Source organism: Candidatus Villigracilis proximus (assembly GCF_016717045.1).
GTDB lineage: Bacteria > Chloroflexota > Anaerolineae > Anaerolineales > Villigracilaceae > Villigracilis > Villigracilis proximus.
Genome location: NZ_JADJUO010000012.1, coordinates 1 through 115,343, shown reverse-complemented (window position 1 = coordinate 115,343; position 115,343 = coordinate 1). Strand labels below are relative to the sequence as shown.

The following is a 115,343-nucleotide window of genomic DNA, read 5'->3' as shown; positions in this document are numbered from 1 at the left end:
ATAAATAAACGGATCGATAATTTCATGTCCGCGCTGATTGAAGGTCGCGGCGAGATGTGAGGCGGCAATCGCCATACCCACGCCATTGGCAAACCCCTGCCCCAATGGACCTGTGGTCACTTCCACGCCGGGGGTTAATCCATACTCAGGGTGGCCCGGTGTGAGGCTGCCCCACTGACGAAAGTTTTGCAATTCCTCAAGCGGCAGGTCGTACCCCGTCAGATGCAACAAAGAATAAAGGAGCATTGAACCATGCCCGCCCGAAAGGATGAAGCGGTCACGTCCTGCCCACTTTGGATTGCGCGGATTATGTCGCAGGTGGCGAGTCCAAATGGTGTAAGCCATTGCAGCTCCACCCATTGGCAAACCGGGATGGCCGGAATTGGCCTTTTGCACGCCGTCAGCGGAAAGAAAACGAAGAGTATTAATTGCTTTTGATTGAAGGTCGGTCATGAATAAATCTCCTGTGATGGCACGATTTTACCACCGTGATATTTTGATTTTATATCTCTCATTAATAGTGGAATTCGATAAATTATTCCAGATAATAAGATAACCATGGACAATATTTTTGTCCAAAGCCTTCTTCCATATAATACAAAGCCTACGGCTCAGTATTTATCTTTTAACTCAGCAGCCGGAACAAAGATCTGACCTTCCCGCGCATCCCCAACGCAGGAAATCTGGTTTTGTCTTTCCATTGCAAGCCACGCAGTGTACGCAGCAACAAGCGCATCCAGTTGATCTGGCAAATACAACAACTCCACCGGCCATATCCCCTTGGACATTTTATGCCGTGTGATCTCTTCAAAAAAATCCATCGGATCTTTAACGCGCATCCCGCTTTCATAAAGAATCAACTGTCTTTGCAAACGGCCTTCCAATGAAGTTCTCGCCGCAGGAAGCTGACCGACCAGCACACTATACCCGGCCAGCGGATTCGTCTCCAGAATTTGACGGGGAGCATCCTTTTCGGGGTATTTTTGAAACTCCATCTTTTCGAGTTTGCGATACAACTCAAGCCCCGCCTGCATCCACGCAGGACATAATGCAGCGCTTGCGGGGGTCTTTGTCACTGCAATCCCATGTTCGCGCATGATATGCTCTGCCAATCGCAACTCAACACGGCGGACTTGCGCCGGTGTAAGAGTCTTCTTTTTCGTCAACTCGCGTACCAATCCGCGGTTGATACTTGAAGGCGAGTTAATCGCCACAATCGCAAAATTCCGATCTGCAATAAAGGCGACGATCTCATTTAGTTCACCTTCTACAAGCGCAAGCAGATTTAAATTGCGATCCAGTGCTGCGTAAGCAAAAGACTTGCGTGAAGTGTTGGGGGTAATGCCAATAAAGGCGAAGTCGGTAAAAAGCATAAGTAATTAACCAGTCATCCATGTAGACAATTAAACAACCACAAAACAAACGCTATTTTACACCCCAATTCATGTATACTCGGACAATCATGCAAAAAAATCAAAGAATCATTCTCTACCTGCTTCTGCTGATCGCAGGCGCTTCGTGGATCGCACTGAGCGCAAACACAACTACTACAACAGATGGAGTCTCTGCTCCACAGGCTGGCTTTGCCGCACCTGATTTCACCCTCAGCACACCTACCGGCGAAACCTACACCCTCTCTGAGTTACGCGGACAGGCAGTGCTGGTCAATTTATGGGCCACATGGTGTCCGCCCTGCCAGGCAGAGATGCCCGCCATTGAGAAGATGTATCAGGAATATAAAGATCAGGGATTCATTGTCCTCGCTGTTGATATGACCTATCAAGACAACCCACTCAATGTTGTGCCCTTCATACAGGAATACAACCTGACCTTGCCCATTCTGCTTGAAGAAACAGGCGATGTTGCGGCTTTATACCAACTGCGTTCACTGCCCTCTTCATATTTTATTGACCGCGCCGGCATCATCCGCGAAGTCGTGATCGGCGGCCCGATGTCTGAAGCCCTGCTCCGCACCCGTATCGAACAAATCCTACAATAATATGCTCACATTATTCCGCAATTTTTTCTCACCACCCCGTCACATGATCCTGCTTGTTTTCGCTACATGGATCGCACTCAGTCTCGCCGAAAAACGCACCGAGCGCCACGGCGTCAACAAGGAATACCTGAACAACATTACTTTTTACGGACTGATCGCATTTGTCATCGGCGGGCGTATTTCGTTCGTCTTGCAAAACCTCCCTGCCTTCATCAAAAGCCCGGCTGACATTGTTTCCATCAACACTGATATCTTCGATCCGCTCGGCGCACTGGCTGCGGCATTTATTGTCGCGCTGGTGTATGGTCAACGCCGCGGGCTTTTCCTCTGGCCCACACTCGATGCACTTACACCATTCTTTGCGGTTATCACGATCGGTATGGGATTAAGTCACCTCGCTGCGGGCACAGCCTTTGGAAAAGAGACCGATTTAATATGGGGAATTGATCTCTGGAACGCCACCCGCCACCCGACTCAAATCTATGAGACGCTCGCATCTCTCTTAATCTTCAGCCTGCTCTGGTTCAAAAAGCATGATCCACGCCCGGGCATTCTCTTCCTCACCTACACCGCGTTGACTGCCGCTTCACAACTTTTCATTCAAGCCTTCCGGGGCAATAGCACATTGATCTTCAACGATTTGCGCCAGGAACAACTCATCGCATGGATAATTCTTGCTCTTTGCTTTGTTTTGTTTGAATACAGATTTCAAAAACAGTGAGATATTTTCTCAAACCTGATCCAGCGGCGATGAAGATCAAATACGCGAATCAGGTTTGAGATTAAGAGCGAAGCGGGGTTTACATCCAAAAAATTCTAGATCTGCAACGGCGAAGCGCCGCGTGAGATGTTCGCTAAAAATTCCTGACGGGTGGCAAGGTTGGCGCGGAAGGCGCCATGCATGGCGGAAGTGGTCATACGCGCATCATGCTTTTTCACGCCGCGCATCATTGAGCATAAATGTCCCGCTTCAACCACCACCGCCACACCCTGCGGCTTGAGCAGGTCACGCAGAAAATCCGCGATTTGACGAGTCATGCGTTCCTGCACTTGCAGGCGGCGCGCGTACATATCCACAATGCGCGGAATTTTCGACAGGCCCAACACCTTGCCATCTGGGATATAGGCCACATGCACACGTCCCATAAACGGCAGCATGTGATGTTCACACATGCTGTAAAACTCAATATCACGCACCAGCACCATTTCATCATATTGAACATTGAAGAGTGCGCCGTTGATAATGGCGTCTGGATCCATTGTGTAACCGCCCAACAGTTCATGATACATACGCGCCACACGACGCGGCGTAAACTGCAAGCCTTCACGCTCAGGATCTTCGCCCACGGCATTTAAGATTTGCGTCACTGCGCTCTCAATGGCAGGATTGTCCATATTATCATTTTCAGCATCTTTTTCGTTCATGTCGTCAAATTCCATGATGGCTCCAAATAAAAACTGGTCTGACAGCAAAGCCGCCAGACCAGTTTTTAATGAGTCGACCTAGCCGAGTTCCGGCTCGATCAATCCATAGCTTCCATTTCGGCGGCTATATAGCACATTGATCTTGCTTGTATCTGCATTATAAAAGATAAAGAAGTTATCGTGTCCGAGATTACGCATTTGCACAACTGCTTCATCTTCACTCATTGGATACAGAATAAATTTCTTTTTGCGCGCCACAAGTGGAGAGAGTTCGCCGGTTTCGTCATCAATGATCGGTTCGGCGGCTTCGGCGGCTGAACGCCCATCACCGCGCCCGTGCTGGTGCTTCCCTTTATAGCGCTCGATCTGACGCTGCATATTGTCCAATGCCTGATCGAAAGCTGCCAAAGCTTCATCGGCTCGTTCCTCGGTGCGAAGGGTAAAGCCTTTACCGTAAACGGTAATCTGGGCAACGTTTCGATCTGTGGCATTACGTGCGGCTTTGTGATGCGCCAGTTCAACGCGTGCCTCTTCAATTGCCGGCAGATAATGATCAAAATTACCTGCTTTCTTATTTACATATTCTTCGATCTTTTCGGTCAAACGGATATTACGTGTCTGAACTTCCACTTTGTTGGACATACGTCCTCCTTTTGGGGATGAAAAGTACTGAACATCAAACGCCTACACGTGCCTCAATCCGTGATGAGGCAATGCGCGGGCGACAGTCAACGCAAACACGTCTTTCGCTCCAGATGCATACAACACTTCAGCACTGGACGATAAAGTTGATCCTGTTGTAGAAACATCATCCATTACAAGAACTGTTTTTCCGATTACCCCCATCCCTGCTTCAAACGCCGCGCGAACGTTTTCCCTGCGCTCCATACTGGACAACCCAACCTGGGAACGCGTTTCTTTTCTACGTTTCAACTGGTTCGGCGCATAATGAACATTTAGCGACATTGCAAGCGGTTTTGCAATCATTGCAACCTGATTATATCCCCGTTCTCGCATTCTTTTCCGTCCCAATGGAATTGGAACAATCATGTCGATCGGCCAGTTCAAATCTTTCACAAAATCATTCATTTGTAACGAGAGAGAATATCCCAGTGAAATATTCCGGCGATATTTCAATTTATGCAAAGCGGTGCGAATCGGGTCATCAAAAACCGCCCAGGCTCTTAATGCGCGAAAATGCGGCCTATCTGCCCGGCAGGTATCACAGACAGCCGGCTTCGTTTGCGGAAGGCCGCACATTTCACAAAGGATTCCATTTAAAATTTGTACTTTATTCTGGCAATCCAAACACCAGATTGAGCCCTTTTTACCACACCCCCCGCAAACAGGGGGGAAGAACAGATCCAACCCCGCCCATAGTGTCTGATAAAAAGTATATGTCAAAGAAATTTTCGACAAATTCCGCCTCTATAAAAAATAGATTGGGATATTTTTTCTTATTTTTAATTACCCAGCAATGGCCCAAAGGCACCGGCAATCTGGAAACCCGCGGGAGCCATAAGAATGATCATAATTGAAGGGAAGGTTAACAAAGCCATCGGGATAATCATTTTTACCGGGGCTTTGTGTGCCAATTCTTCGGCAAACTGACGACGCTTCATGCGCATCTGATCTGATTGAATGCGGAGTACTTTCGCAAGGCTTACACCAAGAATTTGACTCTGAATAACTGCTGCGACAAAACTCGTCAACTCGGGGAGACCGATGCGGTCTGCCATGTCGCGCAGTGACTCGCGCTGCGGCTTGCCCAATTGAACCTCACGAATGGCGCGCCCAAACATGATCGAAAGTTCATTTTCCCATTTCTCACTGACTTTTGACATGGCAGCATCAAAGCCCAAACCAGCTTCAACGCAAATCGTCAACAGATCAAGCGCATCTGGCATCGCCTTGCGCACTTCATTTTGGCGGCTGTTAATTTTGCTTTGAAGCCATAATTGGGGAAGAAAAATCCAAGTGCGGTAAAAATAATTACAGTGAGGAAAATTCTACCCACCGACCAGTTGTTGTCGGAAAAAATGGAAACAACAAGCAACAGTCCGCCAAAAAGACCCGCACCAACAAAACGTGTTGCCAAAAATGTTGAGGCATCAATCCGGCCTGGATTCCCAGCCAATTCCAACTTAAGTGTGGTTTCTTGTAAAAGTCTCTGCGGTGTAAAACGGGTTGAAATATCGCCCATCTTTTTAATAACAGGAATGACAACACGCTCCATAAAGGGCTGCTGCAACTCCGCTTCTTCAAGGGATACCGTCTCACCGCGCTGGGTTGCTTCTGCAAGGCGGGACATAACGGGATCAAATTCATCCTGCTGCCCTTGTTGTGAAAATCGCATCCCCACTACCACCAGGGCAACTGCGCCGCCTAAAATAACGACAGCAACAATAATCGCAATAATTGTTGAAATATTCATTTTATACCTCGATATCAGCAATACGCATCATGATGAAATAACTGGAGCCAATCAACCCGAGAACAACACAAATAATCACAGCTGTACAGATAGGGCCGCCTTGTGTAACAGACAATAAATATTCCGGATTAAGGAACCACAAAATAATCGTTAGGCCAAACGGAATCAAGGAAAGCACACTTCCGGATGTCCGGACCTGAGAGGTCAGCACTCTCACCTCTCCCTTAATACGCACCCGTTCACGGATGGTAAAGGAGATATTGTCTAAAATCTCAGCAAGATTACCACCAACCTCACGCTGAACATTAACCGCCGTGATCATAAAATCAAGATCTTCACTCGGAATACGACGAAGCAGGTTTTCAAGGGCGGTTTCCATTGGAATACCAATCTGCATCTCCTGCACAACACGCCTAAACTCGTCACTGATCGGTGGTGGAAGTTCCTTACTAATCGCCTCCATCGCCTGCATTGTCGAATACCCCGCACGCAAACCGTTGACCATCAAATTCAGCATATCTGATAATTGATCATTAAATTTTGCGAGCCGCTTTTTTTGTTGTGAAGACACATACATGCCGGGTGCAAAAGCACCTGCGAGTGCTCCAATGAGAGCAGAAATCGGGTGACGATTCCCGATAAACCAGGCCAAAAGTCCACCAAGTAATATGGCAACAATAATCAGAACAAAATATTCGCCAACCTTAAATTTTAAATCTGCCCGTGCCAGGCTTCGGGCAACCCGGTCGCCAAACGATGTTTTTTCAACTCGCTTGGATACCCAGTCAGTAATTACAGAGCGTTGGGCATCCCGTTCAAGACTCTGTTTATCGTCATCCAAATATTGACTTAGGCGCTGTTCAACAATCGCGCGCTCACTGTTTGAAGAAACAATAACGCCCACGATCAACAGGATGATTAAAATTATGCCGCCGATGATAATGATCCAAGAAGTCATGTTGATCCTTTTAAGTAGTCCATCGGAAAGAGTTTTACGAAACTGAATTCCCGATATTTTTTACCAACGAAAAATACAAGGCAAAAACACAGGAATAGCCGACAAATTACTTAAGCATTTTTAAGAAGTTCCTAATACCGACGACGTTCTCCAATGCCAAAAATCGAGGGGGGCAAATGAATGCCGGCCGCTTCAATTTTATCCATAAATTTTGGACGTAATCCGGTTGGGCGCGTTCGGCCAATAATGCGGCCTTCCTCAGTACCTGTTTGTTCAAAAACGAAAATATCGGTCATTGTGATCACATCGCCTTCCATGCCGCTTACTTCAGCTACGGTGATAACTTTACGAGTACCATCGCGCATACGTTCCTGTTGACAAATCACATCAACCGCACCTGCGATCTGTTCACGAATCGCCCGAACCGGAAGATCCATCCCCGCCATTAGACACATGGTTTCAATACGGGAGATCGCATCACGGGGGAGTATTGGCATGAGCTGTTGTCATCGAACCATCATGGCCGGTATTCATGGCTTGCAACATATCCAGGGTTTCACCGCCACGGCATTCGCCAACAATAATTCGTTCGGGACGCATACGAAGTGCATTCATTACCAGGTCGCGAATGGTAACTTCGCCACGGCCTTCAATATTCGGAGAGCGGAACTCCAGTGTTACAACATGTTCCTGGCGCAATTGCAACTCAGCCGCATTCTCAATCGTCAAAATGCGTTCATCAGATGGAATAAAACCGGAAAGCACGTTCAAAAGAGTGGTCTTCCCCGAACCTGTACCGCCGGAAATAATAATATTCAAACGAGCTTCCACGCAGGCTTTCAAAAATTGAACTGCTTCATTTGTAATCGAACCAAACTGAATTAATTGCTCAATAGAAATTGGATTTTTAGAAAACTTACGAATGGTCAACACAGGGCCAACCAAGGAAATCGGAGGAATCACTGCGTTTACACGGGACCCATCCTGCAAGCGCGCATCCACGTATGGACTGGATTCATCAATACGGCGTCCCAGCGGAGCAACAATGCGATCAATGATACGCATCACATGCTCGTTACTCTCAAATGTCACCGGAACCCGATGTAACTTACCCTTACGCTCAATGTAAATATTTTTAGGGCCATTTACCATAATTTCAGTAATCGTATCGTCTTCCAATAAAGTTTGCAACGGACCGAGCCCAAGTATTTCCGCTGCGATCTGTTCAAATAAACGCGCGCGCTCAGGACGAGACAAAACTATATTTTCTTCTGTAAGAATTTGCTCAAACAGATCCTGAATGGTCCGCCGGACCTCGTCGGTTTTGGAAACATCCATGGAAGGATCGATTTCAGCAAGCAGTTTATTCTGAACACGAGTCTTTAGATCAAAATAAGAACCAGCTTGAGGTGATGTAACTGGAGCGCTGACTCTCCTAGCCTGTAACGAAGAAAGGCGTGAATTGTCCCCTCCGCCAGACCCTGACTGCCCCTCACCTGGCTGTTTTGGCGCAGGTGCAGAGCCACCCTGTTGGGCACCCCCTTGACCTTGTTCAATGCGTCGAAGCAATGACATTTAAATTACTCCTTAACGTCTAACTAGTGGTTCATCTTTATCTTCCAAAGCGGCCAGCCGCGTCCTAACAGATTCGGCCAGAGACAAAATTCCTCTTCCCACTGGTTGAGATTTATTGTCCAACATAAATGGCACACCGCGATTCACTGCTGTAATCACGACTTTTTCATCAAGCGGTATGGTGGTAACGATTTCCTGTTTCAGGTTATCGCTTACCCGCTCCGGTGTAATGGCGATCCGTTTATCATAGCGATTCATTGTAAATATGATCCGCTCTTTGCCAATGCCCAATGTGTGCAACAGATCAAGAAACAAACGGGCGTTTTTAATGGAGGGGATTTCCTGAGTAGTGACCAACACAAGCACGTCACTAATATCAATGGTTGAAAGAATTACGTCAGATAAAATCGGCGATGTATCAATAACAACATACGCATACATTCGCTGTAAATACTGCAAAACCTTGGAAAACTGATCTGCATTAACTTTTTCAGCCATTTCAGGCCGCTGTGGAGCTGGAAGAATACGCATACCAGAAGCTTCATGCTTGATTAGTATTTCTTCAACAATATCCGGTTCCAGTTCATCAACGCGCGGCGCAAGTTCAAGAATTGTATTCTTCCCCTGCTCGTTGACAAAAACTGCGACATCACCAAATTGCAAATTTGCATCCACAAGCACAGTACGGGTATCTTCACTGTTCAAAGCCAAAGCAAGGTTAACTGCAATAGTTGTACACCCAGTCCCGCCTTTGGGACTGTACACAGTTACGATCTTTCCCTTTGAAATCGGTGTGAAGTTCGCCATCGCAGCCGATGACCCGGAAGCTGATGTGGCAACCAGACGTTGTTGAGCGCCTTTTGCTCTTTCGGCACGGGCCATCTCACCTGCGCGACGAACCGCAGAGATTAATTCATCTCCCATCGGGGGCTTGGTTAAAAAGTCACGTGCCCCTGCCAACATCGCCCGTCGCATATAGTTCTGATCATTCTGTACAGACAAAATAATAACTTGAATGTGCGGCTGTTTTTGCCTGATAATTTCCGTAGCTGTAATCCCGTCAATATCCGGCATATTGATGTCCATCAGAACGACATCAGGGTCTAACTCCTGCGCAAGTTGAATGCCTTCTTTTCCAGAACCGGCCGCACCAGCAACGTCTACATCAGACTCAAATTGCAAAAGTTTGCGAACGTTTTCACGCGTTTCTGCAATATCATCTACAATTAATACTCGAATTTTATCTGCACTCATGCTACATTACATCCAATCAAAATAAAATATACACCAATATGGTTCAACACAATTATTGAGCAGGCGGTTGTGGTGCGTTTAATAGCTCAAGGTTACCGAAGCTTATTGTGTATGGATCAAGAGAATATGGGAGTTTCGCTGGGACAGGAATATTATATTGGCTGAGTAAAAACTGCAGAGTCGACGCTTCTGTTGCCTGTCGAGCCTGATCACTTGGGTTTCTTAATGTCAGTGATAATTCAGCATCAGTCATAATTAAGTAGGAGAGTGTGATCGAATCCTGAGGTGAAACCAATAAGGTAACAATGTCTGGTCCCACAGGAGCCTGTGCCTGCTCACCCTCTACAGCCGGGGCAACCGCTACCGCAGGGGCAGACAGGTTCGTTGTTGGATCCAACGGGAAATCGCCAACCCGCATGACAACCACATCCTGTAATAACATCTGACACACCATTCTCGGGCGCTGGGTCTCGGAAGGAATCAAATAATAAGGCTGTTGAAGTGACGGATCAAGTTCCAAACGACCCTGACTGGAGCCGCTGGCAGCAACCCCAAGAGATAGCACCGGCAACCCCTCACCCGAAAACCCAGTACCCGTCAGAGTAGCTGTTTGATTTGGTAACGCAGATTGAAATGCAGGGTCAATATCCACAAACAGAAAACAGGCATTAATATTAACATGCGCCCCATTATTAACTGCATACCCCGCCAAAGCTAAACGATCAGCAGGTATTGAAACAGCAGTCATTCCAGAAGGAATTAATGATGCCCATTGCGGACGAGAGATGGGAACGGCGGCTGAACCGTCACTCACCATAGACTCTGTAATGACAACACCTTGATCAAGCGGATATTTCGCCACTTTACCGACCAACCCAGCCATCTCTTCACGTGTATACATCACGGTAATGACCTTATCCTGAGGGATTGTTATTGTAGCTAACAAATCCTCAGTAATCTTCCCTCCCTGTGAAACGGGCTGACCTGCAATAAACACCTCAACATAAAGCGGCTGTTCGGGTTCCGGGGTGACCACAAATTGACGAATAGCCACAAAACCCACCACTAAACCAATTATGATGATGAGAAGTACAAAAATTAGAGTTCTTCCACGGCGCATAACCTTCTCCTCTCTTCAAAATCTGTAATCAAATATTTTATAACACGTTCATTATACAAGAAAAATGGTAAAAACATAATTGCAACCACAGAAAATAAGTTCTAAAAGGATTGCAATAAATCATCCGATCATGTTTCTTTTGAAAAGCACTCCCTAATTTCAGTGTAAAACAGTGGGACTCCACCAAAATAGAGTCCCACTGTTTTACACTGACGGTAATTCATAAAAAACCGAACATATTTATTATACTTTTTTTGAAGTTAGGAAAGCAGAGTTTATGCACAAAAACAACCTGTCAATCCTGTTAAGTATTCCGCCGTGCCGGGCAGAAAAAGTATCAGGTTAAGCCTTGATCGGCACCGCAAAAGATATTCGGGCACCAGCTCCTGTTGCGCTGTCAATTTCAAAACTACCGCCTAACATTTCAGATCTTTCTCGAATTAACTTCAAGCCCAGGTTATTTGACTCTTTTAGAGTTTCAGTGTCAAACCCCTTGCCATTGTCGTCAACGCTGACTCTAATCATGTCGCTACCAAGGTCCACTTGAACTTTAATAATTGATGCCTGACTATGACGGGATGCATTGCCAAGTAGCTCTTGAACGGCTCGAAAAACCATAACTTCCAAATAAGATTCCAGCCGCCGTTCAGCCCCTGTGACCGTCAGGCTCACATCAAGGTTTGCCTGCTCTTTAAAAGCATCAGAATATTTTTTCAGGGTGGGAACCAGGCCCAGGTCATCCAGCATCATGGGACGTAATTCAAAAATAAAACTTCGCACCTTTTGAAAAGTGCCCATGGCGGAGGTTTTTAAATTCCCCAATTCTTCCTTTGCCTGTGCCGGATCAACATCCAAAAGACGCATGGCAATTTCTGTTTGCAGGATGAAATTGGAGAGAGCCTGAGCGGGACCGTCATGCATATGACGGGACAAACGTTGTCGTTCCGCCTCCTGCGCGTTAACGATCATCTCAATACCGGCCATCTGATTTTTCAAATTTGAAGCGTTTGCAGAAGAACTTGCTGCTTCTCCAATGCCAGACACTGTTTTTTCTAAAATCGTTTTGTATTTCTCAAGATGACTTTTATCATTTTGAAGTTTTTCCAACTGTCCGCGCATTACAAAAAGCCTCTGCTGAACATCCAGCGCAGAGTCGTAGGCCATTTTAATTTCTTCAGCGGTGGCACCCTGCTTTTGCACCTGCTGAAGATGGGTGGTGATCGCAGTGTTGCGCTGTGTAATTTTGGAAAGCTCGCCCTGACTTTGCTCAATCATTAAAGTCACTTCTCTTAAGGAGCGTTGTGTCTCTTCCAATTCAGACTGGTAATCCTTAGAATTACTGTTAGCCATTCATTTACTCCTGAGATCGAATATCCATATCTTTAAGGGTGACCCAGCCTCGCTTCAATGCAAAAACAACCGCCTGAGTTCGATCTTCCACGCCGAATTTTCGCAAAATAGCAGTAACATGATTTTTTACAGTCTGGTGGCTAATACCCAGCAGGTTGGCAATTTCTTTATTGCTCATCCCGCGTACCACACACGCAAGCACTTCCATTTCACGGTCAGACAGCGGATGAAATGGAGTTCCAGGCTCACTATAGGAACGGCGTGCGCCTTCCATTCTATCTTCCACCCATAGATCCAATTCGCGGCGGGTAAACACATTATTCGCAAATACAAACTTGCCTTCTGCAACTTCACGAATAATACGTGACAGGCTTTGCGGTTCAATATCTTTTGAACAATAGCCATGCGCGCCTGCAAGCGCAGCATGAACAGCCTGCTCAATGTCATCGTAACCAGTCATCAGGATGATGCGAGTGGGCAATCGATCCTGGGAGACCTGATGCGTAATCTGCTGGCCGTTCATGCCTGGAAGGTTTACGTCCAATACGGCGATGGTCGGCTTTTTGGTGCGAATCATTTCAAGCGCATCATCTCCAGTTGCAGATTGGGCAATAATACGCATGTCAGGTTCCAAACGATAGGGCATCTACAACGCCTTGTCGAAACAGAGGGTGATCATCAACAATTAATAAGGTAATTTGATTCATCCCAAACCCATTCTCTCTTTAATATATCTGGTTTATTGAAACATTTCTATTTTAACCCATTAAGGTGTTTTCCACAGATAGACAACCATGTTCTTCTGATCAAACGCCAAAGTAATAGCACTATTTGTCACAAAGACGGTTTCCGCGTTGCCCGTCATTAGTGGATAAAACTCAGGAAAGGCAATTAAGTAATCTGCGCCGTTTTGATCAAGATAATTGGCTAACTGTGGTTCATCGCGAATAAAAGGAATCACATCCGGCGATATCAATCCGGCGAGATCAATTAGATTGTGATAATCAAAATATCCTAATGCGCCAATATCATGGGCTGCAATTAACGCATCCGGTGGCAAGTTAGCAGCAACCCACTTTGCTATGACAACCATTTCACTTTCTATTACAGCAACATCGTTTGCATAGGACTGTGCGCCGAGAAATATAAACGCAGCGATGAGCATAACACTGCTTGAGCGCCAGATCGTTTGCCCGATCCAATGAAAGCGGTCAAATAATTTTCCTTTATCGAATTCGGCGAAGGCCAGCAAGCCAAACAGGAAAAAGATCGGCATGGCGGGCATGATGTAACGTCCATGCTGATAGACGGGGAGGCGGGAAATATAAAGGGAGAGATATCCGGCGCACCAAATGATGGCAGCAAGACTCCCCCACAGTTTCTCTCTAATGGACTTAATCAGCCAGCCGATCACGCCGGGAATTAATACAAGGCTTGGGCCGACCAGCAATTGCAGAAACATCTGACCGAGCCGCGTGAAGATCGGTATGGTCTGCCAGGAAGCGTATTCAGCCTGCTTGGCATAAAAAGTATTCGGCATGGGTGTGCCGCCGATGGCGAGATTAAATAACAGATAGGGAACAAATAGGGAACCGAAGCCGATCAGGTAGCGCGTGATCGCAGTAAGGCGTGAGTGTGTATCCTTTTGAGTAAACAGAATCGTCATCAAGACGGGACCGAGCAGAGTCAAACCGTCGGGGCGCACCCAGGCCGCTAGACCGGTGAGCAGGCCGAGGGTTAAGTAGCGATGCGTGTTCGTCATCAACAAAACAAGAACGGTGGTGACAATTAATCCGTGAAGTAAAGTTTCCATGCCAGACATGGCGGCCCATGCCATGTGCCATTCGAAGGCAAAGAAAAATCCGATCCACGGGAAGCGTGGACGATAGGAATGTATAAGTTCACGAACAGCCCACTCGCTGACAACGGCCAACGCAAAGAGTGAAACGATACCGAGAAAGAATGTCCAGATGTAGGGTGAGAGGCGAAGAAGAAAGCCGAGGGCGAGCAGCGCCGACCAAAGCGGAGCAGTGGAACCAGCTGAGGGAATGCCGGGGCGAAAGGCCCATTCGCCGCGCAGTGCAAGGTTGCGCGCATAGGTTTGATGGATCCATGAGTCGTCGAGAGGAAACCCAATACTGTATGTGATCCAGCTTGTTATTAAATAAATCACCGCGATTAATACAACCGCGCCCGCAATGATGAAAACGTCGCGGGACGAAATTTTATTCAATTTCAAGTTTATAGATTTGCGTGCCATCGAGTTCACCTAAATAAATAAATTTATCATGGCCTTCAGGGTTTTGAAATAAATCTTGAATCGGAGCAAGTACGCCGGCAGGCTCAAGCACAAGATACCCGGCATCAAATTGATTGGCAGCTGCAAGAATAGGTTCCTCGCCTCCATATGGAATTGAAATTGCCGAGCGCCCTGTTGCGAGATAATAACCGGGCGCGTTGCGGACAATGACAATATCTGTGTCTTTCATTCCGTTATCGAGCAGGAATTGCTCCACAACGGGATAATTTGCATCTTCGCCTTCGCCCCACCCCAAAGTGAAAATGCGGAGATAGACGACATACACAGTAAGCATTATGGCGACCATAACCAGTGCGCTTCGGAATATAGGCCGGTTCTGGTCGTTGCCAATTCCACGTTTTCTCAGGGACAGGAGAATCTCCTCAAGACCTAAAGGCGCGAGCGCCCACCACATAGGTTGAAGCGCGGCACCAGCATGGAAGAACGCTCCGCGTGCGCCGGCAAAAGGAAAAGCAAAGGTCATAACAAAAAAAAGAATCAACCATGCGATGCCGGCCAGCCTGACACGTTCATCTTTACGATAATAAATGATTCCGGCGATGATGAACGGAAATAATATGATTCCGCCATGCGCAGCGAATCCGCTTTGCAGATTGTTGCTCAATGCCCACATACGGTCGGCGATGATGTGGTCCCAGCCGAGGGCGAGGAAGGATTCTTTTGTGGGCACTGTGGGCGGATACACAAAGGTCTGGTCGTAATTTGCGAGCCACAAAGCGCGACTTCCCCCAGGAGCCATGAGACTTCCATATACGCTCAAATTACGTGCATACCACGGCGCCATGATGAGGAGAAAACCAAGGGAAACGAAGAATGCAGAATGTAGAATGCGAGATGAAAAACGCGGAAGACGCCAAAGCACAAAGAGAAAAGTAAGCGCGAGCCAGAGCAGACCGTCACTGCGGGAGAGAGTCATCAGGCCGGCGAGCAGTCCCAGCAAAAACCAATTGCGGATGCGAGTCGGGTCTTCGATCAGTTGTGTAGCAACGAGAAAATATAATCCGCCAAAAAGCATGAAGAGACTGAAGTTGTCTGTCACGCCGACGAAGGGCGCATTGTAAACCGAGAAAATAGCCAACACACCGGAGGCAATGGCGAGATCCTTCCGTTTGGAAATGTGAAGCCAGGGCGGCAGTCAACGGCGGGATGAGCGCTGCGATAAGCAAAAAGAATAATCTGGCTGACGCATACGTGGTTTGACCCGTGACCCACATTCCCAGCGCAGATATTATGGAAGAAAGAGGCATCCAATAGCTGTGAGATGGATGCGGAAGTGAGGTGGTTCCATCCAGAAAATTCCACAGGTAGGGCTCTGTGAAGCCTTTGCCATTTACAAGCTGAATACCGCCTGCAAAATAATAATCAGAATCAAGATAACCGGGGATGTGCTGAAATTGCGCGATAAACACGGTAACAGCAAGGCCAAAGAGAAAGAGGAAGAAGTAGTTGCGGAAGGTCATGGGTGGATGAGGGTCCTTCGACTACGCTCAGGATGTACACGGCTTCGCTAAGAATATATATAGAATTATAGGCGGCTGGCGAAATCGCTCAAGATGCGCGGCGGACGAATCGCCCACCAACGAATCCAGTATAAGCCAATGAGGGTGGAAATTGGAAGAAAGAGGAAAATGATCTCTGCCCCAAAACGGCTGACAGAAAAAGATACAGAGCCCATGGGAGAGCGAAGATAACAAACATAAGCAGGATAATTAATCCATTGCCGAAACGCTGCCAGCGGTCGTGGATAATAGCAAAGATCAGAGCAAGCGGAATAATAAGAACGGAAAGATGTTCCACTTCGGTGCGGAAGCCAAGTAAGGGTGCAGCGGCCAGTGAGAGACAGGCTGTCCAGTAGAAGCGACGGTTGTCTCCACTGCGAGCCAGACTCCACTCGTAGCCAAGAGTAATGACGAGCGTGCCAGTGAATATCCATGCAAGAATTGCGCCTTGCGCAGGCCAGAGATGAGCAAAGATGGTGTGGATGTTATATCCAAAATCAGCCCGCAGATTATTGACTGTGGCACGCGCAAACGGGACGATCCAACTGGGGTACGTAAGAAATGAAATAAAGAACAGGATGAAACTCAACATGAAAAATCCCGCAAAGACTCGCGTGCGCTTTTCGTAATATACGCGCAGAAAAACAAGAACTAAAAATGGCAGTCCCACCTCCCAATAGTAAAAAGACAATGCCATCAATGCGCCTGTTAATTCATCCAGTTCTTCGCGGTAGGTGAAGAGAATACCGATGTACAACAACCCGAGGATCAAAACAGGGTTGGCTTCGTAGATGGCTTGAAATGTATAGAAGTTAAATACTGCGAAGAATATAAACAGGACGGTGAAAATACGCGGGGCTTCCCACTCTGTTAATCGCAAGCTGAGAATGGCAAGCGCGAACAATGCCAATTCCAAGATCAAGGTAAATATCGCCCGGGCAATTTTCGGGTCGGAAAGAAACGAGAAAAGGTAGTAGAAAGGAAGAATCTGAAAAGGCGTATCCAGTATGTAAGGCTCATTCCCTGCTTTCGCGGCGCTTTCATAAACTATTTTTTGAACACGAGCCGGGACTTCGCCGCCATAGGGGTCAATTTTGTCAAAAAGAAATGCGCGCCCCCCCACCCAGTGGACGTAAAAATCACCTCCGCCTTTCAGTGTGAGGTTTGCAAAAACAAGCGCAACACAGACGCCGATAAAAACAACAATGACCAGCGCGATAAACTGATAATCGCGAGGTGTTAATGATTTTTGCGGAGGTTGAAACGTGGTTCTCAATTTATTTGATCAAATATCGAAAGATGGGACGTGCCGGCGAGTTACGTGCAACCTCTTCAAAACCAGCTTGTTTAAATGCAGATGCTGTGCCTGTAAAAACAAAGGGAGGTGGCTCCTCTTTTTTAACATCCACAGGGTAGCCTTCCACAATTTTACCGCCTTGCTCTTTTACATAGTTTGCCGCGGCTTTTAGCAACTCAACTGCAATCCCTTTATGGCGATGTTTTTTCTCAACGAAGAAACAGGTGATCGACCATACTTCCTGATCGTCCACGGGTTTGAGGGTGCGCGAATGCGCCAGCCTGGAATAGGCACTGCGCGGCTCAATGGCAACCCAGCCCACGGGATAGCCTTCTGAGTAAGCCAACAGACCGGGGACGGTTTTTGAATCTACAACCGACTTTTGCATCTGACGCGCAGTATCGCCTTTGCTCTCGTCGTATTCCCTGCCGCGCAATTTCCAAAACATGCACCAACAGCCGCCGCACGCGCCATGCCTGCCAAACAACAACTCAAAATCATGCCATAGTTTTTGCGTAAGCGGATGAAATGACAGATCCAATTCTTCGATCAAATCTACTGTTTCAGACATAAAAATTATCTTCCCTCGACAAGATGTTCATGGTCAACTGAATTCCATTCCTTGAACTGTGAAAGCACAACAGCAACAAAGATCAACACACAGCCAAAGATTTGAATGGCAACCAATGTTTCATTTAATAATAACCAGCCGGACAATACAGCAAAAACAGATTCAAGACTCAGAATCAATGCTGCGTCGGCGGGCGGTGTATGGCGCTGCGCCCAAACTTGAAGCGTGTAGCACAGGCCAAGCGAGAAAAGCGCTGTATATGCAATTGCAAAGAGCAAAGGCCAGCTAAATTCAAGTGATGTTTCAACGAAGGCGCCCAACCCAAAATTCAAAATGGCACACACGAAGAGTTGTCCCACTGAAAATGACAAGGCTTCAAATTTGGATGCGTACTTGCCCAGCACAATAACATGGATCGTCCAGAACAATGCGCCAATCAACTCAAGCGCGTCTCCGGGCTTGACCTCGAACCTGCCGCCTGTTGATAGGAGAAATGCCCCCGCCCCGGCCAAAACCACTGCCACAATTGACATCCAATGCGGTTTCTCACGCCAGCCAAAGAATAAAGCAAAAGGCACCAGGACTACATATAAACTGGTGATGAAGCCCGCATTGCCGGCCGTGGTATATACCATGCCAGCCTGCTGAAGCGCACTGCCAAGAAAAAGCAGAAAACCGGCGATAAACATCCACTTGTATTGGTTGCGGGATATTTTCTGAGGTGCTGCCGGATTTCGAATGGCACGAATTGCCAGCGGCAAAACCACCAGTGCGGCCAGAAGATACCGCGCACCATTAAACAGGTACACACTTCCCAGTTGACCTGCGACTCGCTGTGCAACAAAAGCCGAGCCCCAAATGACAGAAACGATGAGGAGGGTAAGGTCTGCTTTAAGACGCATAGTGGGGAAAGGATGAAGGAGGAAGGATGAAGGATGAAGAGTTCAATGTGTAAAACAATGGATGGGTGTATTTTATAGTCATAGTTTTCTGTTTTCTAGGAAGATCGACGTTTACTCCAAAGGGAATGAATGCGGAATTTTGAGATGATACAATTGTCCAATCTTACCCGACTTGCATACCTGTTTTCTTGTTTACTTATATATTTAGCCCGATAATCATAGCACAGGATTTATATGTATAACCTTGAGCAGATAGAAACAGAAAAAGAAGAACTACGTCAGGCTGTTTTAAACGCCCGCGCCTATAAACCCATCTATGTAAAAATTAAAATTAACTACGGCTGCAACCTCAAATGCCAGATGTGCAAGCACTGGCGTGAGACCCGCGAGTCACCGATTCCCATGGAACGCTTCAAAGAGACGATTACCGACCTCGCGGAACTTGGCTGCAAGAAGATCCATTTTTCGGGCGGCGAGCCGATGCTTCGTCCGCAACTGCCTGAGCTGGTGGCGCACGCCACATCACTTGGGATGCGCGTTACCCTCACCACAAACGGCACATTGATAGACAAGGAAAAAGCAAAAGCGTTAATCGAAGCTGGCTTGCGCGGAGTAAACGTTTCCATTGACTCACCCATCAAAAAGATCCACGAGAAAGTGCGCGGCGTGGAAGGTTCCTTTAAACTCACCACCAAAGCTGTAGAGTTGTTTCATAAATATTCTCACAAAGGCAAGCTGACAGTCCGCATTAATACGGTGGTCAGCCGCGAAAATTATTTCAGCCTCGCTACGCTGCCCGAACTGGCGCATCAACTCGGCGCAGACGGAATTAACTTAATCCCAGTGGACGACCATTGCGGTGAACATTTATCCATGCGCAAAAAAGATATTGCCTTATTCAATGAAGAGATCGCCCCCTATATTGAAAAACGCGCGCAAGAGTTGAGCATAAATATCGCAGATGAAGATGCATTCCCCTTTGGCAGAGACGAGAACGAGGTCCGCCTGGGACGCGCGGGCCGGTATGCATTCGGTTACTATAGCAAACATCCCTGCTTCGCCCCGTGGACTCACAGCCTGATCGATTTCAATGGTCTTGTATATGTCTGCTGTATGACCCGCGAACAAATTCCCCCGCTGGGCGATATTCGTAAACAATCGTTTAAAGAAATCTGGGAAGGCGCGGCCTATCAAGCTGTGCGCCTGAAAATGCACCCGCCTTCACTGAAACCCTGTCAACGCTGCGATGATTTTATTGTGGAAAATAAAAAGATTTGGGAGACGATCGGGCCGTATTAACATTTTAAAACACAAAGGACGTCGAGCTTGCCGCGTAAAAGCCTGAAGCAAGCAACCTGACTCTAAATTTAACTCAAATCTGAAAACATATTGCCGCTATCCTCATCATTATCGTTATATCTGCTGGTGCGGCCAAAAGTATCCATATCCATTGGCGTGAACAATGCGGCAGCAATCGGTAAAGCAACAGGCATATCCAATCCCTGCTGACAGGCCAGACACACACGACCTTCTTTTGTAGCATTGGTATGCTCATCGCAAAACCCACGTCCGCATTTAACACAGGCACCCAACGAAGGATTTTCGCAGCGGTGCGGAACCAGATAACCAATAATCATTTCACATTTTTCTGCCATTGAGACACCTCATGAAAATTGCGTTGCTTTCGGAAAAGTATACACCAGACATCGGCGGCCTTGCAATCTCAGCAGGACGTTTGGGTCATCTGCTTGCATCTGCTGGACATGAAGTCCGCGTCTTTGCCCCGACCGTAAACCTGCTCCCCTCCGAAAAGCAGACTCTCCCTTCGGGCGCAGTCAGCGTCACTCGCTTTGGCGCACATAAACGCGTAGACGACACACTGGTCGACTGGTTCGAGTTGATCGTTGAAGAACACAAGCGCGAGCCATTTGATCTGATCCACGCATACTTTCTTCCACAAGCCGGATTCGTTGCCGCGTATGCTGGAAAATATTTAAACATCCCAAGCGTGGTTTCCATCCGCGGTAATGACATTGAACGCGCAGCTTTTGATCCGTCCAAATTTTCGCACGTGATGTATGCGCTGCAAAACGCAAGCGCGGTCACAACGAACGCGAGTGAACTGGCGAAGAAGGCAAAAGCATTTATAGATAGAGAAGTGAATTTAATTCCGAATGGGGTTGATATTGAGTTGTTTAAGCCAATGGAGAGAAACTCAGGATTGTCCGAGGTATTGGGATTGGATGAAGGAAAGAAGAAAGAAGAAAGAAGAATGGTAATTGGTTTTGCTGGGGAGTTGAGAGAAAAAAAGGGACTGGAAACTCTCCTTCGTGCCTACGCGCAGGTGAACAAAAACAGCCTGTTGCTCTATTAATTGTCGGTGAAGTGCGTGCTGGCGAAGATAAAAAAACATTCGATGAATTACAAGCCTCCATCCCTGATTCTCAGATCATCGTCACCGGCATTGTGGCACACAAAGACCTGCCCGCCTACTATGCGCTGATGGATGTATTTGTCCACCCTTCTTTGCGTGATGGAATGCCGAATGCAATATTGGAAGCCATGGCCTGCGAAAAAGCCGTCATCGCTACGCCTGTGGGCGGTGCAATCGATGTGATCGAAGATGGAAAAAATGGCCGATTCGTTCCTCTCAACGACGCAGACAAATTAGCCGAAACAATTCTTCAGTTGCTGAGTCAGCCTGAGAATCGCCAGACTATGTCAAAGTCCGCGAGAGATGCGGTTCTTCGTCAATTCACTCTTGAAAAAGAGTTGCAAGCGAATCTAAAAATATATCAAAGTCTGGGAGCGGAAAAATGAAAACTCGAATCGAACATGATTTGCTCGGCGAACGCGAAGTGCCAGTGACCGCTTATTACGGCGTACACACGCTGCGCGCGTTGGAAAATTTTCCGATCAGTGGGATTCCGATCAGCACGTATCCGAACATGGTGCGTGCATTGGCATGTGTAAAACAAGCCTGCGCACAAGCCAATCAAGAATTGGGACTGCTCGATAAAGAACAGTCTGATGCGATCATAAAAGCCTGCGAAGAAATACGCGAAGGAAAATTACACGATCAATTTGTAGTGGATGTAATTCAAGGCGGTGCAGGGACTTCGACCAACATGAATGCGAATGAAGTCGTTGCCAATCGCGCATTGGAAATTATGGAATATGAATTTGGCGAGTACAAACATTTACATCCACTTGAACATGTGAATTTAAGTCAAAGCACCAATGATGTGTATCCGACGGCGATCAAGGTGGCGCTGCATTTTGAAATTGATCTGCTGATCGAAGCGATGGAAATTTTAAAAATTGCATTTGCAGATAAAGCGGCTGAGTTCAAAGACATCTTGAAAATGGGACGTACCCAATTACAGGATGCCGTGCCGATGACGCTGGGACAGGAATTTAGTACCTATGCGGTGATGCTTGATGAAGATCAACAACGTTTGCGCGAAGCGGCTTTATTAATTTGTGAGATTAATCTTGGCGCCACAGCAATCGGCACAGGCATTAATGCCCATCCCGAATATGCAGCGCTGGCTCGCAAACACTTGAGTGAGGTTACAGGCATTCCATATATCACCGCTGGAAATCTTGTAGAAGCAACACAGGATGTCGGCTCCTTTGTACAGGTTTCTGGAGTTTTGAAACGAGTGGCGGTCAAACTCTCGAAGATCTGCAACGATCTGCGCCTCCTTTCTTCTGGACCTCGAACCGGGTTCGGCGAAATTAATCTTCCCGCCGCTCAGGCAGGCTCGAGCATTATGCCGGGAAAAGTAAATCCTGTTATTCCAGAAGTTGTAAATCAAATTGCATTCCTGGTGATCGGCAACGACGTGACCGTTTCCTTCGCAGCAGAAGCCGGACAACTCCAACTAAATGCATTTGAACCGATCATCGCGCATAGTTTATTCGACAGCATTATCTATCTACGTCAGGGATGTTTGACTCTGGCCGAGCGCTGCGTAAAAGGAATCACCGCCAACCGCAATCATTTGACTGAGTTATTAAATCGCTCGATTGGGATTGTGACTGCACTTAATCCGATCATCGGCTACGAAAACTCAACCGAGGTTGCAAAAGAGGCCTACGCCACAGGCAAAGGCGTGGCGGAGATCGTCCTCGCTCGCGGACTCTTGACCAAAGAACAACTGGATGAAGTTCTACGCCCCGAAAATTTAACACAACCCGGTTGGTTTTAAGAAGAAGATTGCAAAGGTAGTGAAAAATCAGAGTGAACAAACCGAAGTGAAAGTAAAAGAAGATAATCTGCCGCCGTCTGTAGAAAAAGACAAAGGAGAATTATGACCACACGTTTTGATTCGAGCAAAACCGTAAAATCTGAACCTGAAGGAAAGGTTAATTCCTCCATTACAGTACATCGCTTCAGATGAAATTTGACCATTGTCCTTCGGAGAAATTCACCATTGTGTATCTCGCTCAGAAACTTGGGCAAGCCGCTTCTGGCGGAAGGTCCCGCGGGCGTGGGAAAAACAGAGCTGGCAAAAGCAATTGCCGGCGCGACCGGCCGTGAGTTAATCCGCTTGCAATGCTATGAAGGGCTGGATGAGTCAAAGGCGTTGTATGAGTGGGAATATTCAAAGCAATTGCTTTACACGCAGTTATTGCGCGATAAATTGAATGACACTCTCGGCAAAGCCGAGTCTCTGGCAGAGGCGGCAGATAAACTGGCGAAAGAGGAAGATGTATTCTTCTCAAATCGTTTTCTGTTGCAACGTCCGCTGTTGAAGGCGATCTTGAGCGAAAAGCCGACGGTCTTATTGATCGACGAAATCGACCGTGCGGACGCGGAATTCGAAGCTTTCCTTTTAGAAATCTTGAGCGACTTTCAAGTCTCTGTGCCGGAGTTGGGGACATTAACTGCGGTACACAAACCATTTGTGATTCTTACATCTAACAATACACGTGAGTTATCCGAAGCATTGAAACGACGTTGTTTGTATTTATTTATTGATTACCCATCTTTGAGCGAAGAATTGGCAGTGGTGCGTTTGAAAGTGCCGGATTTGAATCCCAAGCTGGCGCAACAGGCCGTGGAATTCGTGCAGAAACTCCGCAAGGCAGACATGCGCAAGTCTCCATCCATCAGTGAGACCTTGGATTGGGCAAATGCGCTCGTGGCGCTGAACGCGTCTAATCTGGATAAGGATGTTTTGGAAGATACGCTTTCAGTGTTGTTGAAACACGAAGCGGACTTGCAAAAAGCGAAGCGACAGTTGAATGCTCCCCCACCGCAGCAGCCAAGACCAAGAAATAACAATGATGAGTTCGGAAGGTTTTCTGGAAATTAACCGCGAGAACGCAAAGGCAAGACTTTGGTGGCCTTTATGGTCGCCCTGTTTATGATCGTCCTGTTTATGGTCGCTGTTTTCAATGCAACAAAATGGGCAGGGACAAGCCCAGTCCATACGAGGTATACAAAATGGAATCGCGATCTTACAATTAATTGCAGCGTTGCGCTCCAGCGGTGTGCGCGTCTCTTTGGCAGAATCTGCTGAAGCATTTTCAGCCGTGGATCTGATGGGGATTCAAGACCGCGAAGAATTTCGGTTGTCGTTGCGCGCCACGTTAATCAAAGATCTGAAAGATATGCCGACGTTTGAGAAATTATTTCCGCTGTTCTTTGGGTCGGGGCAGCCGCCTGAGATGGGCGGAAATCCTTCCGATGAGATGACTCCTGAAGAAGCGCAGATGTGGGCCGAGGCGATGAGTCAATTTGCGGAGAATCTCCGTCAGCGGATGGAAAGGCTGATGAATGGCGAGCAGTTGTCCCGTGCGGAGCTTGAAGCGCTGGGTCAACTCGTCGGATTAAATCAGGCGGAGAATCTTAATTATCAAAATTGGATGTCACAGCGCATGATGCGTGCGATGGCGTTTCCTGAAGTGCAAAAGGCGATGAAGGAATTAATGGAGCAGCTCAAGCAAATGGGCATGAGCCGTGAGCGTGTGGAACAGATGCGACAGATGATCCAGCAGAATATGCGGGGCATACAAGAACAGATCGAGCAGTTCGCAGGCGAGCGCATTGCAGAAAATTTAAGCGAACAGCCGCGCGGTGAAAATATTGATAACTTGATGAACCGCCCGTTCGAGGCATTGTCTGATTCTGATAAACAACTTTTGCAGCGTGAAGTGAAGAAACTGGCCGCCGCGCTACGCACACGCATTGCGTTGCGGCAGAAGCGCGCCAAGAGCGGACAGATGGATGCGAAGGCCACCATCCGCGCGAGTTTGAAATACAACGGCGTGCCGATGGAAATTAAATTTCGCAACCGCATTCATAAGCCGAAGATCGTGGTCATCTGCGATGTGAGCACGTCGATGCGTTTTTGTTCGGAGTTGATGTTGAGTTTTCTTTTTGCATTGCAAGGACAAGTCCGCAAGACTCATGCCTTCGCGTTCATCGATCATCTCGAATCGATCTCGGAAGATTTCAGCGGCTCGAATGCAGACGAAGCCATTCAGTCTGTTTTGTGGCGTATGCCCAGCGGACATTACAACACAGACCTCGGCCACGCCTTAAGCAATTTCAACGATGAATATATGGATACTTTAAATAGCGGGACGACTCTCATCATCGTTGGGGATGGACGCAACAACTACAATGATCCACGCCTCGACATTTTCTCATGCATGTCCCGCCGATCCACGCGGACCATTTGGCTGAATCCTGAACCCGAGCATTTGTGGCACGGTGATAGTGACATGGCAAAATATAAACCGCTGTGCAACGAAGTATTGAAGGTCGGTAATTTGCGAGAGTTGGCGAATGCAGTGGATGATTTGATGACCTTTCTTAGTTAATTTGAACAATAGTGCTAATAGGTGATAAACCTGCTGGCACTATTATTTTAAAATACGCTAAAATTCAAAGGAGAAACAATATGAAATTCACAGCCAATTATGTCGAACCATACACCAACTCCATCACGGCCTCAGTGATGTTTGCCAACACCGAAGAAAACCCCGATGAGCCGACGTTCCTTTCCCTTCAACGTCCGATTGAATTTGAAGACAGCAACTACTATTTCGAGATCAACGACCAATCATACTCACGGTATGGGGGCTTGGAATTGGTGGAATTCTCACGAAGCGAGATCGTGGTGGTCCTGGAGCAAAGTTCAGTCGAAAAGTTTGACGGAAATGAAGATTTTAGAAAAATTCAAGTTCATTTCGAAATAAATGACGCTGCCTTTGCAGATATACTGTCTACCTTAAGGAACATTTTTGAGGGGCACGATATTTATCACGAAAAATAAAAAAACAGAAAAACAGGCTTTCGTTCGAAAGCCTGTTTTTTTAGACCTGCTCCCGTTCAAATTTACTTGACAAGGGAATGCAGCACCTACATAATCAACAAAGTAATTCCCAAACCTATTCTCAGAATTCCTGCATTGGAGACAAACATGACAACCAAAAAATTCAACTGGGGCATTCTCGGCCCGGGCCGTATTGCACATGAGTTCGCAAAGGGTCTGCAAGTGATCGATGATGCAAATTTGTATGCAGTGGCAAGCTCAAAAATTGAGCGCGCGCAAGAATTCGCAGATCAATATGGCGGCGCGAAGATTTATAACTCATACGAGGCACTGGTCAACGACCCGGAAGTGGACGGAGTCTATATTGCCACTCCGCACCGTTTTCATTTTGAAAATGCCATGCTGTGTCTGAACGTGGGCAAACCTGTTTTGTGCGAAAAGCCGCTGACGGTTAACGCGGCGGAAACAAGGGAGTTGATCAAAGCTTCACGTGAGAAAAAAATCTTCCTGATGGAAGCCCTATGGACGCGTTTTCTGCCGATCTATAGTGTTATCCGCGGTTGGCTGGATGAAAAAGCCATTGGTGATATTAGTCTCATGGTCGGCACCTTTGGCTTCAATGCACCCAAGGAAAAAGATGACCGTTGGCAGAATCCCGAATTGGCTGGCGGCACCCTGCTGGATATGGGAATTTATCCCATCGCCGTATCGCAATGGGTCATGCGGTCACAGCCAAAATCATTTGTTGCCATGGCACAGATCGGCAAAACCGGCGTGGACGAATTAACTACCTTTTCACTCAAGTATGAAAATAATGTCATTTCGCAATCCCATAGCAGTTTTCTCAGCAACCATGTCAACGACTTTTTGATCTATGGCAGTAAGGGACAGATCCGCATTCATCCGCACTTCTGGGGAACGACCAAAGCCACACTGACAGTCAACGATCAGGAATTAACCGTTTCAAGGCCGTTACGCGCTGGCGGATTTGAATATCAAACCGAGGAAGCCATGCGCTGTATCCGCGCCGGGCTGCTGGAAAGCCCGGGCATGAGTCACGCCGATACGCTGGCGAATATGGAATTAATGGATTCGATCCGCGCTGAGATCGGGCTTAAGTATCCATTTGAACCATAGCTTGATGACTGCACTTTTTAATTGTATGATTACATTGGTTTTGAAAAAATCCCCAAGAATTACGGAAGGACATCATGGCGAAAATCCTGATCATAGATGACGATATACAGATCGTCATGTTGTTAAAAAAATTCCTTACCTCCGCAGGACATCAAGCGGCTGGATTAAGCGACAGTTCAAAAGCAATGGAGGCCGCCAATTCGCTCCGCCCCGACCTCTTCATTCTTGACTTGATGATGCCCCAGCCTGATGGATTTAAACTTTGCAAGATGTTACGCGCGGACCCGGGGTTTTCCAAATCTCCAATTTTGATCATCACCGCCATGGATATCAGCAACAGTGACGCAACGATTTTCGGGGCGAACGGCTATCTCGCGAAACCCTTTAATTTTGACGAACTCGTTGCGACCATCGATAATCTGCTCGACACAGAGATCCAATAAAACCTTCTCTACGGTTATCTTTTACAGGCGCATTAGTTTAATTCCATTTAGGTCGCAATTGTCAACTACAAAGGTATAATAATAGTCCGTATTCAATAAAATTTATACAGGCAGAAAAAAAACAATGGCAAAAATCTTAATAATCGACGATGATCTGCAAACTACGAAATTACTTGAGGGGATTGTGTCACTGGACGGCCATAAAGCAACTGCTGTAAATAATAGCGCTCATGCGATTGAAGCGGCAAATGCAAGCAATCCAGACCTTGTATTGCTTGATATTATGATGCCGGGCATAAATGGGATCCAACTATGTAAAATGTTTCAGTCGACTCCCGAGCTTAAACATATCCCGATCATCATTGTTTCCGCACTGGATGATATTGGCAGTAAAAAAGATGCATTCAATGCCGGCGCAAAGGATTTCCTGACAAAACCTGTCCGTCCGAAAGAACTTTCAAATAAAATAAGCGCCTTGATTGAAGAAAACAACGGACAAACAGACAATTAAAGGATAGCCAGACCTGCTTGCAAATTATCCTACATGGTTTTCGCATCTTTCTCAGCCTTTTTATTTTTTTGTGCTGCAAACCTTTTGTATACAGATTTGACAGACGCCTTGCACACAGATACACGCATTTTTCCCTTTTTCTGTGATAATTCGTTAAATCTGTAACATCCGCGTACAGAAAGAGCAGCCATTAAATCGTCTCACAATTTCCCCGTCTCAAAGAGTATAATATTAATCACAAGCGATATTTTCTGCATCAACTTATATTTTTTACAATTTCACTGAAATAATCAGGAAAATATGATGACAAAAATCTTGATCGTAGACGACGACAGACAAGCCACCACCCTGCTCGAAAAGGTTCTTTCCTCAGTGGGGTACGAAACCGCTGCTGTAAACGACAGCACCCAGGCCATTCACACCGCGCTGATGCTTAGCCCGGACCTGATCGTACTCGACCTGATGATGCCCGACCCCGATGGGTTTAAAGTATGCAGAATGCTGCGCGAACTCCCGAAATTTACACTTACACCGATCATTATCGTGACCGCGCTGGATGACAGCGACAGCAAAATCGTGGCCTTCGGCGCCGGCGCAGATGACTATCTCACAAAACCATTCCACATTGACGAACTTACTCAAAGAGTAAAAGACCTGCTCGATAGAGAAAAGTAATGCTTCAGCCTGGTTTACGGTAAACTTGGCGAATGTCAGTTTCTCCTGCTTACACAAAAACATTCATAATATCTCATAACGTAATTGACGAAAATGGCCACGTGAACAACGTGGCCTATGTGCAATGGATGCAGGACATTGCCGTGGAGCATTACGCATCCATTGGCGGAATTCAAGCACAGGGACCCAACTCTACCTGGGTGATCCGCGAGCATCGTATTGAATATTTGCTTCCTGCATTTGAAGGCCAGGAAGTGGAAGTCTGTACCTGGGTGGAAAATATTCGCAAGGTCAGGTCTTTGCGGAAATATGAATTCGTCAGAAAAGCAGACGGCAGGTTACTGGTCAGGGGTGAATCGGACTGGGTCTTTGTGGATATTAACACGGGAAGCCCGCAAGCCATACCAGAGAAAGTTAGTCAAATCTTTTCATCTCAGGAGTTGAAATGAAATTCACATCCCACAAATTTGTTCGTATCATTTTTACATTGATCATCCTGATCTCGTCACAGCTCGCATGCCAAACACTAACAGCTCCCGCAGCAACAGAATCTGTTCCGACAGCACAACTGGATATATCCGCTTCACCAACTGTCTCTGCTGATTTAAGTGACGAAGAAATCAAAGCAGGCATACAATCTTCGCTTGATACATACGCACAAGCCTATAATGAAAATAACCCCGATCTGCTCGAACAGGTGGTTGATCAGGAAAACAAACCCTTTCGGCGTATTGTCCGCAGCCGGTTTGATGAGTATCAAATTTCCTCACAGGCAGGCGGAGGCACGTTTTCCTATACTTTGAACAGCATTGACAAACGTGAGCTTGAATATGTCATCGCTCACTTTACAACGGCAGGCGGTTATAAAGCAGATTGGCCTTTCCGCCTCCTGAATGACCGCTGGGTCATCACTGAGCCAACCGTGGAGCAGGTCGGCGAACCGGTCATCACTGACACTGAACACTTCACATTTACAACATATCCCTGGGCAGACGATGTCAACCAGCAGATCATGGATATGATGGAAATTGCGCGCACAAATTCGGAGGCCGTATTAGGACAGGCGCCAACTGAAAAAGCCAACGTTAAGATCATACCTATTTATGGATTAAGTCCCTACAACCCCATGAATGCCATCGCCTTATATAACTAAAACGGCGGAGCGGCTGAAAACATAATTGAAATATATGCGCCGTCATCTTTTGCTTATGGATACTACAACCCCGATGTTGGCTGGGATGGTGAACTTCAGAAAACATTAACACATGAATATACTCACATGGCGCACGCACGAGTTTTCAACAACGCGGGCAGATTATCAGATTGGATGTCTGAAGGGCTGGCGGAATATGCAGCGGGAGCAGATGAGAATCTTTACTGGGCTTGTGATGCTGTCCGCTCTGGAACTTTCATTCCAATTCTTGATGAGCGCGACACCATTTACAAACAGGATCTAATGCACATGTACTCGCTTGAGCGTGACTTTGCCTTGAGTTATAGTTTCGCACATTCACTGGTCACATTTACTGTTGAGAACTACGGCGGACTGGACGGTTTTTGGAAACTTGCAAATAAACTTGATGAAACAAGTGATTTCAAAAAAGCCGTGGAAAACGCATTTGGGATCAGTTATGAAGAATACAATCAAAAATGGCAGGAATGGCTAAAGCAGCAGTGCTGATCTATGTCAGCAGTTTCTCGTAGACCTTCCCCAACTTCTTCTGCGACTCGTGCCACGTAAATTTACTTAATACACGCTCGGCAGCAGATTCTGCCAAACGTTTCGACAAGTCAAAATCATTCAATAAAGTTAATACCTGCCGCGCCAGATCATCAGGGTCATTGGGCGAAAATAAAAGCGCGTCCATATCTTCGCGTACCAACTCACGCACGATGGGCATATTCGAAGCTAACAGCGGACGTCCCGCCGCCATGTATTCCAGCACTTTGATCGGGCAGGCGCCTTGAGTCACATTGCGATCATTTAATCCAAGTGGAGCGACGCATATATCTGAGTCTGCGATCAGTGCGGGAATTTCATGATGTGGAATTGCCGGCTGGACAGTCACGCTTCCTTCGACCCCCAGCTTGCGGATTTGCTTCGATAGAATTTTTCTTTGCCTTGAGCGTCCCCGCCCCACAATATGGAGTCGCGCAGCTCGCTGTTCAAGTATCTTGGGTAACGCCTTAATGACAATATCCAATCCCTGCCAATCGGCGAGAGTCCCGATGTATAGTAAAACAGGTACACGGTCATCACGCATGGGCAGCGGACTTGGAGAAAAATCCGAAGCGCTGACTCCGTTTGGGATGACAGTCACCAACTTGCGGTTAAGTCCGAGCGAAGCAATATAGTCGCGAGTCACATTTGAGGGGCAGATGATCGCGTCGCTTAAGTGCAGAGTCGCAATCTCCTGTTCCTTGATCTTTGAAACCAATTCTGAATCAAGCCCGGGGTAATGATACTTAAGCTCAATGGATGGGAGTCCATTCACTTCAAAAAGGGTTTTGTACCCAAAGCGTTTTTTATTCTGCGCAATGTGCAAACCGTCCCAAATATTTCGGTAGTGAACCACATCATACTGAGGATGCAAGGATAGATGCGAAAGGACGGCCTTTCCAAAATGAGTTGCGCGGGCGAGAAAATTTTGAGTGAGGTCCTGGGTAATGCGAGTGACCTGCGCGCCTTCAATAGTATCTTCGGTGGGTAGAAGTCCGTCGTTAGGAGTGATAAGATGGACGCCATAGTTCCTATTGACCAACCCGCGAATGTTGTGCAAAATATGTGTGGACGCGCCCTTTGGGCTTGGTACAATATCGAAGGCAGTATAGAGTATGTTTGTCATTGACCTGAATTATATCGCTTGTCTCTTAAGCTGCTGAATTTTTACTGGAAAATTTTACGCTACCCTGCAAGACCCCGGAGGAATGTATGCCATTTTTATGTATCGGCGGTGTGCTGATTCTGCTTTTGTTCTTTTATCTATTAAACACTGCACGTAAAAAGACAGCGCCGGTCAGCAAGACGGGCAAAAAAGATTACACCCCTGTTTATGTTTCGATCGCAGACAAACCTGATTCGATCATGCGCGGCATGGATAAATTTGTAAGAGAGGTGCAAAAAACCGAATCCGCGGGCGATAAGTGGCGCTGGGCTCCGATGATCATATTTTTGGCCGGCGTGGGCATGGTGGCAATCGATGCCGTACTGCTTATATTTGGGTATGCTTCCTCGTTTTTTCAGGCGGCGCTATATTATTGTGGATCGCGGCTTTTATCATGGCGCGCAGTTTACGCAAAAGCGACTCATTTGATTTTTCTCCGCGCTACAAAGGCACCAAGGAAATTCTACACACACTGCGTGATGATCTTAAACCAGACACCACCTTTCTTGGTCATCTCGATCTGACAGGTGCTATGCTCAAGACAAAGGTGGCGCGTGAAACCAAAGATACGCGCGACCGCACCACACAATATTTCCGTGATGAATGGCTTTCACTAAAGGCGAAATTATTCGATGGGAATGTCCTGCGTGTTTCAGCTATTCAAAAATCAAAGAATCGAAAATCCTATTGGAAGCGCAGCAGCATCAGCGGAAAAATGAAAATGAAACCTGAAAAATTTAAGGGAACCGAACACGATCTGAAAGTGCGCATCGTGGTCAACCCGGATGCCTATCAGATCGTTTCCAATCAGGAATTCAGACAGGGCGCAAGTGTAGGCAAGTACACCATTTCGCAATTAAGCACAGAAGGCGGCATTATCAATGTCGTTGCCAGTTCTCCATTTGAAGAAGTGGAGCAGGCGCAGATCCTTAACTTTTTAAAATCCACCTATTCTCTTTTACAACGGAAGGCAGCTTAAATGAGTCGCAAAATTATCCCCTTTATCGTCGCGTTCGTGCTCGCTTGTTTGGTAATGGTTGTGTCAGGCGTATTCGCTTTTAGCGGCGCGGTCACAGCTCAAAAATTTGGCAGTGACGTCGCGTGGGTCCAACCGTATTACACGGCTGAAAGCATGAAAGTCATTGACCTAAATGGTGACGGTCAGGATGAGTTGTTTATTCAAAACACCAGCGACATCAGCACATATGATGCGAGCGGCAATCGTGTTTGGAACTTCTCCTACGGCACACCCAAAACCACACTCGGTGACGTAAACGGCGACAATGTCGAAGACATCATTGTCTTTTATGCAGGTCTCGGCATGTCTGTGGATACGATCATTAACGGTCAACAGTCCACACTGGCAGATAACCTGCCCATTGGGACGCCTGCGCGCAACGTCTTAATCCGCTTCTCTTCTGCCCCTCAAATTGTGCTGGGCGATTCTAGCGGCAGTCTCCTGTCCCTTAAAATGGATGGGAATACCGCATGGCAAAATACCTTTTCCAGTGAAGAAATTCGTGGTCTGGATGATGCGAAGATCAGCGGTGAGACTTATCTCGCAGCGGCCTCACACGATGGGACAGTCTCTGTGCTGAATGAAAACGGAGGCATTGTCTGGCAGGTAAATCAAGAGCAGCTGCGCCGCATGCGCGCCTTCGATCTAAACGCAGACGGCAACAGCGAGATCATCACCGGCGGCGAATACGGCGCTTTCTTCATCTACAGCGCAGTGGATGGCAGCGTGCTGTTCAATAAATCCCTTGGGCAGGCAGTCAGCGAAGTGCGCGAAGTGGAATTAAACGGCGATCCTTCATCACGCGAGATCATTGTCGGCGGGAAAGACGGCGGTGTGTGGGCATTCTCATTCAATGGCACAACTGCCACACAATTATGGACTGCATCGCTATCTGATAAAGTAACAGAGATCGCAGGTATCGATATCAATGAAGACGGCAAGGAAGAAGCCGTGCTTGGTGATGAACTGGGTAACGTAGCAATCTTCACCGAAACCGGCTCACGCAATAATCTACCCAAACACTCCAGCGGTATTACCCGCATTGACATTGGTAAACTGGGCAATGAGCGCTACGTTGTCGTTGCGGACGGCAGTGAGATACAGGTTAATAAAGTTAACTTCAACTCCATCCCGGGTTTTCAATATACGCCGTTGATCGTAGGCTTGATCGTCTCGGCTATTATTCTAATCATCGCGGCAATTCTGGCATCCATTCCGCCCAAACCTGAGTTGAAACTTTCCCTACAGGATAACAGCAGGGAATCACTTGAAGCCCAGCGCCGCATGTTGAAAGAGTCAATTGCAGACGTGGAACGTTTGCGCAAATCCGGCGAAGTCACCGGAGATGCGTATCTGACGCGGCTGAAACGTCTGCGCGGCGATCTGGCTGAAAATGAAACAGCGTACAAAACCGCAGGATATCCGATCAAGGTCGAGACCTTCCAATGCCCCAAGTGCGGCGGCACCCTCGAACTCGGCATGGACAAGTGTGAATACTGCGGACAGGCGATCCTTACTTAATTAAATAAAAAGTGAGAGGTAAATTTTTTACCTCTCACTTTTTATTTTCCTGCTTTTTGCTTTTCACACATTACTCGTCGTCTTCCACTCTCCACTCAGTCATTTTATTAAGCAAGGCCACCTCGTCGTCGTTGAGTTTCACTTTCAAGGCGCCGAGGTTTTCATTTAACTGGTCAATGGATGTTGCGCCGATGATCGGGCTGGTAATCACAGAGTCGGCCAGCATCCACGCCAGCGCAATTTGTGAGATCGTGGCTGCATGACGTAAAGCAATCACTTCCATTTCGTCGATCAAGGCAAAGTTCTTATCGGTCATGGCGCGCTTGCGGCCTTCGGCACGTTTGCTTTCCGGCAGGGATTCATTTTTACGATATTTGCCGGTTAAGAATCCACCCGCCAGCGGACTATACGGAATGACCGCGATCTCATATGTTTTACAAACTGCATGTAATTCACGCTCAAATTCATCACGATGAATCAGGTTGTAATGCGGCTGGAGAGAATCATAACGCGCAAAATTATATTTATCTGATGTCCACAGGGCTTGCATCAACTCCCATGCCGCATAGTTGGAAGCGCCGACATAACGCACCTTTCCCTGTTTGACCAGGTCATCAAAGGCGCGCAGGGTCTCTTCAAACGAGGTATCGTCATCTGTCCAGTGGGATTGATATAGATCAAGATAATCTGTCTGCAAGCGGCGTAAAGATGCCTCAACTGCGTTGATAATATGCACACGGCTCAAGCCCTGGTCGTTGGATCCCTTGCCCATTTCACCGCGCACCTTGGTGGCAAGCACGATCTGGTCGCGCGGAATTTTATTCTTCTTCATCCAGTTGCCAATATATGTTTCAGAAACGCCGCCCGGATTTCCTTCGACCCATTTGGAATAAATATCAGCAGTGTCAATAAAATTAATCCCCGTGTCAACTGTTGCAGAGAGAATACGGTGCGTATCTGTTTCGTTCAACGACCAGCCAAATTGCATTGTTCCCATGCACAACGGGGATACTTTCAGCCCGGTTCTGCCAAGTTTTCTGTAATCCATTTAAGCCTCCATTTTCATAATTACAAATAAAAAGCGGATGCCAAGTCAGGCATCCGCTTTTTATAAAAACTATTTACTGCACCGAAAATTCAACAGTGGTATTCAAAACGCCGTTGAAATAAACTTCAACTTTATAAGTGCCTACAGGCCAGCCGTCTGTGGGAGGCTCAAAATAAAAATTAACGCTGTACGCAAGCTGATCTTCATCCAATACTAATTCCACTTCGTCGATCACAAAACCGGCATCATAGCCTTCGACACTCGATACCATCCACTTGGAGGAAACCACGTTTCCTTTTAATCCATTGGACACATCGCTCACGACATAAATCGTATCGGTCGCCGAGAAAACAGAAGACAACTGGGTTCCATCTGCGTCCAACGCAGTGCGGACATTGCTCAGGGTAGGCTCGCCAGCGGCGCAGGCCAGGGTTGAAGCAATAAGAGCAAGCAGCGCAAGCAAGATCGAAAATTTCTTATTCATATATAACTCTCCACTATTTTGATATTCCGGGCAAGTAAACCTCACCAAGTAATGAAATTATATCTACTCCATAAAATTAAGCAAGTAGATAAGCGTTTTCGGCCATGGCTGTAGCAAAGTCAAAAAAACCTTAACGCGAATTTCGCGAAAAAGCGAACACTTGCGCCGCACGCCAGTGCAGGTGTGACGCGAATTTTTTATTGAGTGCCGCGAAAACTTGCTCAATTCGCACTTTTCGAGTTGAGCCGTTGAGACTACCCCATAAAACCAAGAGTCTGTCAACGGGCTTTGCAATAACCATATGTTTTCGGCCACGGCTTTCTCAAAGTCAAAAGACTTTTAACGCGTCAACCTGCTTGAATACATGCCTGCCCTGGCGGTCAACTGGTGTCGCCGTACCCTGCACAAAGTCCCGATTGAAGCGGAATTATATTTGGTCAGCGTTGCCAGGTCACAAAATGTCTGCTATGCAGTGAATCTTAGTAAACGGGTCAACATCCACAGAAATTATGTCTGCTGAAGGTTCTATGTGGCGGCATCTGTTTGATAGAATTTTGTCGTGCATCGGCCATTTTGAATATTAAGATTAGATTAGAAGATGCATACCCGCTTGACTTTGCGAGACGAGATATTGTATAGTAATCAGCAGTCATAAATGAAAAGGCACCGCCTACAGGCTGTGCCTTTTGTTTGGCAAAAACCCATTTTATTAAATCTTATTGCAAGGAGAGGCAATGATCAAAGTTAGTGGTCTCACAAAGGACTACGGCGCGCGCCGCGCCATTCACAACCTGAGCTTCGATGCCCAGCAAGGTGAGATCGTAGGCTTTCTCGGCCCAAACGGCGCTGGGAAAACCACAACCATGCGCATCCTGACCGGTTACATGCCGCCTACAGATGGCGAAGCGATCGTGGCTGGCTATGATGTGGTGGAAGAATCGCTTGAGGTTCGTAAACGTGTAGGGTATCTGCCTGAAACCGTGCCGCTGTATACAGACATGGTTGTTTTTGATTATTTGAAGTTTATGGGTGACCTGCGCAGAATCCCGAATGTGGAAGACCGTGTAGATGAAGTATTGGATCGAGTTGGCTTGAGCGATCGCGCCAATGGATATATCGGTAACCTTTCAAAGGGTATGCGCCAGCGTGTTGGGCTTGCCCAGGCATTGATGCACAGACCCGAAGTGTTGATCCTTGATGAGCCCACGATTGGCCTTGACCCAGGCCAGGTTGTGGAAGTCCGTGAGTTGATCCGCGAGATCGGCAAGGAACGCACTGTATTACTTTCAACCCATCTTTTGAACGAAGCCCAAAATATCTGCGACCGTGTACTTATTATCAATAAAGGCAAGATCGTCGCGGAAGATACGACTGAGAATCTACAGGCTCGTCTGATCGGTGCGGAACGTGTCATGCTGCGTGTACGCGGTGAAGCCGATGAACTTGCGAAAACCGTCAAACTGGTTAAAGGTGTACAAGGTGTGGAAACCAAGGAAGATGGCTCTGTTGAATTTGAGTTTGCCTCCGGCAAGGATGTTCGTCCCGAGGTTGCCAAGCAGGTCATTAAATCAGGCTACGATCTGATCGAATTACGCCCGCTCGGTATGAGCCTTGAGGAAATCTTCCTCGAACTCACTGGCTCCGACTCCAAAAAGAAATAAGAGGAACTCATGAGAAATATTTGGACTATCGCAAAACGCGAATACGATAATTACTTTAGCAGTCCGCTGGCGTATGTCATCGGATTTGTGATCCTGCTGATCCTTGGCGTTTATTTTTCAGCCATCATGTTCTTCAGCTCAGGACAGGCCCTGTATGGCGGCCCCGCCCCCACCAATGAACAGATCACTTGGTGGTTTTCATTTCTTCTCACGATTTCCATTCCGATCCTAACCATGCGCTTGATCTCAGATGAAGCCCGCATGGGCACGCTCGAACTAATGCTCACTGCGCCAGTACGAGATATTGAACTGGTGGTCGGCAAATGGTTGGGTGCTTTCCTGTATGTACTAACACTGACAGCCGTGACTCTGGTCTACCCGATCATTATGGACAATTTTATTTCCCCCGGGCTTGACTGGCGCGTAGTGCTTTCATCGTATCTCGGGCTTATGCTTTTCGCCAGCACATTGATCGCGCTCGGCGTGGGCATTTCAGCCATTTTCACCAATCAATTCGCCGCATTCTTCATTACCTTTGGCCTGTTCATATTCCTGACTTTTTTCATAGGCATTCCGGCCAGCTTACTGCAAAAAGGCGGAGAGTTTTTCGACTATCTTAGTTTTAGCACACACTTCTTCAACTCCATGAATCGTGGAACCATAAATCTTGGAGATATTGTTTATTTTCTAAGTCTGACTGCGCTGGGCCTGTTCACCGGCTCCACCGCAATTGAAATTCGGAGATGGCGCTAATGGCTCCAAAAAATAAGAAAAATCCAAACGCGAAATACGCCGTTATCGGCCTGATCGTTGCCCTGATCGCCTGTGTTTCAACCGGCCTGATCGGTGTCGTTAAAGGAATGGCCGCAGCAGAAATGTTCACTCCCGAAAATCCAGATACGATCAATCTGGCATTGCAGATCAGTGCAGCCCTCACTTTAATTGGACTTCTGGCATACGCGCTTTTGATGCCTGACACGATCCGCCGTTTCCTTTCCGGACGCCAGGCACGCTACGGTTCCAATTCGCTGATCATCACCCTGGCATTTCTCGGCATCATTATCGTAGTTAATGTGCTTGCCTTTCAAAATCCGGGTTTTCTCGGCGCCCCATGGGATATGACCGAAGACCAAACGAACACGCTTGCTCCTGAAACTCTGAAAACCCTCGCAACTCTGCCGGACAAAGTCACAGCCATTGCATTCTATACCACAAGCCTTGACCCCAGCAGTGCAGAAGAATTACTGTTGAAATTCAAGACCAACAGCAATGGCAAATTTGACTATCGCTTTGTAAACCCAGACCTCGACCCAGTCGCTGCGCGTGAAGCAGGCGTCACCGGCGACGGAAAGATATTGCTGCAAATGGGCGAAACAAAAGAGATCGCATCCTTTGCCAGTGAAAGCGAACTGACCATAACCATCATCCGCCTGATCAGCCCTGAAGCACGCACAGTGTACTTCCTGCAAGGACATGGCGAGCCTCCACTCGAATCAGGTGAAATCAGTTTCTCGGTTGCAAAAAGAACACTTGAATCAAAGAATTACACGGTCAACACACTCGATTTGATCTCCACCAACAGCATCCCTGAAGATGCGCTTGCCATCATCATTGCCGGGCCAATGAAACCCGTCAGCAGCGGAGAGGTTGCCCTGCTCAAAAAATATGTCGATGCAGGCGGCGCGCTGGTCGTGATGGAAGACCCATTGATCTCCACTGAGTTTGGTGCCACCCCTGACCCTCTCGCAAAATATTTAACTTCCGACTGGGGCATCACGCTGAATGACGATGTAGTCATCGATCTGGTGAACACACAGAACCCATTCCAGGCGGTCTCATCGCAATACAATGACCATCCTATTACACAAAACCTGACCGAAAATTACATTGTGATCCTCCCGCAAGCGCGAAGTATCAGCATTGGCGAGCCAAAGGAAAACATTGTCCAAACCGGCATCATCATGACCACAGAAAATTCGTGGGGTGAAACGGAACTTGTCGCGGAGGAAACACCCGCTTTCTCGGAAAGCGACATCCCCGGACCATTAAATCTGGCTGTGGCTGGCGAAAACACTGCCACAAAAGGACGCGTAATCGTCTTTGGTAATTCCATTTTTGCCACCGATGAAATCTTCGATGCATACGGCAACGGCAACATGTTCATCAACTCAGTAGACTGGGCAGCCGAACAGGAAAACCTGATCAACATCAATCCGCCCCAGCCAATTACACGCACTCTCCAGCCGGTCGAAAACTGGCAGCTCGTTCTCATGGTGATCCTGACGATCTTTGTCCTCCCCGGACTCGCAGTATTCTTTGGCGTCTCTTCGTGGCTCTCGCGCCGAAGGAAGGGGCTAAACCATGGCAGGCAAAACAACATCTACAAAAAACACCAGCCCGCGCCGCCGCGCCTGCAAAGGCAGCAAAGACAAAAGTAAAAGCAATTGCAACACGCAAAGAGTCATCGATCATAAAACAAGAGCGGCCTCTCTTCCGCGCTGGCACATGGATCACCATCCTTGTCCTGGCTGTATTGATCGGCTTCACCTTTTATATTAATCGCGAGCAGGATCCGGCTACCCTCGTTGTTGATGAAACTCCGGTAAGCGCACCTGTTGTCATGTTTGCGGCAACAGAGGGCATTCCTGCGAGCATTGAAGTCAAACCTGCTGAAGGCGGCGAAACCGTCAGAATTGCACGTAACTCAGAAAATGTCTGGGCGGTGGAACTGCCTATTGAAGCAGAAGCAAATCAGGGACTGGCTGAAGCGGCCGCGAGTCAAATATCCGCCTTACGAATTCTGAGTCCAATAGAAAATGGAAAACCCGGTATCTTTGGTCTGGAAAATCCCGCCTTCACGATCACAATTGTATTTGACGGCGGCAAAACACATACGCTTGAAATTGGAGACAGCACACCAACCAACAGCGGCTACTATGTGCGCATTGATAAAGATCAAATGGCGATCACAGACTTAAGCGGAATCGACTCACTATTGCAGCTCGGATTTTTTCCGCCCTATTTGAATACTCCAACGCCCACCCCGCTTCCAGCGACCGAGACGCCTGTTCCTGCTACTGAAGCAGAGTCTACGCCCGAAGTGCCCGTAACCCCAACGCCCTAAAAGGTGATTTCAATTACGGCTGTCTGGACGAATATTCAGACAGCCGTAATACAACAGCATTGCAAAGCATCTGAAAAGTGGCAAAGTATTGCTTTTGATGTTAAAAAAGTGTATTCTGATTTTGCATTGTGTTTATAAAAAATTCTTGAAAGTTGGATGTATTAATGGATGTAGAGAAAATTTTGATTGTTGACGACGAAGAAGAATTCCCTGCTATAGCGCGGCTGATAGAACTTGGCCGCCAAAATCATATGTAACACTTGATGACATTTTGCACTTCTTCCCTGAAGCAGAGCAGGATGTGGAACAACTCGAAGAAGCATTTTCGGCGCTCTTAAGCGCGGGCATTCCTTTCATGGAAGACCCGGTCATGCCCGAACCAACAGAAGATGAATTGGTTGCGGTGGAAGAAAGCGGCGAAGCAGAACCCGAAGCGCCTGATCTTTCACTCGATGATTATCTGGCAAACATTGACACCGATGACACGATTGGCTTGTACCTCAAAGAGGTCAGCCGTGTGCCGCTGTTGACAGCTGTGGAAGAAGTGCAATTGGCCCAGCGCATTGAACGCGGACGTACCGCCCGTGAAGAACTCGCGCATGGCAACGTTGCCCCTAAACGTAGAATGGAACTTCGTCAGGCCATTGAAGATGGCTGGGCCGGACGTGAACATCTCATCACTGCCAACTCACGCCTTGTGATCTCGGTTGCCAAAAAATATATGGGACGCGGCGTACCTTTCCTGGATTTGATTCAGGAAGGCAATATTGGTCTGTTCCGTGCGGTAGATAAATTTGATTATCATCGCGGCTATAAATTCTCAACCTACGCCACCTGGTGGATTCGTCAGGCAGTGACGCGCGCCATCGCCGATCAGGGACGCACCATCCGTGTGCCGGTACACATGGGAGACCAGATCAACAAACTCCTGCGTGTGCAACATCAACTCACACAACGCCTTGGCCGTGAGCCCAGCGTGGACGAGTTAGCCGTTGCGCTGGATGTGCCGCCCAAAAAAGTTGAAAATATGATTCAGGTGGCGCGCCGTCCGCTTTCACTGGAAACACCCACAGATGACGAAGAAGATTCTGTGCTCGGCGACTTCATTGAAGACGATGAGGCTCCACCACCCGATGAAACCGCCACCTATAACCTATTGCGTGAACACCTCGGCGAAGTGTTAAACGGCTTGCCGCCGCGCGAAGTCCGTATTTTGCAATTGCGTTACGGCCTGCTCGATGGACAAGCCTACACCCTCGAAGAAGTAGGCCGCAAGATGGGCGTCACACGTGAACGTGTGAGACAGATCGAAGCACAAGCCCTAAGCCGCCTACGCCACCCGTCTATTCGCAGAAAATTACGCGATTATTTAGGCGAATAAATAAAAGATAAAACAGCCTCTGATGAAATATCAGGGGCTGTTTTTCTGCTACAATTGCGCAACTTCTTTTTAAGTCCACTTCATTTAGAGCGAAAAAACGGGCGATCAAATATGAAAACCACACCACGTATCACCATCGTAATGCCCTGCCTGAACGAAGCAGAAACCCTGGAAATATGCATAAAAAAAGCACGACATTTTTTCGCGGCTGAAAAGATCATCGGCGAAATCATTGTCGCAGACAATGGCAGTACAGACGGCTCACAGGAAATCGCCGAACGCGCAGGAGCGCGGGTGATTCACGTAAGTCAAAAAGGATATGGAAGCGCGTTAATGGGCGGATTTGAAGCGGCACAAAGTGATTACATCATCATGGGGGATGCAGATGATAGCTATGATTTTTCCAATTTGCAGGATTTTATCAACACGCTAGACGAAGGCTGTGACCTCGTGATGGGAAATCGATTCAAGGGCGGAATTATGCGCGGTGCGATGCCTTTTCTCCATCGCTATCTGGGCAACCCTGTGTTGAGCGGCATCGCGCGGCTATTTTTCAAAAGTGACATCGGAGATTTCCACTGCGGATTGCGCGCCTTCAGAAAAGATGCAATATTGAAACTCAATCTGCAAACCACCGGCATGGAGTTTGCCAGCGAGATGATCGTAAAAGCCACCATGCGCGGCTTGAAAATAAAGGAAGTTGCTACTATTTTATATCCCGATGGACGCACACGTCCGCCGCATCTCCGCACCTGGACGGATGGCTGGAGGCACTTAAGATTTTTGCTGCTTTACAGCCCGCGTTGGCTATTCTTTTACCCGGGCATCGTACTGACCGTACTGGGCATTCTCCTCTCGGCGTTCCTGCTTGGCGGGCCAAGGCACATTGGAAGAATCACCCTGGATATCAATACCCTGATGTATGCCGCGTTCCTGATCATTCTGGGAGTTCAAGCCGTTCTTTTCTCCCTTTTCACTTATGTCTTTGGCGTCAACGCAAATCTATTGCCAAAAGATGATCTAACAGATAAATTCGTAAAAAATATCGGTCTGGAAAAAGGCATTGTGATCAGTTTGGGTATGATCCTGCTCGGATTCGTCAGCTCGGTTGGAGCGCTAATTTACTGGGGTGAAAATCTTTTCGGTAATATTGATCCGACATTCTCCATGCGGCTTGTTATTCCAGGCGCAGTGCTATTTACGCTGGGGTTTCAAACATTCTTTGCCAGTTTCTTTTTGAGCATATTAAATACCAGACTTAAATAACGAGAATCCACATGAAATCAAACCTCCCTCTACGACTCCTGCCAAGGCTGCAGGATATTTTCTTTATTTCGATTTTTTAGCAGTCCTTCTGCTGGGACAACGAATGCTCAATCTGGACGGTGATTTTCCGCGTCATCTCTGAACCGGGAAATACAGCCTTGAAAACCAAACTGTCCCCACCACTGAGTTATTCATCCATCCTTATTTAAATCAACACAGTGTTTCACATGCTTCTGAGTGGCTTTCGGATTTAATTCTTTATGTGACCTATTTATACACGGGTCTGGCTGGCGTTATTGCACTTTCCGCGCTCTTGATCGCATCCACATTTACCCTGATCTACAGCAATTTATCAACAAGGGTAAACCTCCGCATTCCAGTATTGATCATCGTAGCCTGGGGCGCATTTGCAACATCCATAAACTGGGTCACACGACCCCATTTAATGTCCATGCTTTTACTGGCGATCTGGCTTATCTGGTCAGATGATCTGCGGCGCGGCAAAAAAATTCCACTCTGGAGGTTCCCGGTCTTAATGTTATTGTGGAGCAATTTGCATGGTGAATTTATCGCCGGGATCCTCGTCCTGCTCGCATACTCTGTCGGTTGGACAATGGATTACCTGCTCGACCGCACAAGCACAACTTCTGACATCGGAAAGAACATCTGGCTGGCGTTGATATTATCTGCCTTGGCAAGTTTATTAAATCCCGGCGGCGTCGGACCATGGGTTGGCATATTAGGCTTTGTAAACAATCAATACTTAATGTCACGCATGCTGGAAGCCAACACACCCAACTTTCAAACGCCCGAAATGCGCATACTTTTAGGACTGCTTGTCATTTCCATTTTCTTGCTAGCCATCAAAAAAGAAAAACTATCCGCAGCACAAGGGTTGCTGCTGGCAGGCTTCAGCGCCATGAGCTTGATCGCCGTCCGCAACATTCACCTATACGGCATAGTCGCTCCATTTGTATTGGCTGAAACTCTTTCTGAAACAAAGAAGATCCGTCTCGTAGAAAGACTCGAACTGACACTTCAAAACGTGGAACGCAGGATCACAGGAATATTATGGCCTGTAACCGCCACGGTCATTTTGAGCACCTTCGTAATCACCAACAGTTTTGCACAGATCTTCTATCAATTTACTCAGCCCATGTTTCCAGTTCAAGCAGTTGAATGGCTGAAAAAAAATCCGCAACAAGGAAAAATGTATAACGATCTAAACTGGGGCGGCTATATAGCATTCCATCTATGGCCGGAGCAATTAACTTTCATCGACAGCATGGCAGATGTCACGGGAGAGGTCACCATGCAATATGAAATCATACTCACACTGACAGATGGCTGGCAGGAAATTTTTGAACAGCACAACATTGAATGGACGATCATAGAAAGCAACTCCCCACTGGCGCTAACCTTGGAAAACGACCAGCAATGGCGAGTTGTATACGAAGACGACACAGCCGTCATTTTACACAAGTAAAATAGCACAAGCAAAAACTCGATCATGATGTACTCTTTACTGCAAAACAAAAAAACAAAACTTATCTTTATTCTAGCCCTTGCCTTAATCATCCGGCTTGCCGGGATTGCCTCGCGGCCCATTTGGTACGATGAGGCATTTTCCATTCTGCTGGCTGAACAGGGACCGACCGCAATTCTCAATGGCACACTTGCCGCAGATGCCGATTCCTCCGCCGCGGAAGAACATCCACCCGCATATTACTTCATGCTCTGGGGCTGGATCCATTTTTGGTAATTCGCTTGTTTCGGTTCGGATAGCTTTCCGTTATTCTTTCACTCGGAATCGTATTATGTATCCATCAAATTGCGAATCATTTATTTGGCCCGCCCACTGCGCTTACAGCCGCGCTGCTTTCGGCCATCCTCCCTTTTCAAATTCACTATGGGCAGGAAGTCCGCATGTATGTTTTTCTAACCTTCTGGCTTTCTCTCGCAACATTGACCTTTCTCAAACGCCAGTGGATTCCATTCAGCATCGCAGCCGCACTCGCACAATATACTCACAACCTCGCTGCATTTTATTTAATCCCGCTTGCCCTCACCCCGATCTTTCAACGCGACTGGAAAACGCTTCGCTCATTAACCGCAGCCGGATTCGCCGCACTGATCATTTACTCCCCGTGGCTGACTCAACTTCCCGCACAGCTTTCAAAAGTCACATCCAGTTTTTGGATCGAAAAACCGGGACTTGAAAAAATCTTTACACTCTTCCTGCTTTACCTCCCACACCTGCCGCTCCCAAATAATCTACTCCTGCCCGGATTGCTGCTCGCAACATTAACCATCGCACTTGCATCCTTTCAGACGTATCGCATGCCGAAAGAAAAAAGCGGACTTTGGCTCGCTTATCTTTCATTCACGCCGCCATTATTACTCTGGCTTGCATCGCAAATTTCGCCCCTATATGTAGAGCGAGCCTTATTACCATCCCATGCAATTTTCTGTATCTGGCTCGCCTGGGCATTCACAAAAACCAAATGCCCTGCTCCAATTCAAGTCTTTGCCTTCGCATTAATTTTTATCTCTGCCGGAATTGGATTCTCGCAACATGTCATCTATAAGGGTTTCCCATACGCACCATACCCGGCTCTGCATCAAAGCCTCACAGACAGACTAAAACAAGGCGACATTATCGTTCATTCGAGTAAACTCACCTACCTGCCATCATTTTATTTCAACCGCAGCCTGCCTCAATTCTTCATCATCGATCCACCAGGAAGTTCCACCGACACACTTTCTCCTGCCACACGAAACATATTACATTTGGAATATCAAAAAGACATTGAAACTGCCGCTACAAGCGCCTCAAGAGTATGGTACATCATCTTCAAGCAATCCATCGACGAATTCACAGCGCAAGGGTTTCAGTCCCATCCAGACATCGAATATTTAAATGATCACTTTACGCTCGCATCAACAGAAATATTGGACGACATCAGGCTTTATCTCTATCTCAGAAAAGAACCTTAACTAATCAGCGTAATCAGTGCCCTTCGATTCCATAAATCATAAATAAACATAACACGCCCCAAATTTAATAATGGGATGCTGACGAACGCGGATGGACGCGGAACAGGACAAAAAATCCGCATTTTCAGCGTTTCGCTTTGCGTGCGTCCCATTTTCTCTTAAAAACAAACTCACCCGCGAAACCTTAATTTCGGGGTGAGTCATGTTACACAAAAAACAAAATGCTAAAATGATCGCTACACAACCGCATCGATCATAATTGCCAAAAAGATAAACGCCAGATACATGCTCGACCAACGGTACATTGTCCAGGCGACCTTGTTTCCACCCACTTTGAAAACACGCCACGCCGCATAAAGCAGGAAACCACCAAGCACCAAAGCGGATATCAAATAGACCGTCCCGGCCAAATTAAAGATCGGAAGCAATAAAGTGACTGCGATCAGCTCAATCGTATACACCAGAATGTGCCTGCGTGTTCTTTCTTCGCCATGCACAACCGGCATCATCGGCACACCCGCCTTTTCATAATCCTTCATGCGCACAATCGCCAAAGCCCAGAAATGAGGCGGCGTCCACATGAAAACGATCGCAAAAAGAATCCACGCCGCCAGCCCCAAATGACCAGTCGCAGCCGCCCACCCTACCATCGGCGGAATAGCACCCGCCCCGCCGCCGATCACAATATTCTGTACAGTAGCCTTCTTAAGCATCACACTATAAAAAATAACATAGTAGAAAATACCCGCGAGTGAAAGCAAAGCCGCGAGCAAATTCACAAAACCCGCCATCACATAATAACTGATCAAAGAAAGCGCCAACCCATAGGACAACCCTTCAGCGGCGGTCAAACGCCCGTCTGCCAACGGACGCTTCGCAGTACGCTGCATGTTCTTATCCAACTCACGGTCAATATACTGATTCAAAGCGCTGGAACCAGCCGCCGCAAACGTGCCGCCCAGCAAGGTCCAAAACGTAAGCTCAGCAGACGGCCAGGCCTGACTGCCTGCCACCAAACCGCTATAGGTTGTAACCAAAAGCAAAACCACGATCAATGGTTTTGATAAAACAAAGAAATCCTTCATACGCTGACGGAAATCCAGCTTCACAACCTCAGTTGCATCCTTTGCCAGCACGCCAGAAGCAAAAACCAGCACGCTTAATGAAATCCATAATGCAATGGCAGTCATCGTATGCAACACCACCAAATGTAACGGATAATTGCGCGTCACTTCAATTGCACCAATAAACGCCTGGCCTAAAAATAAAACGCCGGTCACAGTGGTTAATGGTAAAAGCAAATTTTGGTCACGCTGTTCGCGCCACGCCTTGCGCCACACCAGTACCATAAAAATGGAAGACACACCCACCAACGCAAGATGTGCGAGTTTTAAATAGCCCAAAGGTTCGGTTGGCACACACACAGGCCAGCCAACACAATATGCCCACGCACCTGTCACAGTGACAATACGCCCAACAATTGTTAAAAGTAAAACCATTGCAAATAGTGCCAATATCAAACGAGAAAAAGAAGATTTGAGAGAATACTTCATGTCTATTCCTGTTTTTTTAAATAAAAGGGATAACCGACAAACAAGATCGTCGCGAACGTGAACCATTGTAAAGCATAACCAAAATGTGAACCTTCTGTTAATTCAACAACCGGCTGATATGCAATCGGCGGCTCAACATCTGTTTCATCAACATTTGGTTGAATATACACAGGCAAAAGCGGATAAGGATTCTGCTTTGAGATGTTCGCCACATCCAGATTATTCCACACGAGAAGAGATTGCCCTGTCTCAGGCAGCGCATCCGCGACTCCGCCGAAAGCTGGTTTGCCCGACCCAAGCCTGATCTGTCCTGTGAGCGTTACCTGCCCCGCTTCGTCATACTTGCGCCAATCAGCAGGCGATGCATTTCCGTCAGCGGGGATCCAGCCGCGGTCCACCAGAACAGATGTCTCGTTGAAAAGAAGCGGAGTAATGAGATGATATCCGTATTGGTCGCTGTAATATTGATTCCGCAAGGCGGTCTGATTCTCAAAATCATATTCGCCAGTGACCGTCACCGCGCGCCATTCCATGGAAGCAATATCAACGGGTATATCTTGATTCAAATCCAACATATCCGCAGCGCGCATGGATTCGACCTGGGCATTGAATGCACGGCGTAGTTCAAGACGATCCAACTGCCAGATGCCAAGTCGTATACAAATTGCTGTTCCTGTAAAAACAAGTAAAGTGGCGATCAACCATCCACGGCCAAACATTTTTTTTAAAATCATCTTTTCCTTCAGAAACTTATATCAGCGCTTTTTTCTTTGCAGGAGCAATGAGCGCATAAAGCGCGATCAGAATACCAAGCGGGATACCTGAAAACAAGATCCCATACAGACGTGTACCCGCCGTGAGCGCTTCACGCACATCAAGATCAAAGTACTGTCCGGGTTGGAATGAGCAATCAAAGGCGTAGGATTGAGCCGCATCCAAAGACAGGCTCGCAGAAGTGCCGGCAGGAATCCACAGCGGGCCAAGTTCGTGATTAGACTTGTCATCATTCTTTACCAACAAAGTATCACCTACAACAAAAGTCATCGAGGTGGGAATCGTTGGCGGAGCTTCGCCGCGGGCAACTTTTTCTGCTGTTCCATCAGGGATCACAAGCTCGATCACTCTTGGAGCGCGGGCGCTCTCACGCAAAAATAAAAATGAGATCTCGTTGATGGCGGCTCCGATCAACAGACCAGCCAGCATGGAGATGACGATTCGAGAAGCAACTGTCTTTCGTGCGAAATTCATATTTTTTTCTTTCATGGAAAGTTATTTCAACAAAACTTCAAGATCACTCACAATATCCTCCACTGGAGTTTGAAATCCATAGGAGAGCCGCAGATTGCCATTTGGGTCAATTAAATAAACACGCGCCGAGTGATTAACAATATAGCCAAAAGCAGAATCAGATTCTGTTACTTCACGAGTGACTCCGTATTTGTTCCAGATCAAATCAAGTTCTTCGATCGAGCCGCTTAACCCTATAAACTGCTTGTTAAAATGTTCAACATATTTTTGAATTTTTTCAGGGGTGTCACGTTCTGGATCCACTGAAACAAAAACCACATCAACCGATTGGGTTTTATCTCCCAGATCATCCATGACCATTTTTAGTTCAGCGAGTGTGGTCGGGCAAATATCAGGGCAGGAAGTATATCCAAAAAAAAGTAAAACCACTTTTCCCTTTTGGTCACTCAATCGAAAAGTTTCACCAGTTGAACGAAGCAGCTCAACTTCGGGAGCGGGCAGAAATGGTTCTGCATATTCTGTTCCTCGAAAGCTGGCGGGTTTCGTAAATATCACTGTCAGTAATATCGCAAGCCCAACGGATGCCAGAGCGGCAAGTCCAACAAAAAATATTTTCTTGTCCATTGTTATTAATCCTTCAAAAAGCGGGGCGACCGTTTGGCCGCCCCGCTCGCTTCTTTTTCTATTCACTTATACCAGAATATGCGGAAAATTCCTATTTATGCTAGGAAAGCTTTCCGATCAAGTATAAGGCAGGGTAGAAGAAAATCCAGACGAGATCTACAAAGTGCCAGTAGATGGTGGCCGCTTCGACACCCCAATGTCTTTCAGCAGAGAAGCTGCCTTTGCGCGCATTATTCCAGACAAGAGCAAGGAATATCAAACCTGTAAAAACGTGAAAGGCGTGCATTCCCGTCATCATGTAGAAGACTGCGCCCTGCGGGCCAACGGTTGTATTTCCAAAGCTGGCAACGAGCCCTTCTTCGGCGGCCAGTCTCCATTCCACGAATACCACACCGATCAAGAATATAAAACCAAGAACAAAGGTGATGGCAGTGTTCCTAAGGAACCCCTTGCGATCGCCATGAGCCATGGCTGTTTCGCCGCGATTCATAAAGAAGGAGGAAATGAGCAAAACGGCCGTCACGATCAAACCAAGAGTTTGATTGAGATGCGGGCGGGTCATCGCGAGCAGATTGAAACGCATAACCAGCAAACCGCCAAAAACAAACGCGTCGGAAAGCAGGAATAACCACAGGCCAAAACGGTTTGTACCTGTCTTGAATGCGTAGGAATTTTCGTCACCCTCGTTTTCAGCGTTCAACTGATAGATATGCATGTAGTAATACATAACGAGGGCGGCTTTGACAAGAGCAATCACCACTAAAATGGAAATTGCTTCAAAAGTAACAGCGACAAAGCATTCGAGCGCTGTCAGGACGGCCAGATAAATAAAAATCACCACGCCCAGGCCAAAAGCGGCAGATTTATCTTGTGTGTGTGTCATATCACTCCTCCCCTTTTATTAATGCTTGCTTTTCGCAGAGGCAATAAATTCAACATATTTTGAACCAGCCAAACCGTAATCGTACGGTTCGCCAACAACCTCGAACGGCTGATCGTAGTTATGGGCAGGCATTGGAGATGGGACCTGCCACTCAGGTGAGCGTGAGTTCCACACATTGCCAGTTGCAACTTCGCCGTTACGGATACTCTGAACGAGATTGATCAAGAAGATCAACACAGAAAGAGCGATCAAAAACGCAGCAATAGTGAGGACAATATGCGACATCTCGAATCCCAAAGCGGGATCATAATCTGCAATACGGCGGCGCATTCCCAGCAGACCGATGCGCATCATTCCAAGGGTCAACACAAAGAATGACGGGGTCATTAGCCAGAAATGAAGTTGTCCCAGCTTTTCATTCATACGGCGGCCAGTAGCTTTGGGGAACCAGAAATATAAAGCCGCAAAAAACGGAAATACAAACCCGCCGAACATCGTATCGTGAAAATGTCCCACGATCCAATATGTATCATGAAGATGAAGGTCAGTGGAAACAGTGGCGTTTGGGGGGCCGGAAAGACCGCCCATCAAAAAGACAACGATCCCACCGAGCACAAAAAGCATCGGTGTGGAGGTTTGCAGCTTACCTCTCCAGATCGTCCCAACCCATGAGAAGAATTTAACACCTGTGGGAACAGCGACGAGCAGGGTGCTGTACATGAATGGCACCCGCAGGTATTCATTCATGCCGGAAGTGAACATGTGATGCGCCCAAACCAGGAAGCCCACCAATGCGATGCCAAGCGAAGACATGGCGATCCAACGATAACCAAATAGCGGCTTGCGGGCAAAGACTGGCAGCAATTCGGAGATGATTCCCAACCCCGGCAAAATAAACACATATACAGCAGGGTGTGAGTAAAACCAGAAAAGATGCTGAAACAGCACCGGATTTCCGCCTTTTGCTGGGTCAAAAAATCCCATACCAAACAAACGCTGGAACATCACCAATTGAAACGAAAGTCCGATCAACTGGGTGGCAGTCAGGGAGATAAGCGAAGTAGCAATGGACGCCCAGGCAAACATCGGCATACGGAAAGCGACCATACCCTTTGCACACATCCGAACAACGGTAACGATCAAGTTCAAACCGCCAAGAATGGATGACCAGCCAGCAACAAATACGCCAAGGAAAAACATCTGCTGTCCGAGTTTGTTGAGACTCGCAGACAACGGCGGGTATCCCGTCCAGCCTGTTTCCACGCCACCCAAAGGCATACTCATGAGCAGCAAAATAGCAGCGGGTACGGCGATCCAATAGGAGAAGGCATTCAAACGAGGAAATGCCATATCCTGCGCACCGATCAACAAAGGCACGAGATAATTCATTAACCCGGCAATACCAAGCAGGATCGAAACGATCATCACCATGCCGTGCAAAGACATCAACGTATTGTATTGATCCATACTTAGGAACTGCATTCCTTCAAATGCCAATTCCGTGCGGAAGATCAATGCAAACACACCGCCGACTACCAGCAACAAAAGAGCCGTAATCGTGTATTGAATGCCAATCACTTTATGGTCCAAGGATGGGCCAAGATATTTCAACCAGCCTTCCGGATCCTCATGATGCTCAGATACTTCCTCGCCTCTCCAGACTTTAAACCAATCACTCATTACACCGTGACCAGCAAGAAATGAAAGCGTGGCAACAAATCCACCAAAAACCCAGGCAGGCTCAGTAAAGCCTCTGGTACCAAAAAGTTCCAACCCCATTACGGCGCGGATGCCTGTCACAATCGCGGCACCTGCAAGAAGCCCCACGACAAACCAGACCAATCCGCGCACTAGTGGTATAGAAAAGAAACGCTTCATTATAAAAAATCCTCCAGCAAAACTATTTCAGCGTCTTAATGTACGCGATGATATTTGCAACTTCTTCTTCTGTCAGAACATACGGCGGCATGGTGGAAGGCGAGAAACCTTTTACTTCCTTCGCCGTGGGATCCACAATGGATTCGGTCAAAAAGGCATCATCCGCAACAACAGTAGAACCGTCAGCCAATTCTACGTTTGAGCCAAAAAGCCCAAACCAGGTTGGCGCACTGGGAAGCGGCGTACTTGTGATCGAGTGACAACCACCGCATCCGTTTTTAACAACCAATAATTTACCTTGTCCCTCGGGAGTCTGAGCTGCAGCGGCAATGGCTTGTTGTTCGGCAAGCCACTTCTCGTAGTTTGCCTCTTCACTTACTACCACGAGACCTTCCATCACGGCATGCCCCGACCCGCACAGTTCAGCACATCTCACCTTGTATAAGCCAACTAAATTTGGGGTGACTCGATATTCAGTAACACGTCCAGGCACAACATCCTGCTTAATGCGAAATTCCGGTACCCAGAATGAATGGATCACATCCACCGCTTCCATCTTTAGAACGACCTGCTGGTTCACCGGCAAATGCAACTCAGTGCTGATAATGCCATATTCAGGGTATTCAAATGTCCACTGGAATTGCTGAGCCTTAACCTTGATGATCACTGCATCGGGATCAACACGCTTAATCTCCCCGAGTGAATAAGCGCCCATATACGCAAAGATCACCACGATGATAAGCGGCACCACCGTCCAAGCAATTTCCAGAGTTGTATTCCCTTCAATATGTTCCGCATCAGTGGTGTCACCTTTGCGGCGGCGAAAAACAACCAGACTGTACGCCATGGGCACAACAATCAACGAAAACAAAAATGATATGGCAACAACCTGCCAATTCCACAGCCAGTCAATCGAAACTGCTTGAGCACTTGCCTCAACAGGCAAAAGCCCTACAGAGTCCAGACCGACGTAAGTGAGAATGGCCGTCACAATGACCAAAATTCCCACAATCACAAAGTGTCGCATATGCTCTCTCCTGATGAAATTTCAACGGGGAAATTAACCCCAAAGTTCACTATGTCCAAGAAATAAGACTAATTTAGTATGAATTGTCACTATTTTCACAACCTGCCTACTATACCAAAGACTTGAACAAATGTCACTATTTACCACTGACTTTGTACACTACTTCTTTAACAAGACGGCCATGAAATAATTGAAAAAAGTACACCGATGATGGCAAGAAAACAGCCGACATCGGCATTACATTTGACAATTATTTACCATCTTCAAAAAACGCGCTCTCTTTTGAGAAAAATCCTCAAATTCCTGATCAAATCAAATATACAAAAATTAATTTTCTTTCACCCCAACCCCAATTCAGTTAATATTTCCACGCTATGTTCAGCAGGCCGCACATTCTCAAACACTTTTTTTATGTTCCCGTCGGCATCGATCAGGAATGTGGTGCGAAGCACGCCTTCATACTCTTTTCCCATAAACTTTTTCGGCCCCCACACCTGATACAGATCACAAATTTTATGTCCTTCATCTGCAAGAAGCGGAAATTGAAGTTGAAACTTCTTTTTAAATTTAACATGCGATGCCACAGAATCCGGACTCACGCCTAACACAACCACCCCGGCCTTTTCATATGCAGAATAATCATCACGAAAATTACAAGCTTCTTTTGTACAACCAGGCGTATCATCCTTGGGGTAAAAATAAAGCACAATATTCTGACCGCGAAAATCGGATAATTTACGCAGCGTATTTGTATCATCCAACATTTCAAATTCAGGCGCAGAAATTCCAGCAGAAATTGGCATAACAAGATCTCCTTTTATTATTTGATATAGCAGCCTTTAGTTTTAGAATGCGCTATTATACGGCAAAAAAATAACGCACTCTTTTCAGAGTGCGTTATTTTTCAAATCAAGTCTATCTCTTACTTAAGCGTGCGGACGTAGGCAATAACCTGCCAGATCTGCTCATCGGTCAAAACGCCCTTCCAGGCAACCATTGAAGTTCCTTCCTTGCCTGTATTAATGCGCCAGTAAAGGAAATCATCGCCTACGAGAGGCATAAGTTCAGGAAGATTCTTGGGTGTCGGATCAAGCGCGGCACCGGCAGGGCCATCACCATGACCTTGTGGGCCGTGGCAGGAAGCACAGTTGGTGTTGAAAACTTCAGCGCCAGCCGCAGCAGCATCGGCACCGAGAGGACTGGTCACTCCTGCATATTCAGCAGGAACAGGAGCGGGAGTAGCTACAGCAGCCCCACCACCACAAGCCGCCAAAGCAAGCGCAGCCAAAACTAAAACAGCAAACAAGACTTTCTTCATCTTCTACCTCCAGTTGTTTTTTATGTCGAATAACGGGATTTATTATATCCCGTTTGTGAAATTAAATACAGTGATATAAATTACCTGCATCAAGTGACATTTAGCAGAACTCAAAAGCAATTTTATTTTTTCCGTCCGCCTTTTAATTCACTCTGCATCTTTTCAAACGCCTTCCAATCACCCTTCGCCGCAAGTTTTGCCTGATCAATCCAGCCTTCCGGATTCATCATCTGCAAACCCGCATCATCCAACATCTTTTGAACATCCATAATTTTGGCATGAGCAAGTTCATCAAAAGTTGTGATACCACCAGCATTTAAAACTTTCACAACCTTGGGGCCAACCCCTTCGATCTTGACCAGATCATCGGCATCCTTCTTAGAATGACTACGCGCTTCATGCTGGACTTCAACCTGATCCTGTTTCTTCGAGCTGGCCCACCACCCGACAATGACCATCAAGAAAAGAAAGTTATCCCTACATACAACATCCACTGTAAGGTAGTGTTCGGACTCTCTCCGCCTTCAGACAACAACCGTAATATAAGCATATTCGCCTCCACAAAAAATTTGGTATTCGCCACTTATACGTGAAATAATTGCCAGTGTCAATCAATAAAACGAATGGGGTAAAATCCGATAATCTTATTTTGGAGACTCAACATGAAATTCAAGGTCTGGCACAAAATTCTTCTGGTTATTCTCGCACTACTTGTTATCGTTCGGGTGATTTCCAAGCCCGTCGCTGAGCACCCATATTACTCAAATGACCTGAACGATCCGCTTATCATTGCTCATCAAGGTGGGGATGGAATTTGGCCTGGAGACACAATGTTTGCATTTCAAAACGCCGCCGACCTTGGTGTAGACGTGCTCGAAATGGACGTACACATCACCCGGGATGGAGTTCTCGTCCTCATGCACGATGAAGCCGTAGACCGCACCACAGACGGCACAGGCGACATTGAATCTATGACGCTGGCCGAACTCAAACATTTGGATGCCGGCTACGACTGGTCACCAGATGAAGGCAAAACCTTCCCCTTCCGCGGACAGGGCATCAGTATCCCAACCATGGAGGAAGTCTTTCAGGCCTTTCCTGACATGCGCATGACGATCGAGATAAAAAAGACCAACGCGTCCATGAGCAAACCATTCTGTGAATTGATCCGAAAGTATGACATGCAAAATAAAGTTTTGATCGCCTCGTTTCATGATGAAAGATTAAAAGAATTCCGCACAGAATGTCCCGAAGTAGCCACGTCCAGCGCGAAAAACGAAACGACTGTATTCGTCCTGCTTACCAAACCCTTCCTTGGTAGTTTTTATTCGCCCAAATTCCATTCTTTACAAGTCCCGGAAGAATCCGGCGGCATCACAGTGATGACCCCCGCTTTTGTAAAAGCCGCACATGAACGCAATCTCGCCGTTGAGCCGTGGACGATCAATGATGAGGCAACCATGCAAAAACTAATTGACTGGGGTGTGGACGGCATCATCACAGACAGACCCGATCTCATGATGAAAGTTTTGGGAAGATAAAAATACAGGCTAGAGGTTTAAAACCTCTAGCCTGTATTTTTTAATCCATCCAAGTCACTCTATCTTCAAACCCTAATCTTACATAAGGCTCAGGCATTACATCGGGATAGCCAACATAAATAAAACCAACAATGTGTTGATCTGACATAAAGCCCAAAAATTCCTTAACTTTTGCATCACACGCCCATTCACCAGTGCGCCAAATCGCACCCAAACCCAAGGCATGAGCGGTCAGCAAAATATTCTGACAAGCGGCAGATGCAGCGGCAAAATTTTCCATTTCAACTATTTTTGTATCGGTGGGTTTATCTGCGCCAACGGCAATGACAACAGGCGCGCGGAGCGGCAATGCCCGGGGTTTATCCAAACCTTCAGGCGGCGTAGCAGGATTACGTTCCAGAAAAGAAGCGGCCATTACGTCGCCTAATTTGTTGCGCCCGTTTCCGGTCAATACTACAAAACGCCAGGGTCGCACTTTATGATGATTGGGAGCCTGAGCGCCTGCACTTAAAAGTTTTTCGATCAGATCACGTGGCAAAACATCCTGTTTTAAATTTTTAACTGTAAGTCTTCCATGAATTGCTTCTAATATTTCCATTGTTCCTCCGTCATCCAAGACGCTTGCGGGTAAAATTGTCTTACCATGAAAATATTTTACTCTGAAGAACATCGCAAACATTATCCGCCTTTTGAAGTTTTCGATGGCGGCAAACGCGTGCCTTATTATGAAAACCCCGACCGCATGGATAAAATTTTATCTGCGCTAAAAAAAACGGACTGGGCGGAATTTATCGCACCCGTGGATTTTGGACTCGCCCCGATCTACGCCACGCACGATGAAGGGTATATTCAATTCCTCGCCTCAGCATGGACCGAGTGGCTGGCCTCTGACCCCGAGATCGCTGCTGCGCCCGAGCAGAATGCTTTTTTGCCGGCAACCTTTGCATTGCGAAGAACGCCGCGTGTACCGAGCACACTGCTCGGCAAAGCCGGATACTACATGATGGATTTATCTGCATGTATCATGGGCGCAACTTATGAAGCCGCGCTTGCTTCTGCCAACTGTGCATTGAATGCGGCACAAGAAGCGGTCAACAGTCAGCGATCAGCATTTGGTCTTTGCCGTCCGCCCGGGCATCATGCAGGGAAAGATTATGCCGGGGGATATTGCTTTATCAACAACGCATCTGTCGCGGCGAATTGGCTTTCAGCAAAAGGGAAAGTTGCGCTGCTCGATATTGACTATCACGCCGGCAACGGCACACAGGATATTTTCTACGAACGCGATGACGTATTGACCATATCCATTCACGGTGATCCTGATTACGAATATCCGCACTACGTTGGTTTTGCGGATGAAACCGGCGCGGGAGCCGGACTCGGCTTTCATAAAAATTTTCCGCTTCCAAAAGATACGGATGATGAAGGGTATTTATCAGCCTTAGACGAAGCAATAACAATGATAAAAAACTTTGCGCCAAATTATCTCATCCTCTCTGCCGGCATGGATACCTTTAAGGATGATCCACTCGGCACATTCAAGGTAACACGTGAAGGGTTTCGTAAAATAGGAAAAAGAATTGCCGATCTCAATTTACCAACTGTGATCATTATGGAAGGCGGTTACGCAAATGAGGCGCTCGGCACAAATGTGGTCACTTTACTGGAGAACTTTAAATGAAAAGAAAACACGCTGCGGCTTTGGCTTTATTTCTCACCACGTTGGCGTGCAGCCTGCCTTCACAAGTACCTACGTCGACACCTGTTCCGCCGGCTGAAACAGCAACACCCACCTTTACCTTTACACCTGAATCAACCTTCACTCCTACCATAACCTTCACACCCATCATTACATTCACGCCAAGTATTACACCAACGCCTACATTTTCATTTCCAACTGTAACGGTCAACAAACAGGCGCATTGTCGTTACGGACCATCAGTTGCATTCCTGCACGCTGCCGATCTATATGCCGGCGATGTTGGAACAGTCCGCGGGCGGTTTGAATATAGTACATGGCTTTATATTAAATTTGATAAATTGGATTATTACTGCTGGGTCGCGCCGTCGGTTGTGGATGTGACCGGTGATGTGGGCGCAATATATTACGAAGAACTTGACCTGCAATCCATTGGCTACAATCAGTACGGTCCGCCCGCAAACATTAACGCTGTTCGCAGCGGCGACGAAGTAACCATCACATGGGAACAAGTGGAGATAACCAAAGACAAGGATCGCGGGTATTTGATCATTGCCTACGTTTGCCAAAACGGTGCATATCTATGGTGGACTTATTCCTATCCAGATCAATACACCACAAGCTATACCGTTCGAGACGAGCCAAGCTGTCCGCTGCCGTCTGAAGGCGTATTGTATACCGTGGAAAAACACGGATTCTCAAAGCCGGCACAAATTCCCTGGCCTGCGCCATAAATAGAAAAATCCACTTCTTTGAAGAAGTGGATTTTTCTATTTAACAACGTTTAACTATTTAACTCAATATACCCGCTTTTTTCAAAGCACCTTCCAACGCGTCAATCGTCGCGGGTTTGATTAACATTGCCAGCGCGCCACCCTTCATCACACGTTGACGTGTTTCAGGCTGGTCATCAGATGTAATCACAAAGACCGGCACCTTCATCAAACGCGGCTCACGTTTCAGGTATGCCAGAATTTCAGTACCATCCACACCAGGCATGTTAATATCCAAACAAATAAAAAGCGGAACAAAACTCCCCAACACAGAAATTGCCGCACTGGAACCATACGCCACGCGCGCGGGCAAATCCAACACCTCCAACATTTGCTGCAAGGCATCTGTTGTATTTCGATTATCGTCTATGATCAATCCGTCCATATTTAATCCTCCAAAATAATTCTACCCATGACTGAAACATCATAGCCTGTTAACTTCGATACAGAATTTCGAAAGTCAGCGCCGGCTATCAGCTCAAACAAAGGCGAAAGTAAATTATTTTCTGCATGTTCTTTCGGAATCACCAAATCATATCTTTCCTGAAACAAAGGGACAAAATCCAAATCCAATGCCTGCGCGGCGGCGGCAATTCCGAGGCCGCAATCTGCACGGCCAGAAGCCACAGCGGCAGCCACCCCAAGATATGTATATTCTTCCTGAGTATAGCCGAGGATGGAATCGGATGGTATCCCCATTAAGTTCAAATGATAATCCAACAGGACGCGCGTCCCTGCTCCACGCTGGCGGTTCACAAACTGGACGCTTCGACTCGGCTCAGTGCGGGACTGAGAACTGGTCAGATCTCCCAGGCTTTTCACTCCCTTCGGGTTTCCCTTCTTAACGATCAACCCCTGATCACGCCCGACCAATGCAATTACCTTCACGGGAATATTCGGCATGTACTGACGAATATAAGAGATGTTGTATTCACCCGTTGCAGGGTCAAGCAAATGTGACCCTGCCAAGTGTGCTTCACCGCGCCGCAATGCAATCAACCCGCCTTGTGAGCCGACATTTGCAGAAGCCAGTCTGCGATCATATCCAGCGAGGACTTGCGCCAGCAAGTCGAGAGTCATATCATGCGAGCCGATGCAAAAGATCGTCCGTTCGATCTCAGATTTGCTGCGATACAAATGGACTTTAACCTGCTCGCCTGCGTCCATGCCTTGTACGCCGCTGGGAAGTAACGCCAATCCATCCGCCTGCACCAGTGATGTGATGACTCCTGCTCCACGTGACAACGGCGCAGCGAGAAGTTTTCCACCCACTTTCCCGACAGCAACTCTTACATAATCATCATCGCCCGCAGGTGAAACCAGTTTACGAGTCAACGTTGCCATCTCGGTGGGAAGTTCATGCGGTCTGCGCCCAAGCCATTTGGCAATAACAGATTCAACGAAGATGTCCACAGTCAGCGCCGCAGAGACTGGATAGCCGGGGACGCCGATGATAGGAATTAGGGACGAGGAATTAGGAATTAGGTTTCCTGTATCCTTATTCTTAATTCCTAATTCCTTTTTCACCATGCCTAAAATTACGGGATGGCCCGGGCGGACGGCAACCCCATGCACAAGTAACTGGCCTAACTTCTCAACTACTTTCGATGAGAAATCTTCAGCGCCAGCGGACGAGCCTGCGTTTAATAAAACAAGGTCGTGCGTTTGTGCGGCTTCGAGGACTCGTTCACAGATCGATTCAAAATTATCTTTTGTGATCGGGTAACGGGTCGGCTCACCGCCCATGGCTTTGATCTGTGCTGCCATAACGAGTGAGTTGTATTCAAGAATGTCGCCAGATTTTAGTTTGGATCCGATCGGGACTAGTTCCGTGCCGGTTGGCAAAATGGCAACTTTCGGCTTACGAGAGACGCGAATGGTTTGATGTCCAGATGCGGCTATGGCACCTAAATCCGCCGGGCGGAGTGTATGTCCTGCGGGCAGAACAAGCTGCGTGGCGACAATATCCTCACCCAACGGGCGGACGTGACTCCACGGTGCAACAGCGGCGCGAATCCGAATGGTTTTGGGGCCGCGAATATCCTTTGTGATTTGATCATTCTCGTCGAGTGATTCAACATTCTCGATCGGAATCACCGCGTTCGCCCACTCAGGGAGCGGATCACCTGTATCGACATATTGCGCTTCAGGGCCAATAAACAAAGTGACGGGTGCGGAAGGCATGGCGCCATTGGTGGAAATTGCACGCAAGGCAAAACCATCCATCGCGGAGGCGTGATAATGCGGCGATGAAATTTCAGCCCAGATCGGTTCGGCGGTGACACGGCCCAGGGCATTCTCACTTAAGGGAATATCTTCTGTGCCAAGTACGCGCCATAAATTTGCGTCTTGCAGGGCTTCACGCAAACGGGATTGGGCTTGAGCGAGGGGTATATCATGAAGGTAGACTGACATTTGATTTTCGATTTTAGATTTTAGATTTTTAATTTTAGATTTTTAATTTACAAGATTCCAACCATCTTGGCGCCGAGGCGTTTGATGATTTCGTCAACTTCAACTTCGGTGATGGAAAGCGGGGGTGAGAATGCTAATGTATTTCCCAGCGGACGAGTGCGGAGGCCGCGTTCTTGTGCGGCTTTGAAAATTTTCATAGTCATTGATGACTCCAGAAAAACATAAAACACAAAGGACACGAAGTACACAAAGGGTATGAAGGTTTTTTCATCCTTCATCCTTCAAAATTCATCCTTATCCTAAAACTTCCACATCATGCGGACCAGATTCTCTCAAGCCTGCGCCGGTCATTCTCACAAAGATCGCTTTCTTTTGGGAAGTCTTCAAGGTTGAGGGCGCCGCTGTAACTCATGCCTGATTGTAAACCGCCGACCAGTTGAGTTAATACTTCGCGCGCTTTGCCGCGATATGGGACAGCAGCTTCCACGCCTTCGGCGACATAGTCTTCGATCTCCTCTTGCGTGAGGTCATTACCTTCTTTACGATTACGGGCAATATTGGCTTCACGAGACGCCATGCCGCGCGAGGCTTTGTAACGATGTCCACGGCGGGTCATGATCATACCGGGGCTTTCGTCGGTGCCGGCCAGCATGCTGCCGATCATGACGGTTTGCGCACCAGCGGCGATAGCCTTGGCAACATCTCCCGGTTGACGAATACCACCATCAGCGATGATCGGAATTCCAGCGGATTCAGCAGCCTTGGCGCACTCAATGACGGCTGTCAACTGCGGCACGCCGGAACCTGCCACGATACGGGTAATACAAATGGAACCAGGACCCACGCCCACTTTGACCGAGTCTACACCTGCGTCGATCAGGCGTTTTGTGCCGTCAGCCGTGGCGACATTCCCGCCGATGATCTGCGCGTTGGGAAAATGCTTGCGGATATTTTTAATCATGTCGATTTCAAGATTTGAATCGCCGTGCGCAATATCCACTACGATACAGTCTGCGCCGGCTTCGAGGGCAGATTCCACGCGGCGCATTTCCTTATCGCGCACACCGACTGCGGCGCCGACGATCAAACGTCCGCGCTCATCTTTGGTTGCCCGCGGATACTGCGTAATTTGCATAATATCTTTCAATGTCACCAAACCAGCCACGCGCCCCTCTTTATCGACCAGCGGAAGTTTTTCAATGCGATGGTCGTGCAGCATTTTCTCGGCGTCTTTCAATGAGATGTTCGGCGCGGCAGAAATGACCTTTTTTTGCATGATCTCGCTCAAAGGTTTGGAAAGATCGTTTTCAAATAACAGATCACGCGTGGTGACAATGCCGACCAACTTCTCGTTGCCGTCCAAAATCAAAATTCCGCCTGTGCCTGTATCTGCAACAAGTTTATTCAAATCACCAACCGTATGCGCGAGAGTCATCGTGATCGGCTTGTCAACAATATAGGACTCGGCTTTTTTCACGCGCTCGATCTGCCGCGCCTGTTCTTCAATTGACAAAAATCTATGAATGATCCCAATGCCGCCTTCACGCGCCATCGCAATCGCCATTTCACTTTCCGTCACCACATCCATATTTGCAGAAATGATCGGGATCTGCAAATTGATCTGTTTCGTCAACTTTGTTTGCGTGGAAAGCGCGCGGCGCGAATCCACGGCGGAATATTGCGGCACGAGCAAAACGTCGTCAGACGTTAAAGCGGTATCTTGTAAAATTTTCATATTCACTCCTCTGAAATTGAACGCCCGAATTATAATGCTTGAAGAAGAATCCATTGGATATAAAACACGTTTCACTCTTAACTGGCAGCTGCTCATTCCAAAGCAGATAGAGTCAACGCTGTGGGAATGCCTTCGAAATAGAAGCAGGCTGCAGTTAAGGTTGATGCGCTGATTCAGTGTGGAAAACGCCAAAGAGTTGGAATTCACAAAAAAGGAGAAATCATGACAGTTACAGCAGTGATCGGTTCACAATGGGGTGACGAAGGCAAAGGCAAGGCCGTGGATTTTCTGGCGGAGCGCGTGGATTATGTGGCGCGTTTCAACGGCGGAAATAATGCCGGGCACACAGTGATCAATGAATTTGGAACTTTTAAAATTCATTTGGTACCATCGGGAATTTTTGCAAAGAATACTGTAGGACTGATCGGCGGCGGCGTGGTGATTGATCCGCAGGTGTTGCTCGAAGAAATTGAAATGCTCAACAAAGCCGGCATCGGCGTGGACGGAAGATTATGGGTTTCGCCGCGTTCGCATATCATCATGCCGTATCATAAAATTTTAGACGGCCTGTACGAAGAAGCCAAAGGCGCCGGCGCAACCGGCACCACCCGCCGCGGAATTGGCCCCGTGTTTGCAGATAAAGTCAGCTACAACGGAATCCGCTGGACGGATTTCACAAGCGACATGTTTGAACAGCGCCTGCAAGTGCAATTGCAATTGAAAAACAAGATCATCATCGCGCTGGGCGGCGAAGCATTGAAGTATGAAGAAGTGCGCGATACATACCGTGAATATTATGCGCGCTTGAAACCATACATCAAGGAATTATTTTCACTGGTGCAGGATGGTTTGAAAACCGGCAAGAACTTTTTGCTCGAACAAGCCATGGGGACATTTTTGGATACAGACTGGGGCACGTATCCATTCGTGACCGCATCGACCACCATTCCATCGGCGGCTTCGGCCGGCTGGGGATTCCTCCGCGCCATATTACCAACGTGATCGGTGTGACAAAATCCTACACCACACGCGTCGGCGGCGGACCGTTGCCCACGGAAATCCTTGATACACAAAGCGCAGTCTATGAACAGTTCGGTGAAGTGGCCGCGACCACGGGCCGAATTCGCCGCGTGGGTTGGCTTGATCTTGAGATCGTAAGAACCGCCGTGGAATTAAGCGGTGTGACTGAGTTGTGCCTGACCAAGCTCGATGTACTGAGCGGCCTCGATGAAGTTCAAGTTTGCATGGGATACAAACTCGACGGCAAAGATATTCGTTACGCAGATGTAGATGCCTACGGTCTGGATAAAGTGGAATTAGTCTACAAGAAATTCAAAGGCTGGAAGCAGGACATCAGCAAAGCCCGCACCTTTGACGAATTGCCGCAGGAAGCAAAAGATTATGTGACCATGATCGAAGAATCCGCTGGCGCGCCTGTCAAATGGATCGGCGTAGGTCCTGAAAGAGAAGCGACAATTCGAAGATAATTTTTCAGGAGTCAGAATGAATGAAAACCTAACCAAAGAATTGGGTATCCAAACACAAAACTTTAGAGCATTGATCGAGCAATATTGTCTTTTTGAAAGCGTCGCCGCCCAAAACCGTATGATGCCCGAAACTGCAAATTGGGTGGAAAAACTCCTCAAAGATACAGGCTTTGAAACCCGCCAAATTGAAGTGGACGGCGCTCCCAATTATGTATACGGATATTTAAAAGGGCGCGGCGATTTCACGTTATTGCTTTACAACCATTACGACGTTCAGCCTGAAGCTCCGATCGAGTTATGGGAAAGTCCGCCTTTTGAAGCGACCGAACGCGATGGCTTATTGATAGCGCGTGGAATCTGCGACAACAAAGCAGAATTGATCGCGCGCATCTGCGCCATTCAGGCAATCACAGCCGCCAACGGCAAACTGCCGATCAACATCAAATGGATCATCGAAGGTGAAGAGGAAATTGGAAGTCAGCATTTTGATGCGTTGACTCGTGCGCACGGTGACCTGTTGAAAGCTGACGGCACATTATGGGAAGGCGGCGGATTCAATGAAAAAGGTCAAGCCGCACTGGCCCTGGGATTCCGGGGCATGTTGTATGTGGAATACAGCGTTGAACTCATGAAGCAGGACGCCCACTCAGGCAACGCGCACATGCTCCCCAGCGCAGCGTGGCGCTTGCTGAAAGCAGTATCCAGTATCAAAGACGAGAGCGGAAAAATTCTGATCCCCGGTTTTTATGATGATGTCCGCCTGCCTACAGAAGCCGAAAAACAAGCCATGCGAGATAACGTTGATCTTGAAATGGAAGAAAAATATCGAGCCATGTATGGCATAGAATCATTCCTAAACAACAAAAGCGGATATGAATTGAAGATGGCAGTATTTGAACCCACAGCCAATATTGCCGGATTCTTATCTGGCTATGTCGAAGCGGGCGTGAAGACAGTGCTGCCAGCCAAAGCCATGGCAAAAATGGATTTTCGTCTGGTGCCGGAACAAGACCCTGATGACATTTTTGAAAAATTAAAAAGTCACCTTAAATCTCAAGGCTTTGAAGATGTGCAAGTCAAAAAACTGGGAGGCGGCGATCCGGTTGTCACACCCATTGAAGGCGCCTTCGCTCAACGAATGCAGAAGATCTGCAAAGATTTCACTGGTCAGGAACCGGAGATCAATCCGCTGGTCGGCGGCACGCTCCCCTTGCTGGGAGCAATGAAAAAGAACGTGGGCATTCTGGGTCTCTCCACCTCTGGCAATCCATCTTATTACGGAAGCGGAGCACATGCCCCCAATGAACATATCCGCTTGAGTGACATTCCCAGAGCGATCCAGTTCAATGCGTTTATGTTCACAGAGTTGGGAAACGCGTAGTCAGAATAAATTAGACCTCTTGCATAAGTAAAGCGTTATAAACCACGAAGTTACCAAGTCACTAAGTTTTTTTCCTTTGAGTCTTCGAGATTTTGTGCCTTATTACCCTGTGGGTTGTGATAAAAATTGGACTTTTGTAAGAGGTCAATTCTTTCTTTCATCCTCTACTTTTAATATTTTTAGTCACAGATCTCATAGAGGCATTTTTTCTCTACGACTCTGTGGTTACATGTAAGAGACAATATAAACATAAAAGGTAATATCACACAAATGGAACTTTACTTTATCCGTCATGGACAATCGATTAATAACGTCAACTGGAACAACCCCGATTATGTTGAACATCCAGATCCATTCCTGACCGAAGTCGGTCTTGAACAGGCAAAACTTCTCGCCAAATACCTCAAAGAAAAACAACACATCACAAACGACAAAGGCTGGAACAACCAAAACCAATATGGGTTTGGCTTCACCCATATCTACGCCAGTTTAATGGAACGCGCCACCGCAACCGCCGCGCCGACAGCACGTGCACTGGAAAGCGTCCCATTCAGTGCGTGGATCGACATCCACGAGGAAGGCGGAATCTACGCCCGCGAAGCTGAAGACCGATTCAGCGGATTGCCGGGTCATCCCCGTTCGTTCTTCAAAAAGAATTTCCCTGAGTTGAATCTGCCCGATCAGTACGACGAATCAGGCTGGTGGAATCGTCCATTTGAAAGCGAAGAGGAACGTCAACCTCGCGCAGACAAAGTCCTCGCCGAATTGATCGCCCGCCATGGAGATAAGGAAGGTCAGCCCGAAGAACGCATCGCCATCGTTAGTCACGGCGGATTTTTGTACGCCTCATCTCGTCCATGCTCAAACTTCCGTGGCGGCAGGGCGCGCATGATATGAAATCATGGTTTCTATTAAACAATTGCTCCATCAGTCGTTTTGACATCCGCAAAGGCGAGATCATGATCTCCTATATTAATCGCACCGATCATTTGCCCGCTCATTTAATTACAGGATGATAAAATAAAAACGTTCGAACAATCATCTTATTCCCTTTGGAGGTAAACATGGACTTTATCGTATGGATCATCTTTGGAGCAATTGCCGGCTGGATCGCAAGCATCATCATGAAAAAGAACAAAAAGATGGGCGCAATCGCCAACATCGTTGTCGGTATTATCGGCGCGTTCCTCGGCGGCTACATCATGCAGCTGCTGGGCGTGGAAGTTGAAGCCGGCTTCAACTTCACCAGTCTGCTCGTGGCAATCTTTGGCGCTGTCGTTCTGCTCTTTATTCTGGGCTTATTCAGCCGCCGTCGTTAATCCATGAATTAAAAAACAAAGAGCCGCGCATGTGAAATGCGCGGCTCTTTGTTTACTCACTTAACCATGATCTGTTCAAGTTGAAACTCAACCAACTCACGCAAACTCTTTTGTTCAAGAATCGCATGCGGAATTTGACCCTCAAGCAGCAACAGCACAAACCCGTGGATGATTCCCCACACTGAAAGCGCCGCCAAATCTGACGAACCGCCTCTCAACTTACCCGAAGCCTGATTCGCTTCGACGATCATTTTCACCAACTGAAAATTTCTCTGCGACTCCGCCACAAACTCAGGGTATTCCTTTTCCTTCTCCAGCACGCCCGAAAACATTACCTTAAATCGATCAGGATCATCCATCGCAAATTGGACATACGTCCAGGCCACCTCCACCAACTGCATGGACGGTTTTGTCTGATATTCGTCGATCACAGTGCTCACCCGCTTATACAACTGACGAAATCCTTCAGTTGAAATCGCCGCGATCAATGCCTGCTTATCTGCAAAATGCGAATACGGCGCGGTGTGACTCACCCCCGCCTTCAACGCCACCTTGCGCAGGGACAACCCGCTCACTCCCTCCTTCCCAAGGATTTCAACTCCCGCATTGATAAGCGCATTCTTCAAATCACCATGATGATATGTTTTTTTCTTCGGCATTTTTTCTCTCAATCTTGACACTGTAAAGATTATAGATAATAATTATTTAGCTGTCAAGAAAATTAACTGCAAAGTAATCTGTGGTTCACAAAAAAGGACTCCCTATGCCTGAATATCAAACCCATAAACAAGAAGTGGTCAACACCTGTCACACCCTGCTTGAACGCGGCTATCTCAAAGCCACCGAAGGCAATATCTCCGCCCGCACCAGCTCTGCACAGACCAGCGGACAAAACACATTTGCCATCACACCCTCTAATTATGACTATGCCAAAATGCAAGTGGACGATATTTGCGTCCTTGATTTTGACATGCAATCAATTGAAGGTGAGATGAAACCGTCCATTGAAAGCGGAATGCACGCGGCAGTCTATCAGACTCGCCCGGATGTACATTGCATCATCCACACACACCAACCCTACGCCAGCGCATTGGCATTGATCAACATGCCGATTCCTGCCTTATTCGATGAGCAAGTTAGATTCCTCGGCCGCAGCGTGGATATTATTTCCTACGCCCCATCGGGCACGGGTTTTCTCAAGAACGCGGTTAAGGCCAAAGTAAAGAATAACAACAATGCCTTCATTCTGCAAAATCACGGTGTACTAGTTTTCGGCGTGACCATGGAACAAGCCATTCACAACATGGCTTTGCTCGAAAAATGCGCATTGACCTATCTGCTCGCGCTCATGACCGAGAAGAAAGTTTCGAAAATTCCACTGCCCATCCGCGAGATCGCATTTGCCAAACTCCGCGCTGATGAAAAGAAATTCGCAGAAATAAAAAACATCTAAACACGAAGTACACAAAGGTCACGAAGGAAAACCTGTTTTAAATTCGACCGTTTCCCCCTTTGTGTACTTTGTGCCCTTTTTTTTAAGCTCTTAAAAGGAAAAACCCATGACTCAACAATACGCCATTTCTGAATATCCTAACGTCGAAGAAGTCTACTCCAAACTTGAAAACCTTGTCAGCCAGCCGATCCGTGCTGTACGGCGCGAGAAGATGAAAGAGTATTTAAATTACTTTGATACAAAATGCGTCCGCTCAAAACAATTAACCGACGAAGCCAAAAAGATCATCCCCGGCGGCGTGCAGCATAACCTCGCATTCAATTACCCATTTCCGATTGCTATTGAAAAAGCGGAAGGCGCACATCTTTGGGATGCAGACGGAAATCAATATATCGATTTTCTGCAAGCAGGCGGACCAACGATTCTGGGCAGCAACTACGCACCGGTACGTGAAAAAGTAATTGAAATGCTGCAAACCTGCGGACCTGTCACCGGCTTGTTTCATGAATACGAATTGAAACTCGCCCAACTTATACAGCGCTTCATGCCCTCAATAGAAATGTTCCGCATGCTAGGCTCAGGGACTGAAAGCGTAATGGCGGCGATCCGCGCGGCAAGGACATTTACAAAGAAAAAATATGTCATCAAAGTCGGCGGCGCATATCATGGCTGGAGTGACTCGATGGTCTACGGTCTACACATCCCAGGCACGGGAAGATTGGAAGCAAAAGGAATTCCACGTGGAGCAAGCGCGTCAACCCGCGAGTTCTACCCAAATGCTCTCGGGGCGTTAAGACGTCAGCTTTTTTTGAACAGGTTTCGGGGCGGCACCGCAGCGGTCATTGTCGAACCGGTTGGACCCGAAAGTGGAACGCGTCCCGTTTCAAAAGATTTCAATCAAAAAGTCCGCGAGTTGTGTGATGAATTTGGCGCGCTGTTAATTTTCGATGAAGTTGTGACAGGCTTTCGTTTGGGACTTGGTGGCGCACAGGGCTACTTCAATGTCAAACCTGATCTCACCGTTTTTGGAAAATGCATCACTGGCGGATATCCAATGGCGGGCGGAGTCGGCGGGCGGCGCGATGTGATCGGGACGTTCGCGGCGGGCATCGGCGGCGTGGGCGAACGCGCATATATTGGCGGCACACTTTCGGCGAATCCGCTTTCGTGTGTGGCGGGATATTACGCGCTGATCGAAATGGAAAAAACAAACGCCGCAGCCATCGCAGGCAAAGCCGGCGACAGACTCACAAACGGTTTACAGGCCATCATCGAAAAATATTCACTGCCATTCGTCGCATATAATCAGGGCTCCATCGTGCATCTTGAAACAGCCGGCACCATGTTGCTTGATTTCAAACATCCGTTACGGCTCGCAAAAGGACTCAAGCCGCGCAAACATATGATGGAAGAAATGGGCGCGGCCTACATGGCGAACGGATTGGTCACACTCGCCGGCTCGCGCATGTATACTTCGATGGCCGATACTGATGAAGTGATCGATGATGCATTAAATCGTTTTGAAACCGTCTTGAAGGAATGTGAATGAGTCATAAACTTTTAATTCTTGCACAGGATGAAAATAAATATCGCACTTTGATCGAAGAAGCGCAGCTCGAAGATTTGGATTTTGCGACTCAGCCCGCTGACGATGTGGATATCGTATTGGGCGAACCCAGCCGGATCAACGCTGCGCTCGGATCTCTCCCCGCTCTACGCTGGGTACAGTCCATTTGGGCTGGAGTGGAGCCTTTGCTGGATCCTGCCATTCGCCGCGATTATGTTCTGACCAACGCCCGCGGAGTCTTCGGCGAGTTGATGTCTGAATATGTGATCGGCTATTTGCTCGCGCATGAACGCAAAATTTTTCAACGCCGCGAAGCGCAAAAAAATAAACTTTGGGACGAATCTGATACAGGCACGTTGCGCGGAAAAACAATCGGTCTGTTGGGTGTCGGCTCGATCGGTGCGGAAGTTGCACTCACCGCAAAATTCTTCGGCATGAATGTGCGCGGGTATACATGGAGTAGTGAAACAAGCAGGCATGTGGATGAGTATTATCATCCTTCTTTGGAGTCAAACAGCTCGCTGTTTGACAAGCAGGAGCAAGCTCCTGCACTCCATAACACTCCTGCACTCCACAGATTCGCCCACGGACTCGATTACCTCGTCAACATTCTGCCGAATACAAAAGATACCCGCAATATCATCAACGCAGAGCTGCTAAATGCGCTGCCACCTCATGCCCTTGTTATCAATGTCGGGCGCGGCCCCGCAGTGGATGAATCCGCTTTGATCGAAGCGCTCAACGAAAACAAAATTGCGGGCGCAGTGCTGGATGTGTTTGAGAAAGAACCGCTTCCAAAAGACCATCTATTTTGGACAACAACACCGAATCTATTAATGACCTTCCACACCGCAGCACCCAGTCTTGCAGAAGACATATCGAACTTGTTTTTTGAAAATTACGAACTCTTCAATAAAGGGCAACCGCTGATGTATCAGGTTGATTTTGAAAAAGGGTACTAAAGGAATGCAAAATACTGAATGCAAAATGGAGACTTCAACCATGACAACACAATACAAAATTTATCCGTATCGCTGGGTGGTATTGGCGGCATTTATGTTCATCAATCTCACCATTCAGATCCTGTGGATCTCGTATGCGCCCATCACAGGCCCGGCCGCTGAATATTACGGCGTGACAGATTTACAAATTGGCTTGCTTGCCATGTCTTTCATGATCGCATTTATTCCTTTGTCCATTCCTGTTTCGTGGGTGATTGACACATACGGGTTTAGAATCGCCGTCAGCATTGGCGCGGTTTTGATGGGCATCTTCGGCATCCTGCGCGGACTGGCTGGCGAGAATTACACACTCGTTCTATGGAGTACCTTCGGGCTGGCCGCCGCGCAACCGTTTTTACTCAATGCCTGGACGAAAGTCCCAGCCAATTGGTTTGCCATCGAAGAACGCGCCACCGCAGTTGGGATCGTGACTCTCGGCAATCTGATCGGCACCGCACTCGGCATGGTATTGACTCCGATTTTGATCGAAAGCACATCCATTGCAACCATTCAATTAATATATGGCGGCATCGCTGCTTTCTCCGCAGTGGTCTTCCTGATCTTCGCCCGTGAAACTCCGCCCACACCGCCCTGCCCGCCCGGAATGGAAGTCCGCGCTTTGATGTTGGATGGTCTCAAACACGCCTTCACGATCAGAGCATTTTGGTTCGGCTTGCTGGTTTCATTTATCGGGCTCGGCATCTTCAACGGCACCACTACCTGGATCGAGAACATCGTCCGCCCGCGTGGATTCACACCCACAGACGCAGGCACGCTTGGCGCTCTGATGATCGTCGGCGGCGTGATCGGTGCAGTCGTCATGCCTGCCTTATCTGATAAACAACGCAAACGACAATTATTTCTTTACATCGCCTTCATCGGTGCGATCCCCGGCTTAATCGGATTAACCTTCGCAACCACATCTACACTGTTATTTGGTTCGGCCTTCGTGATGGGATTCTTCCTCATTAGCGCACTGCCAATTGCGATGCAATATGCATCCGAAGTGACGCAGCCCACACCCGAAGGTACCTCAAATGGACTCATCCAACTCTTTGGGCAGGGCGCTGTGGTCTTTGTCTACATCATGGAAGCCATGAAAAGCGCTGACGGTTCCTTCACTCGTTCGTTATTATTGGCAGTTGGATTGCTGGTCATCAGCATCTTCTTTGTCTCACAAATGAAAGACCCGCAGCAACTCGTCCAAAATAAATAAGGAGAGGCTATGACTCCAACACTTATTGACATCCGCACCGCCGCGCAAAGAATAAAACCCTACGCGCACCGCACGCCGGTATTAACCAACGAAAGTTTAAATCAACAAGTAGGCTCTCAAGTATTTCTCAAGTGCGAAAACCTGCAAAAAGTTGGCGCGTTTAAATTTCGCGGAGCATGCAATGCTGTATTTTCACTTACTGATGAAGAAGCTGCACGCGGAGTCTGCACGCATTCATCGGGAAATCATGCGGCAGCGTTGGCGCTTGCGGCGAGGATGCGCGGCATTCCCGCATATATCGTCATGCCGGACAATGCTCCGTCAGTGAAGAAAAATGCTGTGGCCGGGTATGGCGGCTTGATCACGTTTTGTGAGCCAACACTCGAAGCGAGAGAAAGCACATTGGACAGGATCAGGCTCGATACGGGTGCGACCGTTGTTCATCCATATAATGATGAGCGTGTCATCACAGGTCAGGGTACGGCGGCGTTGGAATTGCTGGAGGATGTCCCCGATCTGGATGTGATCATTGCACCTGTCGGCGGCGGCGGATTGTTAAGCGGCACAGCCATTGCGGCCACCGAAATCAAAAAAGGAATTCGTGTGATCGCGGGCGAACCTGAAATGGCGGATGATGCGTTTCGTTCGTTGCAGGCAGGCGAGATCATTCCATCGAAAAATCCGAAGACGATTGCAGATGGTTTGCTGACTTCACTCGGCAGTTTGACATTTCCGATCATTCAAAAAAATGTAGAGCAGATTGTTACTGTGAGCGAAGCAGGAATTATCGAATCGATGAAATATGTTTGGGAGCGCGCGAAGATCATCATCGAGCCATCATCGGCGGTTGCGATTGGCGTGTTGTGGGAAAAGAAAATCGATTTGAGCAGACTCAAAATTGGCGTTATCATCAGCGGCGGCAACGTTGATCTTGCAAAACTTCCGTGGCAATAAGAAGGAATTTTATGAATCTGATCGAAACCATTTTACAAAAAAATCCCATTGCAATTTTAGACGGCGCACTCGCGACAGAACTCGAACGGCGCGGCTGTGATCTAAACGATGCACTTTGGTCAGCAAAAGTTTTGATGGAACAGCCTGAATTAATTCGTCAGGTGCATTTGGATTATTTCAATGCCGGCGCAGATTTTGCGATCACAGCCAGTTATCAGGCAACGGTGGAAGGTTTTGCAAAACGCGGACTTGATAAAAATGAAGCGCTTGCCTTGATGCAAAAATCAGTGCAGACCGCGCAAAGCGCACGCGATGAGTTTTGGGCCGATGAAAAGAATCGTGTCAACAGAGTACGTCCGCTGATCGCCGGTTCGATCGGACCATACGGCGCATTCCTTGCGGACGGTTCGGAATATCGCGGTGATTACAAATTGACCGAGGATGAATTGATCGAGTTCCATCGTCCGCGGGTGGAGGCGCTTCTCGCCGCAGGCGCGGACCTTTTGGCCTGCGAGACCATCCCATGCTTGATCGAAGCTCAGGCATTGGTTAAATTACTGGGCGAGTTTCCCAACGCATCGGCCTGGTTATGCTTCAGTGCAAAAGATGATGAACATATTTGCAACGGAGAAAAGATCGCCGATTGTGCCGCATGGCTGGATGCGTATCCGCAGGCAGCAGCGATCGGAATCAACTGCACGTCACCGCTTTATATTCCATCTTTGATCCGCGAGATCAAAAAGAATACGAACAAACCTGTGATTGTATATCCCAACTCGGGCGAAGTGTACGACCCTGAAGCAAACACATGGCACGGGGAAACTTCCTGCGATGCATTTGGTCTGCAATCAAAAGTCTGGTATGAAAATGGAGCAACTCTCATCGGCGGATGCTGCCGCACAACCCCCGATCATATTCGCGAAGTGAAGAACTGGTCCACTGCATAGATGGTGAATGACGGATCGTTAACCATGAATTATCGGTCAGGAGAATTTCATGAACAGTGAATTTTTCAGCAATGAACATCCCATTGAAGAAAAACTTCCCTATGCGACACGTCTGATGTTCTTTCCCAACGGCACAAGCGTGGAGGAATTCATCATCCCGGATGAAGACAAAGAGATCGTCCTCGAACAGTTGTATCCATTTTCTCCCATTCCAAAATTAACCGATGAAGTGGAAGATATGCACGCGGGGAAGAAGTTCATCGTCAAAGATTTTCGTGTGACATGGGAACACGGCATCAATTATCTGGTCAGCCCGTATTATCCTGAAAGCGGCGGCACAGTCATTGACTGGATCGATGAAAATAACTGGGTCGAGTTTGAGGAAGATGAATTCGATGACGATGATCTTGAATTTACCGAAGGCAATGACGACGATATCCCATTCTAAAAATCAGGAAAACCAATGACCGAACCTATCATCCTTGCAGTTGACCTGGGGACATCGGGTATGAAAGTTGCGCTAATCACTGTCAGCGGAAAAGTTTTAGGCTGGGAAGCCGAACCGATCCGCTTAATACACACGCCTGACGGCGGCGTGGAACAAGCTCCGGATGAGTGGTGGGACGCATTTTTGTCAGCGGCGAAAAGGCTGATTGCGAAGAATCAGGCAGCGGCGAGTCTGATCCGTGCGGTATGTTGTTCCACACAAGGCGAAGGGACAATTCCAGTCGACAAAAATGGAAACGCACTCAGCAACTGCATCCTGTGGATGGATATGCGCGGCGCACCGTTTCTCAAAAAGCAACTGGGCGGACTGATCAATATTGACGGCGCAGACATTTTCAAGGTGCTGCGATTTGTAAATCTAACAGGCGGCATACCAAATCTGACAGGCAAAGACCCTGCGGGACATATGCTTTTTATTCGTGATACGCAGCCTGAAATTTATTCAAAGACTTATAAATTTTTGAACGTGCTTGATTATATGAATCTGCGACTCACAGGCGAATTCGCGGCATCTTTTGATTCGATCGTGACTTCATGGGTAACGGATAATCGCAACCCGAACGCGTTGCGTTATAACGACGGGCTGATCTCCATGCTGGGCATTGACCGCGCCAAGCTGCCCGAAGTTGTTCCCTGCTCTGCTGTCGTTGGGAATTTGAAAGCGGATGTTTCCACTGCGCTTGGGCTTTCAAGCGCAGTAAAAGTGGTGGCAGGCTCAATCGACAACACCGCTGCCGCGATCGGCTCCGGCGCTGTGGAAGATTATCAGGCTCATTTATATATTGGCACATCTTCATGGATCGCGGCGCATGTGCCGTTCAAAAAAACGGACGTGGCCTCGAGCTTGGCGTCCATTCCCTGCGCGGTGCCAGATAAATATTTACTTACCGCTTTGCAGGCAACCGCCGGCGGTAACCTGACCTTTCTACGTGACAATGTTATTTATCACAAAGACGAATTACTGCAGGAAGCGGACGTGCCTGATATTTTCAAAGTGCTTGATCAGATCACAACACGCGTCCCTGCCGGTGCGAACGGAGTCGTGTACACGCCGTGGATCTGGGGCGAACGTGCGCCCGTGGAAGACAAAACCATCCGCGCGGGTTTGTATAATTTATCGTTGAATAACACACGCGAAGATATCATCCGCGCGTTTCTGGAAGGGATCGCACTCAACACCAAATGGCTGATGACGCCCGTTGAGAAATTTCTCGGCAGAAAAGTACACTCGATTAACATTGTTGGCGGCGGCGCGCAATCAGATGTCTGGTGTCAGATCTTTGCAGATGTAATGAATGTGGAAATTAAACAGGTCAACGAGCCTGTCTACGCCAATGCGCGCGGGGCGGCATGGATCGGCGCGGCAGGACTTGGTGAAATCAAATTTGAAGATGTTTCCAAATTGGTGGTATTCAAGAAAACATATTTACCTAATCAAAACAACCGCAAGTTATATGACGAGCGCTTTGACATATTCAAGTCGATCTACAAGCAGACAAAAAGTATATACAAAAAATTAAACGGATAATTTTTTATTTTTTGGTTCTTTTCTTTATGAGTAGCATTGACGCTTCGCGTGTACACAGATTACACGGAAAAGAACGGATTTTTATAAAAACCTGTGCATATCAGTGAAATCCGTCAAATCCGTGTTCAAAAGGTTTTTAATCACAGCCCCTCCCAGAGATCTGTTTTTTCATCATTCATCATTCATCATTCATCCTTTTCACGGAGCCTACCCCATGCGACTCACAAACATGATCACAGCCGTTGACCTGCACGCCTGCGGTGAACCCGGCCGCGTTATCACCGGCGGAATTTTAGATGTGCCCGGCAAAACCATGTTCGAGAAGATGAAATACTTTGAAAAGAATCAGGATGATATCCGCCTGCGGATGCTGCGCGAGCCGCGCGGATATCCCGCCTTGTGCGCCAATATCATCCTGCCGCCCACACATCCTGATGCCGATGCGGGATTTATCATCATGGAGCAGGTTGAATATCCGCCCATGTCTGGGACCAACACGATCTGCGTAGCGACGACTCTTTTAGAGACGGGAATGCTCAAGATGACAGAACCAGTTACCGAGTTCATTCTTGAAGCGCCCGCAGGGTTGGTTGGGATTCGCGCTGAGTGCAAAGACGGTAAGGTCACACAAGTCACATTTAAGAACGTCCCGGCTTTCGCGGTTCATTTGGATGTCAAAGTGGAAGTTCCGCACCTTGGCACCGTCACCGTGGATGTGGCCTGGGGCGGCATGTTTTATGTCATTGCGGATGCGGCGCAATTTGGATTGCAGATCACACCCGATGAAGGCAAGGACATTACGCGCATCAGTGAAATGATCAAAGCCGCAACCGTGGAACAGTATCCGGTTGTGCATCCTGAAAATCCTGAAATTATCGGGCCGACCATTTCACAACTTTCTGCGCCGCCGACAAATCCCAAAGCACATCGTAAGAATGCAGTGACCGTTGCAACCGGTAAACTCGATTGGGATAAACCGTCCACTTGGACAGGCGTGATCGACCGCTCGCCCTGCGGCACTGGCACCTGCGCAAAGATGGCGGTCTTACATGCAAAAGGTCAACTGAGACTCAATCAGGATTTTTATCATGAAGGAATCCTCGGTACATTATTTACAGGCCGCCTGATCGAAGAGACGCAAGTGGGGCCGTACAAAGCAGTGGTGCCCACTATTGGCGGTACGGCTTGGATCACCGGCATTAATCAATTTGTTGTTGACCCGAGCGATCCATTTCCAAATGGTTTTACAGTTGGTGATATTTGGTAAAAGACGATGATGGACGATAGTCGCCCATCGTCAAACGGAGTTTCGATGCTTATCCTCAACCGTGTAGAAATTGAAAAAATACTCGACCCGCACGAACTTCTTAACGCACTTGAAGAAGGCTTCAAAGCCTTAAGCGCAAACCAGCTCAATGTTCCACCGCGCAATCAAGCCATCGCGCCCAAAGGCGTTTTGGTCAGCATGCCGGCTTATATGCCAAACAAATTCATGTCGGTCAAACTCGTCAGCGTCTTTCACGAAAATCTGCCCGCGCATCAAGCTGTCATCACGCTCTTCGACCTCAGAAACCGGCACACCCATCGCTTTCATGGACGGCGAATATATCACCGCCTTACGCACCGCCGCGGGTGCAATTTTATCCATCAAAATGCTGGCACGCAAAAACATAAGATCCATCGCCATCATTGGCGCGGGCGTTTTAGGCGAAGCTCACTTAAAAATGATCGGGACATTAAGCGGCATCGAAAAGATTTGGATCGCTTCGAGGGATATTTCCAAAGCCCAGGCATTATCCGCCCACGCTTCGCACGCACTGACAACTGACTCCGTCCAACAAGCAGTTTCCAGCGCAGACGTAGTGTGCCTATGCACATCGTCACTTGAACCAGTCATCAAAGCTGAATGGCTCAAGGAAGGTACACACATCACATCTGTCGGTTATCGTCCGCCAGGCGGAGAATTACCGCGTGACTTGATCGAGCAGAGTCACATCTTCGTTGAATCAAAAGTTGCATTCAATCCGCCGCCGGTGGGCAGTGCTGAATTGCAAGGCTTGGATTCTGAATTTGGAACGGAGCTGGGTGAAGTTTTATTGAATCAAAAATCTGGCCGCAGAAACGAGCAAGAAACCACCATCTATAAATCCATGGGACACGCCATGGAAGACCTTGTCGCTGCGAATCTGGTCTATCAAAAGGCGCTGGAACAAGGGCTTGGGAAAGTGTTTGAGTTTAGTCAGTGACATGCGAACTAAAGTCCGCATTTTTTATTCTCCGTTTTGATTTTGGTAATGATTAAAAAGCACGAAAACATTTACAAAAAAGAATCTCAAACAATCAGGATTTGGTTAGTTACGATTTCTATAAGCACGGCTAGAAATCGTAACTGAATTTTTATCAGGGTCTTTTACGTTCGCAAATGAGTAACCATTTGCCTGGTGTGTACTGCCAAACTCAAGCCCCTGTGCCGCAGATTCTTTCTTGAATTTTTCAATGTCCTCAACATCGAACATGAGCTTTACACCAACCTGACCCAGTTTTATGCTTTTCGCTGCTTGGTGAATCAGAATATTTGCTCCACCATTCTGAGACTTCAATTCAATAAGTCCTTCGACTACTTCGCCAGTTGAAATAAAGCCAAAATATTTCTGATAGAACCCGGCGGTTGCCTGCATGTTCTTTGCGTAGAGCAAGATTGTGTTTAAGGATGTTTGCATTAGATTTTCTGTTGCCTAATTTCTTTTTATGCTCTTGCACTCACTAAAAACTCTGGCGGTTTTCTTATTTTGGCTGCCTGTTCAAAGGCAAAAGCCAGTTTGATCAACGTCGGTTCCTGCCAGGCCTTGGCGAAAAATGAAATCCCAACCGGCAAGCCAGATATATACCCCGCTGGCACAGTAATATGCGGATACCCCGCCACAGCCGCCGGCGACGTGCTTTCCATATCCCAATTGAGCGCATCCCCATTAACCATATCCATCATCCATGACGGGCCGCCGGAAGGCACAATAAGTGCATCCAACTTATATTTTTTCATGGCTGCGTCAATTCCATTTTTGCGGGTGAGTAGTAAATTTTTTGCCAGTGCGTCACGATATTTTTTATCACGCAATCCGCCGGATTCCTGCGCCTTGAGCATACGCTCCTGTCCAAAGTATTGAAGTACGCGCTCCTTATTTTCTTCGTTGAACTTGATCACATCTGCCATTGTCTTTACTTTTGCATTCGCGCCGGCCAGATATTTATTCAGATCGGCTTTGAATTCATAATGCAGAACTTCCGATTCGGTTTTTCCAAATTTATTAAAATTCGGCAGATCGGCAGGGTCAACAATCACCGCGCCAAGTTGCTTCATCACATCAATACTGGATTCAAAAATCTTGATGATACGCGGATCAGTTCCTGCCATATTTCGAGCAACGCCGATGCGTGCGCCTTTGAGTCATTCAGATCGAGGAATTTTGTGTAATCAGAGAAACGCCTTTTGGCGCTATTTTTGGTAGCTGGGTCACGCGCATCAACTCCAGTCATTGCACCGAGCAGGATGGCGGCATCAGCAACAGTGCGCGCCATGGGACCGGCAGTATCCTGACTGTGTGCGATGGGAATAATTCCGCTGCGGCTTAATAGTCCAAGTGTGGGCTTGATTCCTACGATGCCATTTGTCTGTGCGGGGCAAATGACCGAGCCATCGGTCTCTGTGCCCACCGCCGCCGCAGATAGATTTGCCGCAACCGCCGCGCCTGAACCTGATGAGGAGCCGCACGTCGAACGATCCAACGCATAGGGGTTACGAGTCAGCCCGCCGCGAGATGACCATCCGCTGATGGAGTTTTTTCCGCGAAAGTTTGCCCACTCACTGAGATTTGTTTTGCCTAAAATAATGGCTCCCGCTTTACGCAATTGCTTCACAATGAAGGCATCACGGGATGCAATATTGCCTTCCATGGCAAGCGAACCCGCCGTGGTTTGCATGCCATCGTGCGTATCGATATTGTCTTTAAGTAGGATGGGAATGCCGTGGAGCAGACTCCGCACCTTGCCGGCTGCCCGCTCCCGGTCGAGGGATGATGCGATGTCCGCTGCTTCGGGATTCATTTCGATAATGGAGTTTAAACGCGGGCCATTCGTGTCGATTGAATCGATCCGCTCGAAAAATAATTCGGTAAGTTGAAGCGCGGTCAACTCGCCTGATTTCATTTTTTCTGCAATTCAAAAATACTTTGTTCCTGCATATTTATCGTCCGCCCCCGGTGATGTAATGTTCGAGTTGAGAGATCATGAATTTTTGCACATCCACAACTTCCTTAAGCACATCCCGAACTGAGATCAGCCCAAGCAATTCCTTGCCGTCAAAGACAGGCAGATGGCGGATATTCTTATCGATCATTAAAGCCATGCATTCTTCAAGCGGTTGACCTGCTTCAACATAGATCACTTTTGAAGTCATGATCGCGCTGACCAATGTGCCTTTGGCGGTTTTGCCTTCCAACTCCACACGGCGCGCGCAATCGCGTTCCGATAAAATCCCCTCCACTTTATTGCCATTCAGCACCATCAATGCGCCTGTATTATGTTTGGCCATAATGACAAGCGCCTCATAAACGGTTGCGTCGGAGGGAATGGAAAATACTTCACTCCCCTTCGTACGGATCATATCGCGCACTGTGGACATATGCATCTCCTGATCTGGTTTTTTTTCAAAGTATAGGCGTAAATCATTCTACTGGCAAGAATAACAGCTGATATGCTTGTGAAATAAATCCTGAAGCAGTCATTCAAATATGATATGATTTCACGAGTGATTTACTTTTCTTTGAGTAGACCAGTCTTCTAGATAACACTTTGCCTGATCTTTGCATTATTCGTTTCGTTTGAAATGAATCGGAAGTTTACGCACAAACGCAGGAAGCCATCACCATCACAGCCCGGGCCGGGCTGAACGGATTTTGTAAAACAGACAAATGGATGCCCGTCCATATGACGGTGGAAAATAAAGGCGCAGATATCAACGCCTGTGTGCAAACATCTTCATAAAAAGTGCGAGCGGAGAAACCGTAAATGGCACTGATATTTCACTGCCTTCCACATCACGCAAGGAATTTTTTCTATACATCAAACCGGAAGGGTTCATGCGGACTTTCAACGTCAGCGTGCTGGATGGGAACAAAGTACTTGCAAAGACTGATCTAAGAGTAATTGCACCTTGGCGACCACTACTTTAATATTCGGCTTGCTGGCAGACAACCCATCAAACTGCACTATGCTCCATTAAATGATGTACGTCCGCTGACAGGGGTGACGAAAATTGCCCAGTTGAAAGATTTCAGACCTGCCTGATCAGGCGCTAGGCTGGGCATGCCTGATGCTCGTCATCTCCAACGTGGATACAGGAACATTGAGCGCAAAACAAAAACAGGCGCTTGAATTATGGGTGGCAAATGGCGGAAAGTTATTCGTTACAGGCGGGATTCAGTGGCAAAACACAACCGCCGGATTGGGTGACCTCCTGCCCATCAAATTAACATCCACAAAAAATGTGGAGGGCCTGCCGGCTTTGACATCTTATGTCATCAACTCAACTCCGCTTGATGCAGAAGTGATTCTGGCGACAGGCAAAATCCAGGCGGAAGGAAATGTTCTTGTCTCACAAAATGGGATTCCGGTGCTGATCGAAAAGCAGATCGGATACGGCAAGGTATATTTCTTCGCCGCCGACCCGGGTTTACGGCCGCTGAATGACTGGCCGGGAATGGAAACCCTTTACGAACATTTACTGGCCTTCAAATCACCCAAACCTACCTGGGCAGACGGGCCGTGGAATTCCTACCTGCAGCACTGCACTGGCAACATTACCAGAACTTTCACTTCCATCTTTATTTACATCTGCGGCTGGCTGGGTTTGTATATTATTGTGATCGGCCCGGTAAATTATTTTGTTTTGCGCCGCATGAAACGAACAGAACTGGCCTGGATCACGGTTCCGGTACTGGTCATCATCTTTACCAGCCTGGCTTATTTTTCAGGGTATTTATACCGAGGCACGCGCCCCATTATGAATCGGCTCATGCTGGCGCAAGCCTGGCAGGGAGTGGATCAGGCGCAGGCCACCGCCATCGTTGGTTTGTATTCACCCAGCCGAACCGCCTACACTGTGGAGAGTCAGGACCAATTCCTTATCTTTCCCTACCCTGATATGAATGAAAACTTGCAGGAAGTAACGATTGGCTTTCGCTTAAGAATGACAAAGGTTATACCCTGCCAAAAGTCCGCGTGGAAATTGGCGGAATGCAATCCTTGGGACTGGAAGGCTCACTGCAGTCGCTGGCACCGATTCAACATGATCTCGCCCTCTCAATCACGATCAAACGCCTGTGCTTGCAGGAAACATTACCAACAACAGTAATTATACATTGAAAGGTGACATTGTCACGCCAGCGGCTGGCGGGTGCTCGGAGACTTTGCGCCAAACGAGAGCAGAAGATATAAAAGTCACACTTGTCAATAATTCCAGCAACACCTTACGAGCCAATACTCAGTACATCCGATCCTGGCATTGAAATGCCTACGCGGAAGATATTGGAAGAGCAAAGCCGCGCCTGGTTCTTCGAGTCAATTACATCCTCTTCCAATGGTATGGTCAATCTCAACTCGGGCGTCTACCTGATGGCCTGGGTCGATGATGAAATAGCGCCGGCAGGGATTAATTGGCAGGATCAGTAAACACCGTCAGACACCCCTGCTATATTTTGAAAAACTCAACCCCGCCCTTAAGACAGAAGCGGGCGCGTTGATGCTCACATCCAGCATGAATACACTTGAAACCTACATCCCTGAAGCCTGGCAATACATAGGCATGGACGGAAAAATATTAATGGACATAAAAGGCAATCAGGTCGATTACTTCGAGATCACCGCGATTGATTTCATCTTAATGGTGCAGCCATGAGTTCGATCATAGAAATCAAAGACCTAACCAAACGCTTCAATACATCATCTCTGACGGGCGGCGCGCCAACGAATTGAACAACATCAACTTCAATATTGAAGGTGGAGAAATTTTGGATTGGTCGGTCCCAACGGCGCGGGCAAAACCACCACCATGCGTATGCTGGTTACTCTGCTTAAACCCGATCATGGTGAAATTCTTGTGGGCGGATATTCGATCCGTAAAAACGCCAATGATGTGCGCCGCCAGATCGGTTTCATGCCGGATTCCTTTGGCGTATACGGCGACATGACCGTGCAGGAATATCTTGATTTCTTCGGCGCCTGTTACAAAATTCATCCGCAGCAGCGCGCACATTTAATTACCGACTTGTTGGATCTTGTGGATTTGGGACACCGCCGCGACGACATGGTAGACACCCTATCCACCGGACTCAAACAACGGCTCGGACTCGCCCGAGTCTTGATTCACGACCCAAGCATTCTCGTGCTGGATGAACCCGCCTCAGGCCTTGATCCACGCGCGCGCGTAGAGATCCGCGAGTTATTACTTGAAGTAGCACGCCTTGGAAAAACCATCCTCTTCTCCAGTCACATTCTCGCAGATGTCGGCGAACTTTGCACCCGCGTCGGAATCATCGAAGACGGAAAATTAGCCGCGCTCGGCACATTACAACAACTGAGCGAACACGTCATGCCGCATCGCCAGCTTCATATTGGCTTACTGGATCGCAAGGAAGAAGCAAAGACAATGCTGCAATCCATAACCGGCGTATCTGAAGTCCGCATAATGGAAAACACAAGCCGCATTTCCCTCGAAGTGGATTTTACCGGTGACGACGAATCCATTCATCAACTGCTCGCAAAACTATTGACAGAGGGGTTTCCTGTTGTACATTTCAGCGAAGAATCAAAGAACCTCGAAGAGGTATTCATGCGCACCACAAAAGGGATCGTGTCCTAGACACGCGCATTTTTATGGAATCAACAACAACATCCACTGTTCCTAAAAAAGCCATGACGAGGCAAAACTTTTTTAGCCGGATCACGGACAACCCTGTCATCGCCAAGGAATTAAAAAGCAGAATGCGGGGGCGCCAGGGTTTTGTAATCATCGGCTCCTATCTGGCCTTGATCAGTTTCTTCATCATTTTGATCTATATCCTCCTCGCCTTTGATGGAAGCATAGCCAATGGCGACCCAGGTTTTCTACAAACCATTGGCAAGGTGATTTTCAGCACAGTGGTGCTGCTTGAATTGCTAATGCTGGGATTTATCGGCCCCGCATTAACCGCAGGTGCGATCTCTTCAGAACGCGAGCGTAAAACCATTGACCTGCTGCGCGCATCCCTGCTTTCAGGGCGCGCACTGGTTTTCGGGAAACTTGGCTCAGCCGTGATATTCCTTTTGCTGCTCATCTTTACCGCAATCCCTGTACAAAGCCTCGCCTTCTTTCTGGGCGGCGTGGGCATGGCAGAAATGGCCGTCTCCACATTGATGCTGGTTGTAACCGCTATTTTCTTCTGCACCCTGGGATTATTTTTTTCCAGCTTCTCCAGCCGTACATTAATTGCAACTGTACTCTCCTACTCTTCGATCTTGATCTCCTTTATTATATTTATTATCTTTCTCTTTTTTATCAGCGTATTCGATAGTTACAACACCTACCCGTCAACCATGGCAGAAAACATGGCATCCACAGCGGTCTGGTTCCTGTTTTCCACAAATCCCTTCTTTGCCGCCACTATAAGCGAAGTGATCCTGATCGATGAGCAAAGCCTCTTCCTCACCACGAGCAATATGATTGGCAGTACAACATTTCCCCTGCCTTCTCCCTGGATCATCTATGTTGTTTTTTATATGATACTGACCCTTCTCATGATCAGTATAAGTATATTTTTTGTAAACCGCCCGGACCGATAGCCATCAGCAATAGACACACATTTTTAGAGTCTATGAGAACAAACATGGAACCATCAACGTCCTCGATTCATGGCAGACCAGTCCACTGGAATTTTGTTGGCAAATTGATAGACAACCCCATCATCGCCAAGGAACTAAAAGGCAGAATGAGAGGCAGGCAGGGATTTGTGATCCTGTCTGTTTATCTTTTGCTGCTTAGCGTGGTCATTAGCGGTATGTATCTGTATTCAATAAACAACGGGGATATTTCAAGAACCGATCCCAATTCACTGCAAACCATAGGCAAACTTGTTTTTAATACAGTGGTTATGCTGGAATTTCTAATGATCTCCTTTATCGGCCCCGCGCTGACATCAGGCGCAATCTCCTCGGAACGTGAACGCGGCACGTTTGACTTGCTGCGTACTTCCCTGCTTTCATCACGCGCTCTGGTACTGGGTAAACTCGGATCCGTGGTCGTATATCTGCTTCTGCTGATCTTCACCGCCCTTCCTTTGCAAAGCCTGGCATTTTTTCTGGGAGGTGTAGGCATGGCGGAGATGATTATTTCCATTGTGATCCTGACCGCTTCGGCATTTCTATTTTGTACGCTGGGGCTATACTTCTCAAGCATGGCAAAACGTACATTAATCGCAACCGTTCTCTCCTATGCAGCCATGACACTCCCTATCATTACTCTGGTTTTTCTGTTTTATCTGCTGGTCAATAATGGAATGGATATATCAAACTTATCAATTGAAGATCAAAGGCCGGTATTAATGATTATTTGGATTTTGTTTTCCACCAATCCTTTCACTGCCTCCTTACAGAGAGCTTCTGCTGGTGGAGGAACAAAGCCTGTTTTTAATATACCTGCCTGATTCTCCGCTCGTATTGTTCTCCCCCTGGATCATTTATGTAATATTCGCTGTGACAATGACCGCTTTAATGATATGGTTAATCGTACTTTATCTGGATCGCTATGAGCGCTAAATAATATGACAACCATCAATACCCTATCCCACACTCTTCAACAATGGACGCGCTGGATGCGTTTACAACGCGCCCTGCTCTGGTCCATGCGTGGACTTGCCTTTGCGCTGGCGTTCTCCCTATTGATCGGCGGGATCGGCTTGTATCAAGCCAGATTGTTGAAGCAGGAATTTCTCGCGCTGGTCATTCTCTTCACAGTGACATTCCCGCTCATATCCGGCATCGCCGCCTATTTCTGGAAGATACAAACCATGAAAGCCGCGCGTTATTTTGACCGCGCCTTTCATCTTGAAGAAAGAGTTGCCACAGCTCTGGAATTACAAACCGAAAATCATTCAATTGAGATCATCCAAAAACAGCTTGATGATGCGGTCAATGCTTCACGCGGAGTCAAGCCCAGCCGCGACCTGCCGCTGCGTTTCAAAAAACTGGATGGACTTCTCGCATTATTATTTGCCATACTGATCGGCGTACTTTGGTTTCAAGGAGAAGCATTGTTCTCTGCCGCAGGCCGTCAGCGCGCGGTGGAGCAAGCAATCGCTGAACAGCAGACTCAAATCGAAGAACTGATTAAAGAGATCAACGCCAGCAAGGCGCTAACAGACGAGCAAAAACAGGCACTGGCCGAGCCGCTTGAAGAAGCCTTAAGCAGTTTGGAAGACAATCCATCGGTGGAAGGCGCAGTTTCGACACTGGTCAGTACAAGCGAAAAACTACAAGCCATGACCAACCAGCAGGCCGCGCAATCGATGCAGGCATTAAAAGAAACAGGCAGTTCGCTCGCTTCACAGGAAGGGACTCCGCTGGAGTCGATCGGGAAAGACCTCGCCAATGGAAATTTAGCCAACGCTGCTTCTGATCTCGCCAGCATGGACTTAAGTCAGATGAGCGCGGCGGAACTGCAAGAACTCGCCGAACAATTGGAATCCATGGCGGGTACACTGGCTTCAACAAATCCACAACTGGCTGAGGCTTTGCAAAACGCGGCAGATGCAATTCAAAATGGAGATACAGCGGCGGCGCAACAGGCATTGGCAATGCATCCACCAGTTGACAAATGCAAGTCAACAGATCAATGCTTCACAGGCGGCGAGTCAGGCGGCGGGACAGTTGCAACAGGGTGCGGGGCAAATTCTCGCAGCGGGCGGAAATCAAACGGCGCAGGGAAATCAATCGGCGCAGAGTGGGCAGGGAAATGCTCAGGCGGGGCAAAATAACGGAGGGGCCGGATCAGGCTCCGGGTCGGGTGATGCGCCGCCGAGTAATCAATCAGGCAGCGAAGCGGATAGTTCCCCAATCCCACAAAATAACGGCGCAGGTGATGGCGGCGAATCCGCTTATGAACAAATTTATGCACCGTCGCTTTTAAGCGGCACGGACGGTGATACGCTGGGACTTCCATCTTCAGGCGAGGATGGCGATGTGGTCGGGACGAGTCCGACAAGCGCAGAAGATGGTGAGAGCCTTGTGCCATACACGGATGTTTTTTCACAATACGAAGAATTCAATCGGCAGGCAGTGGAAAACGGCGATGTGCCGGTGCAATTCATGGATATTATTCGAAATTATTTTAGCTCTTTACAGCCATAACGCGACAAGGAGAAAGTATGACATTATCTACAGAAAATTTTCTTGAGTACGCAAATAAGATCGAAAGCGAAGTGGGACGTGTGATCGTTGGTCAAGGCGAAGTGGTGCGGCATGTGCTGGTGAGCATTCTGGCCGGCGGACATGTTTTATTGGAAGGTGTGCCCGGCCTCGGCAAGACCATGTTGATTCGGACTTTGGGACAGGCGCTGGATTTAAAATTCTCACGCATCCAATTCACCCCTGACCTGATGCCTGCCGACATCGTCGGGACAGAGATTCTCAGCGACGAAGATGGCAAACGTGAATTTCGTTTTCGGCATGGACCTTTGTTTGCAAATTTAGTTTTGGCAGATGAGATTAACCGCGCCACACCCAAGACTCAATCTGCATTGCTTGAAGCCATGCAGGAAAGTTCCGTGACCGTGGCGCAGACAACTTATCAATTGGAAGAACCATTCTTCGTGATGGCGACTCAAAATCCGCTGGAAATGGAAGGGACGTATCCACTGCCCGAAGCGCAACTGGATCGCTTCTTCTTCAAAGTAAATGTTGATTTGCCCAATGTGAGCGAGATGGTTGAAATTTTAGACCGCACCACTGGTAAGGAATCACCTTCTGCAAATAAAGCCGTCAGCGGTGCGGACATTGTCCAAATGCGCGCATTGGCTCGCACAACTCCGATTGCATCACATGTCAAAGAATACATCGCCAAGTTGATGCTCGCCACACATCCCGAAGATGTTAACGCTTCTCCGCTCGTGAAAAATACGTGCGTTACGGAGTCTCACCACGCGGCGGACAGGCGTTGGTGCTCGGCGCAAAAGTCACAGCGCTTCTTGCAGGCAGATACAACGTGGCATTTGAAGATGTCCACGCGGTGGCGAAGGCGGCATTACGTCATCGCTTGCTGCTAAATTTTGATGGGCTGGCGGAAGGAGTCCACGCCGACCAAATTATTGATGAACTCATAAATTCAATGCAGAATGCAAAATGATGAATGCAGAATATTCTGACTTCTGCATTCATCATTCCTCATTTCTCACATGCTTTTCACCGAATCCACTCTCCGCAAGATCAAACAATTGACCCTCGTCGCATCGCGCGTACGTTCTGGCGCGATCAAAGGCGAGCGGAGATCTTCGCGGCGCGGCAGCAGCGTGGAATTTGCGGACTATCGCAACTACACCGCAGGCGATGACTTACGCCGTTTAGATTGGAATATTTACGCCCGTCTTGAAAAACCATTTATCAAATTACTCGAAGAAGAAGAAGACCTCGCCGTTTATATTTTGATCGATGGCTCACGTTCCATGAATTGGGGTGACGGCGAACAAAACAAATTTGATTACGCCCGCTATCTCGCCGCCGGTATCGGCGCAGTGGCGCTCGGCTCCGGCGATCTGCTTTCTGTAGGATTTTTACAAGGCGGACATGTTGTTTCCGAATTCGGCCCCTCCCGTGGACAATACGCCCTACCGCGTTTATTCCGTTTTTTAGAAACCCTCGAAGCCAACGCCGAGACAGACTTGAATGCATCACTGCGTGAATATTCGATTGCACCGCGCCGCGCCGGTCTGATAATTCTCATTTCTGACCTGTTCGCCGCCGATGGATATGAATCAGGTTTACGTCAACTGCTCGGGCGCGGACATGAAGCCGCGTTGATCCATGTTCTCGCGCCTGATGAAATCGATCCGCCCTTTGCAGGTGATCTGCAACTGGTGGATATCGAAACAAATATCGAACAGGATGTTTCCGTAGATGGAGGCTTACGGAATTTATACCGCGCCCGCGTGCAAGCATGGATTCAATCCACGCAAGCCGATTGCCGCAAACACGGTATCCGCTATTTGGATCTGGTCACCAGCCAATCATGGGAAGAAGCACTCTTGTTGGAAATGCGGCGCACGGGAGTAGTAAAGTAACGAGTAAAAAGTAAGAAGTAAAAAGGTTTTATTCATCCTTCATCCTTCATCATTCATCATTCATCATTTCTTATGCAATTTCTCACTCCGCTCGGCTTCGCTCTCTCTGTGTTAGCAATTCCCATCATATTGCTATATATGCTCAAACTGCGCCGCAAACAGACGCAGGTCTCTTCAACGATGTTGTGGGAAAAATTATTAAAAGACAGGCAAGCCAATGCGCCGTGGCAAAAACTTAAACGCAATCTTTTACTTTTTCTTCAACTGCTAATTCTCGCCGCGCTGATCATTGCACTGGCACGCCCCGCGCTGCAAACCAAAGTTGTCGCAACAGGATCAGTCATCGTCATGTTGGATGCGTCCGCTTCGATGAATGCTGTGGATGTGACCCCTTCCCGTTTTGAAGAGGCGCGTAAATCCGTGCTGACTCTGATCAATGGACTTTCCAGCGATTCATCCTTAACTTTGATTCTGGTTGCAAAAACCCCGCAGACATTGATCGCGTCTGAGACAGATAAATCCCTGCTCAAGGCGGCTCTATCCAAGGCGCAAGTCACCCAGGGCGCAGCAGACTGGTCAGCCGCGTTTGCATTAGCGGCAGGCGCAACCCGCAACAGCGCATCCTCCACCGTGGTCATCGTCTCCGATGGCGGACTGCCCAATAGCGGATTGCCCGCCCTGCCCGGTGAAGTGCGCTACATCCCCATCGGTCAAGCGGACGATAATCTCGCAATCTCCGCGCTGGCCTTGCGTGCTTCAAATGGCGTTCCGCAGTTATTCGCCGAAGTGACAAATACCAGCGACGTGAACCGCAAAGTATTGCTTTCCCTGTATCTCGGCAACGACCTGTTCGACGCGCGTCAGTTGGAGATTCCTGCCAATTCACGCAAAAGTGTTTCGCTTGAAAATCTACCGGTTGCAACCGCCATTTATAAAGCGCATATTTCCGATCCTGTAGAATCAAACAAGCCGCTCGATTCGCTTGCATTAGACGACACAGCCTTTGCCATCTATCAATCGTCAGCGGCGAGACGCGCCTTGCTCGTTTCGCCAGGAAATTTATTCCTTGAGCAATTGCTGGCTTCATTGCCGGGGCTTCAACCTTTCCGCGCATTGCCCGCCGCCGATGGGACATTGCAAATTCCCAACGATCCATTTGATTTGTACATCTTCGATGGCACTATTCCCGCAGAATTACCAAATTCAAATCTACTACTCATTAATCCAACTACCAATCCATTTTTTACGGTTGGTGAGACGATCAAAGAGATCAATGATATTCAGGTCAACGAAAATTCCCTCACACGTTACGTGGACTGGAAAACTGTCCATGTGTTGCAGGCGCGTAAAGTGACTGTGCCAAGTTGGGCAAATGTTTTGATCGAGTCGGATTCAAATCCACTGGTGTTCACAGGCGAAACGAATGGACAGCGTATTGCGGTGTTGACCTTTGACTTGCGCGAAAGCGACCTGCCGTTGCAGATCGCGTATCCCATTTTGTTTTCCAATCTGATCAATTATCTCGCCCCGCCCAGCGCATTTGACTCGTCACAGTCTTTATCTGCTGGCGAAAGCCTGACCCTCGTCCCGCCCACGGATGCAGAACAGATCGTCATTGCATCACCGTCGAATCAAACTTTCACACTCGCCGCGGGTCAAACTTTATTTAGTCAGACAAACGAACTTGGGTATTATGCTGTAAACTTTGTCTCCGAGGATTCAACCAAAGTTGAATATTTCGCGGTCAATCTTTTTGACGAGTCTGAATCTGATCTGAAACCGCGTGAGACATTGCAAATCGGAAGCACATCGATTACGCCTACTGTATCTGAGCAAGTCGGCTTGCAGGAATTATGGAAATGGCTGGCAGGTTTTGCATTACTTGTGTTGATGATCGAATGGCAAGTTTTTCATAGAAGAACTTTTGCAAGGCCTTTTGAGAATCTGTCACTTCTCAAATTCAAAAACTTTTTAACGCGAATTACTCGAATTGGCGAATGACGCGAATAAAACCAAAATAAAATTCGTGCAATTCGTTCATTCGCTAAATTTGCATTAAAAACAGACTAAAGAAATTAAGACTCCAATTTCCTATAAACATTATGAGATTTACTTCTCCGCTTTACCTCCTGTTTTTACTCCTTCTGCCGCTGACGGCCTATTTGGGCTGGCACGGAGGAAAATTCCGCGACCCAGCACGCAGACGTGAGTTAGTTTCGCTTATCTTGCGATTGATTATTATTCTGTGTCTTGTCTTCGCCATCGCCGGATTGGAAATCGTGCAGAGCGGAAATGATCTGGCGGTCGTCTTTCTGGTGGATGTTTCTGATTCCATGCCGCAACAGGCGATTGAGTCTGAAGTGAGTTATGTGCGTGAGGCGTTGAAATCGATCAGCGCGGATGATAAGGCGGCGATCATTCTTTTCGGTGCGGATGCGTTGGTGGAGCGGCCAATGTCTGGGTTGGATGAACTCGCCGCGATCACGTCTGTGCCGATCACCAATCAAACAGATCTAGCCGAAGCCATTCAATTGGGACTGGCTCTCTTTCCATCGGGATATGCCAAGCGATGGTGATTCTTTCAGATGGCGCTGAGACCACAGGCGACGCGCTCAATGCTGCCAAGTTTGCGTCAGCGGCGGATGTGCAGATCGTGACTGTACCCATTATCAGTTCGGTGGGAGCCGAGGCATTAGTCAGCGAAGTGGATGTGCCCACACATCTCCGTAACGGCGAGCAATTCGACTTAAACGTTTCCATCCAAGCCAATCAAGCGATGCAGGCTACAGTGCGCGTATTGGCTAAGAATCAAATTCTTTATGAAGGTACACACGATCTACACAAGGGACTGCAAACGTTGAGCCTGCCGCTCGTGGCGCAGGAGCCGGGCTTTGTCAGTTATCAGGTGCAGATCACGCCCGAGCAGGATGCGTTCTATCAAAACAATCGGCTGGATACGTTTTCACAGGTCGAAGGTCCGCCGCGGATTTTGATGGTGGCGCCCGCCGCAGGTGAGACTCTGCCCGGCGGCGAAATCCGCCCTGATGAATTTTCCTTGCTGCAACAAGCGCTGACCGCCGCCGGCTTTGACGTGAAACTCGTTACGCCGGGTCTGATGCCCGCTGACCTGCCGACGCTCGCGCAATATAACTCGGTGGTGCTGGTGGATGTGCCCGCGCGCGCGTTGGGCAATAACCAAATGGAAACTTTGCAATCGTATGTGCGCGATCTCGGCGGCGGTTTGGTGGCCGTGGGCGGGCCGACGAGTTTTGGCGTGGGCGGTTATTATGGCACGCCGCTCGAAGAGACTCTGCCCGTGGATATGCAGATCAAAGATGAAAAGCGCCGCCCCTCGTTGAGCATTGTTTTTATCATTGACCATTCGGGCAGTATGTCTGAAACCAGCGGCGGCATCACCAAACTTGACCTCGCCAAGGAAGCTGCGGCGCGTTCGATCGAATTATTATTTCCGAATGACCGCATAGGCGTGATCGCTTTCGACGATACGGCCAGTTGGGTCGTGCCAATAACCGATCTCGAAAACCCCGGTGAAATCACAAACGCCATCGGCGGTATTCAACTCGGCGGCGGCACCGATATTTACGCGGGCTTGCTGGCCATGTCTAAAGTTTTGCCCGATGACCCCGCCAAAGTAAAACATGTGATTTTGTTAACCGACGGCGGTGCGGATATTACGGGCATTCCCGAACTCGTGAAAAAGTTATATGAAGAAAACGGCATCACACTTTCCACGGTCGGCGTGGGTAACGACGCCGCGCCATTTCTAAAAGACCTCGCCGCGCTCGGCGGCGGGCGTTATCACTTCACCAACAACGCCGGCAACATCGCCACCATCTTCACCGAAGAAACCTCACTTGCCACCCGCGCCTACATCGTCGAAGAATCATTCTTCCCCACGCTTGTCAATTCATCGCCGATTCTCGCGAACATCACTGAAACGCCGCGCCTGCACGGCTATATTGCCCCGAGTGCCAAAGACCTCGCGCAAGTGATTCTTAAATCTGAAAAGGCGACCCGATCCTCGCCGTCTGGCAATACGGCTTGGGCAGGTCTGTCGCATTCACATCCGACGCCACTGGCCGTTGGGCGCGCGATTGGGCGCAGTGAAATCCTTCCCGACCTTCTGGGTGCAAGCCGTGCGCTACACCATCAACGACTCGCTCAACTCGGCACTGCAAATGACGGTCGAGTCACAGGGTGAAAGCGCAAAGATCATGCTCGACGCGCGCAACCGCACAGGCGATTTTCTCAACGCGTATCAGATCGAAGCCAATATCATTTCACCCAATGGCGAAGCGCAAAGCGTAACCTTCACGCAAACCGCACCAGGCCGCTATGAATCTGAATTCATTCCCAAGGAACAGGGTATTTATTTAATTCGTTTTTCGGGGACAACTGACACGGGCAGTGACTCTGCCTCATTTGCAGAGACCACCGGTTGGGCATTATCCTACTCACCGGAATATCAGCGCATCGACCCTAACCCCGACCTGCTCCTGCGTCTATCGGCATTCACTAACGGGCAGGTTGCATCCCCCCGCCCCGCAGACGTATTCACTCACCACTTAAGATCCACCCGCGCCTCACAGCCGATCGCCCCGTGGTTATTATTGATCGCCGCCCTATTACTCCCAATCGACATCGCCGCCCGCAGACTGATCCTCACAACTCAAGATTTATCCCGCGCAAGAGAATGGCTGACGCAAAAATTATCTACTCGCCGGGTAATACCTACTCAACCCGCACAAACCAACCCGCAAATGGAAGCCTTATTCAACGCCAAAAACCGCGTCCGCGAAAACATAGAACCTGCACAGGAAAAAATCATCGAAGCGCCTGTACTCCCGAAAGAACGTCGGGACAATGTGAGCAATGTCGAAGAAACACAAAACGCACCGAAGCCAGAACAAATCGCCTCAACCACATCCGCTCTGCTGGCGCGGAAAAAGAATCTGCGGAAATAATGTCCGCTTGTGATTTCTTGAACGCTATAAACAAAAAGACTCTTTTTGAAAAGAGTCTTTTTGTTTATTACTTGTTTGACAAACCTTCATCAAAAACGTGGGTCTCTTTTGCAATGAATCTTAAGGAAAACCTACTCAATCACCTCAAAATATACAGTCTGAAAAGTATCTCGACCATCTGTAATTTTAAATTCATATTTACCTATTTCTAAATTCTTTGGTAATTCAATCAGGAAATCATGGTTAAAAATCTTTTCACCTCATAATAGACTCTCACCGCTTCCTTCATTTGTCAACACAAAAATACAATTCTAGCGGCAAATATTTTGATAAGACCTTCCGCAAATATGCGGAAAACTGTTTGTTTTAAAATATTCTACCCCAACCTGTTTGCCATCCATAACTTCACAGGGCATCAATGCTATTTCAATTACTTGCTCAGATTGGACGTAAGACCTATCGCCCAACAACACATTAATCATTATAAATATTATCACCAACACCCAAATAATAAACATGACATATTTTCGGGGATTCAATATCTTGTTCATTAGTTACCTCTGTTTACCAAGGCCACCACGGAATCTGATATGGTGTGTCAATATTCCAAGTTTCGCTACCGCCACCCTCTAAGGATACATCCACTCCATTTGGTACTGCATTGACTCCAACTTCCATGCTGGTTTCAATTGAAAATTGATATCCAATCAATCCAGCGCCGGTATGCACCGGATGCAGGTTCTTGTCCAAATCAAAGCTTACCCTTTAGTTCCGCTTATTTTTATCACAGCATCTCCTCCCGCTGAAACTGCTGCATCGATGTTTTTACCCGCGAGAGGACCAGAAATATCTTCGCTTCCATACAAAGGAATTCCATGAACATTTGTTGTTCCTCCATAGAATTCACCTTCAAGTCCATTTGGTGTACCTCCAGCTTCAAATAATCCGAAAGTGAAAAGTTTATAAAGGGTGCCGGTTTTCCAATCTATTATAAAATCAAGTTGTCCATACGCTCCAAATTCCCCAAGAACTCCTCCTTGGCCAGAAGCTCCTACATGCACTCCAGATACAGGTCGTTCCAAATGTAGGTCTTTAGCAATTTCTTCCTTCGTCTTAGGTTTATATCCACCTGCCGCAAGTTGACAAGATAAATCTTGGCTAATACAACCATTGCCATCGCTGTCATCGTCTGCCATATGCCCGCTGGGATCCGTATATCGCAGCGGATTATTCAGCACATACGCATACCGATCCCACGCGGACGAATTCCCTGCGCCCGGGATGATCGTGTCTGCTTGGGTGAAGTGCCCCAACTGAGGGTCGTACCGAAACAAGAGCAAACATCAGCCACGTCCGCTTTGTTGGCAAGGCTAGGAAATAAAAAACACTTGATGGAATTCTGATTGCATTACATCACACACTGTTTTATAAAAAATATAGATAATGTAAAACACTTTCGACAAAGTGCAATAATCCTGCGTCAAGGCAAAAAATTACTAGCTGCTATTTACAATAAGAACTGCAAAAATCGTCATGAATGTATTGATTAAAATGTGAGCCGTAATTGCCGATGACAGCGAACGTGAACGCCAGAAAAGCATACTAAATACAAAAGCAGAAATTGGGACACTAAACCAAAATGAGAAAGGAGGAATCCAAAGATAATGAAAATGGAAACCCCAAAACAGCAAGAATTGAATGAGAAATGCTTGTTTTTCATTGCCGCTGTGCTTGGCTAGGTAGCCGAATAACAATCCACGAAAAATTATTTCCTCCGTAACCGCATCTCTTCCATTCATAAATAGGCCTTGAAGAATGGATAACAACACAGTGTACGGATCAGTGTCTACAGGTGAGTTCTGGAAACCAGTTGTGTGTACAAAAGATATGATAAAGGTAGAGCAAGCAACACGCCAGCAATTGAGCCAATAGCTGCCCATTTAATATTTCCCCATTTTATAGGGGGTACAAAAATTTTTCTGGTAACGACTCTAAACAAGAGCAAGCCTGCGATCAGCCATTCAGCGACCATGAAAGCAGCCTCATAGGTAGTATATTCAACTCTGTCAATTCTAAATATTGTTCCGAATAGAATAAAGAGAATTAGTGAAAGCATATCTATATTGTATTCTGCCTGTAAACCACCATCTTGTAAAAGAAACACCCCAATCATAATGTAAACGATGGATCCAACTATTGGCAGAAGCCAATTTACTGAATCTACTACGACTAAAGTTGGCAGAATCAACCTAGCCACTTTTGCCAAGAAAATAAATTGAAGTATAAATTTGATAAAGGAGAAATGTTTCATTTTAGATTCACTGAAATTCCATCAAACATTCCACCAATACCACCAAAACTAGCAGGCCCATGAACCTCGTGATAAATATTGTTCGGAGAAACAGGTATTTCATGAATATCAACTGGCCAGGGGTGTTTTTCGGCTAACACTGGTGAAATTGTAGGCATACTTGTAAGCGTAGTGTAAATATACGGATTTATCATTGTAGAAGTCGCTGTTATTGTAGGAGTGAGTGTAATTGTAGCAGTGGTTGTTGAAAATGTGGCAGATACAGTAGGCGTAAAGGGTGGTGTTGAAGTTACAGTTGCAGTTGCCGTTGGATTCCTTTGCCATACTGCAACAGGTGTAGTTCCAACAATAATAGGAGGTAGCAACAATGGATTTAATGTTGGTAATAATGTTGGCATACTTGTTGGTGTTTGTGTTGGCGTAATCCCTTTACAATACCCACGATCCTCGCAAGGTTCACCAGATTCGTGCCCACTCGGATCTGTGTATCGCAGCGGATTATTCAGCGTATACGCATCCCAACCCCACGCGGACGAATTCCCTGCGCCCGGGATGATCGTATCCGCTTGGGTGAAGCGTCCCAAGATTAGTTATCCAATTTTACTATGCGGTTATGGCAAAGTGAGAGCAGACAGGGATTAAGTCCGCTTTGCTATCACGGAGGCGGCAAACGCCCCAGAATTCCTAGTAGGAATAACAAACCAATTACTACAGCTCCGATTCCAACCACAAACGAATCTCTATGCTAACGATAGGTAGATGAATAGTTTTCATTAAAATCCTTATTACGGAAAGCAATAAAAGAACGTATCACAAGAAGCAATCCACAAAAAATAAAGAATGGCCCACAAATATAAGTAAAAGTAATCTGTAGCATTATTACTCCTTTGCTATTGAAAAATTATTGGCTCAGTTGGGTGACTAGTCACCCAACTATGAGCGATAATTAACGGGGTTATATTAGTTATCCCCCATGAATCAAGCGAACCCTTATTTGTAGTTACAGTATACCTAGTAACTATTCCATAGTTCGCAACCGTCACCGCGCCTCCTAAACTATTAGCATCTGTATGTACTATATTACTTCGGATGCCACCCATTTCAGCACCTGAGATTAGCAGCGCAGCTGATAACAAAAACACCGCTGGTAATGCCGCAACTAAAGCGATAGCAGTAGGTCCAGCAACCCCAACAATCACTAAGCCAACAACTAACTGCATTGCTAAAGAAGATCCCGACAGGCCCAGCAAAGCAGCAATAAGTGATGCCGCCCCAAAAACATCATTAACAGTACTAACTGTACCTAAATCTTCATAAAATTCATCCATTTCAGATTCAGTAAGGTCAAAACAAGCGCTTACAATAGAATAGGAAGCATCAGCGCAGTTACTATCATCATTAGACTTGCTATCATCATTAGACAATGATGGGCTGTCAAATGTTATCCCAACTCCACCATCATCTCCGTCATCTACCATATGCCCACTCGGATCCGTATATCGCAGCGGATTATTCAGCGTGTACGAGTACCGATCCCACGCGGACGAATTCCTGCGCCCGGGATGATCGTGTCCGCTTGAGCGAAACGTCCCAACTGAGGATCATACCGAAACAAGGCAAACATCAGCCAAGTCCGCTTGCTGGCGCGGAAAAAGAAGGCTAGGAAATAAAATCCTGCTTGTGAATGCTACGAAGCTAACAGCAATCACAACATATGTTCTTCAATAAACATTGATATAAAATATAGTTACTCACCAAGGGGCTAAAGACACACGCTAAGCGAATTACGAAAAAAATTGTAATTTTATATTGTATTTCCTCTCCCATTCTCGAATCTGAAAAGAAATTGCCAATTCAAACGCACCAGTCCATAAAACAGAACAACCTACCAAAAAACAAAAAAATGTTATCAAGGCAAGTTGCTCTACCCCATCTACATTTCTAGCTATAAAAAATCCTATGGCAACCACCACAGGTGACAACTTAGAAATCCTAGATATAAGCCTTAGTTTCCGGCCTTCTTTTTTTTCAGAATCAAGACGTAGTGGTTTATTTAAATTCCAAAAACCATCTTTTACATTTAGGCGACCTGAATTGATATTTTCCTCAAAAGCGTGTCTCAATTTCCCCATTACAGATCGAACTACAATTACCAGAAAGCCAATTGTAAGTGCCAGACCAAAACTGATTAAGCTATAAAGGTATAAACCATCCAAGCCTGTTATATAAATGAGTTGGCGTAAAGATATAGCAAAAATCAACAATGTACTCGGAACAAGCAAAATAAACCAAAGTAAATGAATAAAGTATGCAGATTTTATTCTCCTTATTTCTACCAGACAATAAATAGGCAACAGAACACTGACTATTGATAGTCCAATTTCGACCTTCATATTTTGAAAACTATTTTCAGGTGAAAAAAGAATTAACCAACACAGGCCAACAAGCACAATATTTTTCTTAATTACATTTCCAAAATAATCTTTAAGGGTTTTAGGGTGACGGCTATCTTCTTTCATTGTATTAGACCTCTTAATTGTATTTCATAATTAAATTCTTGTACGTCTGGCCCGTCTAGTGGCAACTTGGCGAAAGCAAAGGCCCACATCCCCATAAATTTGAAGAAGGAGCATTAAAAAATCAACTACCTTCTGACGGCCCCCATTTTCGTCCATTGCCCGATCCCAAGCCATACCAGTTAACACATCTACAGTAAAGTTAGTAGTTATTCCGCCAATAACTGTTGTCTCCGGGGTCGTTAGTACTCCTGCTGTTTTACCAGCCCACTCTGAGGTAATAAAACCGCCAGTGTCTACAACAAAATCCGCAAAGGACTCACGAAAACTCGCACCACCTGCAACATTTTCTACTTGACTAGGTGCAATAGTTATTAAATAACCTATCGTAAAAAATGCTGGACCGAGAAGACCGTCACCGATTGTTCTTCCTCCTATTTTTATATCTGCCCATCTAGGATCAATTTTAATTGGAACATCAACTTTGATTTTTACTAAAGGTGACGAGGAAGGAAGTTCTAGTGGTAACAGCAATACAAAGTCAAACTTTATTTTGGTATTAATATTTATTTTTTCGAAGCTATTAATAACCGCAGACGCTAAAAGATGCCATCTTGTCTGCAAACCACCATCCTTTATCATCATTTTCAAAACCATCACTACAATACCCACGATCTTCACAAGATTTACCAGATTCATGCCCGCTGGGATCCGTATATCGTAGCGGATTATTCAGCGTATACGCATACCGATCCCACACGGACGAATTCCCTGCGTCCGGGATGATCGTGTCCGCTTGGGTGAAACGTCCCAGGGCAGGGTCGTACCAACGCGCATTATAGTACATGAGTCCGAAGTCCGCGGTGTTGCTGTACTGTCCCGTGTAGGTGTAGCCCGTGGACGTAGTCCCAGCTTGATAGCGGACTTCACCCCAAGCAGTGTACCTTGTCTCCGAGATGACTGCACCCGAGGCATTGGTCATCAGGCTGGTGCTTCCAAGATGGTCACTGAGCATATAGGTGAGGACGCCGTTTTTACGCACACCTGCACTGCAACAAACGCAGTGCGGCGCAAGTGTGGCGATGTGTTGAGTCCCAGCCCTTCGACAAGCTCAGGATAAACTCTATAGTATTTGGTGATGACTCCATTGGTCAACTCGTAGCGATTACCTCAAAAAGAGCTTCCATACTACTTTAAATTAAGGTAGTGAGTATAAAGACGATACCTGACATAGTTAAAGCGATAACAACAGCACCAAACCCAACACAAAAAGCTCCCAAAAAAATGGCGAAAATTCTATAATCTGATAGATTCGTTATGATTAATTGAGCATTATTCTTTTTAATTCGATAACCAGCGAGAATAAAGGATATATCAAATATCAACAGGATGCACAAACCCCACGGAGATTGATCAATTATTCTCCCAAATTTTAGCGCGCTAAATGCGCCCAAAAAGCTTATGCCAATATTATATTTTTCATCACTCTATTCTACCTAATCATCTAAAGAAGAAAAAAACGCAAACACTTCCATCATTAATCGAGTTTGGGGCATATAGGTTCAGTAAACAGCTCACAGAATCATCCCAACCCCACGCTGACAACTTCCCTGCCTCTGGAATACGTCCCAGATTAGTTGCCCAATTTTACTATGTGGCAAGGAGATACTTTGAAAGTTTTGATTTTAAGGATGCAATATTCATATACAACAATCTCCCATAAATTCACATCCTATTTCAGTATATAATTTACAAAATTAATCCATTAAAAACACTTAATCAGATAGTGGAAACCAGGAGAATTATCAATATGCCAGAATCAGGGAAAGAATTCATCAAGGCTGCTAAAAAAAATGATCTTGATCAACTTAAAGCACTGCTAAAAAGTGACAAGTCACTGCTCGATGCGCGCGATACCGATGGCTCAACTGCGCTGCACTGTGCAACCTGGAAGGGAAACCATGAAGTGGTTATCTTTCTGCTCAAGGCTGGCGCAGATGTGAAAGCGGTCAATAACAACGACCACTGGGGCACAACTCCGCTCCATGCCGCCGCGCATGCGAATCAAACCGCGCTTGTGCAATTGCTCATTGATGCCGGCGCCGACATCAATGCTCTGGATATGAATGGAAAAACACCCCTCCACCACACCACATTTCACAAAGCCACAGCCGCCGCAAAGATTCTTATAAAACACGGCGCAAAATAATATACACTTCACTGCCGGTAATCATCAACCGACTTCAACACCGCTGCCCAGCACAAAATCCACTTTGATCCACGCGCCGTGCGTGGATTTTTGTTCTCCTGGCTTGAGTCCCATCCTTTGTGCAAAGGGATGACTGGCCAACGGAAAGATGGTTAGCATATAGGGATTCGGCATAATTCCACCCTCGTCATATTTTTCGACAGTCAACGCCGCCTCCACGATCTTTTGATAGCAAGCCTTATGCGTATCCTGTGCGTCACGGAACTGCTTAAGAAACACAAGCGGAATATGGTCGTTAATAAAGCGCGCAGCAAACTCGATCAACCCTCCGCCCATATCATAGCGGATATTTTTAAGCAGCTCATCTGTAATTTTATTTTTAGCGGCTTCCCAGTCACTTTTTGTCTGGTTTGAATCAGGGGAGGAAGATGCCCGCAATTCAAGCAGACGTTCCTTTTGCGCAACCACCTCCGGTCCAAATTGTTTAAACCCGAATACATCTGCCGTAAACTCCGGCTTTTCGATTCGTTCCGGTTTTTGAAATTGCGCTGCCTGTTTATTAAAACCAAACACCTCACGGCCTGTTGCAATGGCATTGCCTTCGTCTACAAGCAGATGGGGCAAAAACCACGCGAGATGATGCGGAATATAACCACTGTCCGTTCTTTGCATGGCAACTGTCAATACCCAAAAACTGACTTCCGTTTCAGGAATGAGCCCCACCTGCGCGTCGCGTTCATCCAGCGAAGAAACATGCATATCGGCATAGACCAGCATCAAAGTAGGCGTGATCGGCACATATTTATAAGGGAATGATTCAGAGACATTCAACGCCTGATCGCAGAGAACTGTCAGGCGTTCCAAATCCGCATTAAATAAAAAAGCCGCGAGACGCGCATTCTTTTGAAGATACGGTCCGCGAAAAACAGGAAATCCGGAACCTTGATCGGCGTAATCCGGCAGCGTATCCACGGGCGCGGGCGCAGCGCGGCGTGTGAGACCCAGATAATACGAAAGTGCAGAAATTCCAAACGCGCTGCCCGCCAATTTTAGAAAGGCTCTGCGCCCCATATTTTGTTTTTCGTTTTTCATGGTTTTCCTTGAATGAAAATTTGACTTACAATAAGCTCATGGAATTAATTCGCGCGCTAAGATGCAGGCCCACCGATACTTCGCAAATATTTGCATTTACCGGAGCAGGCGGAAAAACCACCGCCATCTTTCAACTTGCACGCGAAATGATTCGTGATGGATATTCTTCTGTCATTGTAACAGCCGCCACCCATCTCGGCGCATGGCAAACACCGCTCGCAGATCAACATATTGTTGTCACCGATCCGCATCAACTCAACGGGATTCAATTTCATGGCGTCACCTTGATCACAGGTGAAATTGAAAATGATCGCACGAAACCCGCAGACCAGATCACACTTGAGTGGCTGGGTAAATATTCCAAAGCACACGCCATTCCCCTATTGATTGAGGCGGATGGCTCGCGCCAAAAATCTCTCAAGGCCCCGGGTTTGCATGAGCCGCCGATCCCCGAATTTGCAGACGTAGTGATCGTTGTTGCCGGATTAAGCGCGCTTGATAAACCGCTGACCGATGAGCATGTTCATCGCGCCGAAATTTTTTCGCAGCTTGCCGATCTGCCGATCCATCAACCCATCACAGCAGACGCGGTCACACGCGTGTATACGCATCCGCAGGGCGGGCTGAAAAATATTCCAGCCACAGCGCGGCGGGTTGCGCTGCTCACTCAGGCAGAGACACCCAAACTGCAATCCATTGGCGGCGGAATGGCGCGCCAACTGCTCACCCATTTTGATTCTGTCATCGTTGGCGATCTATCGAATCACACACTGCAAAATTTTGAACACACCGCCGGAATCCTGCTTGCCGCCGGCGCAGCGACCCGCTTTGGCGCGCCCAAACAAATGCTGGATTGGAAAGGCAAACCCTTCGTGCGACATATTGCAGAGACCGCGCTTCATGCCGGACTTTGGCCTGTAGTGGTCGTCACAGGCTTTCACGCCGCTGACGTTGAATCTGCATTAAGCGGCCTGCCTGTACGCATAATCCACAACCCTGAATATCAACAGGGACAAAGCACATCCATCATCAAAGGAATATCCGCATTACCTGAAAACACAGGGGCCGCGATTTTCCTGCTCGCAGACCAGCCGCAAATCCCCGGCGAAATTATCCGCGCATTGATCGAGTCACACGCCGATACAATGCAGCCGATCCACGCACCGCTGGTATTGGAGGAACGCCGTGCCAATCCTGTGCTCTTCGACCAGATCACCTTCCCCGACCTGCTGAAACTTAAAGGAGATATTGGCGGACGCGCCATTTTCTCGAATTACAAAGTAGAATACATAGCCTGGCATGACGACAGGTTGTTGCTCGATGTGGACAAACCCGAAGACTATCAAAGATTGGTTGAAGATGAAACACTTTAGAGGCAACGTATGATCACGGCTATTATTCTCGCAGCGGGCGAATCAAAACGCATGGGTGAACCAAAAATGCTAATGCCCTGGGGCAAAAGCACGGTTTTGCAAACTGTCATTTCCACATTTCAATCTGCGGGGCTCAACGATATTCTTGTGGTCACCGGCGGAGCGCGTCAGCAAGTAGAGTCGCTTATCGGAAAAACCGTTCAAACCATTTTCAACGACTCGTATGACACAGGCGAAATGCTAAGCTCGATCCAGGTTGGCTTGTCTGCAAAAATGCGTGAAGCGAGCGCCGCGCTCATTTGTCTCGGCGACCAGCCGCAGGTCAACGAAAGAACCGTGCGCAGTATTTGTGATGCGTTCCTGAAAAATAAATCCGCGATCGTCGTACCAAGCTATGAAATGCAGCGCGGACATCCCTGGCTGGTGGCACGCCCATTATGGGAAGACCTGCTCGAAATGAAAGCACCGCGCACGCCGCGTGACTTTTTAAAAAAATATGCGCGCAAGATCCATTATGTAAATGTCGATACGCACAGCATCCTTGAAGATCTCGATACCCCCGAAGATTACTCAAAACACAAATCATAAAGCAATGCAAGCACTGCGGCTTGAAATATGTTACACTCGCCAAAATCAAAGATCGGGAGCGCATCGTGAAATATTTTGTCATCGTTAATCCAACCTCGGGCCGCGGGCTTGGGGAAAAATCAATTCCACACATCGAATCCAGTCTGCGGGAAAGCGGGCTGGATTTTAAGCTTGTGCGCACCGAACGCGTCTGGCACGCATCAGAATTGGCTGAAGGCGCGGCGCGTGAAGGCTACGATGTGATCGTCTGTGCCAGCGGAGATGGCACGATCAATGAGTCCATTAACGGGATCATGAAGGCGCGCAAGGATGGTTTTACAAAAAGCGCGTTTTCTTCTCTCAGCATTGGCACAGGCAACGATTTTGCCGGCGGAACAGGCATTCCCGCAAACCTTAACGACAGTCTTAAATCTCTGATCGCGAACAAACGTAAAAAAATAGACCTCGGGCTGGTAAAAGGCGGAGATTATCCCGAAGGCCGTTATTTTGGCAACGGCATCGGCGTGGGTTTCGATGCCGCAGTTGGCAACGAAGCCATCAAAGTCCGCTGGACGCGCGGCCTGCCCGCCTATTTGATCGGCGTCATCAAAACCGTTTTTCTTTATTACAATCCACCGCACGTTGAAATCATTCTCGACGATAAGGAAGTCATCAATCAGGTCTCGCTCATGATCTCCGTCATGAATGGCAGACGCATGGGAGGCGGTTTTCAAATGGCGCCCGAAAGCCAGCCGGATGATGGGCTCTTCGATCTATGCATCGCAGAAACCGCATCAAAGGGACGCATTCTTGGACTCATTCCCCATTTCATTCGCGGGACACAGGCAAGTCAACCCGAAGTAAAAATGAGACGCGCCAGCAAGGTATCCATCAAATCATTGGACATGACCTTCCCCGCCCACGCAGACGGCGAATTTATCTGCCTCGCCGGTTCAGCCCTGACTTTGGAACTGCTTCCGCGCGAATTAGAAATTATCTGCGCCTGAAAGATTCATACCCAAAAAGAAAATTATGAACTGGCTTATCAATTTCATCATCCGTGTTTACACGCGCATTACCTGCCGCATCGACGCGCCCGACCTGCACAAATTTCCAATGCATGGTCCATTGATCGTCATCGCCAATCACACCGGCCAGATCGAAGTGCCGATGTTTTTCGCGCATTTACAGCCCCGCAAACTGTAAATTCTTAAACTGGGTATTCGGTGTCTGGGGCATTATTCCCGTCCGGCGCGGTGAAGCGGATATGCACGCCCTCAAAGCGGCTTTGCGCGCACTGGAAAAAGGTCTCATCTTTGGCATTGCCCTTGAAGGCACCCGCAACTACAACGGGAAGTTGATCCGCGCTCAGCCCGGCGCAGTGACGATTGCGTTACACACAGGCGCGCCCATCATCCCGGTAGCACATTGGGGTGGCGAGAATTTCATGAAGAATTTCAAACGCCTCAAGCGGACAGATTTTCACATCCGCACCGGTGAGCCGTTTAAGATCGACACGCAGGGCATAAAAGTAACCGGCGAGATCCGCCAGCAGATCGTGGATGAGATGATGGTGCAGATCGCGAAATTAATGCCTGAAGAATATCGCGGCGCATACGCAGAGATGTGTAAATTACCCACGCAATTTATCAAACCAACGACTGTGCCAAATTAATTAAAAGAATGGAGCGCAGACTTCAGTCCGCACTCTTGCCAAAGATAAATAACCACGTTAAGAACGTTTATGTCAGGAGACAATTCAAACAACGAAAAAATTGGCTGCTTGAAGTTATTAAAACCTTCCGGTTCTGAAAAAATTTTATTTTAGATAAACAATTTCCCCCCTTAGGATTACATTACCTCTCTAAAAAACCATGAGTCACCAATTCACTAGGGTTCTGGAGTTCTTTTTGGACACGATTTGAATTTCACAGACAAACACGGATAATTCTTTGACTTTATCAGAAAAAATTTTTTTTAAAAATTCTTTCCTTTCCCACGCTTTGCGGTTTTGCGTTAATAAATCCATATCTAATAAAACGGCGGGATTACACCGCTGTTTTATTTAACTTAAGTTGATAAGCGTTCGTCTCGCGTTTTTGAAATCCCATTCTTACATACAATCTATTTGCCGCTTCGCGGAAGGGACTGGAAGTCAGCGCGATTGTGCCGACGCCTTTTTCTTTTGCCACGGCAATCGCCCGCTGTATCAGAGCTTCGCCAATTCCCCGTCCACGGGCTGACTCGTCCACGATCACATCTTCGATCATGGCTCGAACTCCCGAAGGCACACGATAAGCCGCAAGAGTCAATGCGCCTACGATGACACCACTCTCATCCCGGGCAATCATCAGCGTGGAAGCTGTCTCTCGGACGAGAGCAGCTAATTCGTTAAGAGAAGGAGGCGGATTGTTATTGGTCAATTGAGGGATCAGGCGTTTCAACGCCTGATAGAGTTCCTCATCTGCCTGGGAGACGATATCAATTTGCATGGGCGTAATATGTGGGAGTCATTATCACAGCAAAGCCATCTACCTATAAATCAACTTCTCTCGTCTTCCAAATTCACATCTATGCTAAAGCCTTGACCAAACCTCTCAAAGCCATCCATTAAGGGTTTAGGGACAAATAGTCTAGCAATAACGCGCGGAGGCGCTTTGTCAAATAACATTTTCCAGAAAAACACTACTGTTGCAACAACTGATGCTGTAATCAAATTACCATACCCGGTAATTATTGACAGATAAAGCCATTGTGCATCATGGTCTTCCAATGTCTTTTGCAAAGAAAGAGCAGTACCTAAGTAATCCGGATATAAATCAGAGAAAGACATTACTTCAACCTGGTGACGAAGACGTTCATGGATCTGCATATATTGATCGGGCAAGTAAACCATCGAAAACAAAACCGCAAACAATAACAACGCCCAGACGAAATACTTTACACGCTCAACACTATTATCAAGAATCGTATAATGCATCGAAGAACGCTGTTCAATAACAACATAAACAAAAACCAACACAACCGTTAGAATGTATTTCTGTGAGATTGCAGAAGTAAAATCCCCAAACTGAATCAAGCGCATGGTCGAAAACTGGATACTTGGGATATCATTTATTGGAAGGCTTTGTAGTCCAATAACATTATGCTGAACAGAAACAAAATCATTAGCAACTCCGTGTGTAATAAGTAAAAAGTAAACACTCCTATGCCTCCAAATATGGCAAAGGGATAAAAAAGCCCATGCAATGTACGGGCGTAGATATATTTTAAAAAATTTTTTATCAAAATAATTAAATTTGACGCCGCGTCGGGAAGCAAAAAAATAAGGTCCAAAATAAAAATTCCAAGAGAGGCATAAAACAAGCGCCACCAACATAAACCAGCGATAAATCGAACTAGAAAGAACTTCTAATATATCAACCGAAACCGAATAAAAGGGGATTACCGAAATGCCAAACAATGTGATTAACAACGCCCGCGCCATCTCGGCACGCATCCCAGCTTTACGCTTGTTGGTAAAGCTGTTCGTCAGACAACTTCTCTCTAGCTTTTATAGGTGGAGCAAAGTATTCAACCATTTCCTTGCTAGTCAACGGACCCCATGTTAAATAACTACTTATCAAAGATCCAATAAAAAAATAACCTCGAAAAAGATTGCGTATATCATCACAAAATCTCAAAACGCGCAACGACAGGGAAATGATCCGACAATTTCATCGTGTCTGCTTGGCGAACATGATAATCAAGGAGTTTCAATTGGTTTGAATAAACTATGTAATCGAGAGTGCGGTCTGCTCCTTGTAAGGCAGGATCATTTCCAAAAAAAGTGAAATACTTATTGGAATGTGCGCTAGAAAGATCTGTTAGGGATGGTACAAGGTTGAAGTCATGATAAAAATCCTCAATCTCAGTCTTCGGGTTGTAATAAGAACGGTGTGACTCGATCAAGGTATCATACTGTCCCGGTGGAAGTAAGTTAAAATCGCCTGCAAGCACCCAAGGAATGTTTTTTTGAATCTAAAACGCCAAGATTGTAGCGCAGACAATTCAACTGTTTTGTCATAATATCTGTCCCAACTGTAAAAGCATCCAGATGAGTACACATAATCGAAATTTCCGTCCCATCACTTAAAGGAAAAAACGCTTGAAGGATCATTTTTTTTCCGCTAAACGGTTTCAAAAATATGTTGACGGGCAAATCAGGGAGATTACGGCGCACTACACGGTTGATTTTATACTTTGATATCAGAACGAGTTTTACCCGAAGAGAACCCATCAATTTAGGGTGCGGGACAAATCTGACATTCCAATAATAATCTGATACAAAACAACTATATTCGGCGGGAAGGTTATTTAATATTAATGTTACTTGGTCACTATAGTTCGTGCGTTTCGAACCACAGTCAACCTCCTGAAGGCAAATAAAATCTGGGTTTTCGTCTATAATAACTTGAGCAATCTTTTAGCACCAAGAGTAATATCCTCACTTCTCACCACTGAGTCTCTACCAGACATATCTGGCACATCATGAAAGAATACATAATTTTTGCCTGCAAGATACTGAACATTATATGTTAAGACTTTTATACTTTTTCCACGCGCAAGAACTGGCGCATCGAAGGACGATACGAATGGCACATTTGAGTTATCTTTTGGACGGTCTGCGTTTCTCCAAATCAAAAGCTAACAAAAGGAAGATAAACAAAAAGCAACGAAAACGTACGTCATTTCTGTTCCTTTCGAGATCTGAACGCCTCAATTCCCAATACACCACCCCAGAGAATCAACCAAACAAGTGGATAATATAATGGATTCCATGCCCATGCATCAGTAAATCCTTCAAACATGAATTGTAAAGGGAAAAGCGGTTTTACCCCCCACTCGCCAGTATGGGTAAACCAATCTAAAAATAAATGTAAAATAAGCAACAAGCGTTAATTATTCAACTTCAAAAGCAAAACAATTGGGGTAACAACCAAAAGAAGAAAGAACAAGCTATGTGGTATATCCCACCAAAGAACCCATAGGGGATTCAAATCACGAAAACCGTTCCAATCTGATGTCAAAGGATAAAAAAACGGACGACTATTGATATATCCGATATAAACATATAATGGAATTTGAAAAATATCTGGCAGGGCGCCAAAAAATGGAACAAAAATCAAATCCTTAAAAGTATTTGATTTTTTTGAAATCAACATACGCCCAACTATTGCATGGCTAATAATATCCACAGAATCTCCTTGTCAGATTTTTTATAATGCATAGCCTTCCAAAATATTTTTGTTAGATCTCTTACATAAGTATTTGCAGGGCTGGAGGTTTAACCCGCCAGATGCTAAATATTAGAAGGACGTCAGGCTAAAAGCCCCATCTATGGTTGACTTTTGCAAGAAATTTATTATATCAACTTTTGCACATTGAAGCAAATTTTTAATGTTATATCTTCACCAAGCCTATCTTCACTGTTTCACCTTCAAAGGCATCCTCCGCCACCGATGTGCTCGCGGGGGCGGAGGCAAAAGTCAACTGCACCGTCAATGTTTCAGATTTGATGTAATCCTCATGCGTCTGAATCGCGGATTTTAAAATTGGCGTGGCTTCAATGAACAACTCAATGCGATCCACCACATCCAGGTCAGCGGTCTTGCGCAGATCTTGTGCACGACGGATAAATTCACGAGCGAGTCCTTCGGCGAGAAGTTCGGGCGTCAGGTCGGTGACGAGGGCGGCCACGTAGGCACCATCTTCTGCAACCGCAAAGCCAGATTTGGCCTGTGCCTTTACTTCCACTTCCTCAGAGATGATCTGGAAGGTCTCATCGCCGGCTTTTACTTCCAGCGGCTTGCCAGCCATAAATGTGGATGCAACTTCCTCCGCGTTCATGGCAAGGATCGCCTTTTGGATGGCGGGGAATTTATTGCCGTATTTCTGTCCAAGTTGTTTCGAGAAAGGCTTCACGGTATGTGAAACAGCTTCGGTGGCAGAATCAAGCAGACGTACTTCCTTGACGTTCAATTCATCTGCGATGGTGTCCATGTTACTGATCAAGGCCTTGCGCTCGGTAGCGGTCCCAACCGAGAAGGCGGCGGCGGCCAATGGCTGACGCACTTTGCGGTTCGCTTTCTGACGTGCGGAATGTCCGAGTGAGACGAGTTTCATGACGAGGTTCATGTCACGGTTGAGGGATTCATCGATAAATTCATCCATCACCTTCGGCCATTCAGCCAAATGGACAGACTCAGGCGCGGTCTCATCCACTGAGCGGACGAGGTTCTGATACAACTCTTCCGCAAGGAAAGGCATGGCAGGCGCGATCAATTTTGCGACTGTGGTCAACGCGGTGTAGAGGGTGGAGTACGCGGCCTGCTTGTCTGAATCTGAGTCGTTCTTCCAGAAGCGGCGGCGTGAACGGCGCACGTACCAGGTGGAGAGATTTTCAACGAATTTTTCCACGGGGCGGGTGGCGTTGGTCACATCATAGGTTTCGTAGGCATTGGTCACATCACGCACGAGGACATTTAATTCAGAGAGCAGCCAGCGGTCGAGATCATTGGTCGCGGCGGTGACGGTCAAGGCTTGCGGTTTGTCGAGATTGGCGTATGTGATAAAGAACGAATAGACATTCCACAGTGTAAGCGTAAAGCTGCGGATCACATCCCCAACCAGATCGGATGAGAAGCGGCGTTCCTGTCCGGGCGGCGTGGCGGTGTAGAGATACCAGCGCAGCGCATCGGCCCCGTGGACGTTCAACACATCCCACGGTTGGACGATGTTGCCCAAAGACTTGGACATCTTGCGTCCTTCGCCATCTTGAATGTGCCCAAGACAGATCACATTTTTGAATGCGACATCATCATTTAGCAAAGTGCTGATCGCATGAAGCGAATAGAACCAGCCGCGCGTTTGATCCACGGCTTCGCAGATATAGTCTGCGGGGAATTGCTGTTTGAATTTATCTTCATTCTCAAACGGATAATGCCACTGGGCATACGGCATCGAACCAGAGTCAAACCAGACATCGATCAGATCCTTCACGCGAGACATTTGTCCGCCGCAATCCACACAGGTCCAGAAGACATTGTCCACGTGCGGGCGGTGCAGGTCAAGTTCGGCCAGGTCACGGCCTACTTTTTCAGAAAGCTCGGCCACAGAGCCAACACATTCGCGATGCTTGCAGGTTTGATTCTCGCATTCCCAAACCGGAAGCGGCGTGCCCCAATATCGTTCACGGCTGAGCGACCAGTCGATGTTGTTTTCGAGCCAGTTGCCGAAACGTCCACTCTTGATGTGTTCGGGAACCCAGTTGATCGTTTTGTTTAATTCAACAAGGCGGTCACGTTTTGCACTCGTGCGGATATACCAGGACTCGCGCGCATAATACAAAAGCGGAGTCTTGCAGCGCCAGCAGAATGGATAGGTATGCACGAGCGTGCCGGCACGGAATAATAATCCGCGCGCATCGAGATCCTTGATGATAAGCGGGTCGGCGTCCTTGACGAAGATTCCGCGCCACGGGGTGATCTCAGGAATGAAAGTCCCATCGGGCTGAACCGTGAGCAGGATCGGCAGATCATATTGCTTCGCCATTTCCATATCTTCCGCGCCAAAAGCCGGAGCCTGATGCACAAGACCAGAGCCATCTTCTGTGGTGACATAATCTGCGAGCAGCACATAATACGCGGGTTTATCAACCGGCATAAAGGTGAACAACGGCTGATATTTTACGCCCTTCAATTTTTTACCTTTGAAGGTATCCACGATCGTTACTTCTTCATCCTTGAATATCTTTTCAACCAGATTCTTTGCAAGGATCAGTTTTTCTTTGGTACCATCGTTATCGCGCTCGATGGTTACATAGTCCACATCGGGGTGCGCGGCCACGGCCACATTCGAGGGCAATGTCCACGGGGTGGTTGTCCACACTAATAAAGATGTGTCTGGCTTATCGACCAGCGGCATACGCACAAAAACTGACGGGTCAGTAGCGTCGTCGTAACCGAGAGCAACTTCATGGTCAGAAAGAGGCGTGCCGCAGCGTGGACAATACGGAACGATCTTGTATCCCTTGAAGAGCAGATCCTTCTCCCAGAAGTTTTTCAGGATCCACCAGACCGATTCGATGTATTCGTTGGTATAGGTCACATAGGCATCTTCAAGGTCAACCCAATAGGCGATGCGGTCTGTGAGTTTTTCCCAATCCTGAATATAGGTAAAGACAGAATTACGGCACAACTCATTGAATTTATCAACGCCGTATTCTTCGATCTGTTGTTTATTGTTGAAGCCAAGCTGCTTTTCCACTTCGATCTCAACCGGCAGACCGTGAGTATCCCAACCGCCGCGGCGCGAGACATGATATCCGCGCATGGTCTTGTAACGCGGGAACATATCCTTGAAAGCGCGCGCCAGCACATGATGAACGCCCGGGCGTCCATTGGCCGTAGGCGGACCTTCGTAAAAAAACATACTCAGGGCCGTCTTTGCGCTGTGCCGTTGTCTTCTTGAAGATGTCGTGTTTCTTCCACAGCTTGAGGACGTTCTCTTCCATCGAAGGCGCGTCGAGTTTTGATGATACTGATTTGAACATAGTAGACTCCTGGTCTTTAATCTGCTTTTCGTACGCAGGCAATTAAAAAATAAAAGCTCTCATCTCAAACAGAGACGAGAGCTATGCTCACGCGGTACCACTCTGGTTTCCACCGGCAAACCGGCAGACACTCATTGGATGACCAACATCATCCTGTCCTGATAACGAAGAACAATTTCGGATTCCCTACTCTCAAACAGACTCTGCCTGATTTCAGTTCACAGCTTCGGGAGGATTTTCAATCGCCTACGCGTATCCGCTTCACACCTGACCTCGGACTCGCTGACCGTTTCGACGGATTTACTCGTTCCCATCAACGCTTTTGATTTTGAGATTATACATAGTTATGTCGAAATCGGCAAGAAAACTATAAGGCTCTTAAAGTAAAGACTGTGATTTCAGGCCTGCAATTAAACCTCACAAAAGGACTGGTCATACCAACACCACGGTTTGTATACAGCCACATGGCTCCCACCTGATAAAGTCCAGATGGATATTTTCTAGCCCAACGCGGTAAAACTGGCGGCCCAATAAACGGAATGACCACCTGTCCGCCATGAGAGTGACCCGATAACTGCAATCCAAATCGGCCAATAAATGAAGAAGTATCGGCATAATCAGGTTCATGCGCAAGCAAGATCGAATCTGAATACAACGGCAGCTTGTCATAAATATCCTCCAAACGATGCTCACCTTCAGAAATATCATCCAAACCTGCGATGCAAACGCTCTCCGTTTTTTTCGATCATGTGAACATCGTTCTTTAACTCAAGTATTCCGGCACGCGCAAGCATTTCGCGCACTTTTACAGAGTCTGTCCAATGATCGTGATTCCCCATCACGGCCAGCACTTTATATTCTGTAGTAAGAGCGGATATCTCGGCTACCAGATCATCTGCGGCCAGGTCCAGGTCCGGGCTCCATGAATGACCGATAACAAAATCCCCGGTAATAACGATCAAATCAGGGGTCTGCTGTCTGACCAATTCCAAAACCTCGGCCAGATGCCCACGATCCATCCAGCCGCCCATGTGAATGTCACTAATCTGGACGATCCGAAATCCATTAAAAGCCTTCGGCAAACGAGACAAAGGAATCTCAACCTGCTCCACGTCCAACCATTGCGGCTCAAACTCAAGGCTGTAGTAAGATGCCGTAGCCGTAGTAAACACCATGGCGCCAACACGTTTAATAACCCGAAGAAAATCCCTGCGCGATATTTTTGAATTCATTTTTTTTCAAAACCTCTTCAAAAGCTAGTTTATCAGAATATAATATGCGACTTTGCCAAAGGCTTACATCTTACCAACATCTTACCTATTACACGTTGACGTATTCATGTCAGACAGGTATAATCTTTTTTCGGCATTATTTCAACTAGCAGGAGAAAACTTATGACAACACCCGACAGCGCACCAGCCGTAGCGCTTGAACCAAAAACCAAACTTAGCGGCAAAATTTTGAAGACCACACTTGCGGGGGCATTGGTGGACATCGGACAAAGCATTCCCGGTGTAATCCACATATCACAACTTCAGCAGGATGCAGTAAACAAAGTGGAAGATGTTGTGAAGGAAGGCCAGACAGTTGATGTCTGGGTACGTCGCGTGAAGAAAGATCGTGTTGAATTAACCATGATCGAACCTCTCGCCTTTGAATGGAAAGAGATTCAACCTGATATGATCGTAAAAGGCAAGGTTGTTCGTCTCGAAACCTACGGCGCGTTCGTGGATTTCGGTGCAGAACGCCCCGGCCTGATCCATGTCAGCGAACTTACTCGCGGTTATGTTAAGACCGCCAGCGAAGTTGTAAAAGAAGGTGAAGAAATCGAAGCCAAGGTTCTGGATGTGGATCGCCGAAAACGCCAGATCCGCTTGAGCATGAAAGCGCTCCAGCCTGAGGTTGTCGAAGAAGCCAAACCCGAACGTGAAGATCGCAAGCGCGGCGCTGGTAACAACAGCAACAGCAGCGGTCCCAAACGCAAAGGCAAAAAAGAAGAAGAGTACCAGATGGAAATCGAAGCTCCAACGAGCCCCAGTACACTGCAATGCAGATCGCATGGCAGCAGGCATTGGAACGCTCCAAGGGCAAGGAAAAGGTTCGCGCCAAATCCTACAAATCTGCTACCGAAGAAC

The 115,343-nt window shown here is 47.3% G+C and carries 124 protein-coding genes and 6 pseudogenes (1 of these 130 running past the window's edge); 71 read left to right on the top strand and 59 right to left on the bottom strand.

What is annotated here, in order from left to right:
- Together tkt and IPL71_RS15120 are read right to left on the bottom strand one after the other, a co-directional pair.
- On the bottom strand, positions 1-453 hold the beginning of the coding sequence (gene tkt, locus IPL71_RS15125) for a transketolase (RefSeq protein ID WP_345323009.1). 1,509 nt of this gene lie to the left of the window's left edge; the window shows 453 of its 1,962 coding nt (coding positions 1-453); it begins with the start codon at positions 451-453; the stop codon falls past the left edge of the window.
- A gap of 158 nt (positions 454-611) precedes the next feature.
- Complete coding sequence (locus IPL71_RS15120; RefSeq protein ID WP_345323007.1) at positions 612-1,373, bottom strand: DUF429 domain-containing protein; 762 nt, start codon at positions 1,371-1,373, stop codon at positions 612-614.
- Between the two features lie 89 nt (positions 1,374-1,462).
- Here IPL71_RS15120 and IPL71_RS15115 point away from each other — a divergent pair, with 89 nt between their 5' ends.
- Positions 1,463-1,999 (top strand): TlpA disulfide reductase family protein, encoded by a 537-nt coding sequence (locus IPL71_RS15115; protein ID WP_345323005.1) that lies wholly within the window; start codon positions 1,463-1,465, stop codon positions 1,997-1,999.
- 1 nt (position 2,000) lies between these two features.
- Complete coding sequence (locus IPL71_RS15110) at positions 2,001-2,720, top strand: prolipoprotein diacylglyceryl transferase (RefSeq protein WP_345323002.1); 720 nt, start codon at positions 2,001-2,003, stop codon at positions 2,718-2,720.
- A gap of 95 nt (positions 2,721-2,815) precedes the next feature.
- Here the strand turns inward: IPL71_RS15110 and folE are convergent, their stop codons facing one another.
- The 16 genes and pseudogenes from folE to IPL71_RS15030 form a co-directional block, all read right to left on the bottom strand.
- Positions 2,816-3,439, bottom strand: a complete 624-nt coding sequence (gene folE, locus IPL71_RS15105; RefSeq protein WP_345323000.1) for a GTP cyclohydrolase I FolE — start codon at positions 3,437-3,439, stop codon at positions 2,816-2,818.
- Between the two features lie 63 nt (positions 3,440-3,502).
- On the bottom strand, positions 3,503-4,066 hold the full coding sequence (gene hpf / locus IPL71_RS15100; protein WP_345322999.1) for a ribosome hibernation-promoting factor, HPF/YfiA family: 564 nt from the start codon (positions 4,064-4,066) through the stop codon (positions 3,503-3,505).
- 42 nt (positions 4,067-4,108) lie between these two features.
- Complete coding sequence (locus IPL71_RS15095) at positions 4,109-4,792, bottom strand: ComF family protein (protein WP_345322997.1); 684 nt, start codon at positions 4,790-4,792, stop codon at positions 4,109-4,111.
- 95 nt (positions 4,793-4,887) lie between these two features.
- Positions 4,888-5,331 (bottom strand): type II secretion system F family protein, encoded by a 444-nt coding sequence (locus IPL71_RS15090; RefSeq protein WP_345322995.1) that lies wholly within the window; start codon positions 5,329-5,331, stop codon positions 4,888-4,890.
- Positions 5,307-5,858: a hypothetical protein gene (locus tag IPL71_RS15085; RefSeq protein WP_345322993.1), complete on the bottom strand. Its 552-nt coding sequence runs from the start codon at positions 5,856-5,858 to the stop codon at positions 5,307-5,309. Before IPL71_RS15085 ends, IPL71_RS15090 begins: the two co-directional genes overlap by 25 nt.
- Before the next feature lies 1 nt (position 5,859).
- Entirely contained in the window at positions 5,860-6,816 is a 957-nt protein-coding gene (locus IPL71_RS15080) for a type II secretion system F family protein (protein ID WP_345322991.1), read from the bottom strand.
- Positions 6,817-6,947: 131 nt separating this feature from the next.
- A pseudogene (locus tag IPL71_RS15075) lies at positions 6,948-8,391 on the bottom strand (TadA family conjugal transfer-associated ATPase).
- Between the two features lie 12 nt (positions 8,392-8,403).
- Positions 8,404-9,645, bottom strand: coding sequence for a CpaE/TadZ family protein (locus tag IPL71_RS15070; protein WP_345322989.1), 1,242 nt, complete (start codon positions 9,643-9,645; stop codon positions 8,404-8,406).
- Positions 9,646-9,697: 52 nt separating this feature from the next.
- Positions 9,698-10,765 carry an SAF domain-containing protein gene (locus tag IPL71_RS15065; protein WP_345322987.1) on the bottom strand — a complete coding sequence of 356 codons (1,068 nt, stop codon included), beginning with the start codon at positions 10,763-10,765 and terminating at the stop codon, positions 9,698-9,700.
- Between the two features lie 342 nt (positions 10,766-11,107).
- Positions 11,108-12,115 carry a sensor histidine kinase gene (locus tag IPL71_RS15060; RefSeq protein WP_345322985.1) on the bottom strand — a complete coding sequence of 336 codons (1,008 nt, stop codon included), beginning with the start codon at positions 12,113-12,115 and terminating at the stop codon, positions 11,108-11,110.
- A 4-nt stretch (positions 12,116-12,119) separates the two neighbouring features.
- Complete coding sequence (locus IPL71_RS15055; RefSeq protein WP_345322983.1) at positions 12,120-12,761, bottom strand: LuxR C-terminal-related transcriptional regulator; 642 nt, start codon at positions 12,759-12,761, stop codon at positions 12,120-12,122.
- 120 nt (positions 12,762-12,881) lie between these two features.
- Positions 12,882-14,375, bottom strand: coding sequence for a DUF8728 domain-containing protein (locus IPL71_RS15050; protein WP_345322981.1), 1,494 nt, complete (start codon positions 14,373-14,375; stop codon positions 12,882-12,884).
- Entirely contained in the window at positions 14,341-15,513 is a 1,173-nt protein-coding gene (locus tag IPL71_RS15045) for a hypothetical protein (protein ID WP_345322979.1), read from the bottom strand. The genes IPL71_RS15050 and IPL71_RS15045 overlap by 35 nt, the downstream gene beginning before the upstream one ends.
- Before the next feature lie 470 nt (positions 15,514-15,983).
- Positions 15,984-17,210 (bottom strand): hypothetical protein, encoded by a 1,227-nt coding sequence (locus IPL71_RS15040; protein ID WP_345322977.1) that lies wholly within the window; start codon positions 17,208-17,210, stop codon positions 15,984-15,986.
- A 1-nt stretch (position 17,211) separates the two neighbouring features.
- Positions 17,212-17,802 (bottom strand): GNAT family N-acetyltransferase, encoded by a 591-nt coding sequence (locus IPL71_RS15035; RefSeq protein WP_345322975.1) that lies wholly within the window; start codon positions 17,800-17,802, stop codon positions 17,212-17,214.
- Between the two features lie 5 nt (positions 17,803-17,807).
- The gene (locus tag IPL71_RS15030) at positions 17,808-18,704 is read right to left on the bottom strand and encodes a DMT family transporter (RefSeq protein ID WP_345322973.1); all 897 of its coding nucleotides are present in this window, start codon (positions 18,702-18,704) and stop codon (positions 17,808-17,810) included.
- A gap of 234 nt (positions 18,705-18,938) precedes the next feature.
- Between IPL71_RS15030 and IPL71_RS15025 the strand changes: the two genes are divergently transcribed.
- The gene (locus IPL71_RS15025) at positions 18,939-20,003 is read left to right on the top strand and encodes a radical SAM/SPASM domain-containing protein (protein WP_345322971.1); all 1,065 of its coding nucleotides are present in this window, start codon (positions 18,939-18,941) and stop codon (positions 20,001-20,003) included.
- A 68-nt stretch (positions 20,004-20,071) separates the two neighbouring features.
- Here IPL71_RS15025 and IPL71_RS15020 read toward each other — a convergent pair whose 3' ends face one another.
- The gene (locus IPL71_RS15020) at positions 20,072-20,359 is read right to left on the bottom strand and encodes a hypothetical protein (protein WP_345322969.1); all 288 of its coding nucleotides are present in this window, start codon (positions 20,357-20,359) and stop codon (positions 20,072-20,074) included.
- Positions 20,360-20,370: 11 nt separating this feature from the next.
- Between IPL71_RS15020 and IPL71_RS15015 the strand changes: the two genes are divergently transcribed.
- The 13 genes from IPL71_RS15015 (at position 20,371) to IPL71_RS14955 (ending at position 30,443) form a co-directional block, all read left to right on the top strand.
- A complete protein-coding gene (locus tag IPL71_RS15015) occupies positions 20,371-21,078 on the top strand; it encodes a glycosyltransferase (protein WP_345322967.1) in 708 nt (235 codons plus the stop codon).
- Between the two features lie 11 nt (positions 21,079-21,089).
- A complete protein-coding gene (locus tag IPL71_RS15010; RefSeq protein ID WP_345322965.1) occupies positions 21,090-21,524 on the top strand; it encodes a glycosyltransferase family 4 protein in 435 nt (144 codons plus the stop codon).
- The gene (gene aspA, locus IPL71_RS15005; RefSeq protein WP_345322963.1) at positions 21,521-22,918 is read left to right on the top strand and encodes an aspartate ammonia-lyase; all 1,398 of its coding nucleotides are present in this window, start codon (positions 21,521-21,523) and stop codon (positions 22,916-22,918) included. Before IPL71_RS15010 ends, aspA begins: the two co-directional genes overlap by 4 nt.
- 225 nt (positions 22,919-23,143) lie before the next feature.
- The gene (locus tag IPL71_RS15000; protein WP_345322961.1) at positions 23,144-24,028 is read left to right on the top strand and encodes an AAA family ATPase; all 885 of its coding nucleotides are present in this window, start codon (positions 23,144-23,146) and stop codon (positions 24,026-24,028) included.
- 82 nt (positions 24,029-24,110) lie between these two features.
- Complete coding sequence (locus tag IPL71_RS14995; protein ID WP_345322959.1) at positions 24,111-25,541, top strand: vWA domain-containing protein; 1,431 nt, start codon at positions 24,111-24,113, stop codon at positions 25,539-25,541.
- A gap of 80 nt (positions 25,542-25,621) precedes the next feature.
- Positions 25,622-25,996, top strand: a complete 375-nt coding sequence (locus tag IPL71_RS14990; protein ID WP_345322957.1) for an Imm10 family immunity protein — start codon at positions 25,622-25,624, stop codon at positions 25,994-25,996.
- A 147-nt stretch (positions 25,997-26,143) separates the two neighbouring features.
- A complete protein-coding gene (locus IPL71_RS14985; protein ID WP_345322954.1) occupies positions 26,144-27,133 on the top strand; it encodes a Gfo/Idh/MocA family protein in 990 nt (329 codons plus the stop codon).
- Between the two features lie 74 nt (positions 27,134-27,207).
- Positions 27,208-27,576: a response regulator transcription factor gene (locus tag IPL71_RS14980; RefSeq protein ID WP_345322953.1), complete on the top strand. Its 369-nt coding sequence runs from the start codon at positions 27,208-27,210 to the stop codon at positions 27,574-27,576.
- Positions 27,577-27,700: 124 nt separating this feature from the next.
- Entirely contained in the window at positions 27,701-28,087 is a 387-nt protein-coding gene (locus IPL71_RS14975) for a response regulator (protein WP_345322951.1), read from the top strand.
- 300 nt (positions 28,088-28,387) lie between these two features.
- On the top strand, positions 28,388-28,762 hold the full coding sequence (locus IPL71_RS14970) for a response regulator transcription factor (protein ID WP_345322949.1): 375 nt from the start codon (positions 28,388-28,390) through the stop codon (positions 28,760-28,762).
- Between the two features lie 32 nt (positions 28,763-28,794).
- On the top strand, positions 28,795-29,211 hold the full coding sequence (locus IPL71_RS14965) for an acyl-CoA thioesterase (RefSeq protein ID WP_345322947.1): 417 nt from the start codon (positions 28,795-28,797) through the stop codon (positions 29,209-29,211).
- On the top strand, positions 29,208-29,915 hold the full coding sequence (locus tag IPL71_RS14960) for a hypothetical protein (protein ID WP_345322945.1): 708 nt from the start codon (positions 29,208-29,210) through the stop codon (positions 29,913-29,915). Before IPL71_RS14965 ends, IPL71_RS14960 begins: the two co-directional genes overlap by 4 nt.
- A gap of 21 nt (positions 29,916-29,936) precedes the next feature.
- A complete protein-coding gene (locus tag IPL71_RS14955) occupies positions 29,937-30,443 on the top strand; it encodes a peptidase MA family metallohydrolase (RefSeq protein ID WP_345323148.1) in 507 nt (168 codons plus the stop codon).
- Position 30,444: 1 nt separating this feature from the next.
- On the opposite strand, the gene IPL71_RS14950 is transcribed toward IPL71_RS14955, so the two are convergent.
- Positions 30,445-31,608, bottom strand: coding sequence for a glycosyltransferase family 4 protein (locus IPL71_RS14950; protein WP_345322943.1), 1,164 nt, complete (start codon positions 31,606-31,608; stop codon positions 30,445-30,447).
- 86 nt (positions 31,609-31,694) lie between these two features.
- Here IPL71_RS14950 and IPL71_RS14945 point away from each other — a divergent pair, with 86 nt between their 5' ends.
- From IPL71_RS14945 to IPL71_RS14935, 3 genes are read left to right on the top strand one after another with little or no spacing between them, the layout of a single operon-like run.
- A complete protein-coding gene (locus IPL71_RS14945; protein ID WP_345322941.1) occupies positions 31,695-32,171 on the top strand; it encodes a hypothetical protein in 477 nt (158 codons plus the stop codon).
- An 8-nt stretch (positions 32,172-32,179) separates the two neighbouring features.
- Positions 32,180-32,626, top strand: a complete 447-nt coding sequence (locus IPL71_RS14940) for a hypothetical protein (RefSeq protein ID WP_345322939.1) — start codon at positions 32,180-32,182, stop codon at positions 32,624-32,626.
- The gene (locus IPL71_RS14935) at positions 32,627-34,186 is read left to right on the top strand and encodes an outer membrane protein assembly factor BamB family protein (protein WP_345322937.1); all 1,560 of its coding nucleotides are present in this window, start codon (positions 32,627-32,629) and stop codon (positions 34,184-34,186) included.
- A gap of 70 nt (positions 34,187-34,256) precedes the next feature.
- Here the strand turns inward: IPL71_RS14935 and IPL71_RS14930 are convergent, their stop codons facing one another.
- Entirely contained in the window at positions 34,257-35,234 is a 978-nt protein-coding gene (locus IPL71_RS14930) for an aldo/keto reductase (RefSeq protein ID WP_345322935.1), read from the bottom strand.
- A 73-nt stretch (positions 35,235-35,307) separates the two neighbouring features.
- Positions 35,308-35,718 (bottom strand): hypothetical protein, encoded by a 411-nt coding sequence (locus IPL71_RS14925; RefSeq protein WP_345322933.1) that lies wholly within the window; start codon positions 35,716-35,718, stop codon positions 35,308-35,310.
- 734 nt (positions 35,719-36,452) lie between these two features.
- On the opposite strand from IPL71_RS14925, the gene IPL71_RS14920 reads away from it, so the two are divergent.
- From IPL71_RS14920 to IPL71_RS14880, 9 genes are all read left to right on the top strand, one after another.
- The gene (locus IPL71_RS14920; RefSeq protein ID WP_345322931.1) at positions 36,453-37,379 is read left to right on the top strand and encodes an ABC transporter ATP-binding protein; all 927 of its coding nucleotides are present in this window, start codon (positions 36,453-36,455) and stop codon (positions 37,377-37,379) included.
- A 9-nt stretch (positions 37,380-37,388) separates the two neighbouring features.
- Positions 37,389-38,132: an ABC transporter permease gene (locus IPL71_RS14915; RefSeq protein WP_345322929.1), complete on the top strand. Its 744-nt coding sequence runs from the start codon at positions 37,389-37,391 to the stop codon at positions 38,130-38,132.
- On the top strand, positions 38,132-39,817 hold the full coding sequence (locus tag IPL71_RS14910) for a GldG family protein (protein ID WP_345322927.1): 1,686 nt from the start codon (positions 38,132-38,134) through the stop codon (positions 39,815-39,817). Before IPL71_RS14915 ends, IPL71_RS14910 begins: the two co-directional genes overlap by 1 nt.
- A complete protein-coding gene (locus IPL71_RS14905; RefSeq protein ID WP_345322925.1) occupies positions 39,709-40,503 on the top strand; it encodes a DUF4340 domain-containing protein in 795 nt (264 codons plus the stop codon). Before IPL71_RS14910 ends, IPL71_RS14905 begins: the two co-directional genes overlap by 109 nt.
- 271 nt (positions 40,504-40,774) lie before the next feature.
- Complete coding sequence (locus IPL71_RS14900; RefSeq protein ID WP_345322924.1) at positions 40,775-41,884, top strand: sigma-70 family RNA polymerase sigma factor; 1,110 nt, start codon at positions 40,775-40,777, stop codon at positions 41,882-41,884.
- Between the two features lie 111 nt (positions 41,885-41,995).
- Entirely contained in the window at positions 41,996-43,150 is a 1,155-nt protein-coding gene (locus IPL71_RS14895; RefSeq protein WP_345322922.1) for a glycosyltransferase family 2 protein, read from the top strand.
- Between the two features lie 262 nt (positions 43,151-43,412).
- Positions 43,413-44,636, top strand: coding sequence for a hypothetical protein (locus tag IPL71_RS14890; protein ID WP_345322920.1), 1,224 nt, complete (start codon positions 43,413-43,415; stop codon positions 44,634-44,636).
- A gap of 24 nt (positions 44,637-44,660) precedes the next feature.
- Positions 44,661-44,912, top strand: coding sequence for a hypothetical protein (locus IPL71_RS14885; RefSeq protein ID WP_345322918.1), 252 nt, complete (start codon positions 44,661-44,663; stop codon positions 44,910-44,912).
- 164 nt (positions 44,913-45,076) lie between these two features.
- Positions 45,077-46,147, top strand: a complete 1,071-nt coding sequence (locus tag IPL71_RS14880; protein ID WP_514130791.1) for a glycosyltransferase family protein — start codon at positions 45,077-45,079, stop codon at positions 46,145-46,147.
- Between the two features lie 236 nt (positions 46,148-46,383).
- On the opposite strand, the gene IPL71_RS14875 is transcribed toward IPL71_RS14880, so the two are convergent.
- The 10 genes from IPL71_RS14875 to IPL71_RS14830 all read right to left on the bottom strand — a co-directional run bounded on the left by IPL71_RS14875 (position 46,384) and on the right by IPL71_RS14830 (position 55,136).
- Entirely contained in the window at positions 46,384-47,700 is a 1,317-nt protein-coding gene (locus tag IPL71_RS14875; protein WP_345322917.1) for a heme o synthase, read from the bottom strand.
- Between the two features lie 2 nt (positions 47,701-47,702).
- Entirely contained in the window at positions 47,703-48,434 is a 732-nt protein-coding gene (locus tag IPL71_RS14870; protein WP_345322915.1) for an SURF1 family protein, read from the bottom strand.
- A gap of 16 nt (positions 48,435-48,450) precedes the next feature.
- Positions 48,451-48,948, bottom strand: coding sequence for a hypothetical protein (locus IPL71_RS14865; protein WP_345322914.1), 498 nt, complete (start codon positions 48,946-48,948; stop codon positions 48,451-48,453).
- A 21-nt stretch (positions 48,949-48,969) separates the two neighbouring features.
- Positions 48,970-49,572, bottom strand: coding sequence for an SCO family protein (locus IPL71_RS14860; protein WP_345322912.1), 603 nt, complete (start codon positions 49,570-49,572; stop codon positions 48,970-48,972).
- Between the two features lie 100 nt (positions 49,573-49,672).
- Positions 49,673-50,455 carry a cytochrome c oxidase subunit 3 gene (locus IPL71_RS14855; RefSeq protein WP_345322910.1) on the bottom strand — a complete coding sequence of 261 codons (783 nt, stop codon included), beginning with the start codon at positions 50,453-50,455 and terminating at the stop codon, positions 49,673-49,675.
- Between the two features lie 18 nt (positions 50,456-50,473).
- Positions 50,474-52,333, bottom strand: coding sequence for a cytochrome c oxidase subunit I (locus IPL71_RS14850; RefSeq protein ID WP_345322908.1), 1,860 nt, complete (start codon positions 52,331-52,333; stop codon positions 50,474-50,476).
- A 22-nt stretch (positions 52,334-52,355) separates the two neighbouring features.
- Positions 52,356-53,360, bottom strand: coding sequence for a cytochrome c oxidase subunit II (gene coxB, locus IPL71_RS14845; RefSeq protein WP_345322906.1), 1,005 nt, complete (start codon positions 53,358-53,360; stop codon positions 52,356-52,358).
- A 338-nt stretch (positions 53,361-53,698) separates the two neighbouring features.
- Positions 53,699-54,163, bottom strand: coding sequence for a thioredoxin-dependent thiol peroxidase (gene bcp / locus IPL71_RS14840; RefSeq protein WP_345322904.1), 465 nt, complete (start codon positions 54,161-54,163; stop codon positions 53,699-53,701).
- A gap of 119 nt (positions 54,164-54,282) precedes the next feature.
- Complete coding sequence (locus IPL71_RS14835; RefSeq protein WP_345322902.1) at positions 54,283-54,678, bottom strand: c-type cytochrome; 396 nt, start codon at positions 54,676-54,678, stop codon at positions 54,283-54,285.
- A 122-nt stretch (positions 54,679-54,800) separates the two neighbouring features.
- Positions 54,801-55,136, bottom strand: a complete 336-nt coding sequence (locus IPL71_RS14830) for a helix-hairpin-helix domain-containing protein (protein ID WP_345322900.1) — start codon at positions 55,134-55,136, stop codon at positions 54,801-54,803.
- 204 nt (positions 55,137-55,340) lie between these two features.
- Between IPL71_RS14830 and IPL71_RS14825 the strand changes: the two genes are divergently transcribed.
- Positions 55,341-56,219, top strand: coding sequence for a glycerophosphodiester phosphodiesterase family protein (locus tag IPL71_RS14825; protein ID WP_345322898.1), 879 nt, complete (start codon positions 55,341-55,343; stop codon positions 56,217-56,219).
- 40 nt (positions 56,220-56,259) lie between these two features.
- Here IPL71_RS14825 and IPL71_RS14820 read toward each other — a convergent pair whose 3' ends face one another.
- On the bottom strand, positions 56,260-56,898 hold the full coding sequence (locus tag IPL71_RS14820; protein WP_345322896.1) for a nitroreductase family protein: 639 nt from the start codon (positions 56,896-56,898) through the stop codon (positions 56,260-56,262).
- On the opposite strand from IPL71_RS14820, the gene IPL71_RS14815 reads away from it, so the two are divergent.
- Complete coding sequence (locus tag IPL71_RS14815) at positions 56,863-57,900, top strand: histone deacetylase family protein (protein ID WP_345322894.1); 1,038 nt, start codon at positions 56,863-56,865, stop codon at positions 57,898-57,900. The genes IPL71_RS14820 and IPL71_RS14815 overlap by 36 nt on opposite strands.
- Positions 57,897-58,652: a hypothetical protein gene (locus IPL71_RS14810; RefSeq protein ID WP_345322892.1), complete on the top strand. Its 756-nt coding sequence runs from the start codon at positions 57,897-57,899 to the stop codon at positions 58,650-58,652. Before IPL71_RS14815 ends, IPL71_RS14810 begins: the two co-directional genes overlap by 4 nt.
- A 58-nt stretch (positions 58,653-58,710) precedes the next feature.
- On the opposite strand, the gene IPL71_RS14805 is transcribed toward IPL71_RS14810, so the two are convergent.
- The 4 genes and pseudogenes from IPL71_RS14805 to guaB form a co-directional block, all read right to left on the bottom strand.
- The gene (locus IPL71_RS14805; protein WP_345322891.1) at positions 58,711-59,076 is read right to left on the bottom strand and encodes a response regulator; all 366 of its coding nucleotides are present in this window, start codon (positions 59,074-59,076) and stop codon (positions 58,711-58,713) included.
- A 2-nt stretch (positions 59,077-59,078) separates the two neighbouring features.
- Positions 59,079-61,106: a molybdopterin biosynthesis protein gene (locus IPL71_RS14800; RefSeq protein ID WP_345322889.1), complete on the bottom strand. Its 2,028-nt coding sequence runs from the start codon at positions 61,104-61,106 to the stop codon at positions 59,079-59,081.
- A 47-nt stretch (positions 61,107-61,153) separates the two neighbouring features.
- Positions 61,154-61,309 (bottom strand): hypothetical protein, encoded by a 156-nt coding sequence (locus tag IPL71_RS14795; RefSeq protein ID WP_345322887.1) that lies wholly within the window; start codon positions 61,307-61,309, stop codon positions 61,154-61,156.
- Positions 61,310-61,400: 91 nt separating this feature from the next.
- Positions 61,401-62,841 (bottom strand): annotated as a pseudogene (guaB, locus tag IPL71_RS14790) (IMP dehydrogenase).
- 222 nt (positions 62,842-63,063) lie between these two features.
- Between guaB and IPL71_RS26025 the strand changes: the two are divergent.
- The 5 genes and pseudogenes from IPL71_RS26025 (at position 63,064) to IPL71_RS14760 (ending at position 67,028) form a co-directional block, all read left to right on the top strand.
- A pseudogene (locus IPL71_RS26025) lies at positions 63,064-64,328 on the top strand (adenylosuccinate synthase).
- A 16-nt stretch (positions 64,329-64,344) separates the two neighbouring features.
- A complete protein-coding gene (locus IPL71_RS14775; protein WP_345322880.1) occupies positions 64,345-65,709 on the top strand; it encodes a M20/M25/M40 family metallo-hydrolase in 1,365 nt (454 codons plus the stop codon).
- A gap of 270 nt (positions 65,710-65,979) precedes the next feature.
- Positions 65,980-66,606 (top strand): histidine phosphatase family protein, encoded by a 627-nt coding sequence (locus IPL71_RS14770; protein ID WP_345322878.1) that lies wholly within the window; start codon positions 65,980-65,982, stop codon positions 66,604-66,606.
- A complete protein-coding gene (locus IPL71_RS14765) occupies positions 66,603-66,725 on the top strand; it encodes a hypothetical protein (RefSeq protein WP_345322876.1) in 123 nt (40 codons plus the stop codon). Before IPL71_RS14770 ends, IPL71_RS14765 begins: the two co-directional genes overlap by 4 nt.
- Positions 66,726-66,773: 48 nt before the next feature.
- On the top strand, positions 66,774-67,028 hold the full coding sequence (locus tag IPL71_RS14760; RefSeq protein ID WP_345322874.1) for a GlsB/YeaQ/YmgE family stress response membrane protein: 255 nt from the start codon (positions 66,774-66,776) through the stop codon (positions 67,026-67,028).
- Positions 67,029-67,084: 56 nt separating this feature from the next.
- On the opposite strand, the gene IPL71_RS14755 is transcribed toward IPL71_RS14760, so the two are convergent.
- On the bottom strand, positions 67,085-67,687 hold the full coding sequence (locus IPL71_RS14755; RefSeq protein ID WP_345322872.1) for a TetR/AcrR family transcriptional regulator: 603 nt from the start codon (positions 67,685-67,687) through the stop codon (positions 67,085-67,087).
- A 104-nt stretch (positions 67,688-67,791) separates the two neighbouring features.
- Between IPL71_RS14755 and IPL71_RS14750 the strand changes: the two genes are divergently transcribed.
- The 11 genes and pseudogenes from IPL71_RS14750 to IPL71_RS14700 all read left to right on the top strand — a co-directional run bounded on the left by IPL71_RS14750 (position 67,792) and on the right by IPL71_RS14700 (position 78,447).
- Positions 67,792-68,481 carry a class II aldolase/adducin family protein gene (locus IPL71_RS14750; protein ID WP_345322870.1) on the top strand — a complete coding sequence of 230 codons (690 nt, stop codon included), beginning with the start codon at positions 67,792-67,794 and terminating at the stop codon, positions 68,479-68,481.
- Between the two features lie 106 nt (positions 68,482-68,587).
- Positions 68,588-70,030: an aspartate aminotransferase family protein gene (locus IPL71_RS14745; RefSeq protein WP_345322869.1), complete on the top strand. Its 1,443-nt coding sequence runs from the start codon at positions 68,588-68,590 to the stop codon at positions 70,028-70,030.
- Positions 70,027-71,010, top strand: coding sequence for a D-2-hydroxyacid dehydrogenase (locus IPL71_RS14740; protein ID WP_345322857.1), 984 nt, complete (start codon positions 70,027-70,029; stop codon positions 71,008-71,010). The genes IPL71_RS14745 and IPL71_RS14740 overlap by 4 nt, the downstream gene beginning before the upstream one ends.
- Before the next feature lie 40 nt (positions 71,011-71,050).
- On the top strand, positions 71,051-72,265 hold the full coding sequence (locus IPL71_RS14735; RefSeq protein WP_345322856.1) for an MFS transporter: 1,215 nt from the start codon (positions 71,051-71,053) through the stop codon (positions 72,263-72,265).
- A gap of 9 nt (positions 72,266-72,274) precedes the next feature.
- Positions 72,275-73,219: a pyridoxal-phosphate dependent enzyme gene (locus IPL71_RS14730; protein ID WP_345322854.1), complete on the top strand. Its 945-nt coding sequence runs from the start codon at positions 72,275-72,277 to the stop codon at positions 73,217-73,219.
- A gap of 11 nt (positions 73,220-73,230) precedes the next feature.
- Positions 73,231-74,166, top strand: a complete 936-nt coding sequence (gene mmuM, locus IPL71_RS14725; protein WP_345322852.1) for a homocysteine S-methyltransferase — start codon at positions 73,231-73,233, stop codon at positions 74,164-74,166.
- Between the two features lie 49 nt (positions 74,167-74,215).
- Positions 74,216-74,614 carry a hypothetical protein gene (locus tag IPL71_RS14720; RefSeq protein WP_345322849.1) on the top strand — a complete coding sequence of 133 codons (399 nt, stop codon included), beginning with the start codon at positions 74,216-74,218 and terminating at the stop codon, positions 74,612-74,614.
- 15 nt (positions 74,615-74,629) lie between these two features.
- Positions 74,630-76,201 (top strand): xylulokinase, encoded by a 1,572-nt coding sequence (locus tag IPL71_RS14715; RefSeq protein ID WP_345322847.1) that lies wholly within the window; start codon positions 74,630-74,632, stop codon positions 76,199-76,201.
- Between the two features lie 214 nt (positions 76,202-76,415).
- The gene (locus IPL71_RS14710) at positions 76,416-77,468 is read left to right on the top strand and encodes a proline racemase family protein (protein ID WP_345322845.1); all 1,053 of its coding nucleotides are present in this window, start codon (positions 76,416-76,418) and stop codon (positions 77,466-77,468) included.
- 6 nt (positions 77,469-77,474) lie between these two features.
- Positions 77,475-77,711, top strand: a pseudogene (locus IPL71_RS26020) (hypothetical protein); the annotation flags it as partial.
- Positions 77,712-77,793: 82 nt separating this feature from the next.
- A complete protein-coding gene (locus IPL71_RS14700) occupies positions 77,794-78,447 on the top strand; it encodes an ornithine cyclodeaminase family protein (protein WP_345322841.1) in 654 nt (217 codons plus the stop codon).
- A 105-nt stretch (positions 78,448-78,552) separates the two neighbouring features.
- Here IPL71_RS14700 and IPL71_RS14695 read toward each other — a convergent pair whose 3' ends face one another.
- From IPL71_RS14695 to IPL71_RS14680, 4 genes are read right to left on the bottom strand one after another with little or no spacing between them, the layout of a single operon-like run.
- Complete coding sequence (locus IPL71_RS14695) at positions 78,553-78,921, bottom strand: VOC family protein (protein WP_345322839.1); 369 nt, start codon at positions 78,919-78,921, stop codon at positions 78,553-78,555.
- A 26-nt stretch (positions 78,922-78,947) separates the two neighbouring features.
- The gene (locus IPL71_RS14690; protein ID WP_345322837.1) at positions 78,948-79,613 is read right to left on the bottom strand and encodes an amidase family protein; all 666 of its coding nucleotides are present in this window, start codon (positions 79,611-79,613) and stop codon (positions 78,948-78,950) included.
- Positions 79,559-80,404 carry an amidase family protein gene (locus tag IPL71_RS14685; RefSeq protein ID WP_345322836.1) on the bottom strand — a complete coding sequence of 282 codons (846 nt, stop codon included), beginning with the start codon at positions 80,402-80,404 and terminating at the stop codon, positions 79,559-79,561. Before IPL71_RS14685 ends, IPL71_RS14690 begins: the two co-directional genes overlap by 55 nt.
- Before the next feature lie 37 nt (positions 80,405-80,441).
- Entirely contained in the window at positions 80,442-80,879 is a 438-nt protein-coding gene (locus tag IPL71_RS14680; protein WP_345322834.1) for a CBS domain-containing protein, read from the bottom strand.
- Between the two features lie 239 nt (positions 80,880-81,118).
- On the opposite strand from IPL71_RS14680, the gene IPL71_RS26015 reads away from it, so the two are divergent.
- The 16 genes and pseudogenes from IPL71_RS26015 (at position 81,119) to IPL71_RS14610 (ending at position 94,547) form a co-directional block, all read left to right on the top strand.
- Complete coding sequence (locus IPL71_RS26015) at positions 81,119-81,241, top strand: DUF8726 domain-containing protein (RefSeq protein WP_514130799.1); 123 nt, start codon at positions 81,119-81,121, stop codon at positions 81,239-81,241.
- Positions 81,220-81,429: a DUF8726 domain-containing protein gene (locus IPL71_RS26010; RefSeq protein WP_514130798.1), complete on the top strand. Its 210-nt coding sequence runs from the start codon at positions 81,220-81,222 to the stop codon at positions 81,427-81,429. The genes IPL71_RS26015 and IPL71_RS26010 overlap by 22 nt, the downstream gene beginning before the upstream one ends.
- Before the next feature lie 140 nt (positions 81,430-81,569).
- Complete coding sequence (locus tag IPL71_RS14675) at positions 81,570-82,610, top strand: hypothetical protein (RefSeq protein ID WP_345322832.1); 1,041 nt, start codon at positions 81,570-81,572, stop codon at positions 82,608-82,610.
- A 155-nt stretch (positions 82,611-82,765) separates the two neighbouring features.
- Entirely contained in the window at positions 82,766-82,927 is a 162-nt protein-coding gene (locus tag IPL71_RS14670; protein ID WP_345322830.1) for a hypothetical protein, read from the top strand.
- Between the two features lie 70 nt (positions 82,928-82,997).
- A complete protein-coding gene (locus IPL71_RS14665; RefSeq protein WP_345322828.1) occupies positions 82,998-83,153 on the top strand; it encodes a hypothetical protein in 156 nt (51 codons plus the stop codon).
- 117 nt (positions 83,154-83,270) lie between these two features.
- Entirely contained in the window at positions 83,271-84,116 is an 846-nt protein-coding gene (locus IPL71_RS14660; RefSeq protein ID WP_345322826.1) for an ABC transporter ATP-binding protein, read from the top strand.
- Between the two features lie 14 nt (positions 84,117-84,130).
- Positions 84,131-85,075 carry an ABC transporter permease gene (locus tag IPL71_RS14655; protein ID WP_345322824.1) on the top strand — a complete coding sequence of 315 codons (945 nt, stop codon included), beginning with the start codon at positions 84,131-84,133 and terminating at the stop codon, positions 85,073-85,075.
- Positions 85,076-85,119: 44 nt separating this feature from the next.
- Positions 85,120-85,935 (top strand): ABC transporter permease, encoded by an 816-nt coding sequence (locus IPL71_RS14650; RefSeq protein WP_345322822.1) that lies wholly within the window; start codon positions 85,120-85,122, stop codon positions 85,933-85,935.
- A gap of 117 nt (positions 85,936-86,052) precedes the next feature.
- On the top strand, positions 86,053-87,264 hold the full coding sequence (locus IPL71_RS14645; RefSeq protein ID WP_345322820.1) for a hypothetical protein: 1,212 nt from the start codon (positions 86,053-86,055) through the stop codon (positions 87,262-87,264).
- A complete protein-coding gene (locus tag IPL71_RS14640; RefSeq protein WP_345322818.1) occupies positions 87,158-87,637 on the top strand; it encodes a DUF8809 domain-containing protein in 480 nt (159 codons plus the stop codon). Before IPL71_RS14645 ends, IPL71_RS14640 begins: the two co-directional genes overlap by 107 nt.
- 17 nt (positions 87,638-87,654) lie before the next feature.
- Positions 87,655-88,631 (top strand): annotated as a pseudogene (locus IPL71_RS14635) (AAA family ATPase).
- Positions 88,632-88,680: 49 nt separating this feature from the next.
- Positions 88,681-89,562, top strand: a complete 882-nt coding sequence (locus IPL71_RS14630; protein WP_345322816.1) for a DUF58 domain-containing protein — start codon at positions 88,681-88,683, stop codon at positions 89,560-89,562.
- A 72-nt stretch (positions 89,563-89,634) separates the two neighbouring features.
- Complete coding sequence (locus tag IPL71_RS14625; RefSeq protein ID WP_345322814.1) at positions 89,635-91,563, top strand: BatA domain-containing protein; 1,929 nt, start codon at positions 89,635-89,637, stop codon at positions 91,561-91,563.
- A 101-nt stretch (positions 91,564-91,664) separates the two neighbouring features.
- Complete coding sequence (locus IPL71_RS14620; protein WP_345322812.1) at positions 91,665-92,138, top strand: vWA domain-containing protein; 474 nt, start codon at positions 91,665-91,667, stop codon at positions 92,136-92,138.
- Complete coding sequence (locus IPL71_RS14615) at positions 92,132-93,784, top strand: VWA domain-containing protein (protein WP_345322810.1); 1,653 nt, start codon at positions 92,132-92,134, stop codon at positions 93,782-93,784. The genes IPL71_RS14620 and IPL71_RS14615 overlap by 7 nt, the downstream gene beginning before the upstream one ends.
- Positions 93,687-94,547, top strand: a complete 861-nt coding sequence (locus IPL71_RS14610) for a hypothetical protein (RefSeq protein ID WP_345322807.1) — start codon at positions 93,687-93,689, stop codon at positions 94,545-94,547. The genes IPL71_RS14615 and IPL71_RS14610 overlap by 98 nt, the downstream gene beginning before the upstream one ends.
- A gap of 564 nt (positions 94,548-95,111) precedes the next feature.
- Here IPL71_RS14610 and IPL71_RS14605 read toward each other — a convergent pair.
- The 10 genes and pseudogenes from IPL71_RS14605 to IPL71_RS14570 all read right to left on the bottom strand — a co-directional run bounded on the left by IPL71_RS14605 (position 95,112) and on the right by IPL71_RS14570 (position 100,416).
- Positions 95,112-95,297, bottom strand: coding sequence for a hypothetical protein (locus IPL71_RS14605; RefSeq protein ID WP_345322805.1), 186 nt, complete (start codon positions 95,295-95,297; stop codon positions 95,112-95,114).
- An 8-nt stretch (positions 95,298-95,305) separates the two neighbouring features.
- Complete coding sequence (locus IPL71_RS14600) at positions 95,306-95,743, bottom strand: hypothetical protein (RefSeq protein ID WP_345322803.1); 438 nt, start codon at positions 95,741-95,743, stop codon at positions 95,306-95,308.
- Positions 95,744-95,755: 12 nt separating this feature from the next.
- Positions 95,756-95,860 (bottom strand): annotated as a pseudogene (locus IPL71_RS26005) (RHS repeat-associated core domain-containing protein); the annotation flags it as partial.
- 183 nt (positions 95,861-96,043) lie between these two features.
- On the bottom strand, positions 96,044-96,487 hold the full coding sequence (locus IPL71_RS26000; RefSeq protein ID WP_514130790.1) for a CPBP family intramembrane glutamic endopeptidase: 444 nt from the start codon (positions 96,485-96,487) through the stop codon (positions 96,044-96,046).
- Positions 96,394-96,858 (bottom strand): hypothetical protein, encoded by a 465-nt coding sequence (locus tag IPL71_RS14595; RefSeq protein WP_345322801.1) that lies wholly within the window; start codon positions 96,856-96,858, stop codon positions 96,394-96,396. The genes IPL71_RS26000 and IPL71_RS14595 overlap by 94 nt, the downstream gene beginning before the upstream one ends.
- The gene (locus IPL71_RS14590; RefSeq protein WP_345322799.1) at positions 96,855-97,442 is read right to left on the bottom strand and encodes an RHS repeat-associated core domain-containing protein; all 588 of its coding nucleotides are present in this window, start codon (positions 97,440-97,442) and stop codon (positions 96,855-96,857) included. The genes IPL71_RS14595 and IPL71_RS14590 overlap by 4 nt, the downstream gene beginning before the upstream one ends.
- A 306-nt stretch (positions 97,443-97,748) precedes the next feature.
- Entirely contained in the window at positions 97,749-98,336 is a 588-nt protein-coding gene (locus IPL71_RS14585) for a hypothetical protein (protein ID WP_345322797.1), read from the bottom strand.
- A 306-nt stretch (positions 98,337-98,642) separates the two neighbouring features.
- Positions 98,643-99,377 (bottom strand): hypothetical protein, encoded by a 735-nt coding sequence (locus tag IPL71_RS14580; RefSeq protein ID WP_345322795.1) that lies wholly within the window; start codon positions 99,375-99,377, stop codon positions 98,643-98,645.
- 30 nt (positions 99,378-99,407) lie between these two features.
- Entirely contained in the window at positions 99,408-100,055 is a 648-nt protein-coding gene (locus IPL71_RS14575) for a hypothetical protein (RefSeq protein ID WP_345322793.1), read from the bottom strand.
- Positions 99,958-100,416 (bottom strand): RHS repeat-associated core domain-containing protein, encoded by a 459-nt coding sequence (locus IPL71_RS14570; RefSeq protein WP_345322791.1) that lies wholly within the window; start codon positions 100,414-100,416, stop codon positions 99,958-99,960. The genes IPL71_RS14575 and IPL71_RS14570 overlap by 98 nt, the downstream gene beginning before the upstream one ends.
- Positions 100,417-101,184: 768 nt before the next feature.
- Here IPL71_RS14570 and IPL71_RS14565 point away from each other — a divergent pair.
- Complete coding sequence (locus IPL71_RS14565; protein WP_345322789.1) at positions 101,185-101,583, top strand: ankyrin repeat domain-containing protein; 399 nt, start codon at positions 101,185-101,187, stop codon at positions 101,581-101,583.
- 24 nt (positions 101,584-101,607) lie between these two features.
- On the opposite strand, the gene IPL71_RS14560 is transcribed toward IPL71_RS14565, so the two are convergent.
- Complete coding sequence (locus IPL71_RS14560) at positions 101,608-102,675, bottom strand: hypothetical protein (RefSeq protein WP_345322787.1); 1,068 nt, start codon at positions 102,673-102,675, stop codon at positions 101,608-101,610.
- A 38-nt stretch (positions 102,676-102,713) separates the two neighbouring features.
- Between IPL71_RS14560 and yqeC the strand changes: the two genes are divergently transcribed.
- The 5 genes from yqeC to IPL71_RS14535 are packed head-to-tail and all read left to right on the top strand — an operon-like array spanning position 102,714 to position 106,290.
- Positions 102,714-104,048, top strand: a complete 1,335-nt coding sequence (yqeC, locus tag IPL71_RS14555; protein ID WP_345322785.1) for a selenium cofactor biosynthesis protein YqeC — start codon at positions 102,714-102,716, stop codon at positions 104,046-104,048.
- Between the two features lie 9 nt (positions 104,049-104,057).
- Positions 104,058-104,636 (top strand): nucleotidyltransferase family protein, encoded by a 579-nt coding sequence (locus IPL71_RS14550; protein WP_345322783.1) that lies wholly within the window; start codon positions 104,058-104,060, stop codon positions 104,634-104,636.
- Positions 104,637-104,656: 20 nt separating this feature from the next.
- A complete protein-coding gene (locus IPL71_RS14545; RefSeq protein ID WP_345322781.1) occupies positions 104,657-105,622 on the top strand; it encodes a diacylglycerol/lipid kinase family protein in 966 nt (321 codons plus the stop codon).
- A 25-nt stretch (positions 105,623-105,647) separates the two neighbouring features.
- Complete coding sequence (locus IPL71_RS14540; protein ID WP_345322779.1) at positions 105,648-105,821, top strand: hypothetical protein; 174 nt, start codon at positions 105,648-105,650, stop codon at positions 105,819-105,821.
- Positions 105,760-106,290 carry a lysophospholipid acyltransferase family protein gene (locus tag IPL71_RS14535; RefSeq protein ID WP_345323144.1) on the top strand — a complete coding sequence of 177 codons (531 nt, stop codon included), beginning with the start codon at positions 105,760-105,762 and terminating at the stop codon, positions 106,288-106,290. The genes IPL71_RS14540 and IPL71_RS14535 overlap by 62 nt, the downstream gene beginning before the upstream one ends.
- 373 nt (positions 106,291-106,663) lie before the next feature.
- Here the strand turns inward: IPL71_RS14535 and IPL71_RS14530 are convergent, their stop codons facing one another.
- From IPL71_RS14530 to ileS, 4 genes are all read right to left on the bottom strand, one after another.
- Positions 106,664-107,107 (bottom strand): GNAT family N-acetyltransferase, encoded by a 444-nt coding sequence (locus tag IPL71_RS14530; RefSeq protein WP_345322777.1) that lies wholly within the window; start codon positions 107,105-107,107, stop codon positions 106,664-106,666.
- A 50-nt stretch (positions 107,108-107,157) separates the two neighbouring features.
- Positions 107,158-108,114, bottom strand: a complete 957-nt coding sequence (locus IPL71_RS14525; protein WP_345322775.1) for a hypothetical protein — start codon at positions 108,112-108,114, stop codon at positions 107,158-107,160.
- Between the two features lie 1,438 nt (positions 108,115-109,552).
- Positions 109,553-109,852, bottom strand: a complete 300-nt coding sequence (locus IPL71_RS14520) for a hypothetical protein (RefSeq protein WP_345322774.1) — start codon at positions 109,850-109,852, stop codon at positions 109,553-109,555.
- Between the two features lie 205 nt (positions 109,853-110,057).
- Entirely contained in the window at positions 110,058-113,087 is a 3,030-nt protein-coding gene (gene ileS / locus IPL71_RS14515) for an isoleucine--tRNA ligase (RefSeq protein WP_345322773.1), read from the bottom strand.
- 204 nt (positions 113,088-113,291) lie between these two features.
- On the opposite strand from ileS, the gene IPL71_RS14510 reads away from it, so the two are divergent.
- Complete coding sequence (locus IPL71_RS14510) at positions 113,292-113,534, top strand: hypothetical protein (RefSeq protein ID WP_345322771.1); 243 nt, start codon at positions 113,292-113,294, stop codon at positions 113,532-113,534.
- 41 nt (positions 113,535-113,575) lie between these two features.
- On the opposite strand, the gene IPL71_RS14505 is transcribed toward IPL71_RS14510, so the two are convergent.
- Together IPL71_RS14505 and IPL71_RS14500 are read right to left on the bottom strand one after the other, a co-directional pair.
- Complete coding sequence (locus IPL71_RS14505) at positions 113,576-113,920, bottom strand: metallophosphoesterase (protein WP_345322769.1); 345 nt, start codon at positions 113,918-113,920, stop codon at positions 113,576-113,578.
- Entirely contained in the window at positions 113,913-114,440 is a 528-nt protein-coding gene (locus IPL71_RS14500) for a metallophosphoesterase (RefSeq protein ID WP_345322767.1), read from the bottom strand. Before IPL71_RS14500 ends, IPL71_RS14505 begins: the two co-directional genes overlap by 8 nt.
- A gap of 162 nt (positions 114,441-114,602) precedes the next feature.
- On the opposite strand from IPL71_RS14500, the gene IPL71_RS14495 reads away from it, so the two are divergent.
- On the top strand, positions 114,603-115,343 hold a 741-nt coding region (locus IPL71_RS14495), incomplete at its 3' end, for a S1 RNA-binding domain-containing protein (protein WP_345322765.1).

Bases quoted from the DNA above. Each gene is read 5' to 3' on its own strand.
- IPL71_RS15120 (WP_345323007.1), bottom strand. From the start codon at position 1,373: ATGCTTTTTACCGACTTCGCCTTTATTGGCATTACCCCCAACACTTCA.
- IPL71_RS15115 (WP_345323005.1), top strand. From the start codon at position 1,463: ATGCAAAAAAATCAAAGAATCATTCTCTACCTGCTTCTGCTGATCGCA.
- IPL71_RS15110 (WP_345323002.1), top strand. From the start codon at position 2,001: ATGCTCACATTATTCCGCAATTTTTTCTCACCACCCCGTCACATGATC.
- folE (WP_345323000.1), bottom strand. From the start codon at position 3,439: ATGGAATTTGACGACATGAACGAAAAAGATGCTGAAAATGATAATATG.
- hpf (WP_345322999.1), bottom strand. From the start codon at position 4,066: ATGTCCAACAAAGTGGAAGTTCAGACACGTAATATCCGTTTGACCGAA.
- IPL71_RS15090 (WP_345322995.1), bottom strand. From the start codon at position 5,331: ATGCCAGATGCGCTTGATCTGTTGACGATTTGCGTTGAAGCTGGTTTG.
- IPL71_RS15085 (WP_345322993.1), bottom strand. From the start codon at position 5,858: ATGAATATTTCAACAATTATTGCGATTATTGTTGCTGTCGTTATTTTA.
- IPL71_RS15080 (WP_345322991.1), bottom strand. From the start codon at position 6,816: ATGACTTCTTGGATCATTATCATCGGCGGCATAATTTTAATCATCCTG.
- IPL71_RS15070 (WP_345322989.1), bottom strand. From the start codon at position 9,645: ATGAGTGCAGATAAAATTCGAGTATTAATTGTAGATGATATTGCAGAA.
- IPL71_RS15065 (WP_345322987.1), bottom strand. From the start codon at position 10,765: ATGCGCCGTGGAAGAACTCTAATTTTTGTACTTCTCATCATCATAATT.
- IPL71_RS15060 (WP_345322985.1), bottom strand. From the start codon at position 12,115: ATGGCTAACAGTAATTCTAAGGATTACCAGTCTGAATTGGAAGAGACA.
- IPL71_RS15055 (WP_345322983.1), bottom strand. From the start codon at position 12,761: ATGCCCTATCGTTTGGAACCTGACATGCGTATTATTGCCCAATCTGCA.
- IPL71_RS15050 (WP_345322981.1), bottom strand. From the start codon at position 14,375: ATGGCACGCAAATCTATAAACTTGAAATTGAATAAAATTTCGTCCCGC.
- IPL71_RS15035 (WP_345322975.1), bottom strand. From the start codon at position 17,802: ATGTCTGAAACAGTAGATTTGATCGAAGAATTGGATCTGTCATTTCAT.
- IPL71_RS15030 (WP_345322973.1), bottom strand. From the start codon at position 18,704: ATGCGTCTTAAAGCAGACCTTACCCTCCTCATCGTTTCTGTCATTTGG.
- IPL71_RS15025 (WP_345322971.1), top strand. From the start codon at position 18,939: ATGTATAACCTTGAGCAGATAGAAACAGAAAAAGAAGAACTACGTCAG.
- IPL71_RS15020 (WP_345322969.1), bottom strand. From the start codon at position 20,359: ATGGCAGAAAAATGTGAAATGATTATTGGTTATCTGGTTCCGCACCGC.
- IPL71_RS15015 (WP_345322967.1), top strand. From the start codon at position 20,371: ATGAAAATTGCGTTGCTTTCGGAAAAGTATACACCAGACATCGGCGGC.
- aspA (WP_345322963.1), top strand. From the start codon at position 21,521: ATGAAAACTCGAATCGAACATGATTTGCTCGGCGAACGCGAAGTGCCA.
- IPL71_RS14995 (WP_345322959.1), top strand. From the start codon at position 24,111: ATGCAACAAAATGGGCAGGGACAAGCCCAGTCCATACGAGGTATACAA.
- IPL71_RS14990 (WP_345322957.1), top strand. From the start codon at position 25,622: ATGAAATTCACAGCCAATTATGTCGAACCATACACCAACTCCATCACG.
- IPL71_RS14985 (WP_345322954.1), top strand. From the start codon at position 26,144: ATGACAACCAAAAAATTCAACTGGGGCATTCTCGGCCCGGGCCGTATT.
- IPL71_RS14980 (WP_345322953.1), top strand. From the start codon at position 27,208: ATGGCGAAAATCCTGATCATAGATGACGATATACAGATCGTCATGTTG.
- IPL71_RS14975 (WP_345322951.1), top strand. From the start codon at position 27,701: ATGGCAAAAATCTTAATAATCGACGATGATCTGCAAACTACGAAATTA.
- IPL71_RS14970 (WP_345322949.1), top strand. From the start codon at position 28,388: ATGATGACAAAAATCTTGATCGTAGACGACGACAGACAAGCCACCACC.
- IPL71_RS14965 (WP_345322947.1), top strand. From the start codon at position 28,795: ATGTCAGTTTCTCCTGCTTACACAAAAACATTCATAATATCTCATAAC.
- IPL71_RS14960 (WP_345322945.1), top strand. From the start codon at position 29,208: ATGAAATTCACATCCCACAAATTTGTTCGTATCATTTTTACATTGATC.
- IPL71_RS14950 (WP_345322943.1), bottom strand. From the start codon at position 31,608: ATGACAAACATACTCTATACTGCCTTCGATATTGTACCAAGCCCAAAG.
- IPL71_RS14945 (WP_345322941.1), top strand. From the start codon at position 31,695: ATGCCATTTTTATGTATCGGCGGTGTGCTGATTCTGCTTTTGTTCTTT.
- IPL71_RS14940 (WP_345322939.1), top strand. From the start codon at position 32,180: ATGCTCAAGACAAAGGTGGCGCGTGAAACCAAAGATACGCGCGACCGC.
- IPL71_RS14935 (WP_345322937.1), top strand. From the start codon at position 32,627: ATGAGTCGCAAAATTATCCCCTTTATCGTCGCGTTCGTGCTCGCTTGT.
- IPL71_RS14930 (WP_345322935.1), bottom strand. From the start codon at position 35,234: ATGGATTACAGAAAACTTGGCAGAACCGGGCTGAAAGTATCCCCGTTG.
- IPL71_RS14925 (WP_345322933.1), bottom strand. From the start codon at position 35,718: ATGAATAAGAAATTTTCGATCTTGCTTGCGCTGCTTGCTCTTATTGCT.
- IPL71_RS14920 (WP_345322931.1), top strand. From the start codon at position 36,453: ATGATCAAAGTTAGTGGTCTCACAAAGGACTACGGCGCGCGCCGCGCC.
- IPL71_RS14915 (WP_345322929.1), top strand. From the start codon at position 37,389: ATGAGAAATATTTGGACTATCGCAAAACGCGAATACGATAATTACTTT.
- IPL71_RS14910 (WP_345322927.1), top strand. From the start codon at position 38,132: ATGGCTCCAAAAAATAAGAAAAATCCAAACGCGAAATACGCCGTTATC.
- IPL71_RS14895 (WP_345322922.1), top strand. From the start codon at position 41,996: ATGAAAACCACACCACGTATCACCATCGTAATGCCCTGCCTGAACGAA.
- IPL71_RS14885 (WP_345322918.1), top strand. From the start codon at position 44,661: ATGATGTACTCTTTACTGCAAAACAAAAAAACAAAACTTATCTTTATT.
- IPL71_RS14880 (WP_514130791.1), top strand. From the start codon at position 45,077: ATGTATGTTTTTCTAACCTTCTGGCTTTCTCTCGCAACATTGACCTTT.
- IPL71_RS14875 (WP_345322917.1), bottom strand. From the start codon at position 47,700: ATGAAGTATTCTCTCAAATCTTCTTTTTCTCGTTTGATATTGGCACTA.
- IPL71_RS14870 (WP_345322915.1), bottom strand. From the start codon at position 48,434: ATGATTTTAAAAAAAATGTTTGGCCGTGGATGGTTGATCGCCACTTTA.
- IPL71_RS14865 (WP_345322914.1), bottom strand. From the start codon at position 48,948: ATGAATTTCGCACGAAAGACAGTTGCTTCTCGAATCGTCATCTCCATG.
- IPL71_RS14860 (WP_345322912.1), bottom strand. From the start codon at position 49,572: ATGGACAAGAAAATATTTTTTGTTGGACTTGCCGCTCTGGCATCCGTT.
- IPL71_RS14855 (WP_345322910.1), bottom strand. From the start codon at position 50,455: ATGACACACACACAAGATAAATCTGCCGCTTTTGGCCTGGGCGTGGTG.
- IPL71_RS14850 (WP_345322908.1), bottom strand. From the start codon at position 52,333: ATGAAGCGTTTCTTTTCTATACCACTAGTGCGCGGATTGGTCTGGTTT.
- coxB (WP_345322906.1), bottom strand. From the start codon at position 53,360: ATGCGACACTTTGTGATTGTGGGAATTTTGGTCATTGTGACGGCCATT.
- bcp (WP_345322904.1), bottom strand. From the start codon at position 54,163: ATGCCAATTTCTGCTGGAATTTCTGCGCCTGAATTTGAAATGTTGGAT.
- IPL71_RS14835 (WP_345322902.1), bottom strand. From the start codon at position 54,678: ATGAAGAAAGTCTTGTTTGCTGTTTTAGTTTTGGCTGCGCTTGCTTTG.
- IPL71_RS14830 (WP_345322900.1), bottom strand. From the start codon at position 55,136: ATGGTCATTGTCGGGTGGTGGGCCAGCTCGAAGAAACAGGATCAGGTT.
- IPL71_RS14825 (WP_345322898.1), top strand. From the start codon at position 55,341: ATGAAATTCAAGGTCTGGCACAAAATTCTTCTGGTTATTCTCGCACTA.
- IPL71_RS14815 (WP_345322894.1), top strand. From the start codon at position 56,863: ATGAAAATATTTTACTCTGAAGAACATCGCAAACATTATCCGCCTTTT.
- IPL71_RS14820 (WP_345322896.1), bottom strand. From the start codon at position 56,898: ATGTTTGCGATGTTCTTCAGAGTAAAATATTTTCATGGTAAGACAATT.
- IPL71_RS14810 (WP_345322892.1), top strand. From the start codon at position 57,897: ATGAAAAGAAAACACGCTGCGGCTTTGGCTTTATTTCTCACCACGTTG.
- IPL71_RS14805 (WP_345322891.1), bottom strand. From the start codon at position 59,076: ATGGACGGATTGATCATAGACGATAATCGAAATACAACAGATGCCTTG.
- IPL71_RS14800 (WP_345322889.1), bottom strand. From the start codon at position 61,106: ATGTCAGTCTACCTTCATGATATACCCCTCGCTCAAGCCCAATCCCGT.
- IPL71_RS14795 (WP_345322887.1), bottom strand. From the start codon at position 61,309: ATGACTATGAAAATTTTCAAAGCCGCACAAGAACGCGGCCTCCGCACT.
- IPL71_RS14775 (WP_345322880.1), top strand. From the start codon at position 64,345: ATGAATGAAAACCTAACCAAAGAATTGGGTATCCAAACACAAAACTTT.
- IPL71_RS14770 (WP_345322878.1), top strand. From the start codon at position 65,980: ATGGAACTTTACTTTATCCGTCATGGACAATCGATTAATAACGTCAAC.
- IPL71_RS14765 (WP_345322876.1), top strand. From the start codon at position 66,603: ATGAAATCATGGTTTCTATTAAACAATTGCTCCATCAGTCGTTTTGAC.
- IPL71_RS14760 (WP_345322874.1), top strand. From the start codon at position 66,774: ATGGACTTTATCGTATGGATCATCTTTGGAGCAATTGCCGGCTGGATC.
- IPL71_RS14755 (WP_345322872.1), bottom strand. From the start codon at position 67,687: ATGCCGAAGAAAAAAACATATCATCATGGTGATTTGAAGAATGCGCTT.
- IPL71_RS14750 (WP_345322870.1), top strand. From the start codon at position 67,792: ATGCCTGAATATCAAACCCATAAACAAGAAGTGGTCAACACCTGTCAC.
- IPL71_RS14745 (WP_345322869.1), top strand. From the start codon at position 68,588: ATGACTCAACAATACGCCATTTCTGAATATCCTAACGTCGAAGAAGTC.
- IPL71_RS14740 (WP_345322857.1), top strand. From the start codon at position 70,027: ATGAGTCATAAACTTTTAATTCTTGCACAGGATGAAAATAAATATCGC.
- IPL71_RS14735 (WP_345322856.1), top strand. From the start codon at position 71,051: ATGACAACACAATACAAAATTTATCCGTATCGCTGGGTGGTATTGGCG.
- IPL71_RS14730 (WP_345322854.1), top strand. From the start codon at position 72,275: ATGACTCCAACACTTATTGACATCCGCACCGCCGCGCAAAGAATAAAA.
- mmuM (WP_345322852.1), top strand. From the start codon at position 73,231: ATGAATCTGATCGAAACCATTTTACAAAAAAATCCCATTGCAATTTTA.
- IPL71_RS14720 (WP_345322849.1), top strand. From the start codon at position 74,216: ATGAACAGTGAATTTTTCAGCAATGAACATCCCATTGAAGAAAAACTT.
- IPL71_RS14715 (WP_345322847.1), top strand. From the start codon at position 74,630: ATGACCGAACCTATCATCCTTGCAGTTGACCTGGGGACATCGGGTATG.
- IPL71_RS14710 (WP_345322845.1), top strand. From the start codon at position 76,416: ATGCGACTCACAAACATGATCACAGCCGTTGACCTGCACGCCTGCGGT.
- IPL71_RS14700 (WP_345322841.1), top strand. From the start codon at position 77,794: ATGGACGGCGAATATATCACCGCCTTACGCACCGCCGCGGGTGCAATT.
- IPL71_RS14695 (WP_345322839.1), bottom strand. From the start codon at position 78,921: ATGCAAACATCCTTAAACACAATCTTGCTCTACGCAAAGAACATGCAG.
- IPL71_RS14690 (WP_345322837.1), bottom strand. From the start codon at position 79,613: ATGGCAGGAACTGATCCGCGTATCATCAAGATTTTTGAATCCAGTATT.
- IPL71_RS14685 (WP_345322836.1), bottom strand. From the start codon at position 80,404: ATGAAATCAGGCGAGTTGACCGCGCTTCAACTTACCGAATTATTTTTC.
- IPL71_RS14680 (WP_345322834.1), bottom strand. From the start codon at position 80,879: ATGTCCACAGTGCGCGATATGATCCGTACGAAGGGGAGTGAAGTATTT.
- IPL71_RS14675 (WP_345322832.1), top strand. From the start codon at position 81,570: ATGCTCGTCATCTCCAACGTGGATACAGGAACATTGAGCGCAAAACAA.
- IPL71_RS14670 (WP_345322830.1), top strand. From the start codon at position 82,766: ATGCCTACGCGGAAGATATTGGAAGAGCAAAGCCGCGCCTGGTTCTTC.
- IPL71_RS14665 (WP_345322828.1), top strand. From the start codon at position 82,998: ATGCTCACATCCAGCATGAATACACTTGAAACCTACATCCCTGAAGCC.
- IPL71_RS14655 (WP_345322824.1), top strand. From the start codon at position 84,131: ATGGAATCAACAACAACATCCACTGTTCCTAAAAAAGCCATGACGAGG.
- IPL71_RS14650 (WP_345322822.1), top strand. From the start codon at position 85,120: ATGGAACCATCAACGTCCTCGATTCATGGCAGACCAGTCCACTGGAAT.
- IPL71_RS14645 (WP_345322820.1), top strand. From the start codon at position 86,053: ATGACAACCATCAATACCCTATCCCACACTCTTCAACAATGGACGCGC.
- IPL71_RS14630 (WP_345322816.1), top strand. From the start codon at position 88,681: ATGCTTTTCACCGAATCCACTCTCCGCAAGATCAAACAATTGACCCTC.
- IPL71_RS14625 (WP_345322814.1), top strand. From the start codon at position 89,635: ATGCAATTTCTCACTCCGCTCGGCTTCGCTCTCTCTGTGTTAGCAATT.
- IPL71_RS14620 (WP_345322812.1), top strand. From the start codon at position 91,665: ATGAGATTTACTTCTCCGCTTTACCTCCTGTTTTTACTCCTTCTGCCG.
- IPL71_RS14615 (WP_345322810.1), top strand. From the start codon at position 92,132: ATGGTGATTCTTTCAGATGGCGCTGAGACCACAGGCGACGCGCTCAAT.
- IPL71_RS14600 (WP_345322803.1), bottom strand. From the start codon at position 95,743: ATGGCAGACGATGACAGCGATGGCAATGGTTGTATTAGCCAAGATTTA.
- IPL71_RS26000 (WP_514130790.1), bottom strand. From the start codon at position 96,487: ATGGGCAGCTATTGGCTCAATTGCTGGCGTGTTGCTTGCTCTACCTTT.
- IPL71_RS14595 (WP_345322801.1), bottom strand. From the start codon at position 96,858: ATGAAACATTTCTCCTTTATCAAATTTATACTTCAATTTATTTTCTTG.
- IPL71_RS14585 (WP_345322797.1), bottom strand. From the start codon at position 98,336: ATGGTAGATGACGGAGATGATGGTGGAGTTGGGATAACATTTGACAGC.
- IPL71_RS14580 (WP_345322795.1), bottom strand. From the start codon at position 99,377: ATGAAAGAAGATAGCCGTCACCCTAAAACCCTTAAAGATTATTTTGGA.
- IPL71_RS14565 (WP_345322789.1), top strand. From the start codon at position 101,185: ATGCCAGAATCAGGGAAAGAATTCATCAAGGCTGCTAAAAAAAATGAT.
- IPL71_RS14560 (WP_345322787.1), bottom strand. From the start codon at position 102,675: ATGAAAAACGAAAAACAAAATATGGGGCGCAGAGCCTTTCTAAAATTG.
- yqeC (WP_345322785.1), top strand. From the start codon at position 102,714: ATGGAATTAATTCGCGCGCTAAGATGCAGGCCCACCGATACTTCGCAA.
- IPL71_RS14550 (WP_345322783.1), top strand. From the start codon at position 104,058: ATGATCACGGCTATTATTCTCGCAGCGGGCGAATCAAAACGCATGGGT.
- IPL71_RS14540 (WP_345322779.1), top strand. From the start codon at position 105,648: ATGAACTGGCTTATCAATTTCATCATCCGTGTTTACACGCGCATTACC.
- IPL71_RS14530 (WP_345322777.1), bottom strand. From the start codon at position 107,107: ATGCAAATTGATATCGTCTCCCAGGCAGATGAGGAACTCTATCAGGCG.
- IPL71_RS14525 (WP_345322775.1), bottom strand. From the start codon at position 108,114: ATGCGTGCCGAGATGGCGCGGGCGTTGTTAATCACATTGTTTGGCATT.
- ileS (WP_345322773.1), bottom strand. From the start codon at position 113,087: ATGTTTTTTTACGAAGGTCCGCCTACGGCCAATGGACGCCCGGGCGTT.
- IPL71_RS14510 (WP_345322771.1), top strand. From the start codon at position 113,292: ATGCTCACGCGGTACCACTCTGGTTTCCACCGGCAAACCGGCAGACAC.
- IPL71_RS14500 (WP_345322767.1), bottom strand. From the start codon at position 114,440: ATGAATTCAAAAATATCGCGCAGGGATTTTCTTCGGGTTATTAAACGT.